This is a genomic window from Enterococcus ureasiticus, assembly GCF_001730285.1.
Taxonomy (GTDB): domain Bacteria; phylum Bacillota; class Bacilli; order Lactobacillales; family Enterococcaceae; genus Enterococcus_L; species Enterococcus_L ureasiticus.
Map to the genome: position 1 here is coordinate 173,014 of NZ_MIJZ01000015.1, position 115,343 is coordinate 288,356.

The 115,343-nt window shown below is 35.4% G+C and carries 98 protein-coding genes, 4 pseudogenes and 1 other annotated feature (2 of these 103 only partly in view); of the genes and pseudogenes, 34 read left to right on the plus strand and 68 right to left on the minus strand.

Features of this window, described 5'->3' with window-relative positions; all coding sequences use genetic code 11:
* The 17 genes from ispE to BCR21_RS13495 all read right to left on the minus strand — a co-directional run.
* On the minus strand, positions 1-407 hold the beginning of the coding sequence (gene ispE / locus BCR21_RS13415; RefSeq protein WP_069646974.1) for a 4-(cytidine 5'-diphospho)-2-C-methyl-D-erythritol kinase. The gene continues 445 nt to the left of window position 1, outside the view; 407 of the gene's 852 nt are visible here — the first part of the coding sequence; the start codon lies at positions 405-407; its stop codon lies off the left edge, out of view.
* Positions 408-678: 271 nt separating this feature from the next.
* On the minus strand, positions 679-924 hold the full coding sequence (locus BCR21_RS13420) for a Veg family protein (protein WP_010761984.1): 246 nt from the start codon (positions 922-924) through the stop codon (positions 679-681).
* A 133-nt stretch (positions 925-1,057) separates the two neighbouring features.
* On the minus strand, positions 1,058-1,618 hold the full coding sequence (locus tag BCR21_RS13425; RefSeq protein ID WP_069646975.1) for a sigma-70 family RNA polymerase sigma factor: 561 nt from the start codon (positions 1,616-1,618) through the stop codon (positions 1,058-1,060).
* 87 nt (positions 1,619-1,705) lie between these two features.
* A complete protein-coding gene (locus BCR21_RS13430; RefSeq protein ID WP_069646976.1) occupies positions 1,706-2,236 on the minus strand; it encodes an NYN domain-containing protein in 531 nt (176 codons plus the stop codon).
* A gap of 84 nt (positions 2,237-2,320) precedes the next feature.
* Complete coding sequence (gene rlmB / locus BCR21_RS13435; protein WP_420809831.1) at positions 2,321-3,169, minus strand: 23S rRNA (guanosine(2251)-2'-O)-methyltransferase RlmB; 849 nt, start codon at positions 3,167-3,169, stop codon at positions 2,321-2,323.
* The gene (locus BCR21_RS13440; RefSeq protein WP_069646978.1) at positions 3,150-3,548 is read right to left on the minus strand and encodes a Mini-ribonuclease 3; all 399 of its coding nucleotides are present in this window, start codon (positions 3,546-3,548) and stop codon (positions 3,150-3,152) included. Before BCR21_RS13440 ends, rlmB begins: the two co-directional genes overlap by 20 nt.
* Positions 3,545-4,957 carry a cysteine--tRNA ligase gene (gene cysS / locus BCR21_RS13445; RefSeq protein WP_069646979.1) on the minus strand — a complete coding sequence of 471 codons (1,413 nt, stop codon included), beginning with the start codon at positions 4,955-4,957 and terminating at the stop codon, positions 3,545-3,547. The genes BCR21_RS13440 and cysS overlap by 4 nt, the downstream gene beginning before the upstream one ends.
* Positions 4,941-5,489, minus strand: coding sequence for a serine O-acetyltransferase EpsC (gene epsC / locus BCR21_RS13450; RefSeq protein ID WP_069646980.1), 549 nt, complete (start codon positions 5,487-5,489; stop codon positions 4,941-4,943). Before epsC ends, cysS begins: the two co-directional genes overlap by 17 nt.
* 163 nt (positions 5,490-5,652) lie before the next feature.
* Positions 5,653-5,853: a binding site (T-box leader), on the minus strand.
* A gap of 1 nt (position 5,854) precedes the next feature.
* The gene (gltX, locus tag BCR21_RS13455) at positions 5,855-7,312 is read right to left on the minus strand and encodes a glutamate--tRNA ligase (protein ID WP_069646981.1); all 1,458 of its coding nucleotides are present in this window, start codon (positions 7,310-7,312) and stop codon (positions 5,855-5,857) included.
* A gap of 15 nt (positions 7,313-7,327) precedes the next feature.
* On the minus strand, positions 7,328-7,801 hold the full coding sequence (gene ispF / locus BCR21_RS13460) for a 2-C-methyl-D-erythritol 2,4-cyclodiphosphate synthase (RefSeq protein ID WP_069646982.1): 474 nt from the start codon (positions 7,799-7,801) through the stop codon (positions 7,328-7,330).
* Positions 7,802-7,809: 8 nt separating this feature from the next.
* Positions 7,810-8,535, minus strand: coding sequence for a 2-C-methyl-D-erythritol 4-phosphate cytidylyltransferase (gene ispD / locus BCR21_RS13465; protein ID WP_069646983.1), 726 nt, complete (start codon positions 8,533-8,535; stop codon positions 7,810-7,812).
* Entirely contained in the window at positions 8,522-9,664 is a 1,143-nt protein-coding gene (locus BCR21_RS13470; RefSeq protein WP_069646984.1) for a PIN/TRAM domain-containing protein, read from the minus strand. The genes ispD and BCR21_RS13470 overlap by 14 nt, the downstream gene beginning before the upstream one ends.
* Positions 9,665-9,754: 90 nt before the next feature.
* Complete coding sequence (radA, locus tag BCR21_RS13475; protein WP_010761995.1) at positions 9,755-11,125, minus strand: DNA repair protein RadA; 1,371 nt, start codon at positions 11,123-11,125, stop codon at positions 9,755-9,757.
* A gap of 103 nt (positions 11,126-11,228) precedes the next feature.
* Positions 11,229-11,708, minus strand: a complete 480-nt coding sequence (locus BCR21_RS13480) for a dCTP deaminase/dUTPase family protein (RefSeq protein ID WP_069646985.1) — start codon at positions 11,706-11,708, stop codon at positions 11,229-11,231.
* Between the two features lie 110 nt (positions 11,709-11,818).
* The gene (locus BCR21_RS13485) at positions 11,819-13,186 is read right to left on the minus strand and encodes a hypothetical protein (protein WP_069646986.1); all 1,368 of its coding nucleotides are present in this window, start codon (positions 13,184-13,186) and stop codon (positions 11,819-11,821) included.
* Positions 13,187-13,623: 437 nt separating this feature from the next.
* Positions 13,624-16,374 (minus strand): BspA family leucine-rich repeat surface protein, encoded by a 2,751-nt coding sequence (locus BCR21_RS13490; RefSeq protein ID WP_069646987.1) that lies wholly within the window; start codon positions 16,372-16,374, stop codon positions 13,624-13,626.
* A 125-nt stretch (positions 16,375-16,499) separates the two neighbouring features.
* A complete protein-coding gene (locus BCR21_RS13495) occupies positions 16,500-19,526 on the minus strand; it encodes a BspA family leucine-rich repeat surface protein (RefSeq protein ID WP_069646988.1) in 3,027 nt (1,008 codons plus the stop codon).
* 330 nt (positions 19,527-19,856) lie between these two features.
* On the opposite strand from BCR21_RS13495, the gene serC reads away from it, so the two are divergent.
* The 5 genes from serC (at position 19,857) to BCR21_RS13520 (ending at position 25,544) form a co-directional block, all read left to right on the plus strand.
* The gene (gene serC / locus BCR21_RS13500) at positions 19,857-20,948 is read left to right on the plus strand and encodes a 3-phosphoserine/phosphohydroxythreonine transaminase (RefSeq protein ID WP_069646989.1); all 1,092 of its coding nucleotides are present in this window, start codon (positions 19,857-19,859) and stop codon (positions 20,946-20,948) included.
* On the plus strand, positions 20,949-22,136 hold the full coding sequence (locus BCR21_RS13505) for a phosphoglycerate dehydrogenase (protein WP_069646990.1): 1,188 nt from the start codon (positions 20,949-20,951) through the stop codon (positions 22,134-22,136).
* The gene (locus BCR21_RS13510) at positions 22,136-23,380 is read left to right on the plus strand and encodes a DUF1015 domain-containing protein (protein WP_069646991.1); all 1,245 of its coding nucleotides are present in this window, start codon (positions 22,136-22,138) and stop codon (positions 23,378-23,380) included. The genes BCR21_RS13505 and BCR21_RS13510 overlap by 1 nt, the downstream gene beginning before the upstream one ends.
* A 99-nt stretch (positions 23,381-23,479) precedes the next feature.
* On the plus strand, positions 23,480-24,274 hold the full coding sequence (proB, locus tag BCR21_RS13515; protein WP_069646992.1) for a glutamate 5-kinase: 795 nt from the start codon (positions 23,480-23,482) through the stop codon (positions 24,272-24,274).
* A 22-nt stretch (positions 24,275-24,296) separates the two neighbouring features.
* Positions 24,297-25,544, plus strand: coding sequence for a glutamate-5-semialdehyde dehydrogenase (locus BCR21_RS13520; RefSeq protein ID WP_069646993.1), 1,248 nt, complete (start codon positions 24,297-24,299; stop codon positions 25,542-25,544).
* 58 nt (positions 25,545-25,602) lie between these two features.
* Here BCR21_RS13520 and BCR21_RS13525 read toward each other — a convergent pair whose 3' ends face one another.
* Complete coding sequence (locus BCR21_RS13525) at positions 25,603-26,283, minus strand: helix-turn-helix domain-containing protein (RefSeq protein WP_069646994.1); 681 nt, start codon at positions 26,281-26,283, stop codon at positions 25,603-25,605.
* Positions 26,284-26,548: 265 nt separating this feature from the next.
* Here BCR21_RS13525 and hisJ point away from each other — a divergent pair, with 265 nt between their 5' ends.
* Complete coding sequence (hisJ, locus tag BCR21_RS13530; protein ID WP_069646995.1) at positions 26,549-27,376, plus strand: histidinol-phosphatase HisJ; 828 nt, start codon at positions 26,549-26,551, stop codon at positions 27,374-27,376.
* 61 nt (positions 27,377-27,437) lie between these two features.
* On the opposite strand, the gene BCR21_RS13535 is transcribed toward hisJ, so the two are convergent.
* Complete coding sequence (locus tag BCR21_RS13535) at positions 27,438-28,454, minus strand: choloylglycine hydrolase family protein (protein ID WP_084013319.1); 1,017 nt, start codon at positions 28,452-28,454, stop codon at positions 27,438-27,440.
* 197 nt (positions 28,455-28,651) lie between these two features.
* On the opposite strand from BCR21_RS13535, the gene BCR21_RS13540 reads away from it, so the two are divergent.
* The 3 genes from BCR21_RS13540 (at position 28,652) to BCR21_RS13550 (ending at position 33,149) form a co-directional block, all read left to right on the plus strand.
* Positions 28,652-31,288 (plus strand): YfhO family protein, encoded by a 2,637-nt coding sequence (locus tag BCR21_RS13540; protein ID WP_069646996.1) that lies wholly within the window; start codon positions 28,652-28,654, stop codon positions 31,286-31,288.
* Positions 31,289-31,504: 216 nt separating this feature from the next.
* Positions 31,505-32,023 carry an RNA polymerase sigma factor gene (locus BCR21_RS13545; RefSeq protein ID WP_069646997.1) on the plus strand — a complete coding sequence of 173 codons (519 nt, stop codon included), beginning with the start codon at positions 31,505-31,507 and terminating at the stop codon, positions 32,021-32,023.
* Positions 32,016-33,149, plus strand: a complete 1,134-nt coding sequence (locus BCR21_RS13550) for a hypothetical protein (RefSeq protein ID WP_069646998.1) — start codon at positions 32,016-32,018, stop codon at positions 33,147-33,149. The genes BCR21_RS13545 and BCR21_RS13550 overlap by 8 nt, the downstream gene beginning before the upstream one ends.
* A 53-nt stretch (positions 33,150-33,202) precedes the next feature.
* Here the strand turns inward: BCR21_RS13550 and rihC are convergent, their stop codons facing one another.
* From rihC to dhaK, 7 genes are all read right to left on the minus strand, one after another.
* A complete protein-coding gene (gene rihC / locus BCR21_RS13555; RefSeq protein WP_069646999.1) occupies positions 33,203-34,126 on the minus strand; it encodes a ribonucleoside hydrolase RihC in 924 nt (307 codons plus the stop codon).
* A 139-nt stretch (positions 34,127-34,265) separates the two neighbouring features.
* Positions 34,266-34,598 (minus strand): hypothetical protein, encoded by a 333-nt coding sequence (locus BCR21_RS13560; RefSeq protein ID WP_069647000.1) that lies wholly within the window; start codon positions 34,596-34,598, stop codon positions 34,266-34,268.
* 120 nt (positions 34,599-34,718) lie between these two features.
* Complete coding sequence (mprF, locus tag BCR21_RS13565) at positions 34,719-37,310, minus strand: bifunctional lysylphosphatidylglycerol flippase/synthetase MprF (RefSeq protein ID WP_069647001.1); 2,592 nt, start codon at positions 37,308-37,310, stop codon at positions 34,719-34,721.
* A 161-nt stretch (positions 37,311-37,471) separates the two neighbouring features.
* Positions 37,472-38,602, minus strand: a complete 1,131-nt coding sequence (locus tag BCR21_RS13570) for a glycerol dehydrogenase (protein WP_069647002.1) — start codon at positions 38,600-38,602, stop codon at positions 37,472-37,474.
* A 23-nt stretch (positions 38,603-38,625) separates the two neighbouring features.
* On the minus strand, positions 38,626-38,994 hold the full coding sequence (gene dhaM, locus BCR21_RS13575; RefSeq protein WP_069647003.1) for a dihydroxyacetone kinase phosphoryl donor subunit DhaM: 369 nt from the start codon (positions 38,992-38,994) through the stop codon (positions 38,626-38,628).
* The gene (gene dhaL / locus BCR21_RS13580; protein WP_069647004.1) at positions 38,987-39,574 is read right to left on the minus strand and encodes a dihydroxyacetone kinase subunit DhaL; all 588 of its coding nucleotides are present in this window, start codon (positions 39,572-39,574) and stop codon (positions 38,987-38,989) included. Before dhaL ends, dhaM begins: the two co-directional genes overlap by 8 nt.
* A 173-nt stretch (positions 39,575-39,747) precedes the next feature.
* Positions 39,748-40,731, minus strand: a complete 984-nt coding sequence (dhaK, locus tag BCR21_RS13585; protein WP_069647005.1) for a dihydroxyacetone kinase subunit DhaK — start codon at positions 40,729-40,731, stop codon at positions 39,748-39,750.
* A 355-nt stretch (positions 40,732-41,086) separates the two neighbouring features.
* Between dhaK and BCR21_RS13590 the strand changes: the two genes are divergently transcribed.
* Positions 41,087-42,079: a dihydroxyacetone kinase subunit DhaK gene (locus tag BCR21_RS13590; protein WP_069647006.1), complete on the plus strand. Its 993-nt coding sequence runs from the start codon at positions 41,087-41,089 to the stop codon at positions 42,077-42,079.
* Positions 42,080-42,139: 60 nt separating this feature from the next.
* On the opposite strand, the gene dhaS is transcribed toward BCR21_RS13590, so the two are convergent.
* The 3 genes from dhaS to BCR21_RS13605 form a co-directional block, all read right to left on the minus strand.
* Entirely contained in the window at positions 42,140-42,688 is a 549-nt protein-coding gene (dhaS, locus tag BCR21_RS13595; protein ID WP_069647007.1) for a dihydroxyacetone kinase transcriptional activator DhaS, read from the minus strand.
* 133 nt (positions 42,689-42,821) lie between these two features.
* Positions 42,822-43,574 (minus strand): ABC transporter permease, encoded by a 753-nt coding sequence (locus BCR21_RS13600; RefSeq protein ID WP_069647008.1) that lies wholly within the window; start codon positions 43,572-43,574, stop codon positions 42,822-42,824.
* Positions 43,575-43,585: 11 nt separating this feature from the next.
* Positions 43,586-44,452 carry an ABC transporter ATP-binding protein gene (locus tag BCR21_RS13605; RefSeq protein ID WP_069647009.1) on the minus strand — a complete coding sequence of 289 codons (867 nt, stop codon included), beginning with the start codon at positions 44,450-44,452 and terminating at the stop codon, positions 43,586-43,588.
* A gap of 486 nt (positions 44,453-44,938) precedes the next feature.
* On the opposite strand from BCR21_RS13605, the gene BCR21_RS13610 reads away from it, so the two are divergent.
* From BCR21_RS13610 to gad, 4 genes are all read left to right on the plus strand, one after another.
* Positions 44,939-46,123 carry a choloylglycine hydrolase family protein gene (locus tag BCR21_RS13610; RefSeq protein ID WP_069647010.1) on the plus strand — a complete coding sequence of 395 codons (1,185 nt, stop codon included), beginning with the start codon at positions 44,939-44,941 and terminating at the stop codon, positions 46,121-46,123.
* Positions 46,124-46,370: 247 nt separating this feature from the next.
* Complete coding sequence (locus BCR21_RS13615) at positions 46,371-47,804, plus strand: amino acid permease (protein ID WP_084013320.1); 1,434 nt, start codon at positions 46,371-46,373, stop codon at positions 47,802-47,804.
* Positions 47,776-50,202: a YhgE/Pip domain-containing protein gene (locus BCR21_RS13620; protein ID WP_069647011.1), complete on the plus strand. Its 2,427-nt coding sequence runs from the start codon at positions 47,776-47,778 to the stop codon at positions 50,200-50,202. The genes BCR21_RS13615 and BCR21_RS13620 overlap by 29 nt, the downstream gene beginning before the upstream one ends.
* A gap of 78 nt (positions 50,203-50,280) precedes the next feature.
* Complete coding sequence (gad, locus tag BCR21_RS13625) at positions 50,281-51,627, plus strand: glutamate decarboxylase (protein WP_069647012.1); 1,347 nt, start codon at positions 50,281-50,283, stop codon at positions 51,625-51,627.
* Positions 51,628-51,978: 351 nt separating this feature from the next.
* Here the strand turns inward: gad and BCR21_RS13630 are convergent, their stop codons facing one another.
* Both BCR21_RS13630 and BCR21_RS13635 read right to left on the minus strand, forming a co-directional pair.
* The gene (locus tag BCR21_RS13630; RefSeq protein ID WP_069647013.1) at positions 51,979-54,123 is read right to left on the minus strand and encodes a hypothetical protein; all 2,145 of its coding nucleotides are present in this window, start codon (positions 54,121-54,123) and stop codon (positions 51,979-51,981) included.
* 478 nt (positions 54,124-54,601) lie between these two features.
* Positions 54,602-55,180 carry a TMEM175 family protein gene (locus BCR21_RS13635; protein WP_069647014.1) on the minus strand — a complete coding sequence of 193 codons (579 nt, stop codon included), beginning with the start codon at positions 55,178-55,180 and terminating at the stop codon, positions 54,602-54,604.
* A 165-nt stretch (positions 55,181-55,345) separates the two neighbouring features.
* Between BCR21_RS13635 and BCR21_RS13640 the strand changes: the two genes are divergently transcribed.
* Complete coding sequence (locus BCR21_RS13640; RefSeq protein WP_084013321.1) at positions 55,346-55,546, plus strand: hypothetical protein; 201 nt, start codon at positions 55,346-55,348, stop codon at positions 55,544-55,546.
* An 81-nt stretch (positions 55,547-55,627) separates the two neighbouring features.
* On the opposite strand, the gene BCR21_RS13645 is transcribed toward BCR21_RS13640, so the two are convergent.
* The 4 genes from BCR21_RS13645 to BCR21_RS13660 form a co-directional block, all read right to left on the minus strand.
* Complete coding sequence (locus BCR21_RS13645; protein WP_069647016.1) at positions 55,628-56,716, minus strand: DUF5105 domain-containing protein; 1,089 nt, start codon at positions 56,714-56,716, stop codon at positions 55,628-55,630.
* Positions 56,717-56,825: 109 nt separating this feature from the next.
* Entirely contained in the window at positions 56,826-57,617 is a 792-nt protein-coding gene (locus tag BCR21_RS13650) for an HNH endonuclease (protein ID WP_069647017.1), read from the minus strand.
* Positions 57,618-57,731: 114 nt separating this feature from the next.
* Positions 57,732-58,133, minus strand: coding sequence for a hypothetical protein (locus BCR21_RS13655; protein WP_069647018.1), 402 nt, complete (start codon positions 58,131-58,133; stop codon positions 57,732-57,734).
* 18 nt (positions 58,134-58,151) lie between these two features.
* On the minus strand, positions 58,152-58,679 hold the full coding sequence (locus BCR21_RS13660; protein WP_069647019.1) for an HdeD family acid-resistance protein: 528 nt from the start codon (positions 58,677-58,679) through the stop codon (positions 58,152-58,154).
* Positions 58,680-58,894: 215 nt separating this feature from the next.
* Between BCR21_RS13660 and BCR21_RS13665 the strand changes: the two genes are divergently transcribed.
* Complete coding sequence (locus BCR21_RS13665; protein WP_084013323.1) at positions 58,895-59,224, plus strand: PadR family transcriptional regulator; 330 nt, start codon at positions 58,895-58,897, stop codon at positions 59,222-59,224.
* 2 nt (positions 59,225-59,226) lie between these two features.
* Entirely contained in the window at positions 59,227-60,039 is an 813-nt protein-coding gene (locus tag BCR21_RS13670; RefSeq protein WP_069647020.1) for a hypothetical protein, read from the plus strand.
* Positions 60,040-60,072: 33 nt separating this feature from the next.
* On the opposite strand, the gene BCR21_RS13675 is transcribed toward BCR21_RS13670, so the two are convergent.
* The 6 genes from BCR21_RS13675 to BCR21_RS13700 form a co-directional block, all read right to left on the minus strand.
* A complete protein-coding gene (locus BCR21_RS13675) occupies positions 60,073-60,450 on the minus strand; it encodes a DUF956 family protein (protein WP_069647021.1) in 378 nt (125 codons plus the stop codon).
* A 128-nt stretch (positions 60,451-60,578) separates the two neighbouring features.
* On the minus strand, positions 60,579-61,490 hold the full coding sequence (locus tag BCR21_RS13680) for a PTS system mannose/fructose/sorbose family transporter subunit IID (protein ID WP_069647022.1): 912 nt from the start codon (positions 61,488-61,490) through the stop codon (positions 60,579-60,581).
* Between the two features lie 23 nt (positions 61,491-61,513).
* Positions 61,514-62,320, minus strand: a complete 807-nt coding sequence (locus BCR21_RS13685) for a PTS mannose/fructose/sorbose transporter subunit IIC (RefSeq protein ID WP_069647023.1) — start codon at positions 62,318-62,320, stop codon at positions 61,514-61,516.
* 33 nt (positions 62,321-62,353) lie between these two features.
* Positions 62,354-63,352, minus strand: a complete 999-nt coding sequence (locus tag BCR21_RS13690) for a mannose/fructose/sorbose PTS transporter subunit IIA (RefSeq protein WP_069647024.1) — start codon at positions 63,350-63,352, stop codon at positions 62,354-62,356.
* A gap of 284 nt (positions 63,353-63,636) precedes the next feature.
* Positions 63,637-64,131: a mannose/fructose/sorbose PTS transporter subunit IIB gene (locus BCR21_RS13695; protein WP_069647025.1), complete on the minus strand. Its 495-nt coding sequence runs from the start codon at positions 64,129-64,131 to the stop codon at positions 63,637-63,639.
* Between the two features lie 255 nt (positions 64,132-64,386).
* On the minus strand, positions 64,387-67,284 hold the full coding sequence (locus BCR21_RS13700) for a sigma-54-dependent transcriptional regulator (protein ID WP_069647026.1): 2,898 nt from the start codon (positions 67,282-67,284) through the stop codon (positions 64,387-64,389).
* Positions 67,285-67,543: 259 nt separating this feature from the next.
* On the opposite strand from BCR21_RS13700, the gene BCR21_RS13705 reads away from it, so the two are divergent.
* Complete coding sequence (locus BCR21_RS13705) at positions 67,544-69,175, plus strand: ABC-F family ATP-binding cassette domain-containing protein (protein ID WP_069647027.1); 1,632 nt, start codon at positions 67,544-67,546, stop codon at positions 69,173-69,175.
* A gap of 177 nt (positions 69,176-69,352) precedes the next feature.
* Here the strand turns inward: BCR21_RS13705 and BCR21_RS13710 are convergent, their stop codons facing one another.
* Both BCR21_RS13710 and BCR21_RS13715 read right to left on the minus strand, forming a co-directional pair.
* A complete protein-coding gene (locus BCR21_RS13710) occupies positions 69,353-69,604 on the minus strand; it encodes an acyl carrier protein (RefSeq protein ID WP_069647028.1) in 252 nt (83 codons plus the stop codon).
* A gap of 1,180 nt (positions 69,605-70,784) precedes the next feature.
* Positions 70,785-72,257 (minus strand): class I adenylate-forming enzyme family protein, encoded by a 1,473-nt coding sequence (locus tag BCR21_RS13715; protein WP_069647029.1) that lies wholly within the window; start codon positions 72,255-72,257, stop codon positions 70,785-70,787.
* 165 nt (positions 72,258-72,422) lie between these two features.
* Here BCR21_RS13715 and BCR21_RS13720 point away from each other — a divergent pair, with 165 nt between their 5' ends.
* From BCR21_RS13720 to BCR21_RS13765, 10 genes are all read left to right on the plus strand, one after another.
* Entirely contained in the window at positions 72,423-73,313 is an 891-nt protein-coding gene (locus BCR21_RS13720) for a hypothetical protein (RefSeq protein ID WP_069647030.1), read from the plus strand.
* A 3-nt stretch (positions 73,314-73,316) separates the two neighbouring features.
* Positions 73,317-74,270, plus strand: coding sequence for an ABC transporter ATP-binding protein (locus BCR21_RS13725; RefSeq protein ID WP_069647031.1), 954 nt, complete (start codon positions 73,317-73,319; stop codon positions 74,268-74,270).
* Positions 74,267-75,037: an ABC transporter permease gene (locus BCR21_RS17360; RefSeq protein WP_084013324.1), complete on the plus strand. Its 771-nt coding sequence runs from the start codon at positions 74,267-74,269 to the stop codon at positions 75,035-75,037. The genes BCR21_RS13725 and BCR21_RS17360 overlap by 4 nt, the downstream gene beginning before the upstream one ends.
* A complete protein-coding gene (locus BCR21_RS16705) occupies positions 75,027-75,794 on the plus strand; it encodes an ABC transporter permease (RefSeq protein ID WP_084013325.1) in 768 nt (255 codons plus the stop codon). The genes BCR21_RS17360 and BCR21_RS16705 overlap by 11 nt, the downstream gene beginning before the upstream one ends.
* Complete coding sequence (locus BCR21_RS13740) at positions 75,784-76,287, plus strand: acyl carrier protein (protein ID WP_069647034.1); 504 nt, start codon at positions 75,784-75,786, stop codon at positions 76,285-76,287. The genes BCR21_RS16705 and BCR21_RS13740 overlap by 11 nt, the downstream gene beginning before the upstream one ends.
* A gap of 2 nt (positions 76,288-76,289) precedes the next feature.
* Positions 76,290-77,186 carry a hypothetical protein gene (locus BCR21_RS13745; RefSeq protein WP_069647035.1) on the plus strand — a complete coding sequence of 299 codons (897 nt, stop codon included), beginning with the start codon at positions 76,290-76,292 and terminating at the stop codon, positions 77,184-77,186.
* A gap of 1 nt (position 77,187) precedes the next feature.
* The gene (locus tag BCR21_RS13750) at positions 77,188-77,913 is read left to right on the plus strand and encodes an SDR family oxidoreductase (protein WP_069647036.1); all 726 of its coding nucleotides are present in this window, start codon (positions 77,188-77,190) and stop codon (positions 77,911-77,913) included.
* A gap of 390 nt (positions 77,914-78,303) precedes the next feature.
* A complete protein-coding gene (locus BCR21_RS13755) occupies positions 78,304-79,161 on the plus strand; it encodes a DUF4922 domain-containing protein (protein WP_069647037.1) in 858 nt (285 codons plus the stop codon).
* 12 nt (positions 79,162-79,173) lie between these two features.
* Positions 79,174-80,028 (plus strand): alpha/beta fold hydrolase, encoded by an 855-nt coding sequence (locus tag BCR21_RS13760; RefSeq protein ID WP_069647038.1) that lies wholly within the window; start codon positions 79,174-79,176, stop codon positions 80,026-80,028.
* A 134-nt stretch (positions 80,029-80,162) separates the two neighbouring features.
* Positions 80,163-81,560 carry a gluconate:H+ symporter gene (locus tag BCR21_RS13765; protein WP_069647039.1) on the plus strand — a complete coding sequence of 466 codons (1,398 nt, stop codon included), beginning with the start codon at positions 80,163-80,165 and terminating at the stop codon, positions 81,558-81,560.
* 33 nt (positions 81,561-81,593) lie between these two features.
* On the opposite strand, the pseudogene BCR21_RS17365 reads toward BCR21_RS13765, so the two are convergent.
* The 5 genes and pseudogenes from BCR21_RS17365 to BCR21_RS13790 form a co-directional block, all read right to left on the minus strand.
* Positions 81,594-81,707, minus strand: a pseudogene (locus BCR21_RS17365) (transposase); the annotation flags it as partial.
* 530 nt (positions 81,708-82,237) lie between these two features.
* Positions 82,238-82,645 (minus strand): annotated as a pseudogene (gene tnpA / locus BCR21_RS13775) (IS200/IS605 family transposase).
* A 349-nt stretch (positions 82,646-82,994) separates the two neighbouring features.
* Positions 82,995-84,002, minus strand: coding sequence for a phosphotransferase (locus BCR21_RS13780; RefSeq protein ID WP_069647041.1), 1,008 nt, complete (start codon positions 84,000-84,002; stop codon positions 82,995-82,997).
* Positions 84,002-84,583, minus strand: a complete 582-nt coding sequence (locus BCR21_RS13785) for a dTDP-4-dehydrorhamnose 3,5-epimerase family protein (RefSeq protein WP_069647042.1) — start codon at positions 84,581-84,583, stop codon at positions 84,002-84,004. The genes BCR21_RS13780 and BCR21_RS13785 overlap by 1 nt, the downstream gene beginning before the upstream one ends.
* Positions 84,584-84,769: 186 nt before the next feature.
* Complete coding sequence (locus tag BCR21_RS13790; protein ID WP_069647043.1) at positions 84,770-86,023, minus strand: phenylacetate--CoA ligase family protein; 1,254 nt, start codon at positions 86,021-86,023, stop codon at positions 84,770-84,772.
* Between the two features lie 770 nt (positions 86,024-86,793).
* Here BCR21_RS13790 and BCR21_RS13795 point away from each other — a divergent pair.
* A pseudogene (locus BCR21_RS13795) lies at positions 86,794-87,460 on the plus strand (IS6 family transposase).
* A 165-nt stretch (positions 87,461-87,625) separates the two neighbouring features.
* On the opposite strand, the gene BCR21_RS13800 reads toward BCR21_RS13795, so the two are convergent.
* The 5 genes from BCR21_RS13800 to BCR21_RS13820 form a co-directional block, all read right to left on the minus strand.
* On the minus strand, positions 87,626-88,495 hold the full coding sequence (locus BCR21_RS13800; RefSeq protein ID WP_069647044.1) for a DegV family protein: 870 nt from the start codon (positions 88,493-88,495) through the stop codon (positions 87,626-87,628).
* A 211-nt stretch (positions 88,496-88,706) separates the two neighbouring features.
* The gene (locus tag BCR21_RS13805; RefSeq protein WP_069647045.1) at positions 88,707-90,044 is read right to left on the minus strand and encodes a dihydrolipoyl dehydrogenase family protein; all 1,338 of its coding nucleotides are present in this window, start codon (positions 90,042-90,044) and stop codon (positions 88,707-88,709) included.
* 14 nt (positions 90,045-90,058) lie between these two features.
* Entirely contained in the window at positions 90,059-90,760 is a 702-nt protein-coding gene (locus tag BCR21_RS13810; RefSeq protein WP_069647046.1) for a YoaK family protein, read from the minus strand.
* 80 nt (positions 90,761-90,840) lie between these two features.
* Positions 90,841-92,004: an oxalate decarboxylase family bicupin gene (locus BCR21_RS13815; protein WP_069647047.1), complete on the minus strand. Its 1,164-nt coding sequence runs from the start codon at positions 92,002-92,004 to the stop codon at positions 90,841-90,843.
* A gap of 279 nt (positions 92,005-92,283) precedes the next feature.
* Positions 92,284-93,576 carry an adenylosuccinate synthase gene (locus BCR21_RS13820; RefSeq protein WP_069640114.1) on the minus strand — a complete coding sequence of 431 codons (1,293 nt, stop codon included), beginning with the start codon at positions 93,574-93,576 and terminating at the stop codon, positions 92,284-92,286.
* A gap of 308 nt (positions 93,577-93,884) precedes the next feature.
* Between BCR21_RS13820 and BCR21_RS13825 the strand changes: the two genes are divergently transcribed.
* Complete coding sequence (locus tag BCR21_RS13825; RefSeq protein WP_069647048.1) at positions 93,885-94,367, plus strand: AmiS/UreI family transporter; 483 nt, start codon at positions 93,885-93,887, stop codon at positions 94,365-94,367.
* A 61-nt stretch (positions 94,368-94,428) separates the two neighbouring features.
* Here the strand turns inward: BCR21_RS13825 and dnaB are convergent, their stop codons facing one another.
* The 3 genes from dnaB to BCR21_RS13840 form a co-directional block, all read right to left on the minus strand.
* The gene (dnaB, locus tag BCR21_RS13830) at positions 94,429-95,802 is read right to left on the minus strand and encodes a replicative DNA helicase (protein WP_010762114.1); all 1,374 of its coding nucleotides are present in this window, start codon (positions 95,800-95,802) and stop codon (positions 94,429-94,431) included.
* A 690-nt stretch (positions 95,803-96,492) separates the two neighbouring features.
* Entirely contained in the window at positions 96,493-96,687 is a 195-nt protein-coding gene (locus BCR21_RS13835; protein WP_069647049.1) for a hypothetical protein, read from the minus strand.
* Positions 96,688-96,766: 79 nt separating this feature from the next.
* Positions 96,767-98,185 carry a glycoside hydrolase family 1 protein gene (locus BCR21_RS13840; protein ID WP_069647050.1) on the minus strand — a complete coding sequence of 473 codons (1,419 nt, stop codon included), beginning with the start codon at positions 98,183-98,185 and terminating at the stop codon, positions 96,767-96,769.
* Between the two features lie 193 nt (positions 98,186-98,378).
* On the opposite strand from BCR21_RS13840, the gene BCR21_RS13845 reads away from it, so the two are divergent.
* From BCR21_RS13845 to BCR21_RS13855, 3 genes and pseudogenes are all read left to right on the plus strand, one after another.
* Positions 98,379-99,092 (plus strand): GntR family transcriptional regulator, encoded by a 714-nt coding sequence (locus BCR21_RS13845; RefSeq protein ID WP_069647051.1) that lies wholly within the window; start codon positions 98,379-98,381, stop codon positions 99,090-99,092.
* 149 nt (positions 99,093-99,241) lie between these two features.
* The gene (locus tag BCR21_RS13850; RefSeq protein WP_069647052.1) at positions 99,242-100,588 is read left to right on the plus strand and encodes a PTS sugar transporter subunit IIC; all 1,347 of its coding nucleotides are present in this window, start codon (positions 99,242-99,244) and stop codon (positions 100,586-100,588) included.
* A gap of 159 nt (positions 100,589-100,747) precedes the next feature.
* A pseudogene (locus BCR21_RS13855) lies at positions 100,748-101,527 on the plus strand (transposase); the annotation flags it as partial.
* Positions 101,528-101,554: 27 nt separating this feature from the next.
* Here BCR21_RS13855 and rplI read toward each other — a convergent pair.
* From rplI to rpsF, 5 genes are all read right to left on the minus strand, one after another.
* Positions 101,555-102,007 carry a 50S ribosomal protein L9 gene (gene rplI, locus BCR21_RS13860; protein WP_069647053.1) on the minus strand — a complete coding sequence of 151 codons (453 nt, stop codon included), beginning with the start codon at positions 102,005-102,007 and terminating at the stop codon, positions 101,555-101,557.
* Between the two features lie 87 nt (positions 102,008-102,094).
* On the minus strand, positions 102,095-104,077 hold the full coding sequence (locus tag BCR21_RS13865; protein ID WP_069647054.1) for a DHH family phosphoesterase: 1,983 nt from the start codon (positions 104,075-104,077) through the stop codon (positions 102,095-102,097).
* A gap of 235 nt (positions 104,078-104,312) precedes the next feature.
* Positions 104,313-104,552, minus strand: a complete 240-nt coding sequence (gene rpsR / locus BCR21_RS13870) for a 30S ribosomal protein S18 (RefSeq protein WP_010762117.1) — start codon at positions 104,550-104,552, stop codon at positions 104,313-104,315.
* A 25-nt stretch (positions 104,553-104,577) separates the two neighbouring features.
* Positions 104,578-105,144 (minus strand): single-stranded DNA-binding protein, encoded by a 567-nt coding sequence (gene ssb / locus BCR21_RS13875; RefSeq protein WP_069647055.1) that lies wholly within the window; start codon positions 105,142-105,144, stop codon positions 104,578-104,580.
* A gap of 48 nt (positions 105,145-105,192) precedes the next feature.
* Positions 105,193-105,495, minus strand: coding sequence for a 30S ribosomal protein S6 (rpsF, locus tag BCR21_RS13880; protein ID WP_025870563.1), 303 nt, complete (start codon positions 105,493-105,495; stop codon positions 105,193-105,195).
* 304 nt (positions 105,496-105,799) lie between these two features.
* Between rpsF and BCR21_RS13885 the strand changes: the two genes are divergently transcribed.
* Positions 105,800-107,326, plus strand: a complete 1,527-nt coding sequence (locus BCR21_RS13885; protein WP_069647056.1) for an AMP-binding protein — start codon at positions 105,800-105,802, stop codon at positions 107,324-107,326.
* A 57-nt stretch (positions 107,327-107,383) separates the two neighbouring features.
* Here BCR21_RS13885 and menC read toward each other — a convergent pair whose 3' ends face one another.
* From menC to BCR21_RS13920, 7 genes are all read right to left on the minus strand, one after another.
* Positions 107,384-108,493 carry an o-succinylbenzoate synthase gene (menC, locus tag BCR21_RS13890; RefSeq protein WP_069647057.1) on the minus strand — a complete coding sequence of 370 codons (1,110 nt, stop codon included), beginning with the start codon at positions 108,491-108,493 and terminating at the stop codon, positions 107,384-107,386.
* Between the two features lie 95 nt (positions 108,494-108,588).
* Positions 108,589-109,419, minus strand: a complete 831-nt coding sequence (gene menH / locus BCR21_RS13895; RefSeq protein ID WP_069647058.1) for a 2-succinyl-6-hydroxy-2,4-cyclohexadiene-1-carboxylate synthase — start codon at positions 109,417-109,419, stop codon at positions 108,589-108,591.
* Complete coding sequence (gene menD / locus BCR21_RS13900) at positions 109,420-111,141, minus strand: 2-succinyl-5-enolpyruvyl-6-hydroxy-3-cyclohexene-1-carboxylic-acid synthase (protein ID WP_069647059.1); 1,722 nt, start codon at positions 111,139-111,141, stop codon at positions 109,420-109,422.
* On the minus strand, positions 111,125-112,507 hold the full coding sequence (locus BCR21_RS13905; protein ID WP_069647060.1) for an isochorismate synthase: 1,383 nt from the start codon (positions 112,505-112,507) through the stop codon (positions 111,125-111,127). Before BCR21_RS13905 ends, menD begins: the two co-directional genes overlap by 17 nt.
* Positions 112,504-113,976 carry an o-succinylbenzoate--CoA ligase gene (locus tag BCR21_RS13910; RefSeq protein WP_069647061.1) on the minus strand — a complete coding sequence of 491 codons (1,473 nt, stop codon included), beginning with the start codon at positions 113,974-113,976 and terminating at the stop codon, positions 112,504-112,506. The genes BCR21_RS13905 and BCR21_RS13910 overlap by 4 nt, the downstream gene beginning before the upstream one ends.
* 18 nt (positions 113,977-113,994) lie before the next feature.
* Positions 113,995-114,810 carry a 1,4-dihydroxy-2-naphthoyl-CoA synthase gene (gene menB / locus BCR21_RS13915; protein ID WP_069647062.1) on the minus strand — a complete coding sequence of 272 codons (816 nt, stop codon included), beginning with the start codon at positions 114,808-114,810 and terminating at the stop codon, positions 113,995-113,997.
* A gap of 476 nt (positions 114,811-115,286) precedes the next feature.
* Positions 115,287-115,343 carry the end of a zinc ABC transporter substrate-binding protein AdcA gene (locus BCR21_RS13920; RefSeq protein ID WP_069647063.1) on the minus strand. The gene runs 1,458 nt beyond the window's last position, so only the last 57 of its 1,515 coding nucleotides appear in the window; its start codon lies beyond the right edge, outside the window — the gene reads right to left on this strand; it ends in the stop codon at positions 115,287-115,289.

Genomic DNA, 115,343 nt, shown 5'->3' on the forward strand with positions numbered 1-115,343 from the left:
TCTGAGCCGATCTTACTACCTAGTTCAGCAAGTTCTTCTAATGATAAGCCTAAGTTCCATAAACGATTTAGTCCTCGTAACGCAGCGGCACAATCACTACTGCCGCCAGCTAAACCAGCTGCTACAGGTATTCTTTTTTCTATATAAATTTTAACTCCCTGCGTAAGATTAAACGTGCTCTTCAGCAATTCTGCCGCCTGATATACATGATTTCTTCTATCTACGGGTAAAAAGGAGCTATCTGTTTCGATCACTATTTCATTTTTCGGCAATAACTCAAAGGTCAACCGATCTGCTAAATCTACACTAGCCATGATCATCTCTAACTCGTGATAACCATCATTTCTTTTATAGAGAGCATCCAACCCCAGATTAATTTTTGCGGGCGCTTTTTCTATGATTTCCATTCTTTTTCACCTATCTAATCCCATTACCTGACCAACTTCACAATCTTTTAAATTCTAACATATGTTACTAGATATGTATATAATTGATAAAAACTTGCTTTATTTACCTAACACTTCACAAAAAAAGCACTGTGAAGCACTTCGACATCGAAGAATCCACAGTATAATTATCATACTTTATTTTTTAGGGATCAAGCAATCTCTTTTTATCAAAAAAGCAGAGCTAAAGCGTTTTCGCTTTAGCTCTGCTTTTAAAAATCAATTTTTGTCTTTAGACTGCTTCACTGACAAATTCAATCTCTACTGTGCGTGTTAGCACATCAGAATAACTATAAGAAACTCGTTCAAATGAGTTTTCATCTGGATCTAAATCTACAACGAAGACAGATGGATACGTTTCTGTTAAAATACCGTTACGTTCAGTTTGACGCTTTCTGCCGGTTTGAGCAACTAATGTGATTTTGCTGCCGATACGACATTCTAGATCTTTTTTAATTGACGCTAAAGTTGTTGGCATTGCATTCACCTCAAACTCCATTGTACCACATATTAATAAAAATAACAAGTTTACCATAGCAGAAAATGAATTGCAACTAATTATAATTTATAAATGAATAATTATTTGATGTGAAAAGTTTTAAAGTTCTCATTTAATCATAAATAATCGCTTTCAATTTCTTTTTTGCTCGATCATAGGCACTTCTAACGGTTATTTCACGGTTATCAGTGTCTTTGGCAATCTCTTCCAATTCCTTGCCACTCATATATTCTTCAAAGGTAATTCGTTCAAACGGGGACAATACGGTCGGCAACTGCTCCAGTTTTTCTCGAATGATCATCTGCTCTAATACGTTGGTATCTTCCGTTCCTATGTAATCAAAAAAAGATTCCCCTTGCTTTTCTATTTTTTGATCTAATGAAACAGACTGTGCATCAATCGTCCGTTTAAGCGCACATTGTTTTCTGACCAAACTACGAATATGGTTTTCAAAGTTTGACTTAAAAAATGTCCCTATCGAAACGCTATGCCCTTCTTCATATTTTTCCAAGGAACGATGAAAAATGATTCGGCCTTCCTGTAGCCAGTCTTCTCGATCAAAATCCTTTAGATAATACTTTTTTCGAAACTTATGCACCACTGGATGATATTTTCGATACAAACGGTCAAATGCTAATGGGTCTCCTTTTAAAATCTCTTCATACTTATTCATCAACAACATTCTCCTTCCAAGCATTCTACCAAAATGCTTGAAAAAAGCGTAACACTTTCTTTAAAAAAAGCGGAGAAAAATATATAATTAATCTTTCTTTTTGGATAATTCGTCCAACTTTTCGGACAATTTTGACAATTGCTCTAGATTCCATGGAGAATTTCGTCGGAAATCCTGAAAATGGATATCTGTTGCATGAACTGCAATCGTGCGCTCTGTTTTTTGAACATTTTTATACAGCTCTTTCGCAGACGCTCGCAATGCTCCTTTTGAAAAAACCAGCCATTGTTCTGCCAGATCGCTCGTTGCGACCGTTACTTGAGTCAGGCGATCATTTTTTTCTCCTGCAATCCGCTCAATATAACTATCTGCTGTCTCCTCTTCTTTGGTGAAGACTACCGTTAAATGATACTTTTTATACGTTTGCTGAATTCCTGGAACCAATTGTGCATCAAAAACTACGATCACTTCTAAATCCTCATATTTTGCATAGTTGGATAAACGCTGCAATAAAACTTCTCTGGCGTCTTCAAGTTTATTTTGATTCTTCAGCTGAACCAGCTCTGGCCAAGATCCGATCATATTATAACCATCAACGATCAATAACTGTTTTTTCATTTTGCTTTGTCACCTTCTTTATAATGATGCTGAGATAGAAGCTCACGTTCAAAACCGCTTCTATCTCGCCACTAATTTAAATTTCTAAAGAGGATTTCGTCCACGGTAAGCTTCATACATCAACAAACCAGCTGCAACACCTGCATTCAAACTTTGAACATGTCCGCTCATTGGGATTGTCAATAATTCATCCACTTCTTTGTGTAGTCCTTGACTCATCCCACGACCTTCATTACCAATAATCAAAGCGATCGAGCCTTGAGTATTCCATTTACGGTAATCAGTGCCTTTCATATCCGTTCCGAATATCCAGAAACTATTTTCTTTAAGCGTGGCAATACTTTGCGTTAAATTCGTTACACGAGCAACTGGAATATATTCAACTGCTCCAGTTGAGGCTTTTGTCACGACCGGTGTAATGCCAACTGCACGGTGTTTAGGAATAATGATTCCATCCACGCCTGTTGCATCTGCTGTTCTCAATATCGACCCAAAGTTATGAGGATCTTCTAAGCTATCCAAAATCAAGAAAAATGGTGTCTCTGTCTTTTCTTTCGTCCGATCAAGTAATTCTTCCAACGTTAAGTATTCATACGCTGTAATCGCCAATACGATTCCCTGATGAACACCGTGATTTGTCATTGTATCTAATTTTTGTTTTGGGACCCATTTAACAGGTACAGCATTTTCTTTTGCTAATAATTTTAAGTGTTCAACTTTTTCACTTTTACTATCCTCTTGAAGAAATAATTTATTTCCACGACCTTGCTGAATCGCTTCGATAGTTGCATGATTTCCAAAAACAAAGTTGTCTTCGATCTCTTCTTGTGAAACCTCACGCTCTTTTCTTACTGGCTCTTTTTTAAATGGCTGATTTTTTTGTGGTTTGTTTCCCTTAAAAGGGCGTTTTTTATCATTTCTCATTTTTTTCACCTATTTTCTTTATACACCAATCGATCAGTTCTTCCAAGCGTTCCGTTTGTTTAGTCAAGTGCAGATAGCCCATCAATGCTTCAAATCCAGTTGAAATTCGATACGTTGTGATATCAGCATTTTTAGCAGACGTGTGGCTTTTGGCATTGCGTCCGCGTTTGTACATTAGTTCTTCATTTTCTAAAAGTAATTTTTCTTCCAACATTTCTTGAATCAAAAAAGCTTGGGCTTTAGCTGAAACATAATTCGTCGCCATGCGGTGTAACGTGTTCGGTTTGGTTTGTCCTTGTTCCACTAAGTAATCACGGATATAAATCTCATAGATTGCATCTCCAACATAAGCCAAAGCTAAACCGTTTAATTGAGTATAATCTCTCATTCACTTCTTCTCCATCTTGTTCCTTGGGCTGTGTCTTCCAAGGTTATTCCTTTGTCTTTTAATAAATCACGAATCTCATCGCTACGGGCAAAGTCACGATTTGCACGGGCTTGATTGCGTTCTTCGATCAATTGGTCGATATCATCATCGAGCAACTCTTCTGATAAGAAGAAAATACCGAAAATGCCTAACCATTGTGTGAACTGTTCTAGCGCTTTTTCGATTACCACAACTGATACAGTCTCTTGCTCACTATATTGGTTCAGCCATTTAGCCATTTCGTAAACCACAGTGATTCCATTTGCTGCGTTAAAATCATCATCCATTTCAGTGGTGAAACGTATTTCTAAATCTGCTAATTCCTGCAGCTTTTGATTATCTTCGGTACGTTCTGCTACTGCATCAGATTTTCTAAAGGACACGTTCTCAAAAGCATTTTTTAATTTTTGTAGGTTGACGCCTGCTTCTTTCATCGTTGTTTCACTATAACGAATTGGGCGGCGATATTGTGTGGTTGCCATAAAGAAACGCAAGACTTGTGGATCAACTTGCTTCACTAATTCATGAACTGTTACAAAGTTCCCTAACGATTTGCTCATTTTTTCATCGTCTTCACCAATCGTAACAAAACCGTTGTGCATCCAGTAATTGGCAAATTTTTGACCTGTTTTCGCTTCACTTTGGGCAATTTCATTTTCATGATGGGGAAACTCTAAGTCTTGTCCGCCACCATGGATATCAATTGTATCACCTAAATGTTTGGTTGCCATCACAGAACACTCGATGTGCCAACCTGGGCGTCCCACGCCCCACGGAGAGTCCCAAGAAATTTCGCCTTCTTTGGCTCCTTTCCATAATGCGAAGTCTAACGGATCTTCTTTCAGCTCTTTTTCCATTCCAGTACGTTGACTAGCACCGACTTCTAATTCATCGATCGATTGATGACTAAGCTTGCCATACCCTTCAAATTTACGTGTTCGATAATAGACATCACCTTGTGATTCGTATGCATAACCTTTGTCGATCAATGTTTCGATAAAGGTTAAAATATCCGGCATATGATCCATTACACGAGGGTGTAGCGTTGCTGGTTTAACATTCAAGATATTTGTATCTTCTTCAAATGCATGGATAAAACGATCTGCAACTTCTGGTGCCGTAATCCCTAGATCTTTAGCCGCTCTGATGATTTTATCATCTACATCAGTAAAGTTTGACACATAATTCACTTCATATCCACGATATTCTAAGTAACGTCTGATCGTGTCAAAGGCCATCGAACTACGGGCATTGCCGATATGAATATAATTATAGACAGTCGGTCCGCAGACATACATCCGGACTTTTCCTTCCTCTATTGGTTGAAACACTTCTTTTTCTCTCGTTAATGTATTATAAATTTGAATCATACGCTACCTCCAATTTTTCTCCTTTGATTCTGACGACCTTTGCCGGGATTCCTACGGCTGTTGCATCGTCAGGAATATCTGTTAAAACAACAGCAGCAGCACCAATTTTTGCTCTTTCACCAATCGTAACTGGCCCCAATATTTGAGCATGTGCATGGATCATAGCCCCTTTTTTGACAGTTGGATGACGTTTCCCTGTATCCTTACCTGTTCCTCCTAAGGTCACACCATGAAATAACACGACATCTTCTTCTATTTCTGCTGTTTGACCGATCACCACACCCATTCCGTGATCAATAAAAACGCCAGGTGCGATCGTCGCTCCAGGATGGATCTCAATTCCTGTTAAGAATCGCCAAAACTGCGCATGGATCTTCGCTAATAAAAACAGTCGGTGTCTATATAAAAAATGGGAAAAACGATGCCAAAACAACGCATGTAATCCTGGATATGTAAGCAACGCTTCCAACGTCGAACGTGCTGCTGGATCATTGTTTTTGACTGCCCTAACAGCTCTTTTTAACCAACTCATATTCTTGCTCCTTTCATTTGATTTTAAATTCATGTAGCTCCGACGGAAAAAATAGGTTTATGACACATTTGATACCAGACAAATTTTATCTTTTTTCCGAATATCTAACCTGAAAAGCTAGATATTAAAACAAATAAGCGTCTTTTAAACGAAATAACTCCGTTTAAAAGACGCTTCTGCGTGGTTCCACTTTTTTTCACAGGTTTCCCTGCCTCAAAACAGATAACGGTTGTTGGCCGTTTTCAGCTACGTGTCGCTGAAACTATTCAAAGATGCATTTCAAAAAGGGCTGACAACTGTTTTCACCATCCACAGTCTCTCTAAAGACACGCGCTTTTTTACTTCTTCTTCTCTACATATTTCTATTATAAAACGTTATTTAAATGATCTAAAGCTTTTTCTTTCCCTAGCAGCTCGATCGTATCGCCTAATTCTGGTCCATGCATTTGTCCTGAAACAGCTACACGAATCGGCATAAATAGATTTTTACCTTTAACGCCTGTTTCTTTTTGAACCGCTTTGATTCCAGCTTTGATGCTTGGTACATCTACAACGTCCATCGCTTCTAATTGTGCTTTAAAAGCAGCTAAAACGGTAGGTACAGTTTCTCCAGCTAAGACTTCTTTGGCTGCATCATCTAAGACTGGATGTTCGTTGAAGAATAATTCAGAAACATTGACGATTTCAGCAGCATAGCTCATTTGTGGTTGGTACAAGCTAACAACTTTTTTCAACCATTCCAATTTTTCATCGCTTGGTTGAGCTTCAATTTTGCCTTCTGCTACTAGATAAGGAAGACACATCTCTGTTAAAACATCTAAGTCTAATTGTTTCATGTATTGGTTATTGACCCATTCAAGTTTCTTCCCATCAAACGCCGCTGGTGATTTGCTTAAACGTTCTGGATCAAAGATTTTGATCAATTCATCTTGTGAGAAGATTTCTTCTTCCCCGACTGGTGACCAACCTAATAATGCTGTAAAGTTGAACATTGCTTCTGGTAAATAGCCAAGTTCACGGTATTGTTCGATAAATTGTAAAATCGATTCGTCACGTTTACTTAATTTTTTACCTGTTTCAGAGTTGATGATCAACGTCATATGTCCAAATTCTGGTGCTTTCCAACCAAATGCTTCATAAACCATCAATTGCTTTGGTGTATTGGCAATATGATCGTCTCCACGTAGAACATGAGTGATTTTCATCATGTGATCATCTACTGCTACAGCAAAGTTATACGTTGGCATACCATCACGTTTTTGAATAACAAAGTCGCCGCCGATATTGTCTGATTCAAAAACGATTTCGCCTTTGACCATATCTTCAAATGTAAAAGAAGTGTTTCGTGGTACACGGAAACGAATAACAGGAACAAGTCCTTGTGCTTCTTTTTCTGCTTGCTCAGAAGGTGTCAAATTCGCACATTTACCAGAGTAATGCGGCATTTCGCTACGAGCACGTTGCGCATCTCTTTCAGCTTCTAATTCGTCTTCTGTACAATAACATTTATATGCGCGATTGCTTACCAACAGTTGATCGATCAAAGGTTGATAAATTTCGCCACGTTCTGACTGACGATAAGGACCGTATTCACCTGGTTTTTCAGGAGATTCATCCCAATCCATGCCTAACCATGCTAAGTTTTCCAACTGGCTTTTTTCGCCGTCTTCAATGTTTCTCTTTTGATCAGTATCTTCGATTCGGATAATAAATTCACCATCATTGTGGCGGGCAAATAAATAATTAAATAAAGCAGTTCTCGCATTTCCGATATGCAAGTGTCCAGTTGGACTTGGTGCGTAACGTACACGTACTTTTGTCATTGTGCATTCCTCTTTCTATTTTTCAAGTAAAGCGACCGCAATCGCTCCCATACCTTCTTCTTGACCAATGAAACCCATTTTTTCCATCGTAGTTGCTTTTAAATTGATTTGATTTGTTTCAATTTCACAGGCTTTGGCGATGTTTTCTTTCATTTGCTCTAAATAAGGTTTCATTTTTGGTTGTTCTGCTAAAATTGTACAATCAATGTTGCCAATAGTAAAGCCGCCAGCCAAAATTTTTTGATTTGCTTCATATAATAATTTCATTGAGTCCGCATCTTTAAACTCTGGATCTGTATCAGGAAATAAATGACCGATGTCTCCAAGTCCTGCAGCACCTAGTAGCGCATCCGTAATTGCATGTAGCAACACATCTGCATCAGAGTGCCCTAGCAGACCTTTTTCAAAAGGAAGTTCCACACCACCGATGATCAATTTACGTCCTTCTACCAATTGATGAACATCAAAACCTTGTCCAATTCGTATCATTTTTTCACCTAGCTTCTTTTTCGTTTCACAATCGCTTCACCGATCAGCATATCTTCTGGTGTAGTCAATTTGATATTTTCATAACTTCCCAATACCATTGAGACAGGTAAATTACTGTATTTTTCAATGAGTGATGCATCGTCTGTTCCTAAATAACCTTCTTGTTGGGCACAGACATGAACAGCTAGTAAATCCTCCCCGTAAAAAGCTTGCGGCGTTTGAATTTGCCATAATGTTTCACGTGGAACTGTCTCTTGTACAATACCCTCAATCACTCGTTTGATGGTATCTTTGACTGGAACACCTAAAATAGCCGCTCTCGTTTCTTGTACCTTTTGGTGTAATAATTTCAATTGTGTCAAGTTAACAAATGGTCTTGCGCCATCATGAACCATTACGATATTCTTTTGATTCAGCAACGCTTTTAAGCCATTATAAACACTGTATTGCCGTTCACAACCACCAGAGACGATTGTAATTGGACATTTTTTTTTCTTTGTTTCCTTTTTGACCATTGCCGCTAATAAATCTTGTTCATCTTCTTGCGTGACCAAAACGATGTGTTTACACGCAGGATCATTTAAAAATGTATTTAATGAATAAGAAATAACTGGTTTGCCGATTAAATGCAATAAAATCTTATTTCGGCTGGCGCCCATTCTCTTACCTTGTCCAGCAGCCAATAATATGACTTCATAATCCAGTGCTTTGTTTCTATTTTCAGCTTTTCCCATTGGCTTTATGTTCTTCTTTACTGTCGTCGATCCCACGACCTGAGTGAGCTGGTTTGGCAAAAATCATCCGGCCAGCTGCCGTCTGTAATGCACTTGTTACAACAACTTGAATATGTTCGTTCATGTAATGCTGTCCATCTTCAACTACAACCATTGTGCCATCATCTAAGTAAGCCACACCTTGCTGACGTTCTGTTCCGGCTTTTACAACCATCACATTCATCGTTTCACCTGGAATCACAACAGGTTTTACAGCATTTGCTAAAGCATTGATATTCAAAACAGGAACATTTTGAAACTCAGAGACTTTATTTAAGTTGTAATCATTTGTTACAACCACACCATCCAATAGTTTTGCTAACTTGATCAGTTTACTGTCGACTTCTGAAATATCTTCAAAGTCACCTTCATACATTTCAACCGAAATTCCATCTTCTTTTTGCAATGCATTCAAAATATCCAAACCACGACGTCCACGAACACGTTTTAAGCTATCGCCAGAATCGGCAATATATTGCAGCTCATACAACACAAAGTTAGGAATCAAAATAACCCCTTCTAAAAAACCGGTTTTAGCAATATCATAGATTCTACCGTCGATGATCACACTTGTATCTAAAATTTTGTACTTATGAAAATGATCTTCTACTCTACGATCTAAAACTTCTCCTTCACCTTCAGTTTGAACCTTTTTCTGCTTAGGAGTAAAAATTTTACGCCATTCATCAATTCGAGTCGTACCCATACGAAACCCAAGGTAGCCAAAAATGATCATGACTAGAATCGGTAAAACACTATTAACAAACGGGATATTCAAGTTATACATTGGAATCGAAATGATCACACCAATGACTAGACCAAGAATTGCACCAATACTCCCGAATAATAGATAAGTCAAACTCATTTCGTTTAATGCTGCTTCTACTTTTTTCACAACTGAAACAATATACTTTGCTAACCCTAACGATAAAATAAAGAAAATAAGTGCACCAATCAAACTGTTAGTAAAGTTATTGTTCAGCCATGTATTATCTGCCTGTTTCGCCATGTCCCAAGCCATCGGTAATAATGAGATACCTAAGCTTGCGCCTGCGACGACCATTAGCAGTGTGATAACACGTTTCTGCATAGATTCATCCTCCAATATAGTTATACTTAATTTAAAGATTGAAAGGAAGAGATCGCTCCTAAAATCTTGTGTCGACCTCTTACTCTCACTCTATTTGAATACTTTTCTTAGTGTTTCTCCGATTGTCGCAACACCGACAATCTCGATTCCCTCTGGAGGGGTCCAACCGCCTAAATTGTTTTTTGGTAAATAAATTTTAGTAAAGCCTAGCTTTTGTGCTTCTCGTACTCGTTGTTCAATACTATTCACACGACGAATCTCACCTGTCAGACCAATTTCACCAATAAAACATTCTGTTGGCTTCGTACCATTTTCTTTATAGCTGGAAGCGATACTTACCGCTACTGCCAAATCGATAGCTGGTTCGTTGATTTTCACACCACCAGCAGCCTTTAGATAAGCATCTTGATTTTGTAGTAACAAGCCAGCACGTTTTTCTAAAACTGCCATGATCAAGGAAACTCGATTAAAATCTAGACCCGTCGTCGTCCGCTTGGCATTTCCGAACATCGTTGGAGTGACTAAAGCCTGAACCTCAACCAAAATGGGACGTGTCCCTTCCATTGCGACCACAATCGCTGAACCTGTAGCATCAGCCAATCGTTCTTCTAAAAACACTTGAGAAGGATTCGCGACTTCTTCCAGTCCATGCTCTCTCATTTCAAAAATCCCGATCTCGTTAGTCGAGCCAAAACGATTTTTTACTGCTCTCAAGATTCTGAAGGTATGATGCTTATCTCCTTCAAAATACAAAACAGTATCTACCATATGTTCTAGCATACGTGGTCCTGCAATCGAACCTTCTTTGGTCACATGACCTACGATGAAAATCGCAATACCATTGGTTTTAGCGATTTTTAACAGTTCAGCTGTCGTCTCTCGTACCTGACTAACACTGCCAGCCACGCTGGTAACATCTGGTTGGGTCATCGTTTGAATAGAATCAATGATCACATAATCGGGCTCTAACTTTTCGATTGCACGGCTTATTTCGTTCATATCCGTTTCTGCGTACAAATAAAATTCCGTATCGATCGAACTTAAACGCTCGGCACGCATTTTGATTTGTTCTGCACTTTCTTCTCCAGAAACATAAAGTACTTTGCCGCCGATTTCTGCAAGTTGTTGTGACACCTGTAACAGCAACGTTGATTTACCGATTCCGGGATCCCCACCAATCAAAACCAGTGATCCAGGAACAACACCGCCACCTAACACACGGTTTAGCTCTACCAACTTTGTTTTAACTCTCGGCTCTTTCTTAGGAACCACTTCAGCTAAGCGCTGAGGCTGTGTCTTTTTTCCCGTTAAACTAACTCTAGCACGACGATCTGTCGTATCTTGAATGATTTCTTCGGTCATTGTGTTCCACTGCCCACAGTTCGGACAGCGTCCTAAATATTTAGGGGAAATATACCCGCACGTTTGACACTCAAATTGAACTTTTGCTTTTTTTGCCATATGCTATCCCCTCGTTTTGATGTATTCTTTATTTTACCATAGTATCAGCCACTTAGACTAAGACTTCCCACTGTAAAATACGCATTTTTCCAATGAATTTAACTTAGTTTTTGCCTGAAGATCCAAAACCGCCTGTGCGTTCAGTTTCCACATCATCAACATCTGCTAAAAGAAACGGCTTAAAGATACCTTGTCCGATTCGTTCGCCTTTTTCGATAACCATCTCTTCATACCCAAAATTCAAAAATTGAAACATGATATGGCCTTCATTGCCTTCGTTATTATAATAATCACGATCGATCACACCCACGCCATTTGCTAACATTAAAAAACGTTTCAATGGGTTTGATGAACGACTCACTAATTCTAAATACTCATTTTCAGCCATATATGCTTTGATCCCTGTTTTTACCAAAATGGGTTTTGGCGCTATACCTTGTGCTTGTAATTGCCAAATACTTGGTACAACAACTGTTTCTGCTGCTTCAAAGTCATACCCTGCAGCGCCTTTTGTGGCACGCTCAGGGATTGCGATCCCTTGGTCTTTATAATCAGTAATAATTTCAAATCCTCGTTGTTTCATCATAAATCTCCTCTACTTGTAAACTATTTCTATTTTAACATACTACGCTGATTCCCAGCTTACTTTTACAGTATCTTTAATATTCTCTTGTGTTTTTTTATGTTTTCACATCATTTAGACTCATTTTGTTCATTTTTTACTACTTCGTAAAAAATAAAAGAAAAAAATAACATCAATCCAATAATACTAATTATATGAACATGCTCTACCAATTGAAGAGCCACTGGGTTATGAGTTCGATGCGCCGTAATTTGCAATACTGTTTTGGCTGGTAACTGTGCTTGTTTGGCTAACAACCACAAAGTACTCATCAATAATAACTGATGCATCACACTGCCTTTTGTTTGGGTACTAAACTTGGTAATGATTCGAGTATCTTGTGGCAAATTCTCTTCTTGATAATACTTTTGATTCAGGAAATTACCAGTAGCACTAATAAAACAACTTAGCAGAAAAATCCCAATTGGAAAAAGTGGGCGAAACAATAACAAGAATAACGAGAAGATGAATCCCCCAAGATGGATGATTCTAACATCTACTTTAGGAAACAGTCGATATAAAAATTTAATAACAACTGCTGATCCAATAATCCCTAAAATATACGGAACATATAAATTTGCAGTAAGACGGTCTATTCCTAAACGTAACGACACATAAAATGTGCCAAAAAGAAGTAGAAAGTTCATGCACATTCCATTAGCAAATGTGAGTAAATTCAGCCATAAAGGAAGCTTCCAAACTTTCCTTTGGCGATTCAAATACCAAGCAGTGATCACAAACAACACAGAAAATCCAATAATTCCAATATCCAAAAGCTGCGGATCAAACAACAGTCGAGCCGAACGAATAAATAACAATAGGACAAAGAAAAATAAAAATAAAAAGAACTCTTTGATCGATATTACCTGTTTGTCGACTTCATTAAAATCAATTTCATAGTCAGGATAATGAGTGACGGTATGATAGGCCGCTATATACAACAAGGTATACTCTCCTAAAACCAAAGGAATTCGCAACTCCTTCGTCAGCATCAACGAGGCGATCACCCCACCTAATATCAATAGGATAAACAGATATTTTCTACCTGTCAAAGCGGAATAGCCTTGCTGTTTTTCATGATAATTGACTGTGGTGTTGGCCGATGGAAGCCATGATGCGCTAAGTCCTAGTAAAACAGCCGAAAATAGATATGCTGGAAAGTAAAATTGTCCTAGCATCCCAATCAAACAGCCTGCGCCTCCAATCAGAATAGAAATAATCAGCACATTAAAACTCGTTAAGGCTAATTTGAAACTTTTTAACAAGAATATCCCCGTCATTCGAAACGTATAAAAAAGCACGAAAGGCAAAACTCTTTCTACACTCGCACCATCGCTTAGGTTCAAAAACAAAAAATAAGGGATAAAAATAATTGTATTAGATAAAATAAACGGTGCAACTTGCAGACAATTGCGGGCTAATTCTTTTAGTTTTGACATTGATTGATCTCCTTTGAAACGGTTTGTTATGTAGGTAGTCTACCACGTTCATAGGGAAAGTGGAATTGTTCTTCAATGAAAAAGCGTCTATAACATAAATATATGCAATAGACGGCTTTTTTTATTTAAAGTAATTACTTACTTTTATTGGATTTCGTAAATTTCTGAGAGTGTGTTATCGTATGTTTTGAATTTAGCTACACTATTGTACGCGACATTCGCTTCTTTATTGACCCATGACCTGATCGAAAGTTCACTTCTTTTTTTGAAGCGAAAATTTTCCCAAGCGTTAAACTAGATAATTCATTAACAAACATCCTACTCGTATCTGTCACTTTTGATGTGTTCAAACTATTTAAATCTAACAATATCTGAAGAATTTAAATTTGTAATTGTTTTTACTTTTTTTATACTACGCCATCTTGTTCAACACGCCATTAATTAATTCTTTCTCTAGTATAGATTCCTGGTTTAGTTCCGTTGTATCCTCCTATGAATTGACTGGTACTGCTATGCATAATTGTATTGTCCGGACCCATCCACGCGTCTGAATACGGAAGTTCAGTTTTACTTTCTAACTCAACATTCCAATTTTTTTCATGCAACAGAGATCCTTTGCCTAAAACAAGTGTATCTAAAGAACTACAACCATGAAACATACCACCTATTATAGTATTTCTCATAACAAAATTTGATAAATTTAAAGTTTCTAACGACTGACAATTATAAAACATATCAGCCATATTCTTAGTACGCCTCGTATCAAAACTAGATAAATCCAGCTCTTTCAATTTAGTTGCTCCATAAAACATCTGATGCATATGAGTAACTTTACCAGTAATAAAATTTGATAAATCTAAGCTTGTTAAATTAGGTAGACTATCAAACATACGCGACATATAAACCACATTACTCGTATCTAAATTTGTGACATCTAAATTTGTAATGTTGGTTAACCCTGTAAACATATCTGACATATTTCCAACGTTCCCTGTATCAAAGTTTGACACATCAAGATGCTGTATTTTGGATAAACCATAAAACATCATTTGCATATCCCTTACATTTATTGTATTCCACCCAGACATGTTCAAGGTAGTTAAATCCGAATCGCCATAAAACATCGAACTCATATCAACAACATTACTTGTATCAAAGTTCGATACATTTAATGTTTGTATAGATTTACTTCCGAAAAACATCATCCGCATACTCGTAACACCACGTGTATTAAGTTTCTCTAATCCTTCAATGCTTTCTAAATCATTTAAATTTGCGAATAAACTATTACCAGTAGTCAATTTCACATTGTCCCCAGCAATGACAATCTTCTTAATCTTTTCTCCATTGAATTGTGATTCTATTACATCTCGGATTGTCATAGAATTAGACGTATTCGGAAAAACACCATCTTCAAAGGTTAGTATGTTAGTCATTTTATCAAAGTACCATGCAGAAGTGCCGTACGTTCCTTTAATCGGTTGAGTGTTTTCAAATTTAATTTTCATTATTTCATTTTTTTCATCTTCAACAGATACAGAAAAGTGGGGATATCCCCCTTCCTTTGTAACGCTAGAAGGTACTGTTTTAACTGAAAAAATATTATTGGAGCCTTTTTTAAAGTAACTATTTGAACTATAATCATCGCCTTTCTCTTTACTCAATAAAGGGTATCCATTAATTGATTCATCAGCTTCTTTCAATGTAACCAACTGATCACCATAGTTTGATATGTTAAGGTTATTAGGATAATTTTCATTAACATGATAGAGAGAAATTCCTTCACTCCCATTATAGGCTCTACGACCTTCATCAAAACCAAAAATTTGTCTATTTTCGATTAAATAATATTCTTCTTCACTTCTTTTATTTTCCTTGTATATAGGTAATTTGTATACTTTAAACTCATCATGACTACCATCCATCGCTGTAACTTCTCGCTCATTTTCAACCGTTTCAACTGGAAACCCTAATTTCATTTTTGAATAGGCATCGAAGTGTGCCGGTAATGCACCACTATCATCTGCTGATTTTTTAGAATACCAAATATCGTGCCCTCCCCACATTCCTGAAGACATAACACTGTGATAACCTAAACCTCCCCCTCCATCAACGGTGTTAGGTCCATATAAGTCTGGCAAACCTAAGTCATGTCCAAATTCATGTGCTATGGCACCAATAGATAAAGGGACATCTATAGACGTGGATAATACCATTCCGTCGTTATATTTTTTTTCATAATGAACCATCATTTTTTCTCCAACTACAAAATATCCATTATCAAAATATGAGCCATTCTTTGATGATAGCCCCGCAAAACTTTTATGCGCCCAAACCGCATTTCTAGTAGCACTACTATTCGTCATTTCAAACCCCGCAACAATAAACATCACATGAAGCTCATTAGTCTCTAATTTGCCATCTTTATTTTTGTCATAAGCAGAGAGATCGATATGTTCTTCTGCTTTTTTTAGTGCCCTTTCCATGTATAGAGTATCTGGGTTTTTTTGTGTCCCATCACTATTGGGATGATCTTCATCCAATGACACTTTGATAACGCCTGGTGCAGAAGCAAATTGCGATGTTTGAGCTGGCAAAAGATTGATTCTATCTTGTGTCGCTTCTGTATAATACTCTTTTACCGATTTATTTTCATTTCCCACACCAAATACTTTTTGTTGCCATTGTTCAACACTGCTTTCTTCCCTCATTCCCCAAGAATATGCAGATTTATTAAATTTTTGATTGTTATATTCTACTAAAATCACCAATAAATTTTGATCTCTATTTAATTTATAATCGGCGTTCGAAGCATTCTTAATTTGCTTAGGTATAGGCACTTTCAATGTTGCAACTTCTTTTTCTGATAACGTATCTGCTGGTTTTTCGTCAATTAAATATTTTTTACCACTTGTTTGAATGCCTGTTCTTGCTTTGCCTTTCTGAGCGTAATACCAGAAATTATCTTTTCCTTGAACGACAATATCTGATGTTTTATCAGCTACAACATAGTTTAAGTGCTCATCTCCTTTGCGCTCCCCCTCAAAGGTTTTTCCATCTGGCTGTTCAAAAGTTACTTTTCCCATATTGGGATTGACTGGTGCTGCATGCACCTCTGACTCTCCGCCAAAACAAAAAAGACCGCCTAAAAACAAACTACTAACCATACATAGCATTTTCTTTTTCATATTTTCCTCCTTTGATTTACCCCACAATGACACTTCGTTCATACGAAGATAATTTCCGTATGAACGAAGTTCTGTTAAAATACCGTATTTAGTTTTTGTCTAAGCTAATTGTTTATTCTCGCTCTTTATTGGATTTCATAGGTACCTGGAATACTTCCATCGTACATCATAAATTCATCCACACTATTATACACAACATCTGATTCTTTATTGACCCATGTTGCCGATCGAAGACTCGCTCCTTTTTGGAAGCGGAAATTTTCCCCTAGCGTTAGACTTGATAAATTAGAGGGAAACATTTGAGTCATGTATTCCACTTTTGACGTATCCCAATTGCTTAAGTCTAATGCTCGTAAGCTAGATTTGTGGCCAAGAAACATAGCATTCATTTTTGTTACGTTTGACGTGTTCCATTGATTTATCCTTACTGATTTTAATGAATAAGTAAGGTAAAACATTGATGCCATGGTGGTTACCTTTGATGTGTCCCATCCATTCAAATCTACCTCTTCTAAACTGTCATTAAATGAAAATAACTTACTCATATCTGTTACTTCTGATGTATCTAATTTATTGGCATTCTCTATCGTTTTCAAGTTTCTTAAACTGCTAAACAAAGCAGAAGCATTTGGGCTCAATTTTATCTTCTCAGTAAATACAATTTTTTCGATCTTTTCTCCATTTAATCCATTCTCTAAATTAAATAGATGCGCACCATTTGCGAATGTCCCGCCTTTAAACGTTAGTGTTTTCGTTTCGGTATCCCATGTCCATGGAATCGTTGAGTCCCCAATTTCATAGGTACCTGGAATACTTCCATCGTACGTCATAAATTCATCCACACTATTATACACAACATCTGATTCTTTATTGACCCACGTTGCAGATCGAAGACTCGCTCCTTTTTGGAAGCGGAAATTTTCCCCTAGCGTTAGACTTGATAAATTAGAGGGAAACATTTGAGTCATGTATTCCACTTTTGACGTATCCCAATTGCTTAAGTCTAATGCTCGTAAGCTAGATTTGTGGCCAAGAAACATAGCATTCATTTTTGTTACGTTTGACGTGTTCCATTGATTTATCCTTACTGATTTTAATGAATAAGTAAGGTAAAACATTGATGCCATGGTGGTTACCTTTGATGTGTCCCATCCATTCAAATCTACCTCTTCTAAACTGTCATTAAATGAAAATAACTTACTCATATCTGTTACTTCTGATGTATCTAATTTATTGGCATTCTCTATCGTTTTCAAGTTTCTTAAACTGCTAAACAAAGCAGAAGCATTTGGGCTCAATTTTATCTTCTCAGTAAATACAATTTTTTCGATCTTTTCTCCATTTAATCCATTCTCTAAATTAAATAGATGCGCACCATTTGCGAATGTCCCGCCTTTAAACGTTAGTGTTTTCGTTCCAGTATCCCATGTCCATGGCGCTGTTCCAAATACACCTTTAATTAATAGAGAATCTTTAAAAATAATTTTGATTGCGTTATCCTTGCTCTCCTCAACAAATACTGCTAGATTTGGACTCTTACCATCCTTTGTTTGACTTGTAGGCAACGATTCTCTATTAAATTCAGATAAATTAGTTTCTTTTTTGAAATAACTTTTTGAACTATCACCACTCCCTTTGCTTAGTAAAGGATATCCATGAATGGATTGATCCGCTTCCTTCAATGTAACTAACTGGTCGCCATAATTTGAAATATTAACATTATCCGAATATTTTTCATTAATGTGATATATAGAGATACCCGTGCTATTATTATGATGTCTTCGTCCTACATCAAAACCAAACATTTGTCTATTTTCGATTAAATAATATTCGTCTTCGCTTTTCTTACCATCTTTATATATAGGCAATTTATACAATTTGAACTCACCACTACTTATGTCTTTAGCTAAAACTTCTTGCCCATTTTCAATGGTTTCAACAGGAAAGCCTAATTTCATTTTTGAATAAGCATCGAAATGTGTTGGCAATGCGCCCATATCACGCTCAGGTTTTTCGGGAAAGCCTGTCATAACTCCTCCCCAGCTCCCGGTAGCCATTACACTATGGTAACCCAACCCATATCCTCCTGTAGACGTTTCGGGTCCATATAAATCAGGCAAACCTAAATCATGCCCCATTTCATGAGCGATCACACCGATGGACGATGGGATATCTTTTGTTTTTATTCCATCATCATCGAGAGTATTAGCCAACATCTTTTCTCCAACCGCAAAATAACCATTCAGGAAATATAAATCATTCTTTGTGGCAAGGTGGTCATGTCTTTTATGAGCCCAAATTCCATTTTGCTTACTCCCTCTACTCATTTCAAACCCCGCAACAATAAACATTACATGCAACTCATTTATCTCTAGTTTACCGTCTTTATTTTTGTCATAAGCAGAAAGTTCGATATGTTCTTCCGCTTTCTGTAAAGCTCGTCTCATATATGATGTTTCCGGCATCCGTTGTGTCCCATCACTATTGGGATGATCTTCATCCAATGAGACTTTGATGACGCCTGGTGCAGAAGTAAATTGTGAAGTCTGAGCAGGAACTAGATTAATTCTATCTTGCGTTGCTTCTTTGTAATAATTTTTTACCGACTTATCTTCACTTCCCTCACCAAATATTTTTTGTTGCCACTGCTCAACACTGCTTTCTTCTCTCATTCCCCATGGATAAGCAGAAGTATTAAATTTCTGATTATTATATTCAACTAAAACTACTAATAAATTTTGATCTCTATTTAATTTATAATTTTCTGTTGAAGCTTGTCTACTCTGCTTAGGTACTGGTACTTTAACTGTCGCAGCTTCTTTTTCTGATAATGTATCTGCTGGTTTTTCATCAATCAAATACTTTTTACCACTCGCTTGGATTCCTGTTCTAGCTCTCCCTTTTTGTGCGTAGTACCAATAATTGTCTTTTCCCTGAACAACAATATCTGATGTTTTATCAACAACGACATAGTTTAAGTACTCGTCTCCTTTGAGCTCCCCCTCAAAGGTTTTTCCATCTGGTTGCTCAAATGGTATTTTCCCCATATTCGGATCGGCCGGTGCTGCATGCACCCCTGACCCTCCACCAAAACAAAAAAGACCGCCTAAAAATAAACTACTAATTATACACAACATTTTCTTTTTATTCATTTTTTTCCTCCTTTTATCTAAAATAACCAACTGTTTAAAACATAATGGTTACTTTATTAGTATAACAAGCTCCTATAGTTAACGTCTAACTCAATTTCAACAAATATATTATAAAAAAAAGAAAACAAACAAATAATAAGAAATACGGGCAAGATATATCAAGAATAATCAGCAAATAACTTTTTTTCCCACTCAATATGAAAAACACTGTGAAAAAATTTACGAAACTTACTTTTAATCTTTTTTTAATCTAGCCTTTCTGTTATAATGGTTTTCACATTTACTATACAGATAGTAGATGAATGATCATATCAAAGGAGAGATAGATGTATGAAAACTGTTTACAATTTTTCAGCTGGTCCCGCCGTTTTACCTAAAAGTGTATTGGAAAAAGCACAATCCGAATTGGTGAATTACGAGAACAGCGGCATGTCCGTGATGGAGTTGAGTCATCGTTCCTCCCTTTTTGAAACGATCATTGAAAATGCCGAAACTTTACTCAGAGAATTGATGAATATTCCTGATAACTATAAAGTGCTCTTTTTGCAAGGTGGCGCTAGTATGCAATTTACCATGGTTCCATTGAATTTGGCGCAAAATAAAACAGCCTTATACGTCAACACTGGGTCTTGGGCAAAAAAAGCCATCAGTGAAGCGAAAAAAATTGATAATGTTGATGTTCAAGTGATTGCTTCAAGTGAAGATAAAAATTTCACGTATATTCCCGAAATCAGTAAAGAAGACATCCCGCAAGATGCAGCCTATGTCCATATTACGACCAATAATACGATAGAAGGTACGACAATTTATAACATCCCTGACACAGGTGATGTCCCGCTTGTCGCGGATATGTCTTCTAATATTCTATCGATCGATTATAATGTAGCCGATTTTGGCTTGATTTACGCAGGAGCGCAAAAAAACATTGGCCCAGCAGGACTAACGGTTGTCATCGTTCGTGATGATTTAATCGGTCAAGCGGATGTTCTTAGCGCCATGCTAGATTATGATATCCAAGCGAAAAACGGCTCAATGTACAACACACCGCCGACATACAGCATTTATATGGCAAAACTTGTCTTTGAATGGATCAAAGAACAAGGCGGCGTTAGTCAAATGGAAAAACAAAATAAAGAAAAAGCAGCTATTTTATATGATGAGATCGACTCATCTGACCTATTTTCTTCACCAGTAAATCAAAAAGACCGTTCGATCAACAATATTCCTTTTATTACTAGAAGTGATGAACTAGATAAAAAATTCAATCAAGAAGCTTTAGCTGCAGGCTTTGAGAACTTAAAAGGGCACCGTTCTGTAGGTGGTATGCGTGCAAGTTTGTACAACGCATTCCCAAAATCTGGTGTTGTAGCTTTAGTTGATTTAATGAAAAAATTCGAGGCAGAAAATGGAGGAACAAAATAGATGTATGATATTAAAACATTCAATGCAATTGCACCAGTTGGTTTAGCTCGTTTTAATGAAGAAAATTTTACGCTCAATAAAACTGAGACACCCGCCGGTATCATCTTACGTAGTGAAAAACTCCATGATTATGACTTTCCTGCTTCTGTTTTAGCTGTTGCTCGTGCTGGAGCTGGAACAAATAATGTTCCAGTCAAAAAATGCACTGAAGAGGGGATCGTTGTATTCAATACACCAGGCGCAAATGCGAACGCTGTAAAAGAATTAGTCATTGCTTGTCTACTTTTATCTGTCCGTCCGATTTTAAAAGGCTCTAACTGGGTACAAACTCTGACTGGAACAGACACTGAAGAACAGGCCGAAGCGCAGAAAAAACAATTTGCTGGGACTGAATTAGAAGGTAAAAAGTTGGGCGTGATCGGTCTTGGTGCGATCGGTGCAATGGTTGCCAATGATGCTTATCGTTTAGGGATGGAAGTCACAGGATTTGATCCTTTTGTCTCTGTTGATACCGCTTGGAGTATTTCACGTCGTGTCAAACGTGCGCAAAGCATGGAGGAAGTTTTAAAAACCTGTGATTTTGTCACCGTTCATGTTCCTTTATCTGAAAATACCCATCATTTGATTGGAAAAGAACAACTGGCGCAAATGAAAAACCATGCTGTTTTACTTAACTTTGCTCGTGGTGAGTTAGTCGAAACAGAAGCCGTGATTGAAGCTATAGCTCAAGGTGAAATCAGCAATTTTGTTACTGATTTTGCTGATGAACGCCTCCTGCATAATGAAAAAATCTTAGTTCTTCCTCATTTAGGTGCATCAACAGAGGAAGCAGAAATCAATTGTGCCAAAATGGCTGCTCGTACCCTAAAAAAATTCTTAGAAACTGGGAATATAAAACGTTCTGTTAATTTCCCAACTGTGGAAATGGCCTTCAACTCACCATTCCGTTTCACAATCATACACAGAAATGTGCCAAATATGTTAGGTCAAATCTCAACTGGTATTGCGAATTTAGAGATCAATATCGATACGATGATTAACCGTAGTCGTGAAGATTATGCCTATACGATCGTTGATATTGCAGAAACAGACGAAGTAAAAATCCAAGCAGCAGCGGAAAAAATCCAAGCGGCCGAAAATATCATCCGTGTGAGGACAATCAAAAATACTGAGGTGGTGAGCTACTAATGGTTAAAATTCACCCATTTAAAAGCATTCGACCAGCCGCTGAGTTCAGTGAAAAAATTGCTACATTGCCTTATGATGTTTTAAGTTCTGATGAGGCGCGCGAACTTGGTGAAAATAACTCTTATTCTTACTTGCATATCGACAAAGCTGAAATCGATTTACCTGAAACACTTTCGCCTTATGATGATCAAGTTTACGAAAAAGCGGCTAATAATTTACAAACATTTTTACAAAAACAATGGCTGATTCAAGATGACAAACCACTTTTATACCTTTACGAATTAACGATGAACGGACGAGCTCAAACTGGTCTTGTAACCTGTACTTCAATCTCTGATTACACGGAAGGTAAGATCAAAAAACATGAATTTACCCGTCCAGAAAAAGAAGTCGATCGCATTCGCCATATTGAAGCGTGCGATGCGAATACTAGTCCGATTTTTCTAACTTACCGAAAAAACAAACAGATCCAAACGTTAACGGACGACTGGAAAAAAACTCACGATCCCGTCTATGATTTCACGAGTTTTCATGAAGTCACTCACCGTGTTTGGCTTGTAGATAAACCAGAAGTGATCGAACAACTCGTTACGACTTTTGCTCAAGATGTGCCCGCTTTATATATTGCAGACGGCCATCACCGGACAGAATCAGCGGTCAAAGTTGGACAAAAGAAAAAAGCTGCTCATCCTGACGCTACTGAAACAGCAGAATTCAACTACTTTTTATCCGTGATTTTTCCTAAAGAAGAATTGGAAATTTTAGATTATAATCGTGTTGTGAATGTTCCAATCGAAGCTGATTTCTTCGATCGTTTGGAAAAGAGTTTCACGGTCACAAAAACAAACACAGGAAAACCTGCTCAACCGAAAATGTTTGGTATGTATTTGGATGGTCAGTGGTACGCACTAACTGCTAAAGAGGCAATTCTATCCGACGATCCAGTTGATCGTTTGGATGTTTCTTTACTGCAAAATCATGTATTAGCAGCCATTTTCGATATTCAAGATGTGCGGACAGATAAACGGATCGATTTTGTTGGCGGCATTCGTGGAATGAAAGAATTAGAGCAACTAGTGGATAGCGGACAATGGTCAGCAGCTTTTGCTATTTATCCAACGACGATGGATGATTTATTAAATGTTGCGGATGCGGGTAAAATCATGCCTCCAAAATCAACTTGGTTTGAACCTAAATTATTGAGTGGATTATTTGTTCATGATTTAGAGACAAAAGACCTATAAAGCTGTAAAATAGAAGAATAAAATCTAAGCTTGGACAAAAGCCAAATTTTTGTCCAAGCTTTCTTGCAAATAAACACCTGGAAAGAAACGAGGGCAACCATGCGAAAACAATTAAAAGAAGCACAACGAATCGTCATCAAAGTTGGGACAAGTACATTGATTTACCCCAATGGAAATATCAATTTAAGCGCCATTGACCAATTGGCCTTTACCTTATCCGATTTGCGTAACCAAGATAAAGAGATCATCTTAGTGTCATCTGGTGCGATCGGTGTAGGTTTAAATAAGTTAAACATGGACAAACGACCCCCGACCATTCCAGAACAACAAGCAGTAGCCGCAGTGGGACAAGCGGAGTTGATGAACATTTACAATCAACGCTTTTTGACTTACAGCCAGCAAATCGCCCAATTATTATTGACCAGAGACGTGATCGAATATCCTGAGAGTCGCAAAAACGTAACCAACACAATAGAACAACTCCTGCAAATGGGCATCATTCCTGTTATCAATGAAAATGATACTGTGGCAATCGATGAATTAGATCATCTGACAAAATTCGGTGACAATGATCAATTATCGGCAATCGTAGCCCAACTGATCCAAGCAGATGCGTTGATCATGTTATCCGATATTGATGGATTTTTCTCTGATAATCCGAATACCAATAAAGACGCCACCCTTTTCTCTGAAATCAATGAGATCAATGACGATCTTTTACAATTAGCTGGTGGCAAGGGCAGTCGCTTTGGAACGGGCGGTATGTACAGTAAATTGAAAGCCGCAGAACGCGTACTAGCACATAATGGGGCTATGATTTTAGCAAACGGGCAGCAACCTAAGATTATTTTTGATATTTTAAATGGTGAAATGATTGGTACGTTATTTATTTAGTTCGAAAAAGGAGGAACGCTTCATGACTGATTTAGCACAATTAGGCAAACAAGCGAAAGAAACAGCTTATCAACTAGGTTTGATGGACACAAAAACAAAAAATGATCTGTTACTGCATATGGCGAATGAACTAGAAAAAAATACTGCTAAAATTTTACTCGAAAATCAAAAAGATTTAGCTACAGCCACAGAAAATGGCATTACTGAAACAATGCTAGATCGCTTACGTTTAACTGATGAACGAATTAAAGACATGGCGGATGGTATCCGACAAGTTGCAACTTTACCTGATCCAATCGGTAAAGTCGATAAAATGTGGAAAAATGAAGATGGCTTGATGATCGGCAAACAACGTGTGCCACTCGGTGTGATCGGTATCATCTATGAATCTCGTCCAAATGTAACGACAGATGCGGCAAGTCTTTGTTTTAAAACAGGGAATTCTGTGATTTTACGTGGCGGTAAAGAAGCTTTTCATTCAAATCAAGTCTTGGTAACTGTTTTACAACAAGCGTTAGAACAAAAGGGTGCTTCTCCTTTTGCGATCCAATTTGTTGATGACACCTCTCGGGAAACGGCTCAAAAATTAATGAAATTAAATGACTATTTAGATGTTTTGATCCCTCGTGGCGGCGCTAACTTGATCAAAACAGTCTTAACGACTGCAACTGTTCCAGTAATCGAAACAGGAACCGGCAATTGTCATGTGTATATCGACAAAGACGCTCAATTAGAGATGGCAACCAATATCATCGTCAATGCAAAATGCCAACGCCCTTCTGTCTGTAATTCAGCAGAAACTTTATTGATCCATCAAGAGGTAGCAGCAGATTTCCTACCTGTTATCGAAAAAGCACTGAATGAATATAATGTGGAATTACGAGCTGATGAACGAGCGTTAGCTATTTTTGAACAATCGATCCCAGCCACTGAAGAAGATTGGGAAACAGAGTTTAACGACTTTATTTTAGCCGTTAAAGTTGTGGATTCTTTGGAAGAAGCTATTCAGCATATCAATCGCTACAACACTAAGCATTCAGAAAGTATCATTAGTGATAATTATTTTGCTACACAACAATTTTTAAAACAAGTTGACGCAGCAGCAGTTTATGCTAATGCATCTACACGCTTTACGGATGGTTTTGTTTTTGGCTTTGGTGCTGAGATTGGGATCAGTACGCAAAAGTTACATGCACGTGGACCGATGGGATTAGATGAACTTACTTCTACGAAATATATTGTTTATGGTGATGGACAGTATCGGAAGTAAATATTAACAAATGACCAATACAATTATCTATATAGAATTGTATTGGTCATTGCTTTTATTAATGGTGAGTTGGCTCATCCTCTGCACTCGGAGCTTCTTCATATTCTTTATGCATTATGTCTCTGTACATCCCTGGAATTGAATCCCAAGAAACAAAGGATATGCGCCGTACATATAATCCTTTGTGTTGCACTAAAGCATAATTTTTCCCTTCTGGAGATTGTCCTCCCTTAAAATCTAATCTAGTTCCTTCACCAAATGGATCATCTATAACCCAAATATCCTTGTATGGATCTGGAATTTGCAGCTCTTTACTACTTTCTTCATACTCTTTTCCCCCATTATAAGTAACGTTAGTCGGTAATGTAGCATAGCCTATTTTCATTTCCATAAAGGGGTTGAATCTGTCTATCCACTGATTCTTGTATTGATACGTATTCAAAAAAATGATTGTTCCTAAAAAAATAGTTATAGTCGCAATCAATGCATATCGATAAACTTTTTTTAATTTTAAATCAGCATCGATCCTTTTTATCATTTTAGCATCTCCTCTCATAAATTCATCCAACGTAATATCAAATAATTCACTGAGCGTAATCAACATTGCAACATCAGGATATGTGCGCCCTGTTTCCCAGCTAGAAATTGTTTTATCTGAAACATTGACTTTTTCTGCTAATTCTTTTTGAGTCCATTCATGCTTAATTCGATATTTTTTCAATTGATTTCTTAATTCCATTAACTAAACTCCTTTCTAATTACAATATAAAATGAGAGAGATTCCTATGCTACCTTGTATCTGTAGAATGAGGAATACAAGAAGCTCTATGGTTTGTAGAACACCTATAAATCAACGTTTCTATACTGATTTATTATACCAAAAACGTTCAGTTCAAACATCGCTGTTTTTACTTTGGAAAAAATAAAAATATACAATTAAATCTCCTTTTGCTACACTGTTTATAAATAAATGAACAACTTATACACACAAAAGGGGGAGTTTCATGAAACGCGATGGTCACACCCACACAGAATTTTGTCCACATGGAAAAGTTGAGGATACAGAATTACTGATTCAGCGTGCAATCAGTCTTGGCTTTAAAGAATACAGCATCACAGAACATGCACCTTTACCTGAAGGCATAGAAAAAATTGCAACTGGCGATCTAAACGTATGGACAACTGCATCGATGTCCTTGAATGATGTGGATAACTATTTCAAAAGGATGAATGATCTGCGAAAAAAGTACGCTTCTGACATTATTATTCACGTTGGATTTGAGCTAGATTATTTTTCAGAATTTGAAGGATGGACCCGTGATTTTTTAGCTGAATACGGACCACAAACCGATGACGGGATTTTATCAGTACATTTTCTTAATGGGAAAGGTGGATTACGTGGAATCGACTACTCTTTTGAAGAATATAAGACTGGTGTAGTTGATGATTTAGGTAGTTTTGAAAAAGCCCAAAAACGTTACTACCAAAAGGTTTTAGCCTCTTTAGAAGCTGATTTAGGCCCTTTTAAACCTACACGCTTAGGACATATTTCTTTATGCCAAAAATTCGAACGTTTCTTTGATGAATCGATTGATTATCCTTCTGAAAATGTCGCACTTGTCCACACCCTTTTAACACGTGTGCAGCAGGAAAAATACAGCTTAGATTTAAACACTGCTGGATTGTATAAACAAGGTTATCAACAGACTTATCCACAGGTGTGGATAACTAAAAAAGCTGCTGAATTGGGAATTCCATTGATTTATGGATCAGATACCCATTCATTGGCTGATGTAGGACAAGGATATGAAAAAATCGAGAATTGGCTTTAAAAAATACTAAGATCCGTTGAGGAATTAGCTAACAGATCTTAGTATTTTTTTGTGCTTCTTTTTAATTTAAGTCTTCATATTGCGGTATTTTCACTAACTCATAGATTTTGATCTGATCCTCATTTCCTGCTATTTCATCAAAATGGATCGTTTGAATCGTAAAATTATCATACATTTTAATGTACATCTGTCTCTTACTTAAATCGTAAATAGAAGTATATTGTGTATATTGACGATCTTCCCCTTTGGGTTCGTCTAATTTGACTACGCCTTTGACAATATCAGATGTGGATAAAATGTGGAAAGCTTTATTGATAATGTCTTTTTCCCCAACTGGATCACTAAATTTCAACAAATACGCTGCTCGAACAAAACGCGAAGTCGCTGTGTAATCACCAGGAATACCATGCATGCCAGAACTCTTGCCTGCTGATAAAATTTTATGATCGTGGAATAGCGCATCTTTTGCATTTTCATCAGATAATCCTGTATAGTTTTCTAAATTCGTCAGATGCCAGTCAAACTTAGGACTGTTAGTCATCACACCAACTGGATTTTCATATACAACAAATCCTAATTTTATTGAAGGCTCTACAACGATCGTACGGCCAGTAGCATCTGTAAACATAAAATGCTGCGGTAAACCTGGTGCTTTACCTTTAACAGAAAGATCTACAATCGCTACATCTAAAATTTTTTCTTCAATTTCTTGCGTATTCTTACAATTCGCTAACACCCAAAAGACAAATTGTTCTGCTATCAGAGGTAATTTCCCAGCTTTTTTTATTTCTTCAACGCTCGAATAGTGATTAAATTCCGCAAAATATTGCGTAATCCCACCAAGTCCACATTCATTGACGCCATCAATCACACTCTGAGCGACTTTTTGCTGACTTTCCTTGATTCCTATCCCTAATACAGAATAAATTGTTTCCCACTTTTCAATGCTTTCAGTAATTTCGATTTTTTTAGGAATTTGCACACCAACATAATCAAACTCAACATTGTATTCTTGCGTTCTTCCTAAGTAATGATTTCCTTCTAATGATTTTAAGCTAATTCCTGTACACACTGTCATCCCTTACTTTCTAAAAAGATAGTATTATATTTCCAATTATACTCTAATTATTACAATAACAGCTAATTAAACTATTTTTCCAATTTATTCGCTTATAAACCTTTCGATTTTCTTTAATTTTTTTCATTCTGGCAATCAATTTTCCAATGGATATGCTAAACTATATATATTCTATTTATTACGTTGTGAGGTTGATTATGAAGAAAAAAATACAAGCATTTATTAAAGAAAACTGGCCCTATATGGCCGCTAGTTTTTTCATTCCCTTTTTTGTGATGGTCATTATTTATTTAAGTATCGGCATTTATCCTGGAAGTAGCCGGAGTGTGATGGCAAGTGATTCCTTTTCACAATTTTCCAACTTCCATGCCAGTTTCAATAACGTACTGCACGGTAAACAAAGTATTTTTTACACGTGGAATGCGTCCCTTGGTTTAAATTATCTTTCACTGATTTCTTATTACCTTGGTGGGCTATTTACACCTCTCGTTATCTTTTTTAAAAACCAAAATATTCCTGATGCGCTATATTTGATCACGTTACTGAAAATCGGTTCAGCTGGGTTAGCTTTTTGGGTATTTGCTAAAAATACCTACAAGATACCCAAATGGGGACATGTCATGCTTAGTGTTCCGTATGCTTTGATGTCATTTGCTACAGCTCATTCCGAAATTATTATGTGGTTAGACGCGTTTACTTATCTACCACTCGTGATTCTAGGAATTCATCGTCTGATGGATGAACGAAAACCAACGCTGTTATTTGTTAGTTACCTACTATTATTTATCTCGAATTTTTACATGGGCTTTATGATCGGTGTCTTCTCTTTCCTATACTTTATCGCCCGAATGTTGACGAACTGGAAAGTTTATAAACAGCGTATCCTACCTTACGGAATCACCTCTCTTTTAGCAGGTGGCGCTTCGATGATCTTGGTATTACCAGCTGTCCTAGATTTACGGGCAAATGGGGAGACTTTATCTCAAGTAACTCAGTTTAAAACCGAAGCAACAGCTTTTTGGGATATTGTCATGAAAAATATGATTGGCGTCTACGATACAACAAAATATGGCTCGATTCCGTTTATCTATGTAGGTCTGCTTCCATTGATTTTCTGTATCTTTTATTTTGTAACAAAAGACATACCACGGAAGAACAAACTACTCTTTGGCAGTCTATTCGTTCTTTTGATTGCTAGTTTTTATATCACACCGTTGAATTTATTTTGGCATGGTATGCATGCCCCGAATATGTTCTTGTTCCGCTATAGTTTCTTATTTTCTTTCTTAGTGGTTCTGTTAGCGGGTTATGGCTTTGAGAAATTCAAAACGGATGATTTAGGCTTGCTAGCTGGTTCTACGATTATGCTGATTGCGATTTTTGCTTTAGCTGAAGGAACGAAAAGTGCAACAAGTTATGACTATATCCCGATTACAGCATTCGTTTTGACCGTTTTATTTTTATTACTGTACCTTGCTGGAATCGTTTTTTATCAATTGAAGAAAATACCTATGCATTATCTGATTATCTTGTTGGTATTACTTGTTTCAGCAGAAGCGTTCATCAATACAAACGCAATGGTGAAAGGGATTCTAAAAGATTGGAATTACGCTTCACGTAGTCTTTATTCTGAACCTTATCCATCGATCAAAAAACTAGTGGACAAAACAAAAAAAGAGAATGATGAATTTTATCGTTTAGAAAACCTAAATCCTGTTTCTTCTAATGATAGTATCAATTATGGTTACAGCGGTGTCAGCTTGTTTTCTTCTATCAGAAATCGTCATTCCTCTTCTTATTTAAATGACTTAGGTTTCCGTTCTAGAGGAACTGGCTTGAATATTCGTTATCCAAATAATACGCTGTTAATGGATTCATTCGTTGGAATCAAATACAATATTTCAGAAAGTGATCCATTGAAGTTCGGCTTTTTCCCAAAAGATAAAGCGAGTAAATTTTCACTATACGAAAATAGTAATGCTTTGCCTTTAGGCTTTTTAGCAGACGAAGATATCTATAAAGTCAAACAACCGGCCAATGATAATTTAAGCAGTCAAACCGAATTATTCAATGCATTATCTGGGCAAAAAGAAAATTACTTCAAATTTTATCAACCAACAATCATTGATAAAAAGAATGTCAAAATCGAACAAAATGCAAGTTCGGTAACCTATAAAGAAATCCAAAACAACATCGCAAAAGATATCACCTGGACAGTTGATGTACCTGCAAATACGCAAGCGTATCTTAGCTTGTTCCCGACAGATTTTGGTCAGCTGGAAAGTTCTACTGCTACAATGTCTGTAAATGGGACGAGTCAAAAATCGCAAATCAATATCACAGGTCAATATTATAATATTGGTTACTATGATAAACCAACTAGCGTTACCTTTACTGTCAGCTTCTACGGCACAACAGCGGTCAGCTTTATGGAGCCAAAAGTTGTTGGCTTAGATACCAAAGCCTTTGAAAGTTCTATTAAAGCGATTCAAGATAAAGGCGCTGATTTAACAGCTAAAGGACGGAAAGCGGTTGGAACTGTGAATGCAGAGAAAGATCAAGTACTTTTAACAACGATTCCTTATGATAAGGGTTGGAAAGCCTATGTAGATGGGAAAAAAGTACCAATCAAATCGTTTAAAAAGGCCTTTGTGAGTATTCCAGTAACGCAAGGTGAACATACGATTGAATTTGTTTATCTGCCGGAAGGGTTTGTGCCGGGCGTGATTCTGTTTATTATTTGTATTGGTGGGTTTGTGGTTTATGTCAGAGTGACGAGTAAACCGAAACTGGCTTTAGTGAAACCGAATAAGCGCAAACGTAAAAAACGTTAAATTTTCTGATTGAAAAAATAATTGTTCTCTTTTTTAGTCCTATTCATTATAATTTCATGATTCTTATAAATCCCTAAAAAGTGTTAAACCAACATTTTTAGGGATTTTTTTTGTAATGGCAATCGTAAATTTCTATAAAAAAAATAAAAATAAATTTCGATGAAACCTTTTTGTTAAAATTAGAGTCTAATAGCTATAACTGGGAAGGAGAAGTGTATGGAAAAGAGGGAACAAATAAGTTTGGTGGAAAAAGCGAAAAATGGCGACGCACAATCGTTTATAAAACTTTGTGAAGCCTATCAAGTCGTGCTATACAATTCTGCTTATAAATTACTTTTAAATAATGAAGATGTAGCCGATTGTCTACAAGAAACTGAAATTCGCGCGTGGCAAAAAATTCCTAACATCAAAAATGAAGCAGCGTTTAATTCTTGGATTTTTAGAATTATGATCAATATCGCTAAGGACATCTTGAAAAAAAGAGTTGAAACAGTTGAATTTGAAGAAAGTTACATGAGCACAAAAGAGAACAGCTACAAAAGATTTAACTTAGAAGAAGAATTTAATAAACTGCCAGATAGATATAAAATCCCTATCATTTTACATTATTATGCAGGTTTTAACATAAATGAAATTGCTGAACAACTAAATCTATCTAAAAACACTGTTAAAACAAGGCTTGCACGTGGCAGATTGAAATTGAAACTATTTTTGGAAGGAGAAGAGAATGGATAAAAAAAAGAATGAGATTATCATACAAGAAAAGGAAATCCCAAAAGAAGTAATGGAAAAACTAGTTCAGAATCGCGAGAACCTTTTAAACAATCCTATTAAGCAAGAAAAAAAGAAATTCAAAATGAGATACAAGAAACAAATCATTATCACTTTAGCACTAGCCGCATCCCTAATTTTAATTGCCTTAATCAACCCACAAATAAATACAGCAATTAAAAACGCTTTAGGCATTAGCCAAGATTCAGGTGTTGCGATGGTAGAAAACAACGGCATACAAAGCGAACTCAATTTAACTAGTACACAAAATGGACGCGAGATCACATTGACTAAATTTGTATCAACAAAGAAAAAATTTGCCTTTGATTATCAATTTAAGTTAGATGATGAAAAACTGAAAGAGTTATTGGAAAAACAACGCTCTCCTGATCGGGTATTCACTAAAAATGCGACAGACACTCAACATATTGACCTCGGTCTTTTTGTTAATGACAGTAATGAAGATATATTCGGCGGTGTTTCATCTCAATCTACTTTTCGCATAGAAGGAGATATTTTTTATGGTTCTGTCGTAGCAACTTTTAATCGAGAAAAAATACCTGAGGACGCTAAATTGACCCTTCACATTTATAAACTATCTTGGCAAGATGCTGAAGAACTTGATCAAGCATTTATCGAAGCGTCTAATACAGGGAGTCCTTTCGGTGTATTAGACGCTTTAGAATATGAAGGTGACTGGCGTTTTGACATTGATTACAAACCATTAACTCAAACTGCTGATACACAAATCAGTAACGTAAATAATATCACAGATATCAAAGCAACCAGTGATGCTTTACAAACAACTATTCGATTTATTGCTCCTCTCAAAGAATTTAGTACTCCAGAAAAACCTTGTACCCCAGGAATTACTTTATATAAAGATGGTATAGAAGTTGAAAATCAACTATTTACACAAATATCTAACTTAGAAACTGGAGAGATCGAATTATCGATTAGTCTAAGTTCGTTAGATACAACATCCGTATATAAAATCCAAGTAAACGATGTGGATAATTTTTCTGGTGAAACGATCAAGGAAGTTGGCTTTTTCGAACTACAAAATAAAGAATCAAAGTCCTCTAAATAAAAGAGTGAAGAACAGAACCAAAGACCACTCTGTTCTTCACTCTATTACAATTATCAATCACACTTCTTAATCGCTTCTAAAAACCACTGCCTAAACTGTTCCTCATCAATATCCACACAAACTCGACAATTAGCTGCTTTACCCAAATACCCATCCAAATCAACCAAAGTAGCCCCTGCCGTCAACAGACCTTGTGTTTCAATCCCAACATAAACCTCTTTCACTTCAAACATTTCAGGCTCTAACAAATAAGCAATCGCACACCCATCATACATCTTCAATCCCGTTTCTAAACTACCACCACGATATTGTCTAAACAAATGATCGATCATGTCTCCAGTTTTATTCATTTTCTGAACTTGCTCACGCTCTTTAGGCAAGACCAAGGCTTTTTCCCCAACATCCAATCCGACCATCGTCAGTGAAATATTACTTTCAAAAACGATCTTTGCTGCTTCTGGATCTGCAGTAATATTGAATTCTGACAGCACACCCGCGTTTCCTCTTCCCAAAGAACCACCCATAATCACAAGCTCTTCGATTCTTTCTACACATTCTGGATAGATTCTTAGTAAAAGTGCAATATTCGTCAATGGACCGATCCCAACAATCGTCGTTTTTTCTTTAGAATCCATCAAGACCTTGTACATCTCAATAACGGCATGGTTTTTTGTTAGTAATTCATACTTAGACTCTGGAAATTCATAACCATCCATCCCTGTGCTTCCGTGAATGTCACTTGCATTGATTGCTTCACGTAACAATGGACGGTCAGAACCAATCGCAACGGGTATCCTTTTGTTCCAAAAGGCTAACAGCTTCAGTAGATTTTTTGTAACTTTATCCACACTAACATTGCCTGAAACTGTCGTAAACAGCTTGATGTTCAACCTTTCATCAAATAATGCAGCAGCAATTGCAACCGCGTCATCGATTCCTGGATCTGTATCAATAATGATTTTTCTTGGTTTCTTCACTTTACTATTCCTTCCTTTTAAACTTTAGCTACACAAAACCAGCAATTCTCCCATGCTAATTTTTTCTCACTAAAGCTACCCCTTTTTTATATAAAAAGCGGAAAACAGAAAAGTGCCTGTCTCCCGCCCTCTTCTATTTTTAATAATCCAACTGCTTCAAATGCAGTAGAAATGAGTCTTTCGTTAAACGCTTGATCGTATAAAGACGTTCGATTTGCTTGCAGATCTTTTTATCTTCTTTTGCCTTAGGATCAAAAACATCCATCAACTTACTGATACCATATTCTAAAAGAATACCAGTTCCACCGTTACCAACAGCAAAACCTAGCTCATCTGTATCATTTAATTGACCCTTTTTGATTTCTGAAATGTTACGACTGAAATCGCCTTCAACAATAATTTCATCTGTCTTCTTGTCTAACTCTACCGCTAATTCAGCTTTTGTTTTTACAGTTATTGGTTCAATAGCCATCCCAAAAAACCTCCTTTTATTAATTATTATACGCTATTCCACTATTTTTACTAGTAGGATTTGAGACTTAAAAACAGGTAAGGATAAAACCATTTTGGTTTTACCCTTACCTGTTTTATTTTATATACCAATTATTACTTCTTCGACCAAAGAAACGGCCTTTCCTTTGCCTCGTTCAATCAATAACACTAGTTGAATAAACGCAAACAATACATTACTTTGTTTAGAATACGCAAAATATCTAGATTCCCAGTTTGTTACATACTGTTCTTTCTCTTTTCTTGTATCTTTGAATCCATACATTTGATCGCCATATTTATAAAAAATATTGATAAAACGTTCATTTAAAAACGAATATTTTGTTTCACCTACATTTGCTAACGGAGCCGTACCTAAATCAACGATACGATACCCTCGTTTTTGATACTCAGCGATAAAATGAGTCAATAAATAATCCGTAACGTGCTCCGGTGCTGACTCAGAATAACGCAATAAATCATAGGACATTTCACGATTTTGAACGATGGGTTTAGCCGTGATGAAGCCAATCACTTCATGGCGTTCATTTCGCAAAACACCAATGTCACTTAAAGCTAAATACTCTTTATCAAAATGACCACCCACAAAATTTCGTTCTCGCTGCGAACCTAACCACTCTTCTGACACTCGAGCTAGTTCTTGTAACAGCTCATCTGAAACAGGTTCATGATACATCGTAAAGTTATAGCCTAAATTGCTTAAATGTTGAAGCTCCATACTATTTGTTGCCAGAGAAATTGGGGCTGAATCGAGACAAGAAAAATCAATGATTCCTTCTTCTCCAATTTTCATAAAATTAAACCCTAAATCATGTAATACCATTGTATATTCTTCACTGATCCGATAAAATGCCGCTTGATAACCCAGAAGATCGGCAGCATCCATGAATGCCAACGTGGCTTGTGACCATTTTTCTTTATCACCGATCGGCTCTGCCAAAACAAAACATTTATTCGCCTTGATCTGATAAGCGAACAATACTTGATCTTCGTTATTTTTCTGATAATAATAATAGGAATAATTTTTTAAATACAACAAATGACTGCCTTGTGTTCCCCCATACTTACTGATCAACGCTGTTAAACGTTCTTCTTGATACGGTTCACCCAAATGTTTGGATGTATCTGCCAAATACTGATATAACGTAATCAAGCCGATCATCGAAATGCCAAGCCCAATCAAACCAGAGAACCAGACATCATCCGATGGAAATAATAAAAATGTATGTGGAAGTGGTCCTGTTTTATCTGGATGAGAACTATAATACCCAGCTACGGCATAAATAATAAACAAGAAACTAAACAAAACACCATCAACTGCTAACGCCCCCCAAGAATAAACAAATTTTTCTCGGTAAAACTCTTTTCTTGCCAAAAAAACGGCTGAAAGAATCACTAGATAAACAAGAATCAACTGCCAAGAAGACGTTCTAGAAACCGTATTAACAATGCCAAAAATCAATAACCCAATCGTTGGCCAATATGCTTTTTTTACTTTCATAGAAATCCCTCTAGCTAGCCCTAACAATAAAAAGCCGATCAGCATATTGAATGTTTGATCTAAAAAATCAAAAGAAAATGGCATTAAGAATTTAAATAGCCGACTAACATTCGATAAGTTTGTGATCGTTGAAAGTAAAACCATCATGATTCCAGCAAAATAAAGAGCTGTCACTAAAATAAAATGTGCCACTTTTTGCGAGAATATCCGCGGTAAATTATCAAGAAATCGATTGATTTTGATCCCTGTTTGATGAATAAATAAAATAATTCCAGTAATAAAAGGTAATACATAATAAAACAAACGATAATAAATCAGCCAAACGACTGCAGTTGACTGTCCCACGCCTAACTGAGACAAACCTAAAATCATCAATACATCAAAGGTACCCATCCCCCCAGGCACCATCGTCAACATTCCGATCAAGGTCGCAATCACAAACATCGGATACACTGAGAGTAAAGACACATCGACGTTCATCAAAGCACCTACACTTAAAAAGACAAACATCGCACCTAACCACTGGCCCAGTGACGCCCCGAATAAAAGAAAAATACCTTTCGGGAAAAAATCCTTAAATAAGGTATATTTTTTTAGTTGTGTAAACAATAATAAAGCCGGTGCAATCAAACTGCCTGCAAGCAGCCACACCCAATACTCTCGAAACAAACTATCTGGTCGAATAAAAAAGACATCAATAAATGCACTAAACGATAAAATAGACAAACCAGAAATCATAAACAACGCAACCTTAGAAACCGTTGCTACAACTTTTTTACGTGGTGCATCCTTACCATAAAAATTAGCCCGCAAAGTCGCTCCAACCACACCGCCAAATCCCGCAAGATTATTGATCGTATTCGTGACCCAAGCCGAAACAAACCACTCCCAACGGTTCATTTTTGGCTTACCTTGCTCTTCAAGTACATTCACCACGACTAAATCATATAAAAGCATCGGTAAAACACCAAGCAAACCTGCCACAATCATTCCAATGATCCTAAAGCGGTTTTGTTGCCCCATTGTGTGGAAAACATCCTGCCAAGTCATTCCCTGCACAATATGCGTTACTTGATTGGCTACGAAGATCAAAACGGAGCCCAGAAAGATTAATTTTAATAATAAACTGTGTTCTTTCATCCAGTGAAATAGCTGGTTTATTTTATGTTTCATCTGCTCACCACCTTTGTATATCTTAGAAAGTTTTCCTTTATATGTTAGCTTATAACGAATTATTTTTCCAGTTTCCTTCTTGAAATCCTTGTTTTATGCAAAAAAAACAGTTATTAAGCTTCACTATTCAAGCTTAACAACTGCTTTCAACCAACGACTATCTATTTATGATTCTTATACTCTTTCCCAATCTTATCTGCCACAATAATTGCTGCCTTCACTTGATCCACTGTAATCGGAAATGGCATTGAATGAATCGATTCTTCTGGGATACACGATTTTTCAGCTACTTCAGTCAGTTCAGCATCCGAAATTTCTTTCACACCTAAATCAGCTAAGCAAACCGGTAATCCAATCGATAAAGCAAAGTCCAATACTTCATATAATTCGGCTTTTGGTGCATTTTCTAAAACTAACTGACAAATCGTACTGAATGCTACTTTTTCGCCATGAGTTGCGCCATGAGCATCATGTAAAACAGTCAACCCATCGTGAATCGCATGAATTGCAGCGAGTCCTGCACTTTCAAAACCTAAACCAGAAAGTAAGATGTTTGCTTCAATGATATTTTCCAGTGCAGGTGTTACAACGTTATTATCTGATGCTTCTTTGGCTTTTAAACCATCTTCTAAAATCGTTTCATAGCATAATTTAGCCAGTGCCAACGCTGTATTTGTTCCTTTGGCTGGTGGACAGACACCTTCACGAGCACCACATGGTAAACCAGCATTTACATTCGAATAAGAATTATGCGTCGCTCTTGCTTCAAAATAAGTTGATAACGCATCACCCATACCGGAAACTAAGAAACGTGTTGGGGCATTCGCAATGACGACCGTATCAATCAAGACAACACTTGGACTTTGAACAAAGTACGCATAATCATCAAACTGACCATCTTCTGTATAAAGGACTGCCGAATGACTCGTCGGCGCGTCTGTTGCAACGATTGTTGGTACAATGATCAAGTTATGGCCTTCCGCTACACATTTTGCTGTATCGATCGCTTTACCACCACCAAGACCGATCACACAATCACAATCATTTTCTTTAGCCACTTTTTGCAAACGAGCTACTTCTACTCGTGAAGCCTCTCCATGAAAATTACTTTCTACAAAAGAAATATCAAAAGTTTCAGCTGTTTTATTCAGTTTATCTTTTACTCGATTCACATCGTCTGCATGTGCAATCAGTAAGGCTTTTTTCCCAAATGTTGTGACAAAATAACCTAAATTCAATAACTCGTCTTCACCTTGAACGTATTTCGTTGGACTAATAAACGCTTTTCTCATGTTCTAAACTCCTATCCTACTCTTTATTTTATTTTCAAAGGGGCTAATTGCTCCTTTATGACATCGATCGGTGTATCTACTTGTAATAATGCCGCCGCCGTATAAGCGCTCTCTACTAAAGCCGTATCAAATAATAAGACTTCTTTTTCTGTCATATCGATGGCCATTTCTAAATTCATTTTAGCGCTGCCTAAATCATAAAAAGCTAATAATGTCTGAGCTGAATTTTTTTCAAAGGCATCCATGATTTTTTCAAATGAGGTTCCAACTGCTCCTTGATCCAACCCAGCGGCGACAGTTATCGGCACATCTTTTGCCACTTCTTTGATCAAACGATCGACACCTTCTCCGATTTCTTTAACATGAGACACAATTACTACACCGTTACTCATCAAATACACCTGCTTCCATTAGAGATTGAAAGAAATACATACTAGACATTGCACCAGGATCAATATGACCGATCGATCGTTCACCAACATAAGAGGCACGACCTTTTGTCGCAGCGATCTCTTTTGTCGATTCTACAGCCTCTTCCAGTACTGCATCTGTTAGCTTTCCAGTTTTAATTGCCTTGATTGCTGGAGCCCATTCGTCTAGCATTGTTTTTTCACCAGGTTGGCTGTTTCCACGTTTCTCGATTCCTGCTAAACCAGCTTCTAGAATCGGTAATGCATCAGACGTTGTTGCTGAAGCTTTAGCCATTTCCATCATAGCTGTTCCATATAGTGGACCGGAAGCTCCGCCGACTTTACTGATCAAAGCCATCGCAGTTAGTTTGAAAACATCTTGTATCGTTTCGGGATCTTTACTCTGCAAACTTTCACTCACAGCATCCATGCCACGCGCCATATTATTTCCATGATCCCCATCACCGATCGGCGTATCTAATTCACTTAAATAATCTTTGTTCTTATCGATTTTTTCTTTGAACAATTGTAATGTCTGTTTTAAATTTTCTACAGTAAACATTTAAGTACCCTCCTAATTTAAAAGCTGAGCGAGCTTGTTCAACCTTGGCAGAAAAATAGGGGAAATTAACTGTGATGCTCTTTATCACATTTAATTTTGATCTTTTTTCCGAAAGGCTAGCTCGTAAAGCTAGATAGATTTAAAAGCTGAGCAAGCTTGTGAAGCTAAAACACTTACCAAGCTACTGTATCAACCTCTTCATTCAACGCGTCTACCCAATCATCTTCTACTTTCAGCAACGTTACAGAAATTCCTGCCATTTCCAAAGAAGTCATATAATTACCAACTTTTGAAAATGAAATCTCTACACCAGAAGCATCCAATAAATTCATTGCATCATCATAAAAAATATATTGTTCCATCAACGGTGTTCCACCTAATCCATTGACTAAAATAGCAAAACGATCGCCTTTGCTCCATTGAAATGCCGCCGCTAATTTAGAAATCAATTCTTCTGCCATTTCTTTAGATGGTTTGATTTTTTCCCGTTTGTAGCCAGGTTCACCGTGAATACCAACACCAAATTCAATCTCATCATCTGCTAACACAAATCCAGGCTTCCCAACTTCTGGTACTGTGGCACCTGTTAAAGCAACTCCGATTGTTTTTAGATTTTCTACAACACGTTTCCCTAAAGCAACTAACTCATCTACTGATGCACCATTACGCGCTGCTGCTCCTAAAATTTTATGAACTAAAATCGTTCCCGCTACACCTCGTTTGCCTTGGGTATACGTGCTATCTTCTACCGCTATATCATCATCCACTATGACTGTGCCGACTTTGATATCTTCCATTTCAGCTAAATCTTTCGCCATGTCAAAGTTCATAATATCGCCGGAGTAGTTTTTCACAACCATCACAACACCTTCTCCTTGATCAACTGCTTTGATCCCTTCAAAAATCTGATCTGGTGTTGGAGATGTAAATACTTGTCCGCAAACAGCTGCCTGCAACATGCCTGAGCCAACAAATCCAGCATGAGCCGGTTCGTGGCCACTGCCTCCGCCACTGATCAAGGCAACTTGTTTCCCAATTTCTTTTTGCTTCAACACAAAAGTTTCTGGTACTTGCTCAATTGATTCATGATGAGCACGGACAAATCCTTGGACCATTTCCGGTACTACATTTTGTGCTTGATTGATGATTTTTTTCATGATGTTCCCTCCTAATTTTTATCTCTGCTTTAGTTACTCCAATTTCATCGGAGTTGGACGATCCCGCTGCACTTTTATTTTATCTAGCTCCACGGGCTAACTCCTTGGAAAAAAGATAAAATCTGATTGTGGCAAAAAACGCCACCCTCATATTTTCCTATTTTTCTGTCGGAGTTGGACGATCCCGCTGCACTTTTATTTATTGTATACGTTTACAATACTCGCATATAAAAAAAGTTGCAACGGACAAACAGGTTTATGTGTCCGCTTTCATTTTGTTTTTTTCAAACTATAGTTTTCACTGGAAAGACAGCGTATAATAGAAACAGATATTACGGAAAAGGAGCACGTCTCAATGAAACAATTGATCAATTCCAGTGGACACATTCGCCAGCAACTATTGGCTGGACTTACTTATACATATAATGACAAGCTAGATTGGCAGACAGGAACAGGTATCGTTACTAAAAAATTGATTCCGGAAAATAAAGTTGTCCTAATCAGTGGTGGTGGCTGTGGTCACGAACCAGCTCACGTCGGCTATATCGGTGAAAATATGCTAGACTGTGCAGTCATGGGGGCTATTTTTGAGCCACCTACTAGTATCGAAATTCTTCAAGCGATCGAACAAACCTACAATGGACATGGAACCTTATTGATTATCAAAAATTTTGAAAAAGACTTAGCCAGTTTTCTAGAAGCTGAACGTCTAGCCAAAGCAAAAGGATTATTGGTCTCACACGTGATCGTGGATGATGATTGTTCTATCGAAAGCGGTACGTTTGAGAAAAGACGTCGTGGAGTTGCTGGAACTGTTTTTGTACACAAGATTCTTGGGGCAGCAGCATCTGCTGGTAATTCTCTAGATGAACTACAAGCATTAGGCGAAGCGTTAATTCCTATGATCAAAACACTAGGTGTCGCATTTTCACCCGCATCTCCCATTGGCCTTGTTCCGCAACAATATGAACTAGCAGAAGATGAAATGTATTTTGGTATCGGCATTCACGGAGAACCTGGTTATCGCATTGAAACGATGCAATCTTCTGAACGAATTGCAATCGAATTGGTCAATAAATTAAAACAACAATACACCAGAAAAGAATTAACAAGGGCTGCTATTTTGGTAAACGGTTTAGGTGGAATTCCCTTACTTGAACTTAGTATATTCATGAATGATGTTCAACAATTATTGGATATTGAAGATATTGAAGTAGGGTATAAACGAATGGGGAATTTTTTAACTGCTTATAATACAAACGGACTTTCTTTGACTTTATTAGCAATCAAAGACCATAAATGGTTGGATTATTTAAGTGTTCCGACTGACGCCTTTGGCTGGAGATAAGAAGAAAATGAAACAAAAAGACAATGAACAACAGCGTAACTTCCATGTACACGCCGTTGTTCATTGTCTTTCTTCAAATCCCATTAAAAAAGCAATTTTCATTTGCTCAGCAAAACAATGCGAATCAATCTTACAGCCATCAATGATCCATTTTGTCGTTAGTGAGACAAATGCATTCGCATAAAATTCTTCTAAAAATAAGCGATCTGCTTCGTCAACCCTCTTATCTTTTTGCTTCTTAACAACTAAAACTTGATGAATCAATCCTTTTAAGTGTTGCGTATAATAGTCTTGAAATGAATTTTGCCCCTCAAAAGTTAAAATCCTTCGATAAAAGATCTGGTTTTCCTCAAAATAGATAAACAGATTCTCTACAATAACCTGCCAACCTTCATAAGCAAGATTGTCCTCAATCTTTTCAATTGCCTCTTGTTGGAAAATCCAATCCACCAATTCATATTTATCTTGAAAATAATCATAAAATGTTTGCCGTCGCATGTGACTTTCCTGCATGATTTTTGCAATCGTCACTTTTTCAAAGCCAATTTGTGCAACAAGCTTTTTAAATGTTTTCGCAATTTTCTTTTTCGTGATCAATGATCCTGTCATTTGCCTACACCTTTAATTTCTTTATTGCTTTTATTGTACCAGTTAATCGTCATTTAGAAAATCAATCATTCTATCATCAAATAAAAAAACGATAAAGTCAGGTCATCATGCCCGCTTTATCGTTACATTATATTTATAAATTTTGTTTTTCTAACGTTCTCAATGAAATATAGCCAAAAACGACAATCGAAATAATCGTTAGGAATAGTTGGAAAATATAACTTCCAGTTGAACTAAAATCAAATGAAAATGCTAAAGTTTGTAAAATTCCAGTTACCATACTGCTAAGAATATTAAATCCAATAAACAGTAAAAACGAAAGGTTTTTGCCTTTCATGATAATACAAGCCGTTGCAATCACCATCAGCATATTTAAATAACCAAGCAATCCTGAAAAAATAAATTTCCCAAAGCTTAAATCTGTATAATAAAATACTGAATTAAAACCATCCGCAAAATCATTCCAAGCATCTAATTGTATCAAAAATAAAATTGTAGGAATCAATGCGATCATTAGCATCAATGCAATCGTGCAAATAAAGATTGCACCAATTTTTGCAAAGAATAATTTTCTTCTATTCACACCAGACGCAACCATCATTGCCATAACATTGTTCTTATAATCCATAGAAATCATATGGAAAGGATACACATAAGCAAAAATAATATTTCCAAAAAAGACGATTACACCAACAATTGCGACTGTTCCTATCATCGATGCAGTAGCAGTCGATTCATAATATGAATCCGAAAATGCCGATGCCAGACTTAATGAAAGCAAGGTTAAAACAATATTCAAAATCCCAATAACTCCAGCCGTAATCAAAAAGCTTTTATCTCGTAAAAATTTAAATAACTCCATTTTAAAAATCAGTTTTCCAGTCATTATCGCCCCTCCTAATTCAATTTCTCATCTAAAATTTTTACTTTAGACAACTCTGAAATTTCAATTCTTTCCTCTGTTAAACGTTGTTTGATAAGTACCCAGCGTTCATCAGAGATATCCAATTTAACGCCGCCTTCATCTTCTACTTGATAATAATAATTGACTTCATCCAAAATTTCGATCAGACGAGCATTATTGGTCGTATCAATACGGCGAATTTGTTTTTCTTTTTCAGCATTGATGTCGATCGATTCTGAAATTCGACCGCGGTCGATCACATACACGATGTCACATAATGCTTCTAAATCATTTTGGACATGACTGGAAATCACCAATGTTAATCCTTGTTCTGTCAATTGTTTCAAATATTTTTTAAACCATTTAACCGTGTCGATATCTAAACCACGAAACGGTTCGTCTAAAATCAAGACTTCTGGTGTATGCATTAAAGCGATCAATAAAATCAATTTTTTCTGCATTCCATAAGAGTATGTTTTTACTTTTTGATCCAACACAGCATATAAATCCAGCTCTCTTGCCAAATCTCTGGCTTTTTCTTCGTCAAAGTTACCACGCAGTCCAGAAAAATACTGGATATTGAACCAACCTGAACGATTTGTGTAGACAGACATGCCATCTAAGACAATACCAACATTCAATAATACTTCATTGTGCTGTTTCACAGAAATATCATCGATCAAAATTTCTCCTTGGTAATTGGCGATGATATTCGTCATACATTTAAATAACGTTGTTTTACCCGCACCATTGTGACCAACCAAACCATACGAAGTGCCTTTTTCAAAATCCAACGAAGGAATATTCAAAACTTCAGCACGACCATAGCGCATAACTAGATCCCTTACTTTAATTTCCATAGTAAACTCCTTTAATTTTTTTGTTAGCTTTTCTTTTGATTTAACACTCTAAGTATAAAAAGACTAACAATATTAGTTTATCATGTTTTTTATTGTATATGGGGACAGATTGGAAATAAAAGTTATTTTGCTAGTGTGGTAATGAATTTAAGTATCATAGTATATAAAAATAGAGAAGGTTCATATTTTCTTCTAAAAAAATGTTACTAAACTGTATCGGTCTTGCATGAATAATGTCGATTTAATTCCTAAAATTTCCTTTACCAATTTTAATTAATATACAGATTTAGTTTAATTCAATTATTTATCTTTCAATTCAAAAGTATTATTTCCAATTCATTTAGAATAAATATTTTTTTATTTTTCGTTTTTACCAAAAAAATAAAATTAATATCAAATTATCAAGCCTTTTATTTTTTAATTATATATTAATGATGCTATATTTAAATTGTAAAAAAAAAAATTCAAGTGAAGGACGTGTTTTTTATGTGTACAAGTATTTTTACCGAAACCAAAGATAACAAACATTTACTGGCTAGAACAATGGATTTTTCATTTACGCTTGATCCCAACGTTTTATATCTTCCAAGAGATTATGAGTGGGTATCTGAAGCTGATAAAGAAAAACATCAGTCTAAATATGGACTTTTAGGAGCGGGGCGTTTACTCGGAACTTCTTATTTTGTTGCTGATGGCGTTAATGAGCATGGTTTAGCTATCGCAGAATTATACTTACCACAAAAAGCAGTTTATCAAAAAGAGCTTGAAGATGACAAAATTAATTTAGCACCTCACGAATTTATCACATGGGCTTTAGGTAAATTCAAATCCATCTCAGATTTAAAAAAAGAACTTTCTAAAGTTAATCTTTTTGAAGTTCCTGCACCACTTATAGATACCGTTACCCCTTTACACTGGATTTTAACAGATACGACTGGAAATTGTATGGTGATTGAGCCAACTGGAAAAATGCTTCATCTTAAAGAAAATCCAGTCGGTGTTATGACAAATACCCCCCTTTTAGAATGGCACATTGAAAATTTAAGTAATTATTTGAATGTTCGTCCTAAACAATACGATCCTGTCGAATTTGGAACCTACACTTCTCACGCATTTTCTCAAGGAACAGGAACATTAGGTTTACCTGGTGGCTATACTCCTCCCGAAAGATTTATTCGGGCAGCTTTCTTCAAAGAAAATATTGATCAACCAGCAATTGAAGTTGAAGCAGTAACAAATGCTGTCAAAATTTTAGCAACTGTTCAAATTCCTAAAGGGATTGTTGTTACAACTGACGATAAAGAAGACTATTCTCAATATATTGGCATGATGTGTAATGAAAGTAAAACCTATTATTACACCGATTACAACAATACGCGTATTTCTCAAGTAACGTTAACTAAAGAATTACTAGAAAGAAAAACACCAAAAGTGTTTGTGACTAAAAAGGCAGAGGATATCAGTATTCTTAACAAAGAAAATAGATCACCAGAAGAAACAGTTTCTAATATCGAACAAAAAGAGGAAGCTGGAATAAATACATTAGATATCCTTCGTCAAGAATTAGCATTGGGCTTAAAAGCAGCAAAAGATGGCAGTTTGGATAATGATGCGCATCAAACAATTGATCAAGCGATTGAGCAATTAAAACAATTAAAAAATAATATTTAAACTTATCTGACTGTAAGATTCAAATTTTTTCCCCACAATTCTTAATGGGGTAGTCTGAATAAGGCAGTTATAACTGCCTTATTCAACTTAAAACAAACTAAAAAGCCGAAAAATTCATTTTTTAGCTTTTTTATGGCATCCTAGTACCTATTTATGAATGATTAACTATAGGAAATAGATTAAAATTTTGTATTTAAAAATAAAAAAATGAAAAATTAAACATATTAAATAAGGGGGGGAATGAGAAGTGGATAAAAAGAAAAATATTTCCGCATTTGGTTTTTTCGCGATGACAGCTTCGTTGTTTATTACTGTTTATGAATATCCAACTTTCGCAGATTCAGGTAAAACGTTAATTTTTTTCTTATTAATTTGCGGGGTATTTTGGTTTTTACCTGTTGCGTTAAGCTCAGCTGAACTTGCTACCATAGAAGGATATCAAGAAGGCGGGATTTTTAGTTGGGTTGGTGAACCGTTAGGTGAAAAATTTGGTTTTGCAGCTATCTTTTTTCAATGGTTTCAAATTACAGTTGGCTTTGTAACGATGATTTACTTTATTATCGGAACAGTGTCAGATGTTTTGAATATACCCATTTTAAACAATAATGTCGCTGTAAAATTCCTTTTTGTTATTTCAATATTTTGGTTATTAACCGTTCTTCAATTTAAAGGAACAAAGATAACCGAACGAGTAGCAAAATATGGCTTTTCTATTGGGATTGTCGTTCCAGTATTGCTCATGCTAGTTTTAGCAATCAAATATATTGCCTCTGGAAATCCGATTTCAACAAATTTTACAGATTCCCACTTTTTACCTGATAAAAGTAATATTGCCGCACTCGTTTCATTTGTACTCGCATATATGGGGGTTGAAGCGTCTGCTCCACACATTACTGATTTGGATAACCCTAAGAAAAATTATCCTAAGATTATGTTTGCTTTAGTTATTGTTGGCGTTGTTCTCAGTACAATCGGTGGTAGTGTTGTAGCAATGGTTTTACATGGAAATATTTCAGCTAATACAGGCGTTGTAGATGCACTAAAACAAATGATTTCACCAGGAAAAGAATCTCCCTTAGTCATTATTTTGGGTTTACTAGTCTCATTTGGTGTTATGGCACAGGTAAGTTCTTGGATTGTCAGTCCCACAGAAGGATTGCAATTCGTTGCTTCAAAAGGTTTATTACCAAAAAAATATGAAGAAACAAATGAACATGATGTTCCAGTTCCGCTATTAATGATTCAAGGACTCGTTGTAACTGCTTGGGCGGCTATTTTGACCTTTGGTTCTGGTAGTTCAGGAGGCAATGTTTCATTCCAAACTGCAATTTCATTAACGGTAATCATTTACCTAAGTGCCTATATTTTATTTTTCATCGCTTATCTAGTTGTCGTTTTCAAAAAGAAAGAGTTGAAAAGGGATTACCAAATACCCGGCGGTCAAAAAGTTAAAATTTTTGTTGCCGGTGCGGGTCTATTGGTTTCAATTGCTGCTATTGTCACTGCATTTATAATACCTGATACAATGACCAAGTCAGAAGGTAAAACGTATATAACCACATTAATTTTTAGCTACATCATAACTGTCGTTGCTCCTTTTCTATTTTATCAGTTTTATAGCAAGAAAAACAAACTGAAAGGAGTGGTGCATCATGAAGATGGCCAAACAGGAATGGATTAATTTATTCCGTAATAAAATCTTATTAATCTCAGTCATCGCAATTACATTTATACCGATTTTGTATTCATCTATTTTTGATAAATCGGTTTGGGACCCCTATGGTCGGGCGAAAGATTTACCAGTAGCAGTCGTAAATGAAGATAAACCAACAGAATTATTAGGACAAAAAATGAATGTTGGGCAACAAGTTGTTGATAATTTAAAAAAGGATCATCAGTTAGATTGGCATTTTGTTTCAAAAGAAGAAGCAGAAAAAGGCATGAAGGATTTAAAATACTACATGATTGTTACAATCACTGAAGATTTTTCAAAAAATGCGGCTAGTATCATTAATAAAACGCCAGAAAAAATGGAAATTGTTTATACAACGAATGACTCATTAAATTATATCGCCAATGAAATTTCAACAGTAGGTGCTACTGCTCTGGAAACGCAAGTTAGAGAGCAAGTTGTTACAGCTTATGCAACGGCCGTTGTAGAGGCGGGAGAAAAATTAGTTGGCGCGCTTGGGCAAGCCGCTGATGGTGCAAATCAACTTGCAGGTGGTGGCAGTCAACTTCAAACAGGACTGAAACAATATACTGATGGCGTCTCTCAAGCAGATGATGGTTCCAATCAGTTAGCCGATGGGACTGGTCAATTAGCGAATAGTATCGGGCCGTTAGCTTCAGGAGTATCACAACTAGATTCTGGTGCGAATCAACTAAGTTCTGCTTTAAATCAAGCAAATAGTGCTTTAGCTCCAGTCCAAAATAATATTACAGGTATTGATGCTGGTCTAACTCAATTAGCTGCTGGTACTCAGGATTTAGCTAATGCTTTGACCACATTCGAAAATAATTTAGATCCTAATGTAAAAGTCATTCTAGATAATGATTTACAAAATATTCGTAATGAAATCAACTCAATTATTACAAATAAAGATAAGCTATTAGGAATTTCCGGTGAAGCAACAGCTGTAGCGGATCAAGCAACTGTGGCAAGTAATAGTCTAAGTGGTGCCAATTTGGAGATTCAAAAAATACAAACAGATATTGATTCTTATGTCGCTGGATTACTTGCAAACACAACGATTCCAGAGGATGAAAAAGCCAATATCGTAAGTTCGATCACCAATAAGGTTGATACAATTTTAAATGAACAGATAGCATCCGCAACAGCACAAATCAACACTTCTTTAGTAACAGTTGAATCCGAACTAGCTACTTTAAGTGCTAGAGCTGCAGAGTTATCCGCTTCGGCAAACGATGTTAGCAATATAACAAATGCTATGGCAGCTTCTGCACAACAATTATCTGCTTCTGAAGCAAGTATCCAAGCTGGCGTTAATACGTTTGATTCATTATTAAATCAAGTGCCAGGTTCATCAAATGCCGTAGGATTAACGAATGGTTTATATGCCATCAGCTCTGATTTAAATCTTGTGGCTACTAAGTTACCTACTGCTTTAACTGGAATAAATCAATTAACAACAGGAAGTGAACAACTATCTTCTGGTTTAGATCAATTGCAAAGCCAAATTCCAACACTTTCAAGTGGGGTAAATCAATTAAATACAGGTGCAGATCAACTGCAAGCAGGATTAGCAGAATTAAATGAAAATTCACCTGAATTAATGAGTGGTATTGGTCAGTTAGAAGGTGGCGCAAAAGAATTAGCCTCCGCTTTAGATGAAGGTGTTAATGAAAGTTCAACTCTAAAAATTACAAAGAAAAATATTGATCAATTCGCTGCACCTACTTCGTTGAAAAATGATGAATATAGTAAAGTAGCAAACTACGGTGAAGCGTTAGCTCCTTATATTATGTCACTTGCGCTATTTGTCGGCTCTATGTTGTTTAATTTTATCTATCCAATTAGAAAAATTTCTATAGCAGGACAATCAAGTGGAGCATGGTGGTTGAGTAAAGTCAGCCTAGGTTTTGGTGTTTCAAGTATGATGGCAGTCATTCAAGCAAGTGTAATGTTATTGATTGGATTACACGTTGATAATGTTTTCCAATTTTTCTTAACAGCATTTGTTAGTGCTTGGTCATATATGGCTATTACAATGTTCTTAGCGATGACCTTCGACAACCCAGGACGATTCGTGGCGATGATTCTCTTAGTGTTACAACTAGGCGGTGCAGGTGGAACATTCCCAATTCAATTACAAGCACCATTCTTTAGTATGATCCATCCGTATCTTCCGATGTCTTATTCCGTTTATGCATTCAGAGAAGCTATCTCTGGCGGGATTGGAGCTCCATTATTTACAAAGAGCATCTTAATCCTAGCCGTATTAATGATTGTTTTTGTCGCACTATTACGCTATTCAATGCATATACTACAAAAGAAACACCTGCAAAATGTTTCTGAATTGAATGATAATCAAAAGTTACAAGGTCTAGAAAATTAAATGTATTGAAATCTAAAAAGTAACTAGTTTGTACTGTACAAAGTTTATAAAAATAAACAGAGAATAGGATGAATTATTATGACAAACAAAGATTTTTCTACCCAAAAATTACCTTCAAAAACATTTTTTGAAGATGGCATTGGCTCTGAAATTGCGTATGATGCGATCAAAAGTTACTTAATCGATGAAGGTAATTCAAGACAAAATTTAGCAACCTTTTGCCAAACTTACATGGATGATGAAGCAATCAAGTTAATGTCTGAAACATTAGATAAAAATGCTATCGACAAATCTGAATATCCAAGAACAGCAAAAGTAGAAGCCTCTTGCGTAAATATGTTAGCAAATCTCTGGAATGCACCGAGTGAGAATTTTATTGGTACTTCAACCGTTGGATCAAGTGAAGCATGTATGCTAGGTGGAATGGCTATGAAATTTAGATGGCGTAATCTAGCAGAGAAAAAAGGAATTGACGTGACAAAAAGAAAACCGAACTTAGTTATTTCATCAGGCTTTCAAGTTTGTTGGGAAAAATTCGGTGTTTATTGGGATGTTGAACTTAGAGAAGTTCCTGTCGATCCAGAGCATTTAAGTTTAGATTTAGATCGTGTCTTTGATTATGTTGATGAGTATACGATCGGTATCGTAGGTATTTTAGGGATTACGTATACAGGTAAATTTGATGACATTAAGACACTAGACAAGATGGTCGAAGAATATAATGTAAAAAACAACGTTGACCTCGTTATTCATATTGATGGCGCAAGTGGTGGAATGTTTGTTCCTTTTGTCAATCCAGAATTAGTTTGGGATTTCCGCTTGAAAAACGTCGTTTCAATTAATACCTCTGGCCACAAATATGGATTAGTCTATCCAGGTGTTGGTTGGGTCATTTGGAAAGATCGTGAATATCTTCCAGAAGAACTGATTTTTGATGTTAGCTATTTAGGCGGGCATATGCCAACAATGGCAATCAATTTCTCAAGAAGTGCCAGCCAAATTATTGGACAATATTATATGTTTTTAAAATTAGGTCACAATGGTTATCGTCAAGTTCACACTGAAACTAAAGAAGTCGCTATGTATCTTGCTAAATCCGTTGAAGAAACAGGATTGTTTGAAATTTATAACGACGGTTCAAATATCCCAATTGTTTGTTATACCTTAAAAGAAGACGCTCAAGTGAAATGGACACTGTATGATTTAGCTGATCGTTTACTCATGAAAGGTTGGCAAGTTCCAGCATATCCATTACCAAAAGATATGGACAATGTCATCATCCAACGCTTTGTCTGTCGTGCAGACTTAACTATGCCGATGGCAGAAGAAATGGTTGAAGATTTTAAAGCAGCAATTAAAGAGTTAGCAACTGCGACCGTTCTAGGTCACGATAGCGGTGAAAAAGTTCATGGATTTACCCACTAGTTGTAAAATTTCTAACAGAATTCATTTTCTTTAAACCGTTAATTTACAGGCTTCTTTTAGAAATTTAGATGCCTTTATCAATTAATACTAAGCACCCATTATAGTAGATACAAGAAAAACAAACATTTTTCTAGTCTAGTATAGTGGGTTTTTTTTTTGCATCGTGCGTAAAGTAAGTTTTCATCAGAAAACCATCAAAAAGGTACACGCCTTAATTCACAGGATCAGAGAATTATCATTATGAATAAATCCTATTAAAATACGACAACCTAACGCCAGTAAAAATCTGGGTTATAGTCGTCGTATTTTAATTTTCACTTCATTTACAAAACATAGTTCAACAATCCATTGCTATCCTTCACTTTGTCGTGCAAGATATGTCTCCAGATATTCACTCAATAGTTTATATCCTTCCATCTTTTGTTCCACTTCTTTCGGGCAATAAATCCATTTACCCATGACTTTCCGTTTCTTAGACAATACATCTATCTCTTCTAAAAAATCATTCAAATCGTCGATCAGTTTTTGACTACTCAGCTCATTGCCCAACAAAATATCTTTCTTTTCTCTTTCATATACAGATGCCCATAAGTACGGCAGCACTTCAATTTGGCGGATATTCGCATAAAAATCATCTTTTGGCATCATTCCTTTATGCCCCATCCCGCGTCCTTGTTGGAAGAATGAATGAATATCCCACTCTAATTTTTTCAAACGGCGTAATGATGGCCCTTGTGAATCATGGGAGTTAGCACTATTTTGATTATATCCTTCATCTAATGCCCAAGAGTTTTTGGTTCCTACTGTTTCAGGATGCTTCTCTGAAACACGATCGAGCATTTCTTCGATCGCTAAAGTAACGGTTGGTCTTTCTGTATCGGCTTCTATCACCAATTTAGCTGGTCGGTTTGCTTGTAGAAATGTCTCTTTTGTTGGAAAACTTCTATTCACTTGTGTAGCCGGCTTTTGCTGTGGTGTCTCTGATCGCGTTGGTGGTGGTGCAGGCGGTCCCATCATCGGATTGCTTGCTCTTGTCACAGGTGTCTGCTGAACAGCTGAAACTGGTTCTTTTTTAACGATTGGAGCGACTTTTTCCGCTTGACGCATTTTTTGTTCTAATTCAGCAATTTTTTGATGTGCTTTGATCAATTGAACATCTACTTTACCAACTGTTTGTGTTAATTTTTTGATTTCTGTCGCATTTGATTTTAGTTGTTCTTGATCTTTTTGGTGTTGTTCTGCTAACTTTTTCGATGAATCGCTTTTTGTCAGTTTAGCAGTAGGTACTTTTTTCTTGTTATTTTTGACTGTTGTAAGTTCAGTTTCAACTTTTTGTAGTTTGTTTGTTAATTGATCGATCACTTGGCTCAATTTAAGCGTTTCTGTCGTTTTCTCCTGTAATTGTTCATAATCTTTTTCTAATCTTTCTAATGCTTCTGAATCTGGTTTTGGTTCTAAAACAGTCGATTCTACGGCACTCAATTTACCATTGATCTGCTCTAATTGATGTGCAATCGTCGTAACTTCTTTACTAGTTGTATCTAATTTATCCGCTAATTTAACTTGCTCATTTGCTGATTTTTTAGCAGTTGAAAAATTCACTTTAGGTCTCGATACTTGTTTATTTTTTTCAATTATTTTATTCAATTCAGCAACTTGCTGATCTGACTGGTTCATTTTTTGACTTAGCGAATCAATGCGCTTTAGTGCTTCTTCTAGACGAGATTCTAACGTTGGAGCTGATTCTTCACCCGGACCCAATGTAATTTTGAATTTTGGTGGTATCTTTGATTTCGGTAGATTGGCTAACTTAGCCTCTACATCCCTTTTAAAGGTTGAAAATTCTTCTACTAATTGCTTAATTTTTTCATTGGCTGTTTTTAGTTGTTTCGCATTTTCAGATTCCAATGCTTGTTTAGCCGCGACTTTGCTTTGGATCACTTTAACTACTGGCGGCGTTCTCTTGTCTTTAACAGTTTGGACTTCTTTGTAGATATCATTTAGGTTTTCACTAAACTGATTCATCATCTCTGTTAAAAGCAGGACTTCACTGTTGGTCTCTTGCAACCCTCTTACCATCTCAAGTGGGACTTCTTCTGAAAAATTAGTCACATGCTCCAATGGCAACTCTGGGACTTCTAAACTGCTGATCCATGTGCGTAAATCGCTGATTTGCAATTTACTTAGCGGATGTGCCAACGCCAAAAGTAGTGTAACATAAACAGCTTTTTGCGTTACACGAACGTAAAGGTTTTTTGCGACACAGTCTTCAAACTCATGATTAAATTGTTCTGGAAGATCTGCTAAAAGTGCCTCGAATTGCTCTGGCTGCTCATAGTCTTCTGCTAACTCGAATTTTCTTAGGAGATATACAGAATATTGACTCAGCACATCGTCTGAATAGAGTTCTTCTCCTAATCGATTTGCTTCGATTTCTTTTCTTAAAAAAACTTTTTTGCTTCCTGTTGTATTCTTTGTAAGACTCAACTTCTCCATATGTACTAACGGCCCCTTTTTTACTTGTACCTTACCTTTTTATTTAGAAACACCCTTTTTAAATTCAAAGAGGCTGGAACCAAAATTTTTCTTTGAAAATCAAGACCATCAACTTTTCTAGCTCTTACTTAAAAGTCGATTAGATTGAATGGGTCATTTATTGTCAAAATAACTTTTTAATACCAGTTTATTCGGATTAAGGCAGCATAAAGCGACACCATGCTACTTATATTCCAATTCCCTCTATGACTTTTTATAATTCTATGTTTATTAATCTCTTTTTTAACAATCATTTTTAATTTTACCCTAAAAACTACCCTAGTTGTTTTCATAAAATGTTCTAATATAGTAAAAAAATGAGAATATACAAATTTTATACACGATTCATTTGTTTATTTATATAAAAAAATAAGATAAAACTGAAAAAGTTTTACCTTATCTTCTTTCATTGAATTTATAGAAAAGTATAACCCGGCGTTCACTCTTTATATTGCTTTTCAATTCGACGGTCAGGTATGATCCACATAATCAAAATACCGATATTTACAATCAATACAAAATACGGATGGATCAGTAGACCTAGAATCAGACCTAAAATATTCAAAACTATCGTGACATAAGATTTATTGTATCGCTGAAAAAATTCACTTAATTTTGAATCACTGCCGTTTACCCGTATCAGCTCTCTAGTCAGTATCAAGTAAGCGCTATTTGCTAGAAGGGTTATCAAACCATATGTTAATTGAGGAATTAAACTATCGATAAAATCCCCAATCCAAGCAGTAGCAAATGGAAACAATGTCAATGTAAAGATAAAAAAATTATTGGCCCAAAGTACACGTCCATCGATTTTATGGACTAGTTGAAACATATGATGATGATTATTCCAATAAATTGCCAACAGTACAAAACTTACGATATAAATAAATAATTTCCGTTCAACTCCAGCTAAACCAGCTAAAGTATCTGTTGTCGGTTGATGTAATTCTAACACTAAGATGGTCATTACGATCGCAATAACGGCATCTGTAAAAGCTTCTAACCTTGATTTTGACATATTTTTCATCTCCTTATTTTTATTTTACGTTCTTTTTAGGTAAACGCAATGATTATGCCCCGCCTAAAGATGGAGAGAAAATCAGCCTAAAGGTGGATTCCGTGCCCAAGGATTCTTGCTATACTTTATTCATAGAGAACAAGAGAAAAAATGGAGGTTTTTAAAATGAGACAACGCTCAATGGTAATGAATATATTAATGGTCATCGGATTTTTCTTTGTAGGAAGTATTATTTTAAGTATTGTACTTGGACTTTTAGGTGGTCTATTGTGGTTTGCAATTAAAATCATGATTCCTGTGGCTATTGCGGTCTGGTTAGTTCGTATGATTTCAGGTCCGTCAAATAATCGTCGTCGGTATTATTAAAAAATAGACTAGTATGACTTTTTGCAGCTTCATAAGTACAAAACGATTCAGCTCACTTAAGAGCTGAATCGTTTTTTCGGTTTATTTGTACATATTTCCTCGGAAAGCTTGTTCAAGGCTATCAAAGTAATTGATTGAACCTTTTGTTTGAATTTCCCATTTATCATCTTTTTTCTTCATGATTACTTTATAATCATCATAATCGTCAATGCTTACTGGTTTTGAATTTTTTAAGATTTCAGGCAATTTATCTAACTCTGCCTTTTGAGCCGCTTTACTTCTCTCATCGAACTCTTGATCGCTGTGCGCTTCAGAATATTCCTTATTAGCAGCTTCCATGTCATCCTTCATCTCTTTGAATGACAATCCCTCCACTTTCACTGCTACTTCAGCCACATCAGGAAAATACGAAGCAATCTCATACTCAACAGTTGCAACTTTTGCATTGTCTTCTCTAAATACCTTAGCAAGTGCTAAGCCTTCTTCATCAGTCACTTTATAGTCATAAAATTGTTTTTTGAGTGCTTTAGTGAAGTTTTCATCAAAGTTTTTAACGGCTTCATCACGATCATTCGCAACTAGTTTGTTGTACTCTTTATTTTCAGTAGCTAAAAAGACTTCATCTACAAAAGCTGTTGCTGCCTTAATCGCATCATCACTATGATCTTTATACTCAGAAGCATCTACATCAAGAATGATTGGTTTCGGTTCTTTTTTCCCATCGTAAATTCTTGGTTCAAAGTGTAGTTTATATTCCGCTTCTTTTTCTACAGGAAATACGATGTAACCCGTTTTGCTTTTCTTACCAGAAATTTTTTCATATGCAAGAAGAGGTGTTTTACTGTCATCTAAATAAAGACTCAGTGCCTCAATTTTGCTATCCTCTTTATCGTAAAGCATGATGTCCGTCGCACTCATATCTAAACTTTTATCTGTTTCATTTTTGATTGTTACTTTTAACGCAAGAAAGCCTTCCCCTTCATCAGCATTCTCTTTCTTTGGAACGACATACTCCCCTTCATCGATTGAAATAGATGCAATTTCAGATTTTGATACTTTTTTTGATGTCTTATTGTCATCTCCACTTTTACTAGAAGACCCCGTTCCTCCGCATGCTGCTAATGAAATAATAGCAATTGCTGATAAAAATACTAACCCAAACTTTTTCATTTCCATCTCCCCTTAACTTTTGTTGAATACCATTTTCATTCTACTACAGTGGGAAGACTATTTTATCTCAATTTTATTAGAATTTACACAATTTTTTGAGAATTCAAAATTATTTATTTTTTTCTTCTGTATACATTTTATCTCGATGAAGTAACAATTGCTGTTCTTTAATTTCTTCAATAGCTTTTACGGCATATAAAACACCCATATGATAATCTTTATGGACTTGTTTAGAAACCGTTAAAAGATTGCTTTCATGATCGCTTCCGCCTGCTGATACAAAAACAAGGTGATGGATTTCCACTTGATGGTCACTCGCTGGAATTCTGACGCCAAAACGATTTGTAATCGCCAAATCTTCACCAGTGACTCTGCAGTAAAAGCGATCTCTGCTGGCAATTCTATAAGGCAACGTTGAAATTCCCCGCTTGAAAAAAGTCGCTTTACCATAATTTCGGCTGCAGCGGTCCGAGCAAAATGATCTTCTTCGACCTTCCAAAGGTTGATTACACCATTTACATAATCCGACATTTTCCCTAAAATCGATTGTTTCAAATCCTAATTCTTCGCCAAACGCTTTTTCGTATTCATAAAGACTTAGCCAACGTCTTTTGTATGTATCTGTTTTTTCTTCCAAACGTAATTGACTGCCTTGAGCTTTATAAATGTATTTATTCGGAATTTCTTCAACCGTTTCTTGGATTTCTTTTTTTCTTTTCGTTGAAAAAGCTGAAAAATCATTGGTTGGTAATTCCCCCACACCAAATTGTCCGACTGTTTTACATTTAAAACATATATAAAATTGCGGCAGACCTGAAGAATCTTCTGGAAAAAGTAATTCTACTTTTTTTGAACATTTGGAACAATATGCCTTAGGTAATTTAAAACGATGATAATTCACAGTCTCATTCCTTCGTATTTTTTTCTATTATAACGCATTTTTTAATTTAAAAAATAGAGGACAATCTGAACAAGATCATCCTCTATTTTTTCTTATTTAATTAAGAACAGGTCACTATCCTAATTCTTCTGTTTTTTTAACGATTTTTTTGATTTCATGAATGGCTTTCTTTTGTTCCAAGTAGCTTTTCACTTTATTTTCATCGCCATCGATTTTGCCTAACGTTGTGTCTAGTTTATCGATTTCAGCATTGATTTGACCAACTAATGATTCTTGATCATCGATCCAATTTTCAGCATTTTTAACTGCTTTATCTTGTGCTTTTTGTTCTTCTTTTTCGATCTTATTTTCTTTGCGGATAATTGATTTTACTTCATGCAACGCTTTTTCTTGTTCATAAAAATGTTTGATTTTGCTGTCAGTATCTTCCATTTTTTCAAGAGTCACATCTAACTTATCCATTTCTTTACCGATTTTTTCTACTAATTTTACTTCTTTTTCTGCATAATTTGTCATAACTAATTCCTCCTCGTTTTATCTAAATGCATAAACAATATGTGTGATACCAAAAAGCATAAAATAAAATCCAACTAGAAAGCTTAATGTCAGTGCTGAAGATAAAGGATTCATCAATAACATGATCCCTAAAATGATCCCCAAAACATCCACGACTAATGTAAACCAGAAGTAGCCAGTACTAACTGATTTCGCCAAATCTAAAGCAAATAGTCCAAAAACAGAGTCTAAGATAAACCAGATTGCAAATATAAATGGTAAAGCCGCAACCCCGATATTTAAGTTAAATAAGAAATACACACCGATAATAATATCGATTACACCTAAAACAATTGGTGCATACGCTTTGTATCCTGTTAATTCCTTCATTCTATTACGAGCGAAAATTTCAAAAATTCCTTTTAAAATAGCAAATATAGCGAAAACCATTACGATTGCAATCAAGTTTCCGGCTGGATCTTGAAATGATAATAATGATGTTAGTACAAAAAGAACTCCTAGTACTAAAGATCCCCAATCTACACCCGTTTTTCTTGTTTCATTCATAAATTCCCACTTCTTTCATCAATATTTCTTTCTACACTTTTATGGTACTCCTAAAAATTGGTATAGTCAAAAATAAAGCCCCTGTAAGTCACAGTTTTTATAAAAGATGAGGAATTGTCATTATTTTTCTATTCGCTATATTGTTTTACAAGATAGCAGGTTAGTGGTATATTGTATTATAAGATACATAACGTAAATGTGATGGAGGTACTCTATTGGACGCGACTCAGATGCTAAAAGGCTTGCTAGAAGGCTGTATCTTAAAAATCATTCAAAAAAAGACGGTTTATGGCTATGAAATGACCACCCTCTTATCAGAATATGGTTTGAATATGGTTAGCGAAGGGAGCATTTATCCTATCTTACTCAAACTCCAAAAACAGCAAATGATCACTGGTGAAATGCGCCCCTCTTCTGAAGGACCGAAACGAAAATACTATTCTTTAACATCAACTGGCGAAACCTACTTGCAACAATTTGAAAAACAATGGTCATTGATCTCAACAGGCGTAAATAATATTATGGAAAAAGAAAACGAGGACTGAAAATGAAAACAACAGATATGATCAAACAAAACAACGAACTGAGAAAGCAACTAAATCCAGAAAATAAAAAATACTATGAAGATATTCTCGTTTATATCCGTGTAAATTTGAATAAAGATGAGCATCAAACAGAGGAAACTCTTTTAGAAATTTTGCAGGATATTTTAGATGCACAAAAAAATGGCACTTCTGCACAAGAATTTTTCGGAAAAAATCCGAAAGAAATCAGCGATAGTATTTTAGCAGAACTACCAAATGATTCTGAGAAGTATTGGAGTAAATTTTTATTTGTCTTTTTCTTAATTCTTCTGCAATATAATTTATTTGATTTACTCCTACAGCCAGTTGTTTCCATAAATTGGTTCAACACGGTGCTACCTGTGATTCTTTTAATCACAACCGCAATATTAGGGCTTATTTCGATCAAATACTCCGCCTTTACCAGTGACAGGAAAAAAAGTTACTTTTTCGCTCTCTTGGCGTTGCTTTTCTGGATTGCCAGTATTTTAATGCCTATTATCGATAAGAAGATGAATGGTATTGTCGGCTATGTATTGTTCTCTCATCAGGCATTTGCGGCCATCTTATTTATTCTTTCAATTTGCTTATTGATCGTGCAATTCCGCTTCAAAATGAACAATGCTGCTGGGATCTATATCACAACGTTTTTTGCAGTATTGGAAGGTGCTGTTTTGCTTGGGATAGTCAATCCGATTTTTGTGTCGACAGGCTTAAAGATTATTCTTTGGGTAGTCATCATTCTTGTCAGTATCTTGGGTGTTGCACGTGATAATCAAAAGTTTAGAAAAAACTAGGATAAAAAAAAAGGAAGTGAGCTTCCTTTTTTTTTATCCTTTTTTCTTACCCAATGATCGAAACGCACGTTTGATCACATCAAAAAATCCTAAAGATTGCACCATATGATCTGGCGCTACATATTCTTGTATTTCACGAAGCACTTTTTTGGGCTGTTTAGAAGAGAAAGTAAATGTTCCATTTTTCTTCGTTTGAATCGCGTAACGTGGAATCCATTTGCCTTTAAACATGACAGACGCAATCACATAATCAACTTCTTCCCAAGGAATTTGGACAAATTTTCGGCTATCACGGGAATTGTAAAATTCAAAACCTTTATCGCCGATCATAATTTTTCCGTAATCCGTAAGTCCTGTAAAAGCGGTGGCATCTGTTATGAAATCTACTTGTGTATTCAGTGATTGAACCATTTTATCTGCTCCATTTCTTCCGTGATTTATAGTCTCTATTATATGTGTTTTTAACGCATTAAGCTATGTAAATGAAACTTGGGACAAAACCAACTGGCTTTATCCCAAGCATAAAACTCATAGACAGATTATAATAATCCGATTACGTGGCCAAGTACACCGACTACGAATAAACCAAGAATGATAACGATTGGAGAAACTTTTTTCTTCAATAACCACATACAGAAGAATGTTAATAGTAAAGCGGCTAATCCAGGAATCAATTGATCTAAGTTATCTTGTAAAGTCGTTACTTTCATTGCTGAGAGTGCTTTACCTGAGCCAACTTCTTCAAATGCTTTTTGAATTCCTGAACCATTGATTGGAAGTTTGTCCCATTCAACATAGGCACCTTTATCCAATTTAACGGTAGAAACAATTGGAAGGAACTTGATGGATACCCACCTTTGCACCAGAGCTGCTAATACAAACATCCCTAAAATCGAAGCACCTTTTGTTACATCTTGCAGTAATCCACCTGAAAGGTCTTCTGTGATTTTAGAACCAGCTTTATAACCGAATTCTTGTGTATACCACATAAATGACCAACGAATAATATTCCAAGCTACGAAGAAAATGATTGGACCAAGAATGTTTCCACCGATGGCAAGAGAAGCACCTAAGGCACCTAACATCGGACGGATCGTAAACCAGAATACTGGATCACCAACACCGGCCAAAGGACCCATCATCCCAACTTTAACCCCTTGAATCGCTACGTCATCAACAGGGGCACCATTGGCACGTTCTTCCTCCAACGCTAAAGTTACACCTAGAATCGGTGAAGCAATGTATGGATGCGTGTTAAAGAACTCTAAGTGACGTTTTAATGCTGCTGATTGATCTTCTTTTGTTTTATATAATTTTTTAATTGCTGGGATCATTGAGAAAGCCCAACCGCCATTTTGCATACGTTCATAGTTCCAAGAGCCCTGAATGAATGTAGAGCGCCATGCAACGGCTAAACGATCTTTTTTGGATAATTCAATTTTTTCTGCCATGTCTCTTCTCTCCTCCTTCAGGATTAATAATCATTTAAAATATCGCCAAGTGGATCACCAGTATTGCGTCCACCGCCGCTACCATTTGAAGAACCGCCCATTTTAGAAAGATTCAAGTAGATCAACGCTAGAGCCACACCTAAAGCACCAAGTGCGATCAATGTTAATTGAGAAATTGCTGCAACAACAAAACCGATGATAAAGAACGGCCATACTTCTTTTGTTGCCATCATGTTGATTACTAATGCGTAACCTACCGCTACGACCATACCACCACCGATAGCCATACCTTCAGTTAACCATGCTGGCATTGATTCCAATGCTGTTTGAACAGTTTCAGCTGGAATAAATAAAAGTGCTGCTGCTGGAATCGCAATACGGATCCCTTGCATACATACTGCTAAAACCTGTAACATTTCGATTTTTCTGATATCGCCTTTTTCAGCTGCCGCATCCATCATATGCACGATCGGTACAGCAAGTGTACGAACGATCATTGTTAAGAAAAGACCTGCTACTGCAAGTGGTACAGCAATCGCGATTGCTGATGGAACACCTTTAACGCCTTGTCCGCCTAATACTAAAATAATTGCTGATGCAACAGATGCTAATGCCGCATCCGGTGCTACTGCGGCTCCAATGTTCGCCCAACCAAGAGCGATCATTTGTAATGTTCCGCCAAGAACGATCCCAGCTTCCAAGTTACCAGTTACTAAACCAATCAAGGTACATGCCACTAACGGTTGGTGAAATTGAAATTCATCTAGAATTCCTTCCATACCAGCTAGAAAGGCAACTAAAATTACTAAAATAATTGTTATAATAGACATGATAAGCCTCCTATTTTCATTTGAATTTTTGGATTATTTTGAGTGTGCTTGCGCTAACTCATGTTTTGCTTTTTTAAGGATTTCATCCATGTTCGCACTAGAATCATTTGGAACTTTACGAACGTCAAATTTGATACCTAAGTCTTCTAATTTTTCAAAAGCTTCAACATCTTCTGGTCCCATTGATAATACTTTACTTACGACTACTTTACCGACTGAATGAGCCATAGAACCAACGTTAACTTCTTTGATATCCACGCCCGCTTCAACAACTTTTACCACATCTTCTGGGTTTTCAAATAGTAATAATGCTTTGGTATTACCGAAACGTGGATCTTTTGCAATTTCAATCATTTTACTGATTGGAATAACATTCGCTTTCACCCCTGGGGGAGCCGCTTGTTCGATCAATTTTTTACGAAGGTCATCTTTTGATACCGCATCTGAAACAACAATAATTCGATTTGGTAAAACCGATTTTGTCCAAGCAGTAGCTACTTGACCATGTAATAAACGAGAATCAACACGTGTTAAAACGAACTTGATTTTGCCATCACCGACAACAGTTCCTTCTGGTAATGCTCCTTTTGGCTGAGCATCTTCCGCAACAGCTTTAGGTGCTTCAGCTGGTTCTAACTCTTCTGGTTTGATTCTTACGCCTTCTTTAGCTGTTTCAAGAATGTGCGTTGCGATTTCTTGTGCTGAATTCATTGAGAAGCGTGACGCATATGCTTCGATCAACATTGGTAAGTTCAAGCCGCTAACGATCGCCCATTTGTCTTTATGTTCTTCAAAAAGACTATTAGCTTGGTTAAACGGTGTTCCTCCCCATAGATCGACTAAAAATAATACTTCATCTTCTTCATCAAACGTTGCGATTGCTGCTTTCAATTTTGCTTTTAAATCGTCTGGGCCTTCGCTAGGCATCAATACAACTGCTTGTACTTTTTCCTGTTCACCAAAAATCATGGAACCGGATTGTAAAATGCCTTGAGCAAATTCCCCATGGCTAGCAATAATAATTCCTACCATAATTTGATACCTCCTATATTTTTTTCAACTACTTTGTCATTACCATCATCAACAGAGGAAAACACCAACTAGAAAATATAAAAAAGAAAAAATGCGTTACTTTGTGTGTTCTCAATTACTTCTTGCGATCTGTCAGATGATTTTTGATAACTACCTATTACTCAACGATCACTCCATGCATTGACTTTGATCGATCGAACCACTCCTTCCAATTCTATGCATAAGATACGACAATTAACATTCAGTCAGTCCATCACGCCATTTATATAGAAGCTGAAAAAGAATCAAACTAACTGTTCTTTTTTCAGTAATTCCATCAAATCTACTTTGCTGTCTGCAACCACTTTCCGAATCTCCAACGTAATACCATGCTCATGTAAATACTTGAACGCTGCGATGTCCTCTTTATTAACCGCAACAGCATTTGTGATCATCCGTTTGCCACTGGTAAAACTCATTCCGCCAATATTGACAGAGTTGAATACTACCTTGCCTTCTACCACACGTTTTACGTCTTCTGGATTTGTGAATAACAACATTACTTTTAAGCTGTCAAAACGTTCGTCTGAAAAAATATCAATCATCTTCTCAACCGTGATGACATTTACTTTTACACCCGGTGGTGCTGCTTGTACAAGCAATGCTTTTCTTAGTGTATCGTATGCAACTGCATCACTAATGACTAAGATTCGGTTTACATTTGTGCTTTTGGTCCAGACAGTCGCAACTTGTCCATGGATCAAACGATCATCGATTCGCACTAAACGAATATCCATCATGTGTAATGTTCTCCTTTTTCAGGATGTTTTAATCTGCAAATTTTTAACTCATTATTAATAAAATACTATGCCCAGCCATTTATTGCCAAAATAACGACTAGCAAGATCAGCCAAATCATTACAATGGATTGATTGAACAATAGACAGATTTCATCCACTAACTTATTTAAAGCAATTTTCGTGCCAAAATTAGTGTATTGTCAAAATTAACGAAAAACTAAGGCTTTTTTTAAGAAAATACACAAAGAAGATACACTAAAATAGTGTATCTTCTTTGTGTATTGCCTGTAGTGTATCTTCTGTATTTTGTGCTTGATTCAACTGTGTATTTTTAATCAGCTGAATAATATAATAGATTTCTTCCATCGGCAACTCTATTTTGATTAGTTGTTTTAGATGAGCTGCTGCGCTCGTTACGATCTCGAAACTAGGATCAGTTGAAATCTGACTTAGTTCTTCTTCTGTTAGCGTCAATGTATCGTGCTGTAGTATTCTTTCCATCATACCTGCTAAATGCATGACTAAATTAATATAAAAAGAATAATCCAATCGCAGATCAAGCTTAGTTCTGATAATATCTGCAAATTCCCATAGAGGATCGATCACTTTTTTGGGGTTGATGAAGGTAAAGCTTTCTTCCATATAATCAATACAGATTTTTTTAGCCTTTGGCTCATCCATTTCTTCTGTTTCTACATAGATGTCGCTGTCCATCAATAACTGATCGATCACAGACTCAGCTTCACCAGAGAAAAAGGTTTCCATCGGAATAAACGGTGCGGCAATTTTAGGATCGGTAATACCCGTTGTAGCAATGACACGATACTCTTCTTGAATCGCAATAAGTTGTTCTTTCATATCGATAATAGACAACGGTAATACTTCTAATTCTAAGCCTAATTGCGGTGGAACAGCTGCTTCGATCATTTCTTTCATTCGTTTGGCTGTCCCTTCACCAGAAGCACAGATTGCGATAATCACTCGTTTTTTCCAAGTTTCCAAAGGATCGATTTCTCTTTCTTGATGGATTTCAGCATACCCTTGAAAGTTTTTCAGTGAATCATATAACGTGTCCAACTGCGTATCGATCAACGTCGTTTTTCTGGCTGTTTCTAAAACGATTGGTGTTGTAACCATATCGACCGTTCGAACTTCGATTCCTGTTTGCCGTGTGATTTCATCTGAAAAAGTAGCTAAAGAACCCATATCCACTAAAAGAATTACTCCACTGTCTTCATTGACTTCTTTGACTACATTGACGATTTGACGTAGCGCTTCTTTCGGCTGCATTTCTAACGGCATATCGACCGCTCTTAGATTATCAACATTCAACAATTGAGAGACCACTTGAACCATACTTGTAGCCGTACTTTTTCCGTGAGCAGCAACTACGATTCCAATCCGTCCTGCATCTTTATTTTCCCTTAGTGAAATCAGTAGAACTGCTAGGTAATAGGTTTCAAATTCAGGGATTTTCATTTGATAATTGATTTCGATAATTCGTTTGATTTCTTGTGCTGTCTCAAATTCTATTGGATAATCCAGCACCATGTTTTTGATATTTTCATTTAATTGATGCTGACGATCTTCGCCATTTTGGATTCGTTTTAAAAACGAACTGATGTGTAAACTCATAGCGTAAATAAAATTTGATTGAAAATTATAATTTAGTTTTTGTTTGGCAAAATTATAGATTTCTTTTGTGACGTCGATGATACGTTGATCGACGATTTCTGCTAACTTATTTTCAGTATCAAACGTAAAACCATGGTCTTTATAGAAAGATTTTAAATGAACATTGATATCTGTTGTAATAAAATTGTTGATCACTTCTTGTTCTAGTCCATCAGCTTTTAATAGGGCTGCTTTATCCCCAATAATTTCATATAAATTATATGGTAGCTCATACGAATCTGACTGTATCGTTACTAAAGGTTCATTTGGTGTAACGATCATTTGCGGTTCTAAATATTTAGATAGTTCCGCCAATGCATCACGATTGCTAGCGAGTTGCATCATGCCTTCTTTAATACTATCAGTCAATTCATCGATTGTGATCGTCAGTTCATCTTGGTCGATATGGTTTAAAAAACCTCTGGCTGTCACTAATTGAACATTTGACTTCAACTGACCTACATTTCCATAAGAAACACTCCCAATCAAAGCTTTCACTACATCTTCTGATAAAGAAATTTTCTTCTGAATACGCGAGGCTTCCATCGAGATCATTACTCTAAGCAGATCGATTTTTTCTTTTGCAGGTCGATCAATAAAATTAGGTAACTGAATAATGATCGGAATCCTACGAACAAAGGTATTTAATAAAGAAGAGGTTGGATTTTCAGTTGTGGCACAAATGATCCGCACATCTGCTCGACGGTTTTTAACTGTTTCTCCCAACCTTGAATATGTCCCATGATCCATAAAATAAAAGACCATCTCTTGTCCTTCTGGCGGTAAGCGATGAACCTCATCAAGAAACAAAATACTTCCATCTGCTTCATGAATGATTCCTTCTTTGGCTTTCGTTGCACCAGTAAATGCTCCTTCAGCATAACCAAAGAGGTGAGACATTAATAATTCAGGATTGTGGGCATAATCGGCACAGTTAAAAACAACTAGTTTTTTATCTGGATCGATCACATGATTTAACAATGCAAATTGGAACATAGCATGAGCAAAATACGTTTTTCCAGAGCCTGTTGGTCCTGTGATCAAACAGTTCAATCCTTTTGGTGGGTATAAGATAGCAGCTTTTGCTTGTTCAACAGGCGTTCTCATACTACCAGTAGAGCCAATCATTCCTTTAAAAATGTCTTCTCCAGCAAATTTTTTAGCTGACTTATGTATAGGATTCGCAGATGTTGTGTGCTCTTCAAGGAGGCTGTGCTCACGATAACTTTTTACTGGTTTGGATAAAGGTTGATATTTAAAAATGGTTTTATCAACATACTTAACTGGACGTCCTTCTGTCTTCTCTAACAACCCTTCTCGAACGAGCTGATTTAAGTCTTTACTAGCATTTGTTCTTTGAATACTCAAGGCCTTTGAGACATCTTCAGTCGTCAGACCGCTTCCCAAGGAAACATCACTTGATGTGAGATTCTCGGTCTGTTCTTTTACATAAAGATAAATTCGGTCTATACGCTTCATTCTCGTTACTCCTTTCACCGCTAAATAGTTTAAAAGATACACTAATTTCATGTGTATCATACAGTGTATCGTTTCAAAAGTACACTAATAACCTTTTGTTGAAATGTTTCACATGAAACAAGGATTTTATAAAAAGTGGTCTCATTTTAGTAAAATCCCTAAGGTATTTCTGAAAAAGTCTGAAATTCCTTGAAAAATATGGGTTTCCTCGCTATAATGCAGAGAGGTTTAACTATTCTATATGAAGTGAGGAAAACAATTGATTACTGTAAATGATGTAAGTTTGCTATTTTCAGACCGCAAACTTTTTGATGATGTAAATATTAAATTCACACCCGGTAACTGCTACGGTTTGATTGGTGCTAATGGCGCTGGTAAATCAACGTTCTTAAAGATTTTATCTGGCGATATTCAACCGACGACTGGAAATATTGCTCTAGGTCCTGATGAGCGTTTGGCTATCTTGAAACAAAATCATTTTGATTTTGAAGATAATACTGTTCTAGAAACGGTTATTATGGGTCACAAACGTTTGTATGAAGTAATGAAAGAAAAAGATGCTGTCTACATGAAAGAAGATTTCACGGATGAAGATGGGATCAAAGCAGCTGAACTTGAAGGTGAATTTGCGGAATTAAATGGTTGGGAAGCTGAACCGGAAGCGGCTGTTTTACTCCAAGGTTTAAACATCCCTGAAAATCTGCATGACCAAAAGATGAGTGAACTGACAGCTGGTCAAAAAGTCAAAGTGTTGCTAGCGCAATCACTATTCGGTAAACCTGATGTTTTACTACTAGATGAGCCGACCAATGGTTTGGATACTCGTTCGATCAACTGGTTAGAAGAATTCTTGATCAACTTTGAAAATACTGTTATCGTCGTTTCCCATGACCGTCACTTTTTAAATAAAGTATGTACGCACATGGCCGATCTTGATTTTGGAAAAATCAAATTATATGTTGGTAACTATGATTTCTGGTTAGAATCAAGTCAATTAGCGTCAAGACTACAATCAAACGCTAACGCTAAAAAAGAAGAGCAAATCAAAGAATTACAAGACTTTATCGCTCGTTTCAGTGCCAACGCATCGAAATCAAAACAAGCGACTTCTCGTAAAAAAATGTTGGATAAAATCACTTTAGATGATATCCAACCATCTTCACGCCGCTATCCATTTGTTGGCTTTACTCCAGATAGAGAAATCGGAAATGATTTACTCCATGTGGAAAATGTCTCTGTGACAATTGATGGTAAGAAGATTTTAGACAATATCTCATTCTCTTTAAATAACGTTGATAAAGTAGCATTCATTGCAGACAATGATATCGTTACAACAACTTTGTTCAAAGTGATCATGGGTGAAATCACACCTGACACAGGTAGCGTACGTTGGGGTGTTACAACAACTCAAGCTTATTTACCGAAAGATAATAGCAAAGACTTCGATACTGATTTAACAATTTTAGATTGGTTACGCCAATTTGCAAGTAAAGAAGAAGATGACAATACATTTTTACGTGGTTTCTTGGGAAGAATGTTATTCTCTGGTGAAGACGTACTGAAATCAGTTAACGTGCTTTCAGGGGGCGAAAAAGTTCGTGTGATGTTATCTAAGTTGATGTTATCTAAATCAAATGTACTTGTTTTAGATGATCCTACAAATCATTTAGATTTAGAATCAATCACAGCTTTGAATGATGGACTAATGGCTTTTACTGGCGCAATTTTATTTGCTTCACATGACCACCAGTTTATTCAAACATTAGCAAACCGTATTATCGCTGTATCTGATAAGGGTGTAGTTGACCGTGCGGATACAACTTATGACGAATTCTTGGAAAATAAAGATGTTCAAAAACAGTTGGATGAATTATTTTCTGGTGAATATTAATAACAAAAAAGAAGAAACATCCGTTAATTCAGATGTTTCTTCTTTTTTAGGCTCTATACTTTCTGATGCCGGTGATTTTTCACCAACATCAGAAAGTATAGAACCTGATTCTTCAGAAACTAAGTAGCTGATACTATTAATTTTTTTATATAACCTAGTCTATTTTATATATACAGATTATCTTTTATCTAATTGTTTGATTACCAATCCAGACAATAACCCTATTGTCCTAACATTTTCAAGCACCATATCATCACCATCAAATTCCATATCAAATTTATCTTCAACAATCACTAATAAGTTAATTATCTCTAGTGAATCAAAATTTAGATCATCTACAATATCTGTATCAACATCTAAATTTTTATAATCCTTTAACTCATTTATTATTAATATAAGAATACTCTCAATCTTTTTTTTCTCTTTCATAATTTCACCCTCTCTACAATATTTAAAAATACTTTTCAAGTCTACTTCAAAACTCTTTGTACTATATTTCAACCAACTTCATAATTCCAAACTTTCATCACACAAGAATTTAAAACATACAAAAGGCAATGCCTTACCATTTAGATTTAATCCCATTGTACAAATTTTTAACAAATTAACAAATGTTGGTACCACTTAAACCGTGAATTATCTTCCAGTAATTCACAGTTTAAGCTCTCACTAGTTTTTTTCTATTCAGAACGTACTTCTTCTGAGATAATTTTTTGCACCTTCTCTTTACTAACCACAAACACTGAGCTTAAAAACCAGCTACTCAAAAAAAATTATGAGGCTTCCGAAATTCTCTCCGGAGATGTTCCATTTGATGCCAGTGTTAATAAAGCATTTTCGAAAGCGAAGAAAACAAAAAATCCTATACTTAAGAGATAGTGGAAACAAACAACTATAGTAATAGAAAATATTTTATAAATAATCCCGAAATACCCATTGTGAGAAATCAAGGCAAATAATTCTGGGAAGAACAATTATTGGTATGGACAAAAAGATCATTTTGCTATTTCTTCAAAGTACAATATGTCCTGACAACAGTCTTTTCTTCAGCTTTTCACGGAAGATAAGTCTGTCGCTGTTCCTGTCATGAGAAAAATTTCAATGTTTGGCGTTTGAGAAATCCATGTATTAATAAACAAAGGATATGATGCATTGAAATTTGTACAATCGAAGCGTGATTTTACAAATTGCCCACTCACAGATAAATATGGATTCTGTAAAAGAGGTTGGAAAACCAAACAGTCAACTAACTATCACTTATACAATATGCTAGCCATTCTATCAATATTCTTGGGTATAGTGTGTACATACCCACTATGAAAGGGAATTTCAATGCTTAATCAAAGTCATTATACAGCTGAAAAAAAGCACTCCTAGATTTATTAATACAGCAACTTACTTATAACTTAAACAAATTTGTTATACCTCGACTCAATAGATTTAAAAACAGAAAAGAAATAGTCGCGTAATTCTAAAAAATACCACTTTTGAGTTTGGACGAGTATTCATTTTTTTTAATGCTAATTACAAAATTGGTTCATTTAATCTTATTCTCCTAAATAATATTTTATTAAAATTCTCATAAAAAGTTGGATTGATTAGCTCTATTCTATTCTCGAATTTTTTTCCCATTATATGTCTTTCTCACACTCTTTACTCTGATAAATTTTCTTGGAATTTTATATTTAGAAAGAAATTGATAACAATATTCTCGTAATTTTTGAGAATCGATTTCAGTTACACTACTATACTTAGCAACTGGTACTTCTCCCGCAGATGCATCCTCTTCTCCAATAACTATACAGTCCTTAATTCCAGGAAAAGTAGCAATTACATCTTCAATATCCTCCGGGAAAATGTTGAGACCATTACATATAATAATGTTTTTTATTCTACCTAAAAAAAAGAAGTCTCCTTCTTCAGTCTTATAACCGAGGTCTTCAGTGTGTAGCCAACCATTTCTGATCTTTGCTTTTGTCTTATCTATATCCTTGAAGTAACCTTTCATTACATTTGAACCCCTTGTTACAATTTCGCCAACTTCCCTAGTAGGTAATTCTTTAAAGTCCTTATCTACGACCTTCATTTGAACACCATCTAAAGGTTTCCCAATATTATTTGACATAGGGTTTTCTTTAGAAAAACAATGAGAAGTTAATCTTGGTGATGCTTCAGTTTGTCCATATGTTTGGATAAGCTGTACTCCTTTCAATTTACTCATTAACATGTTTAAATCGTCTTTCCTTAAGGCTGCTCCACCAAAATTCACAAAACGTAATGACTTCAACAAACTAGTTTTCTCAGTATTTAATTCATTGAAAATCTTTACTATTTGTGGAACACAAGTGAAATTCGTTATATTATGTTGATTAATAACATTTATAAGCCTTTTTAAATGTAACAAACCATCGTAATAAACAACTGTCCCTCCAACATAAATTGTAGACAATAGTTGAGCCGTATTCACATACCCAAAGCATGAAGGCAAAATAATTAATGATACATCGGTTTCGCATAAATTAACACTGCTAGTATGCATTATCACATTTGAAATCAAATTTTTGTTAGTCAGCATCACTCTTTTAGGAGAAGAAGTTGTTCCGGAAGTTTGAAGAAGTAAAACCACATCTTCTAACTGTTTTTCAAACTGAATACTATTAACTATGTTGCGAAGTTGAGAATTAAGATTAATAATTTGAGTAGTTTCAATATTTAACAAAGTAACACTATATTGAATATCCTTAAGGATATTCCGCAAAAATTTCTCACTTGAACAATCGCATACAATAAAATTCGATTCACAATAACTTAAGACAGATTCTACCTCAGTTGGAGTAGATTCATAATATATGGGAACAATCACTTTATCTGCATACAAAAGTGAAAAATAACCTAATACATAATTATTTGAATTCTTCACTAACAACAATGCGCTTTTTCCAACATTACAACCATTAATCAGTGTTGCCATTTTTTTTGCAAAATTATGTGCTTCTGCATAAGTGATCATTCCTGATGAATCTTTGGTCAAGATTTTGGTACTATCACATCTTTCTTGTAACATATTTTTTATTTTATCCATACTTTCTCTCTCCTTATACAAAATAATTTTTTTTTTAAAACATCTATCCTTTCCATTCGAAATAGTGTAGAATAATTTTATACTATTATATCACTATGCGTACCATTATGTTTATTTTAATAGCAATTAGTTATATTTAATTTTTCGATGAAAGGATTAGATATCTTGAAAAAAAGTTATGAATGTTTGAATTCCAGCCTAGTTTTTTCTCTAAATAGCCTTGGTATTATCATAAATCCTTCAGATTTATATATTATTGGTGAAGGCTATGATTTTTGCTATAGCTCTAATTACCTTGGTGCCAACCAAAAAAAAAATAGTTATCTCGCACTAAATAGATTAGACATATACTTCAATGAATTCAGAGTTAGCAAGTCTAATTTCAAGAACTTCATTTCTTATATGAGTACTAAGTCTACATATTCCTTAATAATAAAAGTCTCATCTATAATCATCTGTTGCTATTCTAATATAAAAAAAATTTCAGATAATACTCACTATATCAATATAGTTGGAATATCTGAAGATAAAAAAAAAATTTTTATTCATGATGGTTTTATTCCAGATTTACAGCACAGTACATTTGTGGGCTGGATAGACATTGAGGTACTATTTAGTAACTCTTCTGAAATACTCACAGGATTACTTATTTCTAAGCCAAGTCATAAAATTGACGTGAACAAATTGACAGTTGAGATGTTTCCAAAAGTGATATCAAAGTTGGTAAAAAATCCTCTGACGATAAAACATTTAAAGAATTATTTAGAAATTAATAGCTTAACAAATCTGAATTATGATCTTAGATTTTATGGATTTATAGCTTCCAGAAAATTTATAAGAGATTATTATGCCACTCTATATTATAAAGAATTTTATATCGATAAAGCTGATGAAATAATAAAAGCGTGGGATGCCTTTTGCTTATTCATACTAAAAATGTCTATTCGAGATAACAAAAATTTGTCTTTGATTTTATCAAAATATACTCCAGTACTTGAAAAAGAAAGCAAACTTCTCAATAAAATTTATAATATTTCAAAAGGAAGTGAGGGTTAATACTTGTCTGAAATAATTACAGTGAATAATCTATATCGTTCATTTAAAGAAGGAAAAAAAACTATACCTGTTTTAAATAATGTCAATTTTTCAGTATATGAGGGTGAAGTCTTTGGAATTCTTGGACCAAACGGCGCAGGAAAAACTACTTTGATAAAGATACTATCAACAATTCTAAGTCCAACAGAAGGAAATGTGTCTATTCTGAATTACGATGTCGAAAAAGATGCAAAAATTATTCGTGAAAACATCAATTTTGTTTATGGCGGGGAGAAAGGTGTATATGGGCGATTAACAGCAAAGGAATACTTAGTCTATTTTTGCCACTTATATAAAATAGAAAAAAATCGAATTCCTAATTTAGTAAAAAATTTAATGGGGAAAGTGAATATAGATCAATATCAAGATAGAAAAATAAATTCTTTCTCTAAAGGAATGATCGAAAGAGTTCATTTAGCAAGATCATTGATTAATGATCCTAAAATAATATTTCTTGATGAGCCTACCGTAGGGCTTGATCCTGATGGTGCAAGATTGTTAAAGAAAATCATACTAAACATCCAGAGTGAAGGGAAGACTATTATCTTCACTACTCACTACATGCAGGAAGCCGATGATTTATGCAACAGAATAGCATTCTTGGAGAATGGTATTTTTAATAAAATCGCCCACCCAGAAGTTCTTAAAACAGAGGCAGCTAAAAAGACAGGTAAATACTTACTTTATTTCGAAAAAAAGCATCTAAAATGTATTAATGAAGTAGTTAAAAAGAACGAGATTGAAATTGTAAAACAATCAGAAATCGGGAATTTTATTTATCTGACTTTCTTTAATAAGGTATATGAGCTAGATGTTTTGAGCAAAATGAAACATCTAGCCATTACTTGTGAAGAAAAAAATTTGACACTAGAGGATGTATATATGTTAAATTTTTCAAGAAAGCGAGATCGTATATGAGTGACCTAGTATTATTAATTATTGATAACTTAAAATGGTTTATTAATCTAAAAAACAAAATATATCAGTTTATTCTTTTGTTTGAACCTTTATTCAACTTATTAATTTCTTTCTTAATTGCATACACTTCTGACCGACAATTGACAGCCGAATATTTATTATATTCTGGTTTAATGTCATCTTTTACTTTTTGTCTATATAGTTGTAGCTCCTCATTTCTAATTGAAAAATGGAACGGAACTTTAGAGCTAATCTCTAGTACTTCTACACCATTAAAAAACATAATATTGGCAAGGAATATTGCCTATTCATTCGTAGCGCTAATCCCATTAGTTCTTACATTTGTATATGCTTTCATCCTATTTAGAGTAGAAATTACCGTTATAAACTTAATTGGAAGCCTATTCTCTATTTTATTTTGTTTAACACTGTCTATGGCCAGTATTGGTTGCATCTTTTCAATCATTTTAGGCAACAGTAAAAATCCTTTGGAGCTTCAAAATATACTGGTTACACCTTTCATATTATTTTCTGGAGTTTGGCTTAGCAATGATAATTCATCAATTTTATTAAACCTGTTAACTAATTTGACACCTAGTAAATGGGCTATAGCGTCTTTTCGAGAAACAGTTTCTGGAAATTCCTTCTTCAATACAGAGACGTTCATATCAATTATTATTTCCATAACTTTTTTAATAATCTATCATTTTATGATGAATTATTATGAAAAAAAACTAAAGAATACAGGATCTTACAATGAATATTGAACGAGCACTACTAACATTCAAAGCTACTAATAATTTGGATGGTTTGAAAGTAAAAATCCTTCAAATGGTTTTTTATCCCATTTTGGAATACTATCTCTACACTATGATAATTACTACTATTACGGGCAGTGTAAATCTAATAGTGATGATGACAGGTTTAATTCTAAATAAAATGAATACTACTATAAGAATAAACTTGTCTAATTCTGTCAGGTTCAGTAAACAACTAAAAGTAACAGAGTTAGAGATGGCTTCCCCAACTTCATTTTTATTATTGTGTATAGACAAAATGATTTTCTTTTCTATTGAGGCTCTACTTTTCCTTTGCATAAATATGTCTATCCTGATTTTTTTAACCAATACAGCACTCTCAATTCATAACCTTATTAACTTATTTATTTCTTCTATGGTTACGTTGTTGTCTGGAATATCATTATCTTTTTTACTTGTACCCATCGCTCTACCTTTAAAAAATGCAAACTTATTATTAAACTTGACAACCTCATTAATCTTCATTTTTTCAGGTTGCATAGTTAGTACTGACAAATATCCTTCAATACTTCGATTGATTAGTACATACTTTCCCACAAGAAATGGAATTGTGGCTGCCAGAGCAAGTATTTCAGGAGAATTTGACAATTCAATGGTTTTTTCAGAACTTAAAATCGCTATTGTTTGTCTTTTATTAAGCATTGTCCTATATCGTTTTATGGAAAAAACAGCGAAAAAGAATGGAGGTATTATGAGTGACTTCTAGAATATATATAGATCTATTAGAGACACCTTCAATAGATAGTATTACAAAAGAAATTCAAAATTTACCCTTAAACATACCTATAAACGAATTAGGGCTTGATTCACTAGAATTTATAAAATTGTTTGTAGATTTAGAAGATACTTATCATATAGACTTCGATATCGATTTTTTTGATAGCGAAAAACAAATTTCCTTACAAGATATTTTTGATTATATTATTTTCAATTCATTTAGCGTATACTATAATTCAACTTTTACTGTAAGCGATTTAAGTGAGGTTGCGTCAGAATCAGGAATAATACAGAATATTGAGTCTAAAGAAACATACTATTTTGAAGGTGAGTCGTATAGTATAGTGCGTCAAATATCTAACACTCCTATTTCAATTAAAAAATTAGTTTATAATGACCTTTATTCAAAAGATGAGTTGGTATCATTTCTATCCGAAATGTATGAAGAAGACATGATTATTATTGAACTACCGGGGGTTTAAATATGAAAATAGATGATAATTGTATATATAAATGCTTTAGCTCTTACTTCCTTTCAAATGGAATTGATATTCCCCCTAATGAACTATTTTTTTTATATGGCGGTGAAAAACCAGAAATTATAATTAAGAATAATGAGTTTATTTCTGAAGCTTCCATCTCCAATTGTCATTTTGATTATACCTACTTTAAAGAAGTAACTAATCTATATTTTAAACATGAAAAACTAAATTATAGTAGATATCTACAGCTTTTTGAACACTCTGTAAATCATGAAGAGTTCCTCTTTCTCATTGAGTGCTATCTGCTAGAACTAAATACTGATACATTTAGAAAAAAATATGGGAAACATTGGATTTCTGTAAAAAATAAAAGTTCAGATTTATTAACTATCTATGATAGTAAATTTGAAGGAGTTGAAACTAAAGAGAATCTATTTAAGACAAACCTAGAGTCAGATAGAATTGATTACTTTTCTTTAAGAAACCAAAACTTATTTAAATACTCTAAGGCTATATTATATAAGTCTATCACGTCTTCTCTAGAGAATTACTTAGAATTATCCAAAAAATTTTACGAAGATTTATACTCACACATTTTTACTACTTTGTCTATAGAAGATAAATGCATCAGAAATATACAGGCTGTTTCTTTAGTTAGGTCTTTAAGAAGTCCTAATTCGCTACTGTTTTCGAAATTTATTCAAAGTACTTATTTCACAGATATTCCTGATTTTCGTAAAAACTATTTATACTGGGAAAAAATAATTGTATATCTACTAAAGTTATTTAAAGGGAGTATCGATGTAAAATCTTTTTCAAATATTTGGAATTCTCATACAGAAAATGAATTTAATCTATATGAACAATCTTATAAAAAATACGAAAAATTGAGTGGATAATATGTTGAAAACAGTACTAATTATAGGCGCCTCTGGTTCAATAGGTAATAGTCTCTTGCGCGCTTTTATAGATGAAACCAAATATAATCTTGTCCTTACTTACAACACTTCAAAAATAGATTTACCAAAGAAAAAAAATTCAAATAGCCTTAGGAATATTGATTTATTTAAATTAAATGTTGTAAATGAAGACTCATTTTTACACTTAAAATCCATTTTGATCAAAAAGGAAATTAAGTTAGACGTTATTATTTATCTTGCCGGAACTAACAAAGATGATCTAATTAGAAATATGGATACTACTAATTGGGACCACGTACACAATGTAAATTCCCGAGGAGCCATGTTAGTTATAAAACATTTATCCTTATTAATGCCTAAACATAAAAACTCAAAATTGATATTTGTATCTTCGCAATATTCTCATAACTCCAGAATCCATCAAGCAAATTACTGCTCGTCTAAGGCGTCTTTAAATATGCTTTGCAAAGTTGCTAGCTTAGAGCTTGGATGCTATGGTATTTCTGTTAACTTAATTAATCCTGGATTTATACAGTCAGCACTAAATAGGAAGCAAAGTCATAAATTTGTTGAAGCAAATGATAGAAGTATTCTTAAAAAAAATACTCAACAAAGAGACTTGAATAACTTCTTACTCTTTTTTATCTCAGATAAAATTGAAGGAGTCACAGGTCAATCCTTTAATATAGATGATAGAAATTTTTAGATATGTATACTTTTTTCGATAAAAATAAGTAGTCTAACAATAAATTACTTATTTATATAAATATCTTTTAAGGAGGTGAATACTATGCGCAAACAAAAATTAAGTTTCAAAAAAGTAGGTCAAACTAACGCAGCTTCAAAACAACGTTAATTACTTGGATGATAACGATTTAGAATTAGTCGTTATCATAAATTATGTGTGCTTATTTAACACATAATTAGTTTTTGATAGCCCCGAAAGAAGTATGGGATTTATCAACAAGGAGCATCGAAAATACTAAGGGTATTTTTGATGCTCCTTATATTATAATTCTAAATATAATCTTCATAACAAAAGTCTCGTTTTTCAAGATCAGTTTACTTAATTGAATAGTACGTGGAGGAATTACTTATGTTCAGTAAATACGACCGCAAACTTTCCGTAATGGATATGGAGTGCATAGTTCGATTCATTCCATCATTAATTAAAAGATATAATGAATGGGATCAAAAGTCATTGAATAATTGTAACTGTCCATTTTGTGAACGGTGGTTAAATTCAAGTAAATCAATATCACAGTTGTTTCATATTATAAAAAATGATTACCCATTCATGGTTAATCAATTTACTATCTTTGGAAACATACACGAAGAGTTTCTGAATAGTGTTCAAATTAAATCAGCTCTTAAATTAATTAATGATATGCCTAGTTGTCAAAGTGGTGGTGTTCAAATTTTTGGCAGCGGAGCATCTATACCTCAACATGCTCATTTCTCAATATCAAATGAAAAATATCCCATAAGTATTCTTAATCGATCAGTAATTTTAACTACTAAAACCTTTCAAATAAGTCGCATACTAGGCATACCTCATCTTGCGCTTGTTGTTTCAGGACAATTAGAGGATGTAAGTAGTATAACTTATAAAATTTCACAGACTCTTAGGTATAAAAAACTTAGTTACAATTTATTGCTGACGGATAACCATGAAATCATTGTAATACCTAGAATTCGAGAAAACAGTGTATCTTTAGGTCGGAAAGTAGGTGTATCCTTTGTAGGAGGTATTTATCCTTGCTATGTTAAGAATATGCAACCCTATGAGCTTTCTGAGAGTGTATTAAACGAAATGTTTTATCATTGGCAAACAGTGAATTCTTCAATCCTATTACAGGCATTAGTAGATACCACTCTTCCTTCAACATTACAAAAAAATGAAGTATTTGAATTAATCGAATTTGATACAATTCTAAATAGAAACATATTATGAAAGGATTAGTTTATGGGAAAAAAAAAAGTTTTAAATGAATTTTGGCGTATTGAAGATAGTCCATCTCAATACAATTTAGATGGATTCCGATTTCACACTGAAACAGAGAACCCAAAGGGAACTAGATTATTAATTCAAGGGTTGGGTTGTGAATCTAAAGTTATTTGGGAAGATGTTCTAACTGAATTTGAAAAATTAGAATCCCAGCGTGATTTAATTGCTTTTGACGTGAGAGGTATTGGTAAATCGGAAGGTAAGTCCGAATCATTTGATCAGATCATTGAAGATACAATTCAAGTACTTCGTAAAGAGGCACCTCCCATTCAACTGGTTGGTCATAGCTTAGGTGGCTTAGTTGCTCTTCAAGTAGCTAAGAAGATTCCAGAACTAATTGATAGCGTAATCCTTGTATGTTCAAATCCTCGATATAATAAAAAAAGTAAATCGGGATTCATTTGGCGTGCAGAACAAATTCGTCGTCTACAGTCAATATGTTGTATTTTTGATAAAGTAATTCCTCGTAGTTTTGCAACAGATTTTATTAATACTCATCCAACTGTCATTTCAAATTTTACTAATATGTTGAACCGTCAATCTCCTACTAATTATAGTAACCTATGTTTAATTGCATCTGAAGCAGATGCATTGACTGCTTTTGACAGTATTACGGTTCCTCTTTTGATGATTGTAGGGTCCAAAGATCCAAGCATTACTTTAGAAAGATCTTCTCAATTCGCTACTAGAAGAAAGTGTACTGTTGAATCTATTGATGGAGCAGGACATAATATACCACTTGAAAATCCGAGAGAATTAACAAATATCATTCAAAAATTTGATTACACTATGGTTCAAAAAAAAAAAAAGTAATTTCTCCAATCATTATTTTTTACAAAGGTAAGAAGAAACGGCATTGTTTTTAATTTAGACCCCAGGCTTTTATACTAAAAGTGTTAGGTTAGATTAAATACAGACGAACTAATCCTTCCTTGGAAAGGAACAAAATGCTTGATTTACTCGTTCTACTGGCTGGATTAATACTCCTCCTAATTATGATTCTCAAGTTCAACATTAATACTTTTGTATCTTTAATTGTGGTATCTGTACTTATTGGTATAGGACTTAAAATTCCTATCTCTCAAATACCTATCTCCATTACGAATGGTATTGGGAGTTCCCTTAACGAGCTTGCTATTGTATTCGGTTTTGGAGCTATGCTTGGACGCTTAATCACGGACGCGGGTGGTGCTTATCGCATCTCATATACGTTAATTAATTTTTTTGGGGAAAAATATATTCAATTTGCAATAATGATTGCTAGTTTTATTGTAGGAGTTGCCTTGTTTTTCCAAGTTGGAATGGTCTTATTAATTCCAATTATATTTGTTGTTGCTATTGAGGCCAAAATCCCATTGCTTTACTTAGGTATTCCAATGGCAGCTGCATTATCTATAACACATGGTTTATTACCTCCACACCCAGCACCAATGACAATAGCAAGAGGATTTAATGTAAACCCAGGGACTATACTAATTTATGGAATTATTATGGCTATTCCAATGACCATTATTGGGGGTATTTTCTTTACAAAATTTATTCAAAAGTTAATTCCGGAAGCTTTTGTTATAAAACCTAAGCTAAGTACTTTTGGTGAATTTAAAGAATGGCGATTTGAGGAAACTCCTTCTTTTCTTCTCTCGATTCTGACCTCTTTGATGCCTGTGATTTTAATGATAATTTCAACATTTTATGATATAGCAATCAAAAGGACCCATGAGTTGTCTCCAACAATAACTATTGTTGACGGCATAACAAAAACAACCTACCCTACCGGATGGGATGGGATCGCCTTTTTCCTTGGTAGTTCGGTAGGTTCAATGTTTATTTCACTTTTATTTGCTATGTGGTCAATGGGTTGGTTCCAGAAGAGAACAAATAAAGAGATTGCTGAATCTATGGAGAGCTCAATCAAATCTATTGCCATGCTTTTTTTAATTATTGGCGGTGGTGCGGCATTAAAACAGATTTTAATTGATGGAGGAATCTCAGCACAAATCGAAAAATTGTTTAACAATTCTTTAATTTCTCCTTTAGTTTTAGCTTGGCTTATTACTGCTATTCTTCGTTTTGCACTCGGTTCTGGTACTGTTGCGGCATTAACTGCTGCAGGTATAGTTTCAGGAGTTGTAGAAAAAATGTCTCCAGAGATGTCTGCTTTTATGGTTCTCGCTATTGGTGCCGGATCTATTGCAGCTTCTCATGTAAATGATTCTGGTTTTTGGATGTTCAAAGAATGTTTTGATTTGGATATAAAACAAACACTAAAAACATGGACAGTTCTTGAAACACTTATCTCTATCGTAGGACTTGGAATGATTTTGTTAATAAGTAACTGGCTTTGATTTTCTTATAGGCTTCGGTTTTATTCTGTTGCTTTAAGTGTTTGATCTCTCTTGAAACTCTTGAAAATCCTGATTCAAGTGCTTTATCATGTGGAAACGATCAATAATTAATTGACCATTTGGAAAAATATTTTTTAGAAATTGAAAATAAGTAGCGTTCCATTTTTGGCATTTGGCAAGTCTTTCCTAACTCTTTTAAATTACGAATAGCAGTAGTGTTGGAAACATTGGTCATTTTAGAAATGAATGAAAGAGAACCCTTTTCCTTGAGCAATGCGCTGATCTTAGCTGTCATATGATTCGTAAAGGAATGTCTCGGATGAACAAAATAGCTTTGTGCTGTCCAATGAGTCAAACAATTTTTACACGTGTACCGCTGTTTCGCAAACTTCATAATAGTAGGCATATAGTTGTATTGATCAAACCGAACTGTGATTCTTTTTTTCCATTCTGACCCTCCTTCGTTGAACCACAATTTATACAAACATCTTGGTAAGGAGATTGTGTTGCATGGATGACTAAGATATTTTATTTTTGGATTATTTCGTAAGAAACAGCCTCAATTTTTAGATTTTTATCGGTAATTCTTAGAATTTTTTGACATCATTAATCATGAGCATATCATCCTCTCTGTTTAGTGTTTTTTTAATTAATCATACAATAGAACGTTATGTTTTTTAATTCAAAGCCCCTTCAAGGGGCTTCTTAAAAAGACCATCATCCGCTTCTTGCTCTCTAATGTATTTTTCGATTGTCTTTTGATTCAATACAACAGTACTAACACAATATCCTTTTGCTCAAAATGTTCGATTCCCATAATTGTACTTCAAATGCGCATGTCTTTCATGAATGAGAACCGCACTTCTTCCCTTTAAATAGCCCATGAAACTTGAAACACTTAACTTTGGTGGTATTTTTGCTAACATATGAATATGATCTGGCATTGCATATGCTTCTATGATCTCTACTTCTTTTATTTCACATAATTTTCTCAAAATTGTTCCAATATCTTTTCTTAGTTTTCCATAAATAACTTTCCTTCTATATTTCGGTGTGAAAACTATGTGATAAACTTTTATCGTCATTAGACATAAAAATCTCCTTTCACTATACTAATATCTGGTTGGTAACCATTTACTAGTATAACGAAAGGAGATTTTTAACACTAAAGCTTCTGTTTCCTCACACATCGAACGTGTGGTTTGTTTCTGTCGTTAATGAAAATAGGACTAAAGAATCATTTCTGATTCATCAGTCCTTTAAATTATAGAGCCCAAAATATTAGGAAACCCAAGGACAAATCGTTGTCATGGAATACGGACATCCAGGCAAGCTATCAATAAATTGAAATGCTAAACGTCAACGACCTGAATGAGTTTATCAAATCGGGTAGTTAGTGTGTAGTTACCGTTCTATGACACGCTTACATCAAGGTTACAATTCTTCTATCAATATTTTTAATTCATTGGAAATATCAGATAGAACAAAATTACACCCTATCATACGTACACCAATTCTATTTATCTTATCTAGATTTTCAGTAGAAAAATATTTGGTCCAGGCATACGCAGATGGGCCAGTGAGTCGATAAAGCATTTGAACCGCAACATGACTCCAAAGTGAATCGAGCTCTGACTCCAGTTGTTTAGATTTTTTTACATAAGCTACTAAGAATTTTTCGATATATTGGCGGTATGAAATCTTTTCAGGTCGAATAATTGCTGCAATAACAACTTCAGCAACAAAATAGGACAAATCGTATACACACTTTCCCATTCCTGAATGTTCGAAATCGATTATACCTAGCATACCTGACTGATCTATAAGTATATTCTTACCATTGAAATCTCCATGAATAGGAACAAAGCTATCGTCAAAATTAAGTAATTCACTATATAGTTGCTTATAAATTTTTCTGTGCTGATCTGTCAATCCGTCAATCAGATCAGTGCAATATTGAATTCCAATTTTATATAGAAGAAGTTCATTAGTTTCTATGACATCATTTTTAGGTACAGAGCTATTGTGAAATTCAGCAATAGCTTCACCTAAAGCTTTTGGATTATAAATTTTAAGTCCATTATCCAAAAAATACTTTAAATCCAAGCCCTCCTCAATATAATCCATTAAAAAAGAACGTGGAAACTCAACTATGACCTTTGGTATCTCAACACCTATAACATGAACATTATTTCTCGCAAAATTTTGCATAGAAACCGAAGTCTTTAGTCTTTTTTCTGGGGTAATATTTGGTGGATTGTATGCAATCTCAACTGCTGTAAAAGGAAGAAATTCTTTATACAATAAATGACACTTTGGAGCTTCTATTTCAAATAGTATATTACCCCAAACACCAGATTTATGGGGGGATACTTCAATTACACCACTATCAATATGAAGAGCATCAGCTACTTGTTCATTCACCTTTGCCATGTTAGACATTAAGATTCTTTCTCCATTGAAGAAAGTACCTCACTCAGACTAGGGGCTTGCGAGTCTTTTTTAGAAATCTGATCACGATTATTAGGATCAATAGGAATAGGCCAGTTAATACCTAATTCAGTATCCAATGGAGATAATGCCTTCCCTGACATTCCTGGAACCCATTCATTATCAAAAAAGTATAGATACTCTGTATCTACATCAAGTGCTTGAAAGCCATTACATACTCCTTGAGGTACAAACACTTGGATACCCGGTGTTAGGTGAACTGTCACAACTGAACCAATTGTACTGCTTCCTAATCTAGTATCAACATAGACACCGAAGGCTGATCCATAAGCTACAGTAACTAGTTTTGACATAGCTTCCCCGTGTAAACCTCTTACCGCTCCTTTGTTTGTCTTAGTTAAATTTACTTGCTTCCATCCAGATACAGTATCTGGTAGAAATTCAGAATAACTACTTTGACGATAAAGTTCCCTAACGGTTCCTCGATCTTCTGTAGCCATTTTTGAATTAATAATTTGCAAACCTTCAATTTCTGATCCCGATGTAGATAGTTTATCAACATGTAATTTCATTTTCCTTGCTCCTAACATCAAATATTAATTTTTTTTTCAACCTTATTCTAGATTATTCCATCTTATTTATACCTTGTCAATAGAACGAAATTAGAAACGAATTATTTCTTCAATCAAACTTTCAGTATTACTATATTTATAATAAAGCAAATCCATAAAATTATATTGATTGCCAAAAAGTTACAATTAACATTTACACAAAAATAAGTGACCCTTTTCTGTTCTTCTTTTATAAATCATGTTCTCAGATAGAATTTTTATTTCAAAAAGAAAATCCTTATTTAATCGTTCTTTAGTTAAGTTAATAATTTCTTGAACGACCTTATTTACATCTTTAAATTCATTAATTTCTATCAAAAATGAATTTAAAGTTGGTTGTGTAATTTGAATGTACTTAATATTCTTACCCGCAGGTATTTCAAATATAGTTCGTTGTAAGATTTTGTGAAATAACACATTCCCGAAAACCTTATTAGATAGACCTTTAATTAAATTAATCTCTCGTCCTTCTAAAATTTGAATAACAGGACCTTTTTGATTACAACTACACTCTGTATCTACAAATTTTGCAAAATCACCCGTTTGATACCTAATAATGGGAAAAGCTTTATTGATGAGACTAGTTACAAATACTCTCCCAGGCTGATCCAATTGATTTATAATTTTATCATTATCATCTAAAAGTTCTATATGAACAAGAGTCTCATTTACATGTAGATGCCCTTTATTACAAGACATTGCCATTGCCCATGTTTCTATACACCCATATTGATTGACTATTTTTACATTAAAAAAGTTCTCAATCTTTTTCTTTGTCTCATCAGAGTAATGATTACCAGTGAACTCAATGTAATGTAAATCACTTAAACTCAATTTATCTCTATGATTTTTTAATATATCTACATGTTTTTCGATTGTATTTGGTGAAGCATGAAGCCATCTGCTCTTGCTAAACTCTACTTTTTTATATAAATTAATTACATGATCTAGATTAAAATCATTAGGATTAGGATTCTCTCTATTAATCCCTGTATGGTTAAAAGAAAACAAATTTTGGATAGTTAATTGTTTATCAATTTTCCTTCTAGTTTTCCACATTTCTAACGATATTGCTGAACGTTCTGATTTTGTTTTAGCACATCTAAATGGTATACCGCTAGTTCCCGTAGTTTGTTCAATAATAATATTATCAAATTCATAAACCTCATTAAAGGAATCACCTTGTCTGACAGTCGGATTCTCTAACAACTTTACTAGTTTATTTTTTCGAATTCCAAGATCTTCACTGATGAAATTAGAGTACTCACTAAGTATATTTTTTTTGTTGATTAAAGGAAAACTATCCAAACTACTCGAATCACACACCCTATTGTCTCTATAAAAAGGAACACTTTGACGTACATATTCCAATTGACTTCTTAATCTTTCGTTAATTTTCATTTCTTCCACTCCTAAACTCAATTTAATGGGACAAAATACATTAGACTTTTACAAGTAACTACTACCATTAGACAGGGAGACTCATTAACATCTATTACTATGATTTTAATGTAAAAAAAGTTATTTTTAAACCTTAATATTTATGGGCGAATAAATTTTTTTCTGTAAAGTCTCTTAATAACGAATATTGTTAATTTTGGTATGACTTTTGATAACCTATTGAATATCAGAAATCAGATTAATAATATTCGTAATCTCAAAATACATTAGCACGCTGGTAAGGCCATTTACTCCAACCTTTCACTATCAAACGTTCCTTCGCAGAACTCCCTTCTATTTTTCGTTTAATTCATAATAGCTGTCTGTCATTTTTTTACTAATTCATTTTTAGATATTTTGTTTCTTGATTCAGCGTATTGATCTAATAAACACTGCATCTTTTTTCTGTGTCTGATTCTTCGTAGTGCTTTTTTCCGCATAAATAGTCATTGCATAAGCATTCTTGAACTTCATACCTTCAATAGAAGATTTTCTACTTTTTAGTTCTCTTACCGAAGTTTCTCCCATTCAAACTTTTTTAGCAATACTAGTATTTGTCTCCTTATTTTTGAAAAGAAGCCACTCAATTAACAATTTATCTGCATACATAAAGATTCTCCTTTTCAGTATCAAAGTTCTCATTATAGATAAATTTGGTTCTGTTACAAAGTTTTTCCAATAAGATAATTTTAATGTAAAATAGTTAAAAAAGATCGCTTGGAGGAATAAAGATTGATCACTTTCAAGAAAAACAATTTCAGAAAGACGTGATTATTATCGCCGTTTGCTATTATCTTCGTTATAGCCTCAGCTATCGTAAAATCCAAGAAACCCTTTATGACCGTGGGATCCATGTTTGTTACACCACGATTTACCGTTGGGTTCAAGAATAAGGGGAAGTCCTTTATCAAATTTAGAAAAAGAAAAGTCGACAATCTTTCTATTCATAGAAAATGGACGAGACCTATATCAAAATTAAAGGAATTTGGCATTATTTATATCATGCTATTGATGCTGAGGGACTAACCTTGAATATTTGGTTAGGTAAAAAACAGGATACTCAAGCTGATTATGCCTTTTTAAAACGATTAAGGAAGGAATTTGGTGAACCAAAGGTTCTTGTAACTGATAAGGCTCCCTCCGTAAGAAGTGCAGTAAAAAAGCTTCAGAAAAATGGATTATATCAGAAGATGGAATATCGAACGGTCAAATATCTCAATAATTTGATTGAACAAGATTATCGACCTATCAAACGCCTAAAGCCTTCGCACGTTCTCGATCGCTATTAAGGGCATGGAAGCGATTCGACGTATATACAAGAAAAGCCGAAAAGAAGGAAATCTCTTTGGCTTTGCTGTCTACACGGAAATTGAAATATTATTGGGAATAACTGCTTAATCTATAGTCAAAATGGAATCTGTAATATTTATTTTGAAACTTTGCAACAGAACCGCTGTCTGTAATTACATATTCTAATCCATAAACGATCTTCAATACTTACATTACACTCTACATCATTTAATACATATAAAATCAACATTCCATTTTTCTATCCTTGATTGTCTAAACTCTTTTCTTCCCTCTAGAGAATACTGCAATGCAACCATTTCCTGTATGACTAGTAATCGTTGGGCCTAAGGGATGCAAATGAATCTCCTTAACTTGAATCTTTTCTTCGATCATAACTTTGACTTTCTCAGCACTCTCTAGATCCCCAGCATAGGCAATAAATAATGTTTGTTTTAATGGTTCGACCATTCCTTTAACCGTCTCATCTGCCAGCTTTTTCAATGCTTTACTACGACCTCGAACTTTGCCGATATTTTGTAATTTACCTTGCTCATCCACTATAATGATCGGCTTCACATTCATTAGTCCGCCAATTGCCGCAGCAGCTTTAGAAATCCTACCACCACGCTCTAAATGCTTCAAATCATCCACCGTCACCCAAGACTGAACAGTCATCTTATTTTCAGATAACCATAATAAGATATCCGCTAAAGAATGTCCGTCGTCTTTCAATTGAATAACTTCACTGACTAGCAAACCTTCGCCTAAACTAGCAGCTTTCGTATCGATCACATAAATTTCTGCATCATTGTATTCTTCCTTCAATATATCAACAGCCTGCATCGCACTTTGGTAAGAGCCGCTTAAACCAGAAGAAAAGGCTAAATATAATATCGGCATCTTCTTTTCGACAAAGGGTCTAAAAAATTCAATATAGCGTCCCACATTCACTTGAGAAGTAGTCGGCATGCCGCCTGTTTTTATTTCTTGTAAAAACCAATCATAATCAAATGTTTTCCCTAAATCATCGACTAATTCTTTCCCATTCAATTGAATGGTCATACTGATAAAATCAACATTATTGGCTTCTAAATATGTATATGGTAAATCACAACATGAGTCTGTCATTAATTTAAATGTCATTTTTAAATCCTCCCTAACTGTTTTTCTATTTTAACACATAATTGATGGATACTCATGCTTTATTAGATAAGCCAATAACTGTAAAAAAATGTGTCTTAGAAAAAAAGGGTACATAAAATAAGTTCGGTTTTAATACTACTCATCAAAACCGAACTTATTTTTCACAATGGACGATTGTCCCAGAGTTTATTGATTTTTGAGTCTCTTACCTTTACTTCCAAAATCGAGTCATGTCGTTCACTAACGATGGATATGCGTAAATTTGTTTTTTCAAATCATCTTTTGTCCACTCTGCATATAGCGCCATCGTTATATAATTAATAAAGATATCCGCTTCTTGACTCATCACTGTAGCGCCTGCAACACGGTCATCACTCCGTCTTGTAACAATTTTAAGTAGTGCAGGATTCTCGTTTTTTCTTTTTGAATCTAGCCACTTGCTGATATCCATTTCCTCAACCACGTACTCTTCTGGCTCTGCCAACGCTTGTGCAGTTGTCACACCGACTTGAGCAATTCTTGGTTCACTGAAGATCGACGTAGAAGCCATCGGGTAGCGGATAGGCGCTAATTCTTTTTTTAGTAGATAAGAAACAAGATAATCTGCTTGATACGCAGCAAAGGTAGCTAATTTAGGAACGTTAGCATTAGAACAGTCGCCACAAGCAAATATATGTGATTGATTTGTTTGCAAATATTCATTGGTATCAATCCCATGAGCATCATACAAAACTTGTGCATTCTCAAGTTTTAGTGAGTCGATCAGCGGAACTCGTCCAGCAACATTGTATACTTGGTCTACTTCGAACACTTCACCTGATTCTGTCTGCACACGTAACGTATCCTCTTCTGTCTTTTCTATTTTTTTCACGCTCTCATTGAAATGAAAAGAGACACCACGTTTTTTATTGATTTCTATTAATTGACTGACAAATTCTTGATCAAAATTCTTCAATGCTCGTTCATCATGTTGCAACACAATTACGTTACATCCAAAAGTTGCGGCAATCGTGGTAAAGGCAAAAGAAATAATCCCAGCACCAATAAAGATCGCTGTTTTAGGCAACTCCTTTTGTGTTAAAAATACAGCACTATCCGATAAATAATTAATCCCTTCAAAAGAAAATGGACGGTCTGTGCCACCACTTGCTATAACAAACTGTTCTGCCGAATAAACGATACCATCTACCTTCACTTCATTTGGCGAAACAAATGTAGCTGTTCCATATATCGTTGTAATCCCCGCTTCTTTTAATGCCAGTTGATGTTGATTATCTTCGTCTGCTTCAATGCTATCAATCCAGTTCATCGCATCTTGCCAATCTAATTCAACTGGCGTCGTAATACCATGTGCTTCAAAACGTTGATTTTGTAATGCATGCTGTGTAATCGTTACTAATTCTTTTTTTCGAGTACTGCCGACATTATAGACTACACCACCAAAAAAGGTAGATTCAATAACGGCAACTTTCTTACCACCTTTGCTAAGACCAAACGCAGTAGACAAACCAGCGACACCACTGCCAATCACAATAACGTCAAAAACCATGTTTTCTCCCCCTACTAATTTGGATCAATAGTAATTACTTTGTTTTCGACTTTAATCACTTTCGAATAAAATGCGATACAAACTAAAACAACTGCAGTAAACCATAATGATTTTTCTCCATAAGCAGACGTTAGAAGGGTTCCGATCAAGCCTCCGCCAGCAAATCCAATCAATACAGAAAAGTATAACCAGCTATTTTTCCAAGCATCTTTTGTCCCGACGATCGCTTGAATGATATAATTGAAAGCCAATTGCACAACTAGCGTAACGGCGACATTTCCATAAAGCATTCCATCAATTTTATGAAAAGCATTTCCTTGCATACCAGCAAGAAATGAAATCAACATACATAAGTGTAGGGCACTAAAATATCCATTGATTGGGGCAAAACCCAGTGCGATTAAAATCAATGCTTCTACAAGTAAGATTTCAAAAGCCCAGATTTTTTTCTTTTTAATTCCTAACACTTCGATAATTCCTGTAACCAATGCTCCTATACCAAAGCATAAAATAGTCAATGCAATCGTTGCAAAATGGCTCCAATTTTTTGTGGCGATCGTCTGACCTAACAAAATAATATTCCCAGATTGTACCGTGCTAAATGCTTTTCCTATAAAATACGTATACCCATCCATAGAACCTGCTGCAATTGCTAAGAAGAAGGCGATCCATGGCAATTCCATGACGGGATATGTTGGCACTTTTCGATTTTCCATCTGTCATCTCTCCCTTTCATCATCATCATAAAAAAGCCTAGAAAAATTGTTTCTTTTCATTTCTAGGCAATTACTGAATATTATTCAGTTTTTTTATACCAAACAACTGGCTCAGGTTTATCAGGATTTGGTAATGATTCAACAAATTGTTTAGTCACATTCAAATGATCAGCGACCATTTGAGCTGGAGAAGTTCCTAACCATTTATTTAATGAGATGTCTGAATAATCAGCTGTTTTAAACACTTCAACAAAGCGTAATGGTTCGTCTCCAGTATTTTGAACATAGTGCCCTGCTACTATTGGAACAACACCTACATCTCCTGCTTTAAAATCAAAGGTACGAGCTAATCCTGCTGAATTAAAGACCGTCATTTTTGCCTGTCCTTGAATGTAATATTGCCATTCTGAAGCTTTTGGATGCCAATGTAACTCTCTCATCCCACCTGGTTCTACTTCAACAAAGGCTGCTGAAATTGTTTGAGCCACTGGGAAGACACTTTGATCCACAATTTTTACTTTACCTGCTTCTGAAATTATAGGATCTAATGTGTCGATATGGAAAGTAAATGGGGAAGGTACTTCACCATTATTACTTGGGCGATCAACAGCCTCAATTGAATCTGGTACATTTGCTTTAAAAATATATTTTTCAGATTTAGGGAAGCTTTCCAAATCACTTATTTGTTTTTTGAAGTTTGCTGCTACAATGTCTTTTGGTGTATGTGCCAACCAATCGGATAAAAGGAAGGTATTATTTTCAGAAAAATCCGGTTCACTGAATACTAGTAAAAATTCGCAACCTTGATCCAATGCTTGAATAGAATGTGGAATTCCTGATTCAAAGTTCCAAATATCCCCTTCTTTTACATCATCAATAAAACTGCGTCCATGTTCATCAATCGCTGTAACACGCGCATTACCGTAAAGCATTAAGCCCCATTCTGCTTCTTTGTGCCAATGCATTTCACGATAAGCACCGGGTTCTAAACTCATGTTTACCCCTGCGACATCTTCAGAAATTGGTAATTCACGATTTGTGATTTCTCTTGTCCAACCCCCTTCTTCTAGTCGTTGATGGGCATCAGAATAGCTGAAACGTAAGTTATTCACTGTTCCATGATCAGTTGCTGGTGGCACCAAAATATCTGGATTTTCTTGATCTCGAGAAAGATTACGAGGACCATGATCAATCCAACCTTTACCGTCTGATTCTCTGAATGGTTCAACTCTGTTTTCCGTCATAAAAAACTCTCCTCTCGTTATAAGTACACTTTAATAGTAGGATAATGGGCTGTAAAAATCAAAAATTCACGCTTTTTATTTCATTATTTTTTTATTTTTATATCATTTTTCGTAAAAAACCATCTTTTTGAATATCTAGTCATCTTATTTTAAGTTAAAAAGATTTTTTAGCACAAAAAAAGTGTGTGGCACAAAAGTAAAAAAACACTTTTGTTTCACACACTACTTACGAATAAAGGTTGGAATCAGAAGCAACTCCTGTCCCAACCTCTTTCATATTTAAATTTGTGCCCAAACACTTTCTAATACATTCGTTTGATTACGGTCTGGACCTACTGAGAATGTTGAAATACGCACGCCAACTAATTCAGAAATACGGTGTACATAGTTTCTTGCATTCGCTGGAAGATCAGCTAATGTCTTACATCCTGTGATATCTTCTGACCAACCTGGTAACTCTTCGTAGACCGGTTTACAGCGGCTCAACTCTTTCAAGCTAGCTGGATAATGATAGATCAATTCACCATCTAATTCATAGGCTGTACAGATTTTTACTGTGTCTAAACCACTTAAAACATCGATGGAATTCAATGATAAATTCGTAATGCCTGATACACGTTTAGAGTGACGCATTACAACAGTATCAAACCAACCTACACGACGTGGACGACCTGTTGTTGTACCGTATTCTTTCCCCACTTTACGAATCGTTTCTCCTGTTTCATCAAACAATTCTGTAGGGAATGGTCCATCACCAACACGTGATGTGTAAGCTTTACAAACACCAACGACTTTATTGATTTTAGAAGGACCAACGCCACTTCCGATCGTAACGCCTCCAGCAACTGGATTTGATGATGTAACAAATGGATAGGTTCCTTGGTCAATATCCAACATAACGCCTTGTGCGCCTTCAAATAATACACGTTTGCCAGCATCTAATGCGTCATTTAAAATAACAGAAGTATCTGTTACGTATTGCTTGATTTGTTGACCATACTCATAATATTCTTCGAAAATATCTTCAAAAGCAATTGGTTCGCTATCGAACATTTTAACGAATTGACGATTTTTTTCTTCTAAATTGATTTTCAAACGTTCTTCAAAAATTTCTTTATCTAATAAATCTGCTACACGAATCCCTACACGAGCAGCTTTATCCATGTATGCCGGTCCAATCCCTTTAATCGTTGTACCAATTTTATTTTCACCCTTAGCATCTTCTTGCAATTGATCCAATTGGATGTGATAAGGTAAAATCACATGTGCACGATCTGAGATACGTAAATTATCTGTTGTGACATTATTATCTTTTAAATAAGCCAGTTCTTTTACTAAAGATTTTGGATTAACTACGACGCCATTTCCAATCACACTGATCTTGTCTTTGTAAAAGATACCTGAAGGAATCAAATGTAGTTTATAAGTGACACCATCAAATTTAATGGTATGACCTGCATTATCTCCGCCTTGATAACGTGCGATGACCTCAGCATTCTCACTTAAAAAATCTGTGATCTTTCCTTTTCCTTCATCGCCCCACTGCGTTCCGACTACTACAACTGATGACATTCGAACACCTCGTTCTAAATTATTTTGTCCTGATTCATTGTACCAGTAAAGCAGAACGCTTTCAAGGAAAAATCGAATAATATCATTTTTTAAAAATAAAAAAAGGTTAAAACACGAACATTAATTGATATATCAAAAAACATTGAATAAAAAAGCGAATATTGGCTGTCCGTCCTATAAATGAAAAAATAGATGCCTTATCGTTTTTGATGACTGTCATCTAAAAATAACAAATTGCATATTTCTTTTTCTAGGCAACTAACGTAAAATATAATACGCAATTCATTTTAAATAGGAGGGTTTTTATTTTGTTGGGTGTTGTTTTATTATTCGTCGGCATTACATTGATTAGTAACGGTTATTGCGGATTAGCGGGAGTTGATGGGAAATCAACTGCCTTCATAAACTTATTTACAGGAAGTGTAACATTTATAGTCAATACAACTTTTTTATTGCGTGGAGACTATTTTTCCGCTGGTACTGGTTTTTTATTTGCCTGTACAAACCTTTTGATGGGCGTTATTTACTTGTTTGATTTGGATTGGCGGGCGTATGGTATTTTTGGTTTATTTGTCGCTGTAAATGCTATTCCTTGTGCCTACCTTTCATATGCTAGCGGTGACTGGCGTTTTGCCATCATTTGGATATTATGGGGAATTCTTTGGTTTTCTGGATTTTTACAAAATGTTTTGACACTTCCAATTGGAAAATTTGTTTTGTATTTAGCTATTTTTGAAGGAATCATTACTGCTTGGATTCCTGGATTTTTAATGATAACAGAATTATGGTAAGTAAAAAAACAGCTATGACCGGAATAAACACTGGCATATAGCTGTTTTTTTTATTTAATGGTTAAAAATCATCTGGTCTTTGGGATAGCGAAGCAAATTTGTTGAACTCTTTAATAAATAACAGCTCAACCGTTCCTCGGGCACCACTTCTGTTTTTCTCAATAATTACTTCAATAACGTTATCGATTTCAGGCTCTTCACGATTGCCATCTTCTCCTTCTTCACCACGATCATAATAATCATCACGATAAAGAAAAGCCACGATATCCGCATCTTGCTCAATAGATCCAGACTCACGGATATCACTTAGTACAGGACGTTTATCCTGACGCTGTTCTACACCACGGGATAATTGAGACAAGGCAATAACTGGAACTTTTAATTCTTTGGCCAATTTTTTTAATTGACGGGAAATTTCAGATACTTCTTGCTGACGACTCTCGCGGCCAGTACCTTCAATCAGCTGCAGGTAATCGATCAATATCAACCCAAGATTGCCACGTTCTTGTGCTAATTTCCGGCATTTTGCCCGAATTTCTGTGATTTTTATACCTGGTGTATCATCGATATAGATTTGTGCTCTGGACAAACTTCCCATCGCAATAATCAGATTTTGCCACTCTTCTTCTGAGAGCTGACCTGTCCGCAGGTGTCCAGCTTCAATCGAACCCTCCGCACAAAGCATCCGGTTAACTAACGATTCTGCCCCCATTTCCAAACTGAAAATAGCAACAGAACGATCTGTTTTAGTCCCAATATTCTGTGCAATATTTAAAGCAAAAGCAGTTTTCCCTACGGCTGGACGAGCAGCTAAGATAATCAATTCCTCTGCTTGTAGTCCTGCTGTCATTTTATCCAAAGCTGGGTAACCAGTAGGTAACCCAGTGATTTCTTCATCATTTTGATAAAGTTGGTCAATATTTGCAATCGACGTGTTCAATACATCCGCGATCGATAAAAAACCACTTCGATTTCTTTTTTCTGAAACTTCTAAAATACTGCGCTCTGCATCGTCTAATATTGTTTCAACATCTTCGCCTTGCTCAAATCCTTTGGTAACAATTTCTGTAGCGGTTTGAATCAAGTTGCGCAGCAATGATTTTTGCTCAACAATTTTTGCATAATACACAATATTAGCAGCTGTTGGTACCGCTAACGCTAAGTCTGACAGATAGCTTAAACCACCAACGTCTTCTAGTAAATTCTCTTGCTCCAAACGATCTTTGATCGTAATAACATCAATCGCTTCATTTCGATCATTCAAGGTAAGCATAGTCTGAAAAATCAATTGATGATTACGGCGATAAAAATCTTTTGGTTCTATGTATTCTAAAGCATCGATAATAACCTCAGCATCTAAAAAAACCGACCCTAAAACGGCCTGCTCTGCTTCCATACTTTGGGGCGGTACTCGATCTTGCCATACTTCATTCATTTTTTTCTCTCCTATAGCTATAATTACGCTTTTCAGTCTTTCTATTTTAACAATAAACAACCGAAATGTACAATGACAATATCGTGTCTTTTCTTCTTACTGATAAGCAAAAGCAGAGGATAACCTTTGTTCAGACTGTAAACAAAAAGGAGTTGGCAATCAAACCAGCTCCTTCTTACTATCTATTTTGTAAATTTGAAGCAAATGAGACATTTATTATCACCAAAACATTTTCCTCAGCCCACCCTAGAAATAGAAAGTATCCACTTTTCATCCTATTGATTAGATTTTTCAAATTTTCTCTCCTTTTAATTTATTATTAACATTTAATCTAGAATCTCATTATCTGATTGCGATTAATTAATAACATCATATTCAAAAGTATTTTTTACCTCTATTACTATCGCTACTTGTGTACAATTCACTCTATTTTGTAACAAAATTAACCCCTTTTCGACTGTTTTTTGGGAACTGTATATTTAAGAGAATCTGATTCAACGTACTTGTGTCAGATTCTAATTATTTACTTAACTAATGGTCTCTGTAAAACAAAATAGGACATAGAAATCCTCTATCCTAAATTTATGTTTTGAGCAACTCTATTGAACATAAAAAAAATCAAAACAATTCGTTCTGACTTTCTTCATATATTTTTAGTTGGGTACGTTCTCGTTTCTTGTTGTATCTACTCTAATTACCTAAACTATCTAATTTCTTTTCTTGCTTATCAAACGCTTCTTTTACTGAATGCCCAAATTGTCCTTTGATTGACCCTTCTAATGAACTTGTCGTTCTCGAAAGTGAAGTCTTCGCTTCTTCTAGGATAACCTTTCCTTTTTTTTCAGCATTTTTTTGATCGTTTTCACTTTGATTAAATGATCTCATGATTCTGTTTAGTCATTTTTCATATTTTATATATTCTATCAGAAATCAATTTTGTGGAGACATTTTATTGTTTCTTTAATTACACAAGCAAATCTACATCATAATCAAAACCATTCTGATCACTAAGTTGTTTGTAAAACTCGCCGCTTTTTTTAATTTTCCTTTTCTGTGTCGATAAATCAAGAGAAACTAAACCATATCGATTCTTATAGGTATTAATCCATGACCAACAATCAATAAATGTCCATAAATGATAACCTTTTATGTTGCAACCATCATTAATTGCTTTCCAAAGATAAGCTAAATGATCTTGGATGAATTCAATTCGATAATCATCAATTACTTGCCCTGTTTCATCCATAAAACGTTCTTCATTAGCAACACCCATTCCGTTTTCAGAAATAAATGCCTCAATATTGCCATAATTTTCTTTTATATCCATACATAGATCATAAATACCTTTTCCATAAATTTCCCAACCACGGTATTCATTCATACGGCGTCCTGGCATCACATGATTTTCAAAGAACCAATCCGGTAAAAATGGTCCTTCTGGGTTTATAGCCGTTAATCGAGCTTTAACGCGACGCGGTTCATAATAGTTCAAACCTAAAATTTGAGCCGTATTATCTCTGATATATTTTAGATCTTCTTCTGTGTAATCTTCTGGGAGTTGATCATAATCTTTTAAAAGTGTTATTAGTTTTTCTGGATAGACTCCTTTGACCATCGGATCCAAGAAACTACGGACATAAAATAAATCAGCAATTTCTGCCGCCTTTACATCTGCAGAATTTTGACTTCGTGGAAACGTTGGACTTAAATTTAAGATAACGCCGATTTTACTATCTAACTGTCTTTTTTTATGAGCAGCTATCGCTTTAGCATGTGCCAAAACCGTAAAATGTGCTGCCTGGGCACCACGCTTAAAGTCAACAATATTCGGATAATGGAAATCTTCTAAATAAGAACCTAAAATCGGGCCTAAAGGTTCATTAAATGTGAACCAATGATAAACTAAATCTCCAAATTCTTCGAAACAACTGTCCGCAAAATTTACGTATGCATCAACAACTTCACGGGATTCCCAGCCTCCCTTATCCTGTAAAATAGCTGGCATATCAAAATGATAAAGATTGGCAAATACCTTAATTCCATTATTGTTCATTTCAGTAAATAGATTACGATAAAATTCGATTGCTTTTGGATTAACTTTTCCTATCCCATCTTCTGGAAACATCCGCGCCCAAGAAATCGAAACGCGGAAAGAGTTATGTCCCGTTTGTTTCATTAACTGTACATCTTCTTTATACTGATGAATATGATCGGTTGTTGTTTCTGAACTTATTCCTTGATAAAAACGATAAGGTTGCTCTTTATACCAACGCTCCCAAACAGTCTCCGCTTTTCCAGTTTCTCCGCGGCCTTCTGCTTGTTCCGCCGACCAAGCGGAACCCCACCAAAAATCTTTTGGAAATATTAATTGCTTTTTATTCATAGTATCCTCCTCAATTACAACTTTATTGAATGCTACTTCATCATAACATCACTTACAAAAAAATAAAATAGTTTTATAAACAAAAGTATATATCTTTTTATTGTGATTAGTTTTTTAAATAGAAAGTGTTGCTTAAATGCGCTAAAAGTATATAATTAATTATATCTTTAATACCTATTTCAAGGAGGTAAAAATGAGGAAGAATGCGAAATATATGGAAGTTTATCTTGATGTAAAGAAAAAAGTTGAAAATGGTACCTACCCCATTGGTGAAAAGCTACCCACTGGTCCTGAATTGGCTAAACATTATCATACGAGTAAATTGACAGTAAAAAAAGGGTTAGATATGTTGGTTTCTGAAGGTGTTTTACATAGCCGAAGCGGATTTGGTACTGAGGTCATACGTAAGCCAATCAATAATTCTAAAGTATTTGGTCCTAATGAAGGATTCATGAAAGTTATTGGAGAAGATCATGTAGAGTCAGAAATTCATACCTTTTCCATTGAATTACCTTCTAAAAAAATAGCCGAAAAATTACAGATTAACGAGAAAGAGTATATTTATCATATAGTGCGTAGCCGTTTTGTCGATCAAAAGCCTTACTCACTTGAGCAAACATTCATGCCACTTTCGATCATTCCAGGTTTAGAACCAAAACACTTAAAGAATTCTGTTTATTCCTATATTCGTGAAGAACTACATTTAGAGATTAATACCTCTCATGTTTTCTTAAAAGGAGTACTCTCTACGGCATTTGATGCAAAAATACTAGGTATAAGCACAGGTGATTTTTTGATTGAAATTGAAAAAAGCGTCTCCTTATCAAACGGAACACCTTTTGAATACTCTATTACGAAACATCTATATCAAGACTTTATTTTTGAAGCTGTATTCGTAGAAAACTGATAAAAGGGCTGATTTATTCAGTTCTTTTTTTTACGAACTCAAAAAAAGTATATATTTTTAAAAAAAGTTGTTTACTTTATATCGATTTCGTTTTATTATGTAGACAAGGTAAGTGCTTACAAAAATATAAACTAAAAGGAGAATCTATCGTGGAGAAAACGAATAAGAAAGACCAGGTATTTGACCGCTTCGGTCTAATTGCTACAAAATTAGGTAATCAAATCCACATGCGTACCTTACGTGATGCATTTGCAACATTCATGCCTTTTATGATGTTAGCTGGATTTGTAACATTAATTAACTACGTTATCTTAGAACCTACTGGTTTTATGGGAAAAATCGTCAATCCCGTAACATTGATGAAAATTCAAGAAATCGGAATGTCTATTGCCAATGGAACTTTGAGTATTACCACGCTATTAGTTGTCGCTGCAGTTTCTTATCATATGTGTGTCAGCAGAAATTATACCAATCATATTGCAGCTGTTTTAGTTTCAATCTCAACTTTTATGGTATTAACGCCAATGAAAACAATGTTTACACCTGAAAATGTAGAAAAAGCAATCGAAGTTACTGATGTGATTCCAGGCTCCTATGTTGGCGCTTCCGGTATGTTCGTTGGTATCTTTGTTGGACTATTGGCCACTGAATTATTTATCAAATTATCAACAAATGAAAAATTACAAATCAAATTATCTGGAAACATCCCTCCAGCTGTATTGAAATCATTTAATGTTTTGATTCCGATCATGATTACCGTTACAGCGTTTGCAATTCTATCCTTTGCTATAAATCAATTGTTTAATATGGACGTTAATGGATTAATTACAAAAGCGATCATCGGGCCCTTAAGCCATATAACCACAGGTCTTCCCGGTTTTGTACTAATCACTTCTATCGCAAATTTATTTTTTGGATTTGGTATCCATCAAGCAGTCATTTCCGGCTCATTACTTGATCCATTCTTATTACAAAATATGCAGGAAAATATGGCGGCTTATGCAAATCATGAAGAAATCCCGCACATCATCAATATGGCCTTTAAAGATACATTCGCTGTAATGGGTGGCTCTGGAAATACGATTGCTTTATTAATTGCTATTTTTATTTTTAGCCGTCGAAAAGATTACAAGGATTTTGCCAAACTGTCTGTTACACCTGCGCTATTTAATATCAGTGAGCCGATTATCTTCGGATTACCGATCGTATTTAATCTAAGTCTGATCATTCCTTTTGTTCTAGCTCCAATCTTTTCATTAGTAACTGCCTATTTTGCAACATCCGCAGGTTTCATTGACCATGTAGTCGTTCAAATTCCTTGGACTACACCACCAATCATTTCTGGATTTTTGGCAACTGGAGGCGATTGGCGTGCTGCAGTTTTACAAATCATTATCATTGTAGTAAGTGTATTTATTTACCTTCCTTTCCTACGTATTGATGAACATGTGACTGCGAAAATAGCGCAGACTGAAATAGAAGTAACAACTAAGTAATTAATCTATTCATTAAAAAAACAGGATAGAAGACAATTTATGAATAAATTGTCAGACTGTAGATAAACTCCTAAATTTGGAGTGTTGTTTGCAGTTTTTTTTATACTAATTATATAAACTATTTCGGGAGTGATTCTAATGATGAAAAAACAATCTGTTGAAGGTAGAAATCCATTTGCTTATTCTGCACATACTTCCTGGTAATGAGAACGGGTTTATTTTAGCTATACTAGTCACACCAGGAAATGTGCATGACACTCAAGTCGCAATTAATCTGGTTAAACAGTCAAAAAGAGCTTTTCCAATTATAAAGCGTGTTGTCGCTGATGCAGGATATAAAAATTTGAAATTTGTTCATTTTCTGACACACTTGAAACTTTATCCAATTCTTCCATATACTGCACCTCATGGTGTGAAAGGGATGTTTCGTAAAAAATATTTTGTCTATGATGACTATTTTGATTGTTACTTATGCCCCAATAATCAACCGTTGTTATTTTCAACAGTCACTCGTGATGGCTACCGGACATATAAATCAAATCCAAAATTATGTATGAGTTGCCCATTACTTGAAAACTTTACATTGAGCGCAACACATCAAAAAGTTGTAACTCGACATGTTTGGGCTGATCTTATGGACGAGCTTGAGCACCAACGCCATACGGCGCTGAATAGAGAAATCTACAAAAAGAAAAAAACAAACCATTGAACGAATATTTGCGGATGCAAAAGAAAAGCATGGCATGCGTTGGTCGAAATATCGAGGACTTGAAAAAGTCACCACGCACACGATGCTTACGTTTGCTGCCATGAATTTAAAGAAGCTAGCCACATGGCTATGGAAAGCAGAAAAGCCAATGGCTTTTTGTTTCAAATTTACACAAAGGATAGTAAAAAGGAGCTGGCTTGATTGCCAACTCCTTTTTATCTACAGTCTGAACAGAGGGTAACCTCTGTTTTTATTAATTATTCTTCTATTACTTGAACTTTGATAGTTGCCGTTACGTCATGATGTAATTTCACTGGAACTTTTGTAAACCCTAATGAACGAATTGGTTGTGATAGTTCTAGCTTACGCTTGTCTAATTTGACCTTATATTGCTTGTTTAAGGCTTCTGCGATTTGTTTTGAAGGAATAGCTCCAAATAGGCGCCCATCCTCACCAGCCTTCGCTTTAAGCTCTACAACTGTATCTTCTTTTTCTAGGAACTCTTGCATTTTTTTCGCTTCTGCTAAAATTTCGGCTTCATGCTTATCTTGGGCCTTTTTTTGTCCAGCAAGGGCACTGATACTTCCTTTATTTGCTTCTTTAGCATATCCATTTTTGATTAGAAAGTTTTGTCCGTATCCGTTTGGTACTTCTTTTACTTCCCCTTTTTTTCCTTTACCTTTGACGTCTTGTAAAAAAATAACTTTCATGCGTATTACTCCTCCTCGTATAGTAATTAATGATCAGCTCCAACTAAAATATGAAGGCAATACTTTTTGCGACAATCTTAAAAGGTACTAGCCTAGTGAATCTGAATCATACATCACATCTATATTTTGATGGATCACTTTTAGCAGCTGCTCTTTTACCTCAGCTACTGTTACATTAGATAATTGTACCGCAGCATTGGTAAAATGACCACCTCCGCCTAAATTTTCCATGATTAACTGGACATTTATTGACCCGTTACTGCGTGCACTGATACCAATTTGCTTATCGATCCGTTTTGTTATGACAAACGCCGCATTGATTCCGACCATTGATAATAATGTATCCGCTGTTTTAGCAGCTGTTACACTATCATATTCTTTCTCTTCACTGCCAGTCACGATAACCGTATCTGGCGTAACATATTCACTTTGGGCAATCAAGCTGTTCATTTCTAAATAACTAGTTAAATCTGAGCTCAATAAGTATTGTACTAAAGATGAATCTGCACCACAAGTTCTTAAATAGCTAGCCACATCAAACGTGCGTGCCGTAGTCCGAACACTAAAACTTTTTGTATCAACAACGATTCCTGCAAGCAGTAAGGTTGCCTCCAGTTTGTCCAACTGTTTTTGCGCATTACTTTGATACTCAATCAATTCTGTCACCAATTCTGAAGCAGATGAGGCGGATGACTCGATGTATGAAAGTAATGGTTTAACAGGAAACTCATCACCGCGACGATGATGATCAACGATCACGACTTTATCAAATTGTTCATATAATTCTTGTGAAATCGAAAGTGAGGGTTTATGGTAATCTACCATGATCAATAAACTACTATCGGTTTTCTTTTTCATTGCTTCTTTTGGTGTGATGATTTGTTTTGCTAGTTCAGGATATTTTTCCAGCTCAGACATCACTCTTTCAACATCCGGAATACTTTCATTTTTCTCTAACACAACCCAAGCTTCTTTACTATGAAATTTAGCTAACCTTGCCATGCCAAATGCCGAACCTATTGCATCCATATCAGGAAAGCGATGGCCCATGATATAAACATCTGAGGACTCAGAAAAAATACCTTGAATTGCAGTGCTCATTGCACGAGAGCGAACGCGCGTTCTTTTTGCGACAGATGCTGTTCTACCACCATAAAAAATAGGTTTTGCATTATCTTTCGCTTCTTTTACAACGACTTGATCACCGCCTCTAACTAAAGCAGTATCTAAGTTTGTTTGTGCCGTATTACCCGTCTGGCTCAACGTTTCTCCACCATAAGAAATCCCCATACTTAATGTAATCGCTATCTCTCTTGTACTAGATTCTTTTCTGATCTTATCTAAAATTTGAAATTTAGAATCCATCATTTTTTTTACATCTTCTAACTGAGCAATGAAAAAATAACGCTCTGCATTCAATCTTTTATAAAAAACTTGATATTCATCCATCCAATCAGAAACCATTGTGGTGATAAAACTATTTAAGTAAGATATCTCTTTTTCGTCCATACTATCCGTAATATCATCATAATTATCAACGGAAACAATTCCAATAGCTGTCTGCATTTCTAATTTTTCATGATACAGATTGCTTTCTTCCGTAATATCTTTAAAGGTGATTGTATTCTGTTTTGTATCAACATTGAAACGATAAACGTGATCCCCAACTTTAAATATATCTTTATCCTTTTCTGCCAGTGTTACATATGTTTGTATTAATTCTGGACTAATAAGTGTTTGACCATCTTTATGAAAAATTGCTTCTGCGAAAGGATTTAACCACTTAGCTTCTTTTGTATCAGGATCATAATTTATAATCCCAACAGACACTTCATTAAAGGCATAATCCAATGACTTTTCTGCAATCGTACTTGCTTCTCTAATTTTTTCTGTATTAGATATCTCAATTTTTTTGATTAGGTAAACTATTCGATTTATCAATACAATATTGAGTATCAGTAATCCAGCTATAAATATATATTTATTAGATATGAAGAAAAATAGCATTACTTCTAATAAAAAGAGAACGAATACAGAACCCAAAATCCGTTTCATTCCATTTTTTTTCATTATAAAGACTCCTCCATTGTTCTGCAGATAAGGTTATTTTAGCATAAAAAAAGAAATTCTGCGAATCACAAAATGTTTCACGTGAAACATTCAAGAAAGAATTTATGGAATTTCATCACTGACTATAACAAGACACTTCTTCTACTTCTTTTTTATATTATTCAATAATAATTTCGTTTATATATATAAAAAGAGATCAAAGAACTAGTTCTTTGATCTCTAAGTAAATTCTATATTATTGCTCTTCACCAACAAATGGTAATAAGCCCATGATACGTGCGCGTTTGATTGCAATTGTTAATTTGCGTTGATTCTTAGCACCAGTACCTGTTACACGACGTGGCAAAATTTTTCCACGTTCAGAAATGAATTTTTTTAATAATTCGATATCTTTATAATCAATATATTCAATATGGTTAGCAGCGATATAATCGACTTTACGACGTTTACGTCCGCCTCTTCTTTGTTGTGCCATTCTTATTCCCTCCTATCAAATTCGTTTAGAATGGTAAATCATCATCTGAAATGTCAATAGTAGAACCTGTTCCACCAAATGGATCAGAGTCTCTATCAAAATCAGGCATACCGTTATTGTTAGACTGAGAGGATGATTGATTAAAATTGTTTTGTCCAGAGAAATCATTATTTTGTGTTGGTTTTGGTTGGAAGCTTCCACCGCCACTGTTGTTAGCACCAGTATTATATGTTGATCCTGATCCTTCTTGTGTTTGTCTTTGCTCTGAAGCAGAACGAGACTCTAACAATTGGAAATTATCACATACAACTTCTGTAACATAAACACGTTGACCTTGTTGATTTTCATACGATCTCGATTGGATACGTCCAACGACACCTAACAAAGTACCTTTACGTGCATAGTTTGCCATTGTTTCAGCAGGCTTACGCCAAATCACACAATTAATAAAATCTGCTTCACGATTTCCATTTGCATTCGTAAAGTTACGGTTTACTGCTAAAGTAAATGTCGCAACCGCTGAACCACTAGATGTATATCGTAAATCTGGATCTTTTGTTAGTCTTCCAACTAATACAACGTTGTTAATCATTTAAACATCTCCTTTCGTCATTCCAATGTTTCACGTGAAACATTTGGATTATACTTCTTCCTTTATAATCATGTGACGGATAATACTGTCATTGATTTTAGCAAGACGATCAAATTCATTGATTGCACCTGCAGTTGATGGAGAAGATACTTTAACGATATGATAGATGCCTTCACGGAATCCGTTCATTTCATATGCTAAGCGGCGTTTTTCCCAATCTTTTGATTCGATAACTTCTGCTCCGTTATCTTTCAAGATTGTGTCGAAACGTTCCACTAAAGCAGTTTTTGCTTCTTCATCAATGTTCGGACTAATAATGTACATAATTTCGTAATTCGTAGCTTGACTCATTGATTTTCACCTCCCTATGGACTTAGGCTCTTAGATTGCTAAGAGCAAGGAGAGTTATCTAAAAAATATTAGACTACTCACAAGGTTTCATTATACAGCTAAAAGCTGATAAAATCAAGCATTCTTCACAAATTTTGTTCATCTTTTTAATCAATCACTTTTCTCTCTGTCTTACTTTAATATACGTATAAATTTATTCTTTTCATTTTTTTGCTATTTATTTAGGTTATTTATTTTTCATGGTATACTGTCTTTGTTCGATATTACACAAATACTTTAAAGAGTTTGAAAGGATGCTGTTACATTGAATCAATTGTTAGAATACCAACCGCTCAACTTATACACGAATTATCTGGATGCTGCACTTAAGAATCCAGAAACTGCCATCATTCATGATGAGGCTTTACCAGCTTTTCCTGAAATTGGAACTAATTATACCTATCAATTAAGTCATGAAGCGATTTTAAATCGTGCCTATCAATTGGCTAGTTTAGGTGTTAAAGCGGAAGACAAAATCATTATATTCAAAAGCTCAAAATTCGATACGTATTTGTTGGCAGTCGCTGCTTCTTATTTGGGCGCTGTTCCTGCGATGATTTCTTACCATTTTCCTGCTGAAACGATTGAAGTTTTTGTTGATCGTTTGGAAAATCCATTTATCTTATTTGATGATGAAACTGCCGCTAAAGTAGCTAAGGTGAAAAATAGCTCTCCAGAAAAACAAATTTCAATAGCAAAACTTTTACAGGCTCAAGCTAAAGAAGTCCCACAAGTAGAATTACCTAAGGATACTATTGCTTATATGACGCATACCTCTGGCACAACCGGCATTCCCAAATTGATTTGCCACTCTGCTAATTCAATGGGCTGGCGTACAAAATGGCAAAAAACGATTTTTACAAAGATTGCCGAGAAAAAACTTGTTGGATTCCATATTTCACCGGTTCATTCTCGCTTTAATATTGGGATTTCTTCCTTAATGGCGATGGGTTTTCCGATGATGCCATTATCGATTTCAAATAGTGATTCTGTTTCGAAAATGCTTATAAAGTACCAACCGATTGCGCTTGAAACACATCCAAACAATTTTGTTCAATGGACTTCTCTTGCAAAAAGACAGCCTGAGGCTTTCGCTAGCGTACGCTATTACCATTCTACGTTTGACGCGATCAATAATGCGACAATGGGCCGTTTCTTAAAAGCTTCAGAAAAAAATGACCCAATTTTCCTTCAAGTCTACGGTCAAAGTGAATGTGGCCCAATGATCTTAAAAGCTCATACTTTAGAGTCTCTAAAAACATCGGATGCTCGTGATATGGGTGTTGGTTTAGAAGGGTTAACGGAAGCACGAATCGCAGATAAAGATGGCAATGTTTTACCTGCTATGACAGATGGACATATTCAATTTTTATCTAAAGGACGCGCCTTAACATACTATAAAGAAGATGATCGATTCCAAGAAACAGTCTTTGGTCCTTGGTGGGATAGCGGGGATTATGGCTTTATGAATGAAAATGGTCATTTATTCCTGAAAGATCGTCAAGTTGATTTGATTGAAAAAATCGATAGTAATTTGGCAATTGAGGATCATTTATTGGATGCTCTTGATTTTCTTCAAGAAGTAATCATCGTTAGAGCAAAAGATAATTCTCCTCAACCAATTCTTGCAGTTGATCCAAAACAAGGTATGGATTGGGATGCTTGGTGGGAACAAGTAACTGACTTACCTCATCTAAACAAACCGATTATTATGGATTGGGACGAAATTCCTCGTACAGCTACGATGAAAGTGCAACGATTACAAATTGAGAAAACTTTAAAGGAAAAATAACAAGTTATTATAAATAAGAATCACAGGCTAAGATCAGAAATTAGCCTGTGATTCTTTTTATTTAGTAAATATCGTATCATAAATACCATATTTTAATAACGTTTCTATGGATAAAGAAACACCAATTCCCAAGCCATCAGGCACACTGATTTTACCTTTTTGAATTTCAATAGGCTCAGTCAAAATATCTTCATAGTAATAACGATCAGAAGCTGAAATATCTCCAGGAAAAGTAAAGATTTTTTGAGAAGCAAACTGTAAATTCAACGCTCTTCCCACGCCAGATTCAAACATACCACCTAGCCAAACAAGTAACTTTTTTTCATTACAAAAATCGACTATTTTCATAGCTTCTGTAATTCCACCTACTCTAGGAATCTTTAAATTGATACTTCGACAGCTCCCTAAAGAAAATGCCAACTCGCAATCTTTAAGCGTTCTAATATTCTCATCCAAACAAATATCTGTTTTTAATTCTTTTTGCAATTGTGCATGATCCAAAAAATCATTCGCCGCAAAGGGCTGTTCGATCATTGCTAAATTGTAAGTGTCTAATTGTTTTAAGTGCGCTATATCTTTAATGGTATAGGCAGAATTAGCATCTACCATCATTGTAAGATTAGGAAATTTTTTCCGAATCACTTCGATTGGTTTCAAATCATAGCCTGGTCGTATTTTCAATTTAACTCTTTGGTATCCAAGAGCAACATATTCAGTAATTTGATCCGTTAATTTAGTTAAATCAGTCTGAATACCCACACTGACGCCAACTGGAATTTGAGCTCTCGTTCCATTGAAATACGTTTTTAGACTTTCTCCGTTACGTTTAGCATATAAATCCCAGATTGCTGTCTCAAGGCTGGATTTTGCCATTTGGTTGCCTTTAACCTCATTGAAGAGAAGTGATACTTCTTTAGGATGATGAATCTCTACGTCTTTTATTAAAGGAATCAAATGCTTTTCTATAATAATTCGTGCAGTATCAATCGTTTCTTCTATGTAATCTGGCTGTTCAAAAGGGACCAATTCACCTATCCCCTGATTACCTAATTCATCTGTCACTAACAAAAGATCAAATGCTTTCTCTGTTAAGCGACCATAACTTGTTTCAAAAGGAATCCGTAAAGGTAGCCGAACACGATAACGATCAATGCGGTGAATTTTCAATATGGTTTCCTCCTTTTAAAAGTGTAGCGGGCTCGTTCAGCTCTGACAGAAAAATAGGAAGACATAATCGAGGGGCTTTTTGCCTCAATTGTAGTTTATCTTTTTTCCGAGGAGCTAGATAAAAACGTATAGACAACTTCTCCAACTATTTCTGGTTTCTCCAAATGAACACAATGACCAGCATCACTTACGACTTCAATAGACATATCAGGTTGCTTTTCCTTCATACTTTGGGCTATGTGCTGAAATTTAAGGTCTAATTCCCCCACTATCAACAATGTAGGACTTTTTATTTTGTCCAACTCTTGCCAAAAATCAGGCTGAACTCCTGTACCCATATACCATAAACTACAGGCCAACCCAAATGCTTGTTGAGATAATCGTTCTTGACGAAGTGTTTCCTGAATTTTCGAGGATAGTCGTTTTTGGCTATCAAAAAGGGACAGTTTTTCCCATTTATCAACGAAAGCTTCCATAGGGTGACTCATGATAAACCCAGCTAGCTGTTCATCAGAGCGTTTGCGCATCATTCGCTCCGACATCCTCTGTAAACCAGGAGAACCACTCTCTAAGACCAGTTGATGAATCTTTTGAGGAAATAGGCATGTAAATCCTAAAGCTACTCTAGCGCCCATTGAATAGCCTAATAAAGAAAATGAAAGTATCCCTAATTTTTCGGTCAATAACGCAATGTCCTGACACAAGCAATCCATCTGATATCGATAGGGATGAACATAACAATCCGTTTGACCATGACCAATTAAATCAATCACTAAAATATTTCTATCACTTTCTTTTTGAAAAACTGGAGCAAACGTTTGGCTTGTTCCAGTAAAGCCATGAAAACAAACCAATGTTGGTCTATTTGACTCATAGCCAGATAACCATTCATAATAATACATTACACCATTTATATTTGTTTTCATTTATTTTTTCCCTAGCTTTTTTTTCAGTCCATCAATGACTTTTTCATATAACAACACATTTTCCTGACGGTCACCTACAACTTCAATCAGTTGGAACTTAGGTTGCTTTTGTGTGGCTTCCAGCAACAGCTCTAATTGTTCTAAGGTCTCTGCTTTTACGTATTCAGCGCCATATAATTGAGCAACTAAAGAAAAATCTAAATCGATCGGTGTACCAAAAATCGGTTCAAAATCCTCTACTTTCAATTGGCGTTGTGAAAGAAAAGAAAAAATGCCGCCACCATTATTATTTAATAAAACAATCGTTAATGGCAAATTATATCGTTTGGCCAGCAATAAGCCATTCATATCATGATACATAGCCAAATCACCGATTAACAATACATTTTGACGGTCTGGGTTTGTCGCACACATTCCCAAGGCAGTTGAGATAATGCCATCGATTCCATTGATTCCTCGATTACCAAATAAATGATAATGATTGCCTTTAGGCGTTGAAAATCGGTCTAAAAAGCGAATCGCATTGCTGTTTGAAACAAACAATTGACCATTTTTCGTCATTTTTTTATGCACTAGAATACTTGCAGAGGTTTCATTTAGTGTCTTCATTTCGCTAAGTTCAGTTAATTGTTGTTCTGTTTTTTCCTGCCAGTCGATCCATTGATTACGCCATGAATCTGCGGTTCTTGTTTTAATTTTACCAGTAATTTCCTTAGCAAAAGTTTGTTCTTCTGCCTGGATAGCAACCTGTGTTTGTTTTAATTGATCTTGCCACTCACCCGTTTCATCAACGAAGTAGATCGTTGTTGTCTCATTAAGAGATTGTAGCCAGAGCATCGTATTTTTTGAAATTGGCAACATTCCAAATCGTATCACCACTTCTGGATATTGGATCATTTCAACTTCTTGGATAAATAAGTCAGCATAACTCATAATCAAAGGACTCTCTTTACTACCCGAAGTGATATTTGCCAAGGGATCACTAAGAATCGGCCAATTTAACATTTCTGCTAATTCAATAAATATTTTGGCTTCTTCTGGTGTGTGGCTTCCACCAACAACTAAAACACCTTTTTTCCCTTGCCATACATCGACACACTCTGCTAGTTGTTCCTCTGACAACTGCTTTTTACCCGCGAAGATTTCGGTTGTTTTTTCAGTGACCAATGATTGATTTAAATCAGGTAATAACGGCTCTCGCAATGGGAAATTCAAATGAACTGGACCTTTGGGTATTTGGCAAGCGGTATCTGTTGCACGCATTCCTTGCCAATAGGCATAATCCAGCATCACCTTCGTTCCTTCTGGAATCGCCATTTCTATAAATTCCTTTACATGATTTTGGAACAAATGAAACTGATCCATCGCTTGAGGCGCACCAACTTGCCGTAATTCGTGGGGCCGATCCGTTGTCAAAATAATCAATGGAATATGACTAGCGTTAGCTTCACAAATCGCTGGATAGTAATTTGCTGCGGCTGTTCCTGATGTACATAATAAAACAACCGGCTTAGTACTTGCTTTACTCAATCCTAAAGCAAAAAAAGCTGCCGAGCGTTCATCTACTTCAATGAATGTCTCTATTTGTGCTTGTCGATGTAACAATAATGCTAATGGTGTGGAACGAGAACCAGGACTTATCACAGCTTGCTCTACTCCACTGCTGATCATCCCTTCAACAAAGGCTTGTAAATAATTTGTCATTTCACTTTGATTTGTCATGATCGTCCCCACCTACTCCTCTTAACATCGGTTGAAATTTAATTTTTGTCTCAATTCTTTCTTGCTCTGCTTGAGAATTTTTCACAATACCACATCCAGCATATAAGTAGCCGATTTTCTCAGAAAATACAGCCGAACGAATCCCCACCGCAAATTCCCCTACATCTTCTTTGATAGCGACCCAGCCGATTGGCGCGCCATACAATCCTCGATCTAACTGTTCATGCTCTTTAAGCCATGCCAAAGCGAGTTCCTTTGGTTCTCCGCCTAATGCGGGTGTTGGATGTAATTGCTGAATTCCTTTCAAGAATCGATACGCTTTTTGACGTTGGCCTTCAATCGGTAAATGTAAATGCTGAATATCGCGATTCTTTAATAATTCTGGTTTCTGAGTCTCTATGGAAGTTCCTGTCATCTTTTCTAATTCTTTGATGATTCTATCGACAACAATTTTGTGCTCTTGTTTATTCTTCATATCATTTAATAAATAGTTACCCAGCGCATCATCTTCCGTCTCCGTTGTTCCACGTGAAACAGAACCAGCGATGCTTGCCGTTGAAAAAGTCTTTTTAGAAGCTTTTAATAAACGTTCCGGCGTAGCACCGATAAAGACATGTTCATCCGCTTCAAACACAAAAAAGTACGTATTGGTTTGCTGTTGTTGAAGATTCTTTAAAATGATATCTGCTTGAAATGGACGATCGCTTTTCACTTCCATCCGTCTTGCCAACACAACTTTCTCTAAAGGTCCTGCTTCTCGTAGTTTTGCTACAGTTTCGTCAACGACCGTCATCCATTCTGAAACGGCGATTTCTTCCGCTTTTATTTGCACAGTTTCTTTTTTTTCAATCAGCTGAGTAGCCATTACTTTAGCAAATTGTGATGTGAGCTCCAACCACTTTTGCTGTACTATTTCTTTATTTTCTGCACTGAAATTCAGCGTAAGATACTGTTTTCCAGCGGTTTCTGTCAATAAAAAGGTCGGCAAATAAAACAATCCTTGTTCCATAATTCCCCAGTCATTTTGTTCAGAATATTTGCTATCAAAAGCAAATCCTCCAAATAAAATAGCACCTGTTCCAGGAATAGAATGGTTTTGATAAATTTTATCTTTTTCTCCTAAAATAAATGTATCTACTTGTTCAAATGAAGCTTGATCATGCGCTAATTCTTTTTCTTTGCCGAAACCGACTAGCGTAAAATTATTGTCAGGTGTTTGCCAATAAAAACGTTCACCTTTAAAAGCTTTTTGTCCCTTCTCAAAAGAAGTACGCAAAGAATCTGTATTTTCATTTATTTCTTTGACCCAGCTAAATTGACGATAACCATTTTCATAAGCTTGTTCTAATTCTTTAGGAATGCTCATTTGCTTAAAAAAGCCTCCCTTTCTCTTGTTGTTAAGCGATGTTTCGCTAATTTCCCGCTAGCGGTTCTAGGTAGTGAATGGCACAGGTAGATCCGTTTAGGCAGTTTATATTTTGCTAAATAGTTTTTAGCAAAGGTATTTATTGTTTCGGTTGTGATCGTTGATTCTCCGACAATGTAAGCCACAGGAACAGCACCCCATTTTGCGTCGGCTTCACCAACTACAGCAACTTCTTTTACCCCAGGAAACTCTTGGAGTATGTGCTCGATTTCTGTAGGATAAATATTTTCGCCGCCTGAAATGATCAACTCACTTAAACGGCTGACTAAATACAGATATCCTTCATCATCTAGATACCCCATATCACCTGTTTTAAACCAGCCATCTGCTGTCCATTTTACCGTTTGCCATTGTTCGCCATTTAAATATGTACGAACGATATTCTTTCCTTTTAATAGAATCTCTCCAACTTCATTTGGGGGCACTCGTTTTGCTTGTCCATCAACGATTTTGATTGCTATCCCCATCAATGGTTTACCCGCAGAACCAATTTTATTCGCCGCATCTTCAAAGCTTAATGCCACGACTTGAGAGCAGGTTTCGGTCATTCCATATGATTGGATCACAGGAATACCATAGCTTTCACATTTTTCCAACGCTTTAGGAGAAATTGGTCCGCCGCCAAGTAACATCGCTTTGAAATTTGGGCTATAGCCCTTCTTAGGATAGTTTTCCAGTAGTTCTTGCAACATAACAGCCACAACGGATATCACGGTCCCCCGACCTTCAGCTAGATCATTTGTCACTAATTTTGCGTCAAACTTACTATATAAACGGAAACTGCAACCCAACACTAATTGGCGAATGATGATCGACAACCCGCTAATATGAAATAAAGGTACTGGACACAGCCAGCAATCTTCCGCTGTAATCTTCATATTTTCTTGTGTTGCCAAAGCACTAGCCAAATGATTACTGAAACACTGTACGACGCCTTTAGGATTTCCTGTCGTACCTGATGTGTACATAATCGAAGCCATAGCATTAAGTTGATAGATAGAGTCTATTTCAGTTGCTAATGCTACTTTAGTACCTTCTGGCTCTATCATTTCAATTAGGGTTAATTGCTTCAACTCAGTAAAAAATGGCAAACTTTCAGTAGAAACCACCACCAGATTCACCTTTGCATCGGTCAATTGGTAGTGGAGTTCCTGTAAGCTTAAATGTGTATTTAACAAAACTAGCTCTTTACCTAATTCCCACAAAGCTAAAATCGAAAAATACATTTCTTTTGAGTTACGGCTAAATAGAGCAACTCGTTTTTCTTTAGCCGATATCTTTAACGAAAACGATGCTGTCCATTGCTTAACTTCTTTAGCGACCTCTGCAAATGACCATACTTCATCCTGCCAATAAAAAGCAGGATGATCAGGTCTTTCATTTACTTGTTTTTGGAGCCAACTACTCATGTTTTTCACCCTTTTATTTTATGGAAATTTAGGGAATTGGTCGAAATCAGGATCACGTTTTTCTTTAAACGAATCGCGTCCTTCTTTGGCTTCATCCATTGTGTAATAAAGCAACGTTGCGTCTCCCGCTAATTGCTGAATTCCAGCCAATCCATCTGTATCAGCATTTAGAGATGCTTTGATCATACGTAAAGCAAGCGGACTTTTCTTCAACATTTCTTCTGCCCACTCCATTGTAACATCTTCAACATCTGCTAAAGGTACAACTGTGTTGATCCAACCCATATCCAACGCTTCTTCAGCTGAATATTGTTTGCATAAGAACCAAACTTCTTTGGCTTTTTTATGACCGACCACACGAGCTAAGTAGCCAGAACCGTAACCTCCATCAAAACTACCGACATTTGGTCCAGTTTGACCAAATTTAGCGTTATCCGCTGCAATTGTAAGATCACAAACAAGTTGAAGTACATTTCCGCCACCGATCGAATACCCTTTGACCATTGCAATAACAGGTTTTGGAATCACACGAATCAAGCGTTGTAAATCTAGTACATTTAAACGAGGAACACTATCCTCACCTATATATCCGCCATGTCCACGAACTTTTTGGTCTCCGCCTGAACAAAATGCTTTATCTCCTGCACCAGTTAAAATAATTACGCCGACATCTTGTTTATCACGGCTGATGTTAAATGCATCGATCATTTCCATGACAGTTTTTGGTGTAAAGGCATTGTGTACTTGAGGGCGATTGATGGTGATTTTCGCGACTTTGCCTTCTTGTTCAAATAAAATTTCTTCGTATTCTTTGATCGTTGTCCAGTTTCTCATGAGGAAACCTCCTTATAATTTTAAAAGCTGAGCAGGCTCATTCAACCTCGACAGGAAAATAAGAAATATTGACTGAGGTGCTTTTTACCGAAAGGCTAGCCCGTAAAGCTAGATAATTCAAAAGCGGAGCTGATTGTTTTCAATGTTTCTATTATACACAAATATAGAAATTTTAGAATGATAGACGGTTTAGAGAGTGGTGAAATTGAATGGAAATTTACTACAAAAAATAGAAGAGTTACAAAAGAAATTAAAAAATCAAGGCTTTTAAATAGACTGATACGCTGCTCTTTCTTAACGCTTTGCAATTAAATTTAAAACAAAAAATCCCACGAAACCACGTTATGAAATGTTACTCAATGTACTGAAAACACATATATCCATGGTTATAATTAGAAAAAGAACTAAACATACCCCCATCCAAAATCTCAACTAGCCGATTTTGGATGAGGTAAATTTAACTATTTACATCGCTATCAATGCGCTAACATCTCTTGTGCAATATCAAATCCAGTCATACCAACAGGATAGTA

Excerpts from the sequence above, each read along its gene's own strand:
- BCR21_RS13420 (WP_010761984.1), bottom strand. The coding sequence starts at position 924 with ATGCCAACAACTTTAGCGTCAATTAAAAAAGATCTAGAATGTCGTATC.
- BCR21_RS13425 (WP_069646975.1), bottom strand. The coding sequence starts at position 1,618 with ATGAATAAGTATGAAGAGATTTTAAAAGGAGACCCATTAGCATTTGAC.
- BCR21_RS13430 (WP_069646976.1), bottom strand. The coding sequence starts at position 2,236 with ATGAAAAAACAGTTATTGATCGTTGATGGTTATAATATGATCGGATCT.
- BCR21_RS13440 (WP_069646978.1), bottom strand. The coding sequence starts at position 3,548 with ATGAGAGATTATACTCAATTAAACGGTTTAGCTTTGGCTTATGTTGGA.
- cysS (WP_069646979.1), bottom strand. The coding sequence starts at position 4,957 with ATGATTCAAATTTATAATACATTAACGAGAGAAAAAGAAGTGTTTCAA.
- epsC (WP_069646980.1), bottom strand. The coding sequence starts at position 5,489 with ATGAGTTGGTTAAAAAGAGCTGTTAGGGCAGTCAAAAACAATGATCCA.
- gltX (WP_069646981.1), bottom strand. The coding sequence starts at position 7,312 with ATGACAAAAGTACGTGTACGTTACGCACCAAGTCCAACTGGACACTTG.
- ispF (WP_069646982.1), bottom strand. The coding sequence starts at position 7,801 with ATGATACGAATTGGACAAGGTTTTGATGTTCATCAATTGGTAGAAGGA.
- ispD (WP_069646983.1), bottom strand. The coding sequence starts at position 8,535 with ATGGGAAAAGCTGAAAATAGAAACAAAGCACTGGATTATGAAGTCATA.
- BCR21_RS13470 (WP_069646984.1), bottom strand. The coding sequence starts at position 9,664 with ATGCAGAAACGTGTTATCACACTGCTAATGGTCGTCGCAGGCGCAAGC.
- radA (WP_010761995.1), bottom strand. The coding sequence starts at position 11,125 with ATGGCAAAAAAAGCAAAAGTTCAATTTGAGTGTCAAACGTGCGGGTAT.
- BCR21_RS13480 (WP_069646985.1), bottom strand. The coding sequence starts at position 11,708 with ATGAAACAACGAGGATTTGAAATTATTACTGATTATAAAGACCAAGGG.
- BCR21_RS13485 (WP_069646986.1), bottom strand. The coding sequence starts at position 13,186 with ATGTCAAAACTAAAAGAATTAGCCCGCAATTGTCTGCAAGTTGCACCG.
- BCR21_RS13490 (WP_069646987.1), bottom strand. The coding sequence starts at position 16,374 with ATGAAAAAGAAAATGCTATGTATGGTTAGTAGTTTGTTTTTAGGCGGT.
- BCR21_RS13495 (WP_069646988.1), bottom strand. The coding sequence starts at position 19,526 with ATGAATAAAAAGAAAATGTTGTGTATAATTAGTAGTTTATTTTTAGGC.
- serC (WP_069646989.1), top strand. The coding sequence starts at position 19,857 with ATGAAAACTGTTTACAATTTTTCAGCTGGTCCCGCCGTTTTACCTAAA.
- BCR21_RS13505 (WP_069646990.1), top strand. The coding sequence starts at position 20,949 with ATGTATGATATTAAAACATTCAATGCAATTGCACCAGTTGGTTTAGCT.
- BCR21_RS13510 (WP_069646991.1), top strand. The coding sequence starts at position 22,136 with ATGGTTAAAATTCACCCATTTAAAAGCATTCGACCAGCCGCTGAGTTC.
- proB (WP_069646992.1), top strand. The coding sequence starts at position 23,480 with ATGCGAAAACAATTAAAAGAAGCACAACGAATCGTCATCAAAGTTGGG.
- BCR21_RS13520 (WP_069646993.1), top strand. The coding sequence starts at position 24,297 with ATGACTGATTTAGCACAATTAGGCAAACAAGCGAAAGAAACAGCTTAT.
- BCR21_RS13525 (WP_069646994.1), bottom strand. The coding sequence starts at position 26,283 with ATGGAATTAAGAAATCAATTGAAAAAATATCGAATTAAGCATGAATGG.
- hisJ (WP_069646995.1), top strand. The coding sequence starts at position 26,549 with ATGAAACGCGATGGTCACACCCACACAGAATTTTGTCCACATGGAAAA.
- BCR21_RS13535 (WP_084013319.1), bottom strand. The coding sequence starts at position 28,454 with ATGACAGTGTGTACAGGAATTAGCTTAAAATCATTAGAAGGAAATCAT.
- BCR21_RS13540 (WP_069646996.1), top strand. The coding sequence starts at position 28,652 with ATGAAGAAAAAAATACAAGCATTTATTAAAGAAAACTGGCCCTATATG.
- BCR21_RS13545 (WP_069646997.1), top strand. The coding sequence starts at position 31,505 with ATGGAAAAGAGGGAACAAATAAGTTTGGTGGAAAAAGCGAAAAATGGC.
- BCR21_RS13550 (WP_069646998.1), top strand. The coding sequence starts at position 32,016 with ATGGATAAAAAAAAGAATGAGATTATCATACAAGAAAAGGAAATCCCA.
- BCR21_RS13560 (WP_069647000.1), bottom strand. The coding sequence starts at position 34,598 with ATGGCTATTGAACCAATAACTGTAAAAACAAAAGCTGAATTAGCGGTA.
- mprF (WP_069647001.1), bottom strand. The coding sequence starts at position 37,310 with ATGAAACATAAAATAAACCAGCTATTTCACTGGATGAAAGAACACAGT.
- BCR21_RS13570 (WP_069647002.1), bottom strand. The coding sequence starts at position 38,602 with ATGAGAAAAGCGTTTATTAGTCCAACGAAATACGTTCAAGGTGAAGAC.
- dhaM (WP_069647003.1), bottom strand. The coding sequence starts at position 38,994 with ATGAGTAACGGTGTAGTAATTGTGTCTCATGTTAAAGAAATCGGAGAA.
- dhaL (WP_069647004.1), bottom strand. The coding sequence starts at position 39,574 with ATGTTTACTGTAGAAAATTTAAAACAGACATTACAATTGTTCAAAGAA.
- dhaK (WP_069647005.1), bottom strand. The coding sequence starts at position 40,731 with ATGAAAAAAATCATCAATCAAGCACAAAATGTAGTACCGGAAATGGTC.
- BCR21_RS13590 (WP_069647006.1), top strand. The coding sequence starts at position 41,087 with ATGAAACAATTGATCAATTCCAGTGGACACATTCGCCAGCAACTATTG.
- dhaS (WP_069647007.1), bottom strand. The coding sequence starts at position 42,688 with ATGACAGGATCATTGATCACGAAAAAGAAAATTGCGAAAACATTTAAA.
- BCR21_RS13600 (WP_069647008.1), bottom strand. The coding sequence starts at position 43,574 with ATGACTGGAAAACTGATTTTTAAAATGGAGTTATTTAAATTTTTACGA.
- BCR21_RS13605 (WP_069647009.1), bottom strand. The coding sequence starts at position 44,452 with ATGGAAATTAAAGTAAGGGATCTAGTTATGCGCTATGGTCGTGCTGAA.
- BCR21_RS13610 (WP_069647010.1), top strand. The coding sequence starts at position 44,939 with ATGTGTACAAGTATTTTTACCGAAACCAAAGATAACAAACATTTACTG.
- BCR21_RS13620 (WP_069647011.1), top strand. The coding sequence starts at position 47,776 with ATGAAGATGGCCAAACAGGAATGGATTAATTTATTCCGTAATAAAATC.
- gad (WP_069647012.1), top strand. The coding sequence starts at position 50,281 with ATGACAAACAAAGATTTTTCTACCCAAAAATTACCTTCAAAAACATTT.
- BCR21_RS13630 (WP_069647013.1), bottom strand. The coding sequence starts at position 54,123 with ATGGAGAAGTTGAGTCTTACAAAGAATACAACAGGAAGCAAAAAAGTT.
- BCR21_RS13635 (WP_069647014.1), bottom strand. The coding sequence starts at position 55,180 with ATGTCAAAATCAAGGTTAGAAGCTTTTACAGATGCCGTTATTGCGATC.
- BCR21_RS13640 (WP_084013321.1), top strand. The coding sequence starts at position 55,346 with ATGAGACAACGCTCAATGGTAATGAATATATTAATGGTCATCGGATTT.
- BCR21_RS13645 (WP_069647016.1), bottom strand. The coding sequence starts at position 56,716 with ATGAAAAAGTTTGGGTTAGTATTTTTATCAGCAATTGCTATTATTTCA.
- BCR21_RS13655 (WP_069647018.1), bottom strand. The coding sequence starts at position 58,133 with ATGACAAATTATGCAGAAAAAGAAGTAAAATTAGTAGAAAAAATCGGT.
- BCR21_RS13660 (WP_069647019.1), bottom strand. The coding sequence starts at position 58,679 with ATGAATGAAACAAGAAAAACGGGTGTAGATTGGGGATCTTTAGTACTA.
- BCR21_RS13670 (WP_069647020.1), top strand. The coding sequence starts at position 59,227 with ATGAAAACAACAGATATGATCAAACAAAACAACGAACTGAGAAAGCAA.
- BCR21_RS13675 (WP_069647021.1), bottom strand. The coding sequence starts at position 60,450 with ATGGTTCAATCACTGAATACACAAGTAGATTTCATAACAGATGCCACC.
- BCR21_RS13680 (WP_069647022.1), bottom strand. The coding sequence starts at position 61,490 with ATGGCAGAAAAAATTGAATTATCCAAAAAAGATCGTTTAGCCGTTGCA.
- BCR21_RS13685 (WP_069647023.1), bottom strand. The coding sequence starts at position 62,320 with ATGTCTATTATAACAATTATTTTAGTAATTTTAGTTGCCTTTCTAGCT.
- BCR21_RS13690 (WP_069647024.1), bottom strand. The coding sequence starts at position 63,352 with ATGGTAGGAATTATTATTGCTAGCCATGGGGAATTTGCTCAAGGCATT.
- BCR21_RS13695 (WP_069647025.1), bottom strand. The coding sequence starts at position 64,131 with ATGATGGATATTCGTTTAGTGCGAATCGATGATCGTTTGATCCATGGA.
- BCR21_RS13700 (WP_069647026.1), bottom strand. The coding sequence starts at position 67,284 with ATGAAGCGTATAGACCGAATTTATCTTTATGTAAAAGAACAGACCGAG.
- BCR21_RS13710 (WP_069647028.1), bottom strand. The coding sequence starts at position 69,604 with ATGAAAGAGAAAAAAAAGATTGAGAGTATTCTTATATTAATAATAAAT.
- BCR21_RS13715 (WP_069647029.1), bottom strand. The coding sequence starts at position 72,257 with ATGGATAAAATAAAAAATATGTTACAAGAAAGATGTGATAGTACCAAA.
- BCR21_RS17360 (WP_084013324.1), top strand. The coding sequence starts at position 74,267 with ATGAGTGACCTAGTATTATTAATTATTGATAACTTAAAATGGTTTATT.
- BCR21_RS16705 (WP_084013325.1), top strand. The coding sequence starts at position 75,027 with ATGAATATTGAACGAGCACTACTAACATTCAAAGCTACTAATAATTTG.
- BCR21_RS13745 (WP_069647035.1), top strand. The coding sequence starts at position 76,290 with ATGAAAATAGATGATAATTGTATATATAAATGCTTTAGCTCTTACTTC.
- BCR21_RS13750 (WP_069647036.1), top strand. The coding sequence starts at position 77,188 with ATGTTGAAAACAGTACTAATTATAGGCGCCTCTGGTTCAATAGGTAAT.
- BCR21_RS13755 (WP_069647037.1), top strand. The coding sequence starts at position 78,304 with ATGTTCAGTAAATACGACCGCAAACTTTCCGTAATGGATATGGAGTGC.
- BCR21_RS13760 (WP_069647038.1), top strand. The coding sequence starts at position 79,174 with ATGGGAAAAAAAAAAGTTTTAAATGAATTTTGGCGTATTGAAGATAGT.
- BCR21_RS13765 (WP_069647039.1), top strand. The coding sequence starts at position 80,163 with ATGCTTGATTTACTCGTTCTACTGGCTGGATTAATACTCCTCCTAATT.
- BCR21_RS13780 (WP_069647041.1), bottom strand. The coding sequence starts at position 84,002 with ATGTCTAACATGGCAAAGGTGAATGAACAAGTAGCTGATGCTCTTCAT.
- BCR21_RS13785 (WP_069647042.1), bottom strand. The coding sequence starts at position 84,583 with ATGAAATTACATGTTGATAAACTATCTACATCGGGATCAGAAATTGAA.
- BCR21_RS13790 (WP_069647043.1), bottom strand. The coding sequence starts at position 86,023 with ATGAAAATTAACGAAAGATTAAGAAGTCAATTGGAATATGTACGTCAA.
- BCR21_RS13800 (WP_069647044.1), bottom strand. The coding sequence starts at position 88,495 with ATGACATTTAAATTAATGACAGACTCATGTTGTGATTTACCATATACA.
- BCR21_RS13805 (WP_069647045.1), bottom strand. The coding sequence starts at position 90,044 with ATGGTTTTTGACGTTATTGTGATTGGCAGTGGTGTCGCTGGTTTGTCT.
- BCR21_RS13810 (WP_069647046.1), bottom strand. The coding sequence starts at position 90,760 with ATGGAAAATCGAAAAGTGCCAACATATCCCGTCATGGAATTGCCATGG.
- BCR21_RS13815 (WP_069647047.1), bottom strand. The coding sequence starts at position 92,004 with ATGACGGAAAACAGAGTTGAACCATTCAGAGAATCAGACGGTAAAGGT.
- BCR21_RS13820 (WP_069640114.1), bottom strand. The coding sequence starts at position 93,576 with ATGTCATCAGTTGTAGTAGTCGGAACGCAGTGGGGCGATGAAGGAAAA.
- dnaB (WP_010762114.1), bottom strand. The coding sequence starts at position 95,802 with ATGAATGAAGTATGGCAAGATCGAGTACCGCCCCAAAGTATGGAAGCA.
- BCR21_RS13835 (WP_069647049.1), bottom strand. The coding sequence starts at position 96,687 with ATGAGATCATTTAATCAAAGTGAAAACGATCAAAAAAATGCTGAAAAA.
- BCR21_RS13840 (WP_069647050.1), bottom strand. The coding sequence starts at position 98,185 with ATGAATAAAAAGCAATTAATATTTCCAAAAGATTTTTGGTGGGGTTCC.
- BCR21_RS13845 (WP_069647051.1), top strand. The coding sequence starts at position 98,379 with ATGAGGAAGAATGCGAAATATATGGAAGTTTATCTTGATGTAAAGAAA.
- rplI (WP_069647053.1), bottom strand. The coding sequence starts at position 102,007 with ATGAAAGTTATTTTTTTACAAGACGTCAAAGGTAAAGGAAAAAAAGGG.
- BCR21_RS13865 (WP_069647054.1), bottom strand. The coding sequence starts at position 104,077 with ATGAAAAAAAATGGAATGAAACGGATTTTGGGTTCTGTATTCGTTCTC.
- rpsR (WP_010762117.1), bottom strand. The coding sequence starts at position 104,552 with ATGGCACAACAAAGAAGAGGCGGACGTAAACGTCGTAAAGTCGATTAT.
- ssb (WP_069647055.1), bottom strand. The coding sequence starts at position 105,144 with ATGATTAACAACGTTGTATTAGTTGGAAGACTAACAAAAGATCCAGAT.
- rpsF (WP_025870563.1), bottom strand. The coding sequence starts at position 105,495 with ATGAGTCAAGCTACGAATTACGAAATTATGTACATTATTAGTCCGAAC.
- menH (WP_069647058.1), bottom strand. The coding sequence starts at position 109,419 with ATGAAAACAAATATAAATGGTGTAATGTATTATTATGAATGGTTATCT.
- menD (WP_069647059.1), bottom strand. The coding sequence starts at position 111,141 with ATGACAAATCAAAGTGAAATGACAAATTATTTACAAGCCTTTGTTGAA.
- BCR21_RS13905 (WP_069647060.1), bottom strand. The coding sequence starts at position 112,507 with ATGAGCATTCCTAAAGAATTAGAACAAGCTTATGAAAATGGTTATCGT.
- BCR21_RS13910 (WP_069647061.1), bottom strand. The coding sequence starts at position 113,976 with ATGAGTAGTTGGCTCCAAAAACAAGTAAATGAAAGACCTGATCATCCT.
- menB (WP_069647062.1), bottom strand. The coding sequence starts at position 114,810 with ATGAGAAACTGGACAACGATCAAAGAATACGAAGAAATTTTATTTGAA.